General features: G+C 37.6%; 122 protein-coding genes and 1 pseudogene. 45 read left to right on the top strand and 78 right to left on the bottom strand.

Annotated features, from left to right (window positions below; all coding sequences use genetic code 11):
* Positions 1 to 129 precede the first annotated feature (129 nt).
* The 9 genes from AC3II9_RS08860 to AC3II9_RS08900 all read right to left on the bottom strand — a co-directional run bounded on the left by AC3II9_RS08860 (position 130) and on the right by AC3II9_RS08900 (position 15883).
* Positions 130 to 810, bottom strand: a complete 681-nt coding sequence (locus AC3II9_RS08860) for a DUF4956 domain-containing protein (protein ID WP_489154926.1) — start codon at positions 808 to 810, stop codon at positions 130 to 132.
* Positions 811 to 824: 14 nt separating this feature from the next.
* Positions 825 to 1535, bottom strand: coding sequence for a polyphosphate polymerase domain-containing protein (locus tag AC3II9_RS08865; RefSeq protein WP_489154928.1), 711 nt, complete (start codon positions 1533 to 1535; stop codon positions 825 to 827).
* Positions 1535 to 4645, bottom strand: a complete 3111-nt coding sequence (gene pelG, locus AC3II9_RS08870; protein ID WP_489154930.1) for an exopolysaccharide Pel transporter PelG — start codon at positions 4643 to 4645, stop codon at positions 1535 to 1537. The genes AC3II9_RS08865 and pelG overlap by 1 nt, the downstream gene beginning before the upstream one ends.
* Positions 4633 to 6066, bottom strand: a complete 1434-nt coding sequence (gene pelF, locus AC3II9_RS08875; RefSeq protein ID WP_489154932.1) for a GT4 family glycosyltransferase PelF — start codon at positions 6064 to 6066, stop codon at positions 4633 to 4635. The genes pelG and pelF overlap by 13 nt, the downstream gene beginning before the upstream one ends.
* Complete coding sequence (locus AC3II9_RS08880) at positions 6067 to 7890, bottom strand: DUF2194 domain-containing protein (RefSeq protein WP_489154934.1); 1824 nt, start codon at positions 7888 to 7890, stop codon at positions 6067 to 6069.
* Positions 7871 to 8788 carry a hypothetical protein gene (locus tag AC3II9_RS08885; protein ID WP_489154936.1) on the bottom strand — a complete coding sequence of 306 codons (918 nt, stop codon included), beginning with the start codon at positions 8786 to 8788 and terminating at the stop codon, positions 7871 to 7873. Before AC3II9_RS08885 ends, AC3II9_RS08880 begins: the two co-directional genes overlap by 20 nt.
* Positions 8785 to 10956 (bottom strand): NAD-dependent epimerase/dehydratase family protein, encoded by a 2172-nt coding sequence (locus tag AC3II9_RS08890; RefSeq protein ID WP_489154938.1) that lies wholly within the window; start codon positions 10954 to 10956, stop codon positions 8785 to 8787. Before AC3II9_RS08890 ends, AC3II9_RS08885 begins: the two co-directional genes overlap by 4 nt.
* Positions 10957 to 10985: 29 nt before the next feature.
* On the bottom strand, positions 10986 to 12245 hold the full coding sequence (locus tag AC3II9_RS08895; RefSeq protein WP_489154940.1) for a right-handed parallel beta-helix repeat-containing protein: 1260 nt from the start codon (positions 12243 to 12245) through the stop codon (positions 10986 to 10988).
* A gap of 863 nt (positions 12246 to 13108) precedes the next feature.
* Positions 13109 to 15883, bottom strand: a complete 2775-nt coding sequence (locus tag AC3II9_RS08900) for a histidine kinase (RefSeq protein ID WP_489154942.1) — start codon at positions 15881 to 15883, stop codon at positions 13109 to 13111.
* Positions 15884 to 16496: 613 nt separating this feature from the next.
* Between AC3II9_RS08900 and AC3II9_RS08905 the strand changes: the two genes are divergently transcribed.
* From AC3II9_RS08905 to AC3II9_RS08940, 8 genes are all read left to right on the top strand, one after another.
* Positions 16497 to 17216 (top strand): YebC/PmpR family DNA-binding transcriptional regulator, encoded by a 720-nt coding sequence (locus AC3II9_RS08905; RefSeq protein ID WP_489154944.1) that lies wholly within the window; start codon positions 16497 to 16499, stop codon positions 17214 to 17216.
* A 235-nt stretch (positions 17217 to 17451) separates the two neighbouring features.
* Positions 17452 to 19200 carry a methyl-accepting chemotaxis protein gene (locus tag AC3II9_RS08910; RefSeq protein WP_489154946.1) on the top strand — a complete coding sequence of 583 codons (1749 nt, stop codon included), beginning with the start codon at positions 17452 to 17454 and terminating at the stop codon, positions 19198 to 19200.
* 361 nt (positions 19201 to 19561) lie between these two features.
* Positions 19562 to 21304 (top strand): methyl-accepting chemotaxis protein, encoded by a 1743-nt coding sequence (locus AC3II9_RS08915; RefSeq protein WP_489154948.1) that lies wholly within the window; start codon positions 19562 to 19564, stop codon positions 21302 to 21304.
* Positions 21305 to 21456: 152 nt separating this feature from the next.
* Entirely contained in the window at positions 21457 to 23151 is a 1695-nt protein-coding gene (locus AC3II9_RS08920) for a M3 family oligoendopeptidase (RefSeq protein WP_489154950.1), read from the top strand.
* Between the two features lie 406 nt (positions 23152 to 23557).
* Positions 23558 to 24637 carry an AI-2E family transporter gene (locus tag AC3II9_RS08925; protein ID WP_489154952.1) on the top strand — a complete coding sequence of 360 codons (1080 nt, stop codon included), beginning with the start codon at positions 23558 to 23560 and terminating at the stop codon, positions 24635 to 24637.
* 125 nt (positions 24638 to 24762) lie between these two features.
* Positions 24763 to 25224 carry a hypothetical protein gene (locus tag AC3II9_RS08930; RefSeq protein ID WP_489154954.1) on the top strand — a complete coding sequence of 154 codons (462 nt, stop codon included), beginning with the start codon at positions 24763 to 24765 and terminating at the stop codon, positions 25222 to 25224.
* Between the two features lie 14 nt (positions 25225 to 25238).
* Positions 25239 to 25490 carry a hypothetical protein gene (locus AC3II9_RS08935; protein ID WP_391374049.1) on the top strand — a complete coding sequence of 84 codons (252 nt, stop codon included), beginning with the start codon at positions 25239 to 25241 and terminating at the stop codon, positions 25488 to 25490.
* Between the two features lie 17 nt (positions 25491 to 25507).
* Complete coding sequence (locus AC3II9_RS08940; RefSeq protein ID WP_489154956.1) at positions 25508 to 26110, top strand: alpha/beta hydrolase; 603 nt, start codon at positions 25508 to 25510, stop codon at positions 26108 to 26110.
* A gap of 40 nt (positions 26111 to 26150) precedes the next feature.
* Here AC3II9_RS08940 and AC3II9_RS08945 read toward each other — a convergent pair whose 3' ends face one another.
* The 3 genes from AC3II9_RS08945 to AC3II9_RS08955 all read right to left on the bottom strand — a co-directional run bounded on the left by AC3II9_RS08945 (position 26151) and on the right by AC3II9_RS08955 (position 30722).
* On the bottom strand, positions 26151 to 28268 hold the full coding sequence (locus tag AC3II9_RS08945) for an MMPL family transporter (RefSeq protein WP_489154958.1): 2118 nt from the start codon (positions 28266 to 28268) through the stop codon (positions 26151 to 26153).
* Positions 28269 to 28468: 200 nt separating this feature from the next.
* Positions 28469 to 29089, bottom strand: coding sequence for a DUF47 domain-containing protein (locus AC3II9_RS08950; RefSeq protein WP_489154960.1), 621 nt, complete (start codon positions 29087 to 29089; stop codon positions 28469 to 28471).
* A gap of 472 nt (positions 29090 to 29561) precedes the next feature.
* The gene (locus AC3II9_RS08955; RefSeq protein ID WP_489154962.1) at positions 29562 to 30722 is read right to left on the bottom strand and encodes a class I SAM-dependent methyltransferase; all 1161 of its coding nucleotides are present in this window, start codon (positions 30720 to 30722) and stop codon (positions 29562 to 29564) included.
* Positions 30723 to 30906: 184 nt separating this feature from the next.
* Here AC3II9_RS08955 and putP point away from each other — a divergent pair, with 184 nt between their 5' ends.
* Positions 30907 to 32391: a sodium/proline symporter PutP gene (gene putP, locus AC3II9_RS08960; RefSeq protein ID WP_489154964.1), complete on the top strand. Its 1485-nt coding sequence runs from the start codon at positions 30907 to 30909 to the stop codon at positions 32389 to 32391.
* A gap of 80 nt (positions 32392 to 32471) precedes the next feature.
* Positions 32472 to 33758: a GTPase HflX gene (gene hflX / locus AC3II9_RS08965; RefSeq protein ID WP_489154966.1), complete on the top strand. Its 1287-nt coding sequence runs from the start codon at positions 32472 to 32474 to the stop codon at positions 33756 to 33758.
* 26 nt (positions 33759 to 33784) lie between these two features.
* Here the strand turns inward: hflX and AC3II9_RS08970 are convergent, their stop codons facing one another.
* Entirely contained in the window at positions 33785 to 34330 is a 546-nt protein-coding gene (locus AC3II9_RS08970) for a glutathione peroxidase (RefSeq protein ID WP_489154968.1), read from the bottom strand.
* A gap of 342 nt (positions 34331 to 34672) precedes the next feature.
* On the opposite strand from AC3II9_RS08970, the gene AC3II9_RS08975 reads away from it, so the two are divergent.
* The 10 genes from AC3II9_RS08975 to zupT all read left to right on the top strand — a co-directional run bounded on the left by AC3II9_RS08975 (position 34673) and on the right by zupT (position 44970).
* Positions 34673 to 36154 (top strand): peptide MFS transporter, encoded by a 1482-nt coding sequence (locus tag AC3II9_RS08975; protein ID WP_489154970.1) that lies wholly within the window; start codon positions 34673 to 34675, stop codon positions 36152 to 36154.
* A 250-nt stretch (positions 36155 to 36404) separates the two neighbouring features.
* Entirely contained in the window at positions 36405 to 37238 is an 834-nt protein-coding gene (locus tag AC3II9_RS08980) for a GNAT family N-acetyltransferase (protein ID WP_489154971.1), read from the top strand.
* Between the two features lie 11 nt (positions 37239 to 37249).
* Positions 37250 to 38356 (top strand): o-succinylbenzoate synthase, encoded by a 1107-nt coding sequence (menC, locus tag AC3II9_RS08985; protein WP_489154973.1) that lies wholly within the window; start codon positions 37250 to 37252, stop codon positions 38354 to 38356.
* A gap of 303 nt (positions 38357 to 38659) precedes the next feature.
* Positions 38660 to 39613, top strand: a complete 954-nt coding sequence (locus tag AC3II9_RS08990; protein ID WP_489154975.1) for an ABC transporter permease — start codon at positions 38660 to 38662, stop codon at positions 39611 to 39613.
* On the top strand, positions 39603 to 40559 hold the full coding sequence (locus AC3II9_RS08995) for an iron chelate uptake ABC transporter family permease subunit (protein WP_489154977.1): 957 nt from the start codon (positions 39603 to 39605) through the stop codon (positions 40557 to 40559). The genes AC3II9_RS08990 and AC3II9_RS08995 overlap by 11 nt, the downstream gene beginning before the upstream one ends.
* A complete protein-coding gene (locus AC3II9_RS09000) occupies positions 40556 to 41323 on the top strand; it encodes an iron ABC transporter ATP-binding protein (RefSeq protein WP_489154979.1) in 768 nt (255 codons plus the stop codon). The genes AC3II9_RS08995 and AC3II9_RS09000 overlap by 4 nt, the downstream gene beginning before the upstream one ends.
* 259 nt (positions 41324 to 41582) lie before the next feature.
* The gene (locus AC3II9_RS09005) at positions 41583 to 42584 is read left to right on the top strand and encodes a siderophore ABC transporter substrate-binding protein (RefSeq protein WP_489154980.1); all 1002 of its coding nucleotides are present in this window, start codon (positions 41583 to 41585) and stop codon (positions 42582 to 42584) included.
* 70 nt (positions 42585 to 42654) lie between these two features.
* On the top strand, positions 42655 to 42981 hold the full coding sequence (locus AC3II9_RS09010; protein ID WP_391374087.1) for an antibiotic biosynthesis monooxygenase family protein: 327 nt from the start codon (positions 42655 to 42657) through the stop codon (positions 42979 to 42981).
* 112 nt (positions 42982 to 43093) lie between these two features.
* Positions 43094 to 43684 carry a phosphatase PAP2 family protein gene (locus AC3II9_RS09015; protein WP_489154982.1) on the top strand — a complete coding sequence of 197 codons (591 nt, stop codon included), beginning with the start codon at positions 43094 to 43096 and terminating at the stop codon, positions 43682 to 43684.
* Positions 43685 to 44157: 473 nt separating this feature from the next.
* The gene (zupT, locus tag AC3II9_RS09020; RefSeq protein WP_489154984.1) at positions 44158 to 44970 is read left to right on the top strand and encodes a zinc transporter ZupT; all 813 of its coding nucleotides are present in this window, start codon (positions 44158 to 44160) and stop codon (positions 44968 to 44970) included.
* Between the two features lie 120 nt (positions 44971 to 45090).
* Here zupT and AC3II9_RS09025 read toward each other — a convergent pair whose 3' ends face one another.
* From AC3II9_RS09025 to thrC, 3 genes are all read right to left on the bottom strand, one after another.
* Positions 45091 to 45738, bottom strand: coding sequence for an NAD(P)-dependent oxidoreductase (locus AC3II9_RS09025; protein WP_489154985.1), 648 nt, complete (start codon positions 45736 to 45738; stop codon positions 45091 to 45093).
* Between the two features lie 157 nt (positions 45739 to 45895).
* Positions 45896 to 46792 carry a homoserine kinase gene (thrB, locus tag AC3II9_RS09030; protein ID WP_489154987.1) on the bottom strand — a complete coding sequence of 299 codons (897 nt, stop codon included), beginning with the start codon at positions 46790 to 46792 and terminating at the stop codon, positions 45896 to 45898.
* Positions 46792 to 47844, bottom strand: coding sequence for a threonine synthase (gene thrC, locus AC3II9_RS09035; protein ID WP_489154989.1), 1053 nt, complete (start codon positions 47842 to 47844; stop codon positions 46792 to 46794). The genes thrB and thrC overlap by 1 nt, the downstream gene beginning before the upstream one ends.
* 291 nt (positions 47845 to 48135) lie before the next feature.
* Between thrC and AC3II9_RS09040 the strand changes: the two genes are divergently transcribed.
* Both AC3II9_RS09040 and AC3II9_RS09045 read left to right on the top strand, forming a co-directional pair.
* Positions 48136 to 49296: an MFS transporter gene (locus tag AC3II9_RS09040; protein WP_489155161.1), complete on the top strand. Its 1161-nt coding sequence runs from the start codon at positions 48136 to 48138 to the stop codon at positions 49294 to 49296.
* Positions 49297 to 49608: 312 nt separating this feature from the next.
* On the top strand, positions 49609 to 50454 hold the full coding sequence (locus AC3II9_RS09045) for a MurR/RpiR family transcriptional regulator (protein WP_489154991.1): 846 nt from the start codon (positions 49609 to 49611) through the stop codon (positions 50452 to 50454).
* A 299-nt stretch (positions 50455 to 50753) separates the two neighbouring features.
* Here the strand turns inward: AC3II9_RS09045 and AC3II9_RS09050 are convergent, their stop codons facing one another.
* The 35 genes from AC3II9_RS09050 to AC3II9_RS09220 all read right to left on the bottom strand — a co-directional run bounded on the left by AC3II9_RS09050 (position 50754) and on the right by AC3II9_RS09220 (position 74572).
* Positions 50754 to 51440: a peptidoglycan recognition protein family protein gene (locus AC3II9_RS09050; RefSeq protein WP_489154992.1), complete on the bottom strand. Its 687-nt coding sequence runs from the start codon at positions 51438 to 51440 to the stop codon at positions 50754 to 50756.
* A 111-nt stretch (positions 51441 to 51551) separates the two neighbouring features.
* A complete protein-coding gene (locus tag AC3II9_RS09055) occupies positions 51552 to 51845 on the bottom strand; it encodes a hypothetical protein (protein WP_489154994.1) in 294 nt (97 codons plus the stop codon).
* Between the two features lie 166 nt (positions 51846 to 52011).
* The gene (locus tag AC3II9_RS09060; RefSeq protein WP_489154996.1) at positions 52012 to 52527 is read right to left on the bottom strand and encodes a hypothetical protein; all 516 of its coding nucleotides are present in this window, start codon (positions 52525 to 52527) and stop codon (positions 52012 to 52014) included.
* 96 nt (positions 52528 to 52623) lie between these two features.
* Positions 52624 to 52761, bottom strand: a complete 138-nt coding sequence (locus AC3II9_RS09065; RefSeq protein ID WP_489154998.1) for an XkdX family protein — start codon at positions 52759 to 52761, stop codon at positions 52624 to 52626.
* Positions 52761 to 52976, bottom strand: a complete 216-nt coding sequence (locus tag AC3II9_RS09070; protein ID WP_489155000.1) for a hypothetical protein — start codon at positions 52974 to 52976, stop codon at positions 52761 to 52763. The genes AC3II9_RS09065 and AC3II9_RS09070 overlap by 1 nt, the downstream gene beginning before the upstream one ends.
* On the bottom strand, positions 52976 to 54349 hold the full coding sequence (locus AC3II9_RS09075; RefSeq protein ID WP_489155001.1) for a hypothetical protein: 1374 nt from the start codon (positions 54347 to 54349) through the stop codon (positions 52976 to 52978). Before AC3II9_RS09075 ends, AC3II9_RS09070 begins: the two co-directional genes overlap by 1 nt.
* Before the next feature lies 1 nt (position 54350).
* Entirely contained in the window at positions 54351 to 54959 is a 609-nt protein-coding gene (locus tag AC3II9_RS09080; RefSeq protein ID WP_489155003.1) for a hypothetical protein, read from the bottom strand.
* On the bottom strand, positions 54959 to 55276 hold the full coding sequence (locus AC3II9_RS09085; protein ID WP_489155005.1) for a hypothetical protein: 318 nt from the start codon (positions 55274 to 55276) through the stop codon (positions 54959 to 54961). Before AC3II9_RS09085 ends, AC3II9_RS09080 begins: the two co-directional genes overlap by 1 nt.
* Entirely contained in the window at positions 55277 to 56020 is a 744-nt protein-coding gene (locus AC3II9_RS09090; protein WP_489155007.1) for a putative phage tail protein, read from the bottom strand.
* The gene (locus AC3II9_RS09095) at positions 56013 to 57113 is read right to left on the bottom strand and encodes a baseplate J/gp47 family protein (protein WP_489155009.1); all 1101 of its coding nucleotides are present in this window, start codon (positions 57111 to 57113) and stop codon (positions 56013 to 56015) included. The genes AC3II9_RS09090 and AC3II9_RS09095 overlap by 8 nt, the downstream gene beginning before the upstream one ends.
* The gene (locus tag AC3II9_RS09100; RefSeq protein ID WP_489155011.1) at positions 57106 to 57522 is read right to left on the bottom strand and encodes a DUF2634 domain-containing protein; all 417 of its coding nucleotides are present in this window, start codon (positions 57520 to 57522) and stop codon (positions 57106 to 57108) included. The genes AC3II9_RS09095 and AC3II9_RS09100 overlap by 8 nt, the downstream gene beginning before the upstream one ends.
* Entirely contained in the window at positions 57516 to 57956 is a 441-nt protein-coding gene (locus AC3II9_RS09105; protein ID WP_489155013.1) for a DUF2577 domain-containing protein, read from the bottom strand. Before AC3II9_RS09105 ends, AC3II9_RS09100 begins: the two co-directional genes overlap by 7 nt.
* A complete protein-coding gene (locus AC3II9_RS09110; protein ID WP_489155015.1) occupies positions 57956 to 58912 on the bottom strand; it encodes an XkdQ/YqbQ family protein in 957 nt (318 codons plus the stop codon). Before AC3II9_RS09110 ends, AC3II9_RS09105 begins: the two co-directional genes overlap by 1 nt.
* Before the next feature lie 10 nt (positions 58913 to 58922).
* Entirely contained in the window at positions 58923 to 59624 is a 702-nt protein-coding gene (locus AC3II9_RS09115) for a LysM peptidoglycan-binding domain-containing protein (protein ID WP_489155017.1), read from the bottom strand.
* A complete protein-coding gene (locus AC3II9_RS09120; protein WP_489155019.1) occupies positions 59621 to 62134 on the bottom strand; it encodes a tape measure protein in 2514 nt (837 codons plus the stop codon). Before AC3II9_RS09120 ends, AC3II9_RS09115 begins: the two co-directional genes overlap by 4 nt.
* 54 nt (positions 62135 to 62188) lie before the next feature.
* Positions 62189 to 62551, bottom strand: a complete 363-nt coding sequence (locus AC3II9_RS09125) for a hypothetical protein (protein WP_489155021.1) — start codon at positions 62549 to 62551, stop codon at positions 62189 to 62191.
* A 225-nt stretch (positions 62552 to 62776) separates the two neighbouring features.
* Positions 62777 to 63178, bottom strand: a complete 402-nt coding sequence (locus tag AC3II9_RS09130) for a phage tail assembly chaperone (RefSeq protein ID WP_489155023.1) — start codon at positions 63176 to 63178, stop codon at positions 62777 to 62779.
* Positions 63179 to 63191: 13 nt separating this feature from the next.
* Positions 63192 to 63656: a phage tail tube protein gene (locus AC3II9_RS09135; protein WP_489155025.1), complete on the bottom strand. Its 465-nt coding sequence runs from the start codon at positions 63654 to 63656 to the stop codon at positions 63192 to 63194.
* Between the two features lie 12 nt (positions 63657 to 63668).
* Entirely contained in the window at positions 63669 to 64964 is a 1296-nt protein-coding gene (locus AC3II9_RS09140) for a phage tail sheath C-terminal domain-containing protein (RefSeq protein ID WP_489155027.1), read from the bottom strand.
* Entirely contained in the window at positions 64964 to 65122 is a 159-nt protein-coding gene (locus AC3II9_RS09145; RefSeq protein WP_489155029.1) for a hypothetical protein, read from the bottom strand. The genes AC3II9_RS09140 and AC3II9_RS09145 overlap by 1 nt, the downstream gene beginning before the upstream one ends.
* Positions 65115 to 65588, bottom strand: coding sequence for a phage tail terminator family protein (locus tag AC3II9_RS09150; protein WP_489155031.1), 474 nt, complete (start codon positions 65586 to 65588; stop codon positions 65115 to 65117). Before AC3II9_RS09150 ends, AC3II9_RS09145 begins: the two co-directional genes overlap by 8 nt.
* A gap of 2 nt (positions 65589 to 65590) precedes the next feature.
* The gene (locus AC3II9_RS09155; protein ID WP_489155033.1) at positions 65591 to 66061 is read right to left on the bottom strand and encodes an HK97 gp10 family phage protein; all 471 of its coding nucleotides are present in this window, start codon (positions 66059 to 66061) and stop codon (positions 65591 to 65593) included.
* On the bottom strand, positions 66061 to 66411 hold the full coding sequence (locus AC3II9_RS09160; protein ID WP_489155035.1) for an ABC transporter ATP-binding protein: 351 nt from the start codon (positions 66409 to 66411) through the stop codon (positions 66061 to 66063). Before AC3II9_RS09160 ends, AC3II9_RS09155 begins: the two co-directional genes overlap by 1 nt.
* A gap of 14 nt (positions 66412 to 66425) precedes the next feature.
* A complete protein-coding gene (locus AC3II9_RS09165) occupies positions 66426 to 66728 on the bottom strand; it encodes a phage head-tail connector protein (protein WP_489155037.1) in 303 nt (100 codons plus the stop codon).
* On the bottom strand, positions 66725 to 66904 hold the full coding sequence (locus AC3II9_RS09170; protein ID WP_489155039.1) for a hypothetical protein: 180 nt from the start codon (positions 66902 to 66904) through the stop codon (positions 66725 to 66727). Before AC3II9_RS09170 ends, AC3II9_RS09165 begins: the two co-directional genes overlap by 4 nt.
* Entirely contained in the window at positions 66904 to 67827 is a 924-nt protein-coding gene (locus tag AC3II9_RS09175) for a hypothetical protein (RefSeq protein WP_489155041.1), read from the bottom strand. The genes AC3II9_RS09170 and AC3II9_RS09175 overlap by 1 nt, the downstream gene beginning before the upstream one ends.
* Before the next feature lies 1 nt (position 67828).
* Positions 67829 to 68434, bottom strand: coding sequence for a DUF4355 domain-containing protein (locus AC3II9_RS09180; protein ID WP_489155043.1), 606 nt, complete (start codon positions 68432 to 68434; stop codon positions 67829 to 67831).
* The gene (locus tag AC3II9_RS09185; protein ID WP_489155045.1) at positions 68421 to 68681 is read right to left on the bottom strand and encodes a hypothetical protein; all 261 of its coding nucleotides are present in this window, start codon (positions 68679 to 68681) and stop codon (positions 68421 to 68423) included. Before AC3II9_RS09185 ends, AC3II9_RS09180 begins: the two co-directional genes overlap by 14 nt.
* A gap of 181 nt (positions 68682 to 68862) precedes the next feature.
* Positions 68863 to 69153 carry a hypothetical protein gene (locus tag AC3II9_RS09190; protein ID WP_489155047.1) on the bottom strand — a complete coding sequence of 97 codons (291 nt, stop codon included), beginning with the start codon at positions 69151 to 69153 and terminating at the stop codon, positions 68863 to 68865.
* Entirely contained in the window at positions 69153 to 70514 is a 1362-nt protein-coding gene (locus tag AC3II9_RS09195; protein ID WP_489155049.1) for a minor capsid protein, read from the bottom strand. Before AC3II9_RS09195 ends, AC3II9_RS09190 begins: the two co-directional genes overlap by 1 nt.
* Positions 70501 to 71868, bottom strand: coding sequence for a phage portal protein (locus AC3II9_RS09200; RefSeq protein ID WP_489155051.1), 1368 nt, complete (start codon positions 71866 to 71868; stop codon positions 70501 to 70503). Before AC3II9_RS09200 ends, AC3II9_RS09195 begins: the two co-directional genes overlap by 14 nt.
* Positions 71869 to 71880: 12 nt before the next feature.
* Complete coding sequence (gene terL / locus AC3II9_RS09205) at positions 71881 to 73350, bottom strand: phage terminase large subunit (protein WP_489155053.1); 1470 nt, start codon at positions 73348 to 73350, stop codon at positions 71881 to 71883.
* 27 nt (positions 73351 to 73377) lie between these two features.
* Positions 73378 to 73944: a phage protein Gp27 family protein gene (locus AC3II9_RS09210; protein WP_489155054.1), complete on the bottom strand. Its 567-nt coding sequence runs from the start codon at positions 73942 to 73944 to the stop codon at positions 73378 to 73380.
* 14 nt (positions 73945 to 73958) lie between these two features.
* Positions 73959 to 74276, bottom strand: coding sequence for a hypothetical protein (locus tag AC3II9_RS09215; RefSeq protein ID WP_489155056.1), 318 nt, complete (start codon positions 74274 to 74276; stop codon positions 73959 to 73961).
* Positions 74273 to 74572, bottom strand: coding sequence for a Z-ring associated ZapG family protein (locus tag AC3II9_RS09220; protein WP_489155058.1), 300 nt, complete (start codon positions 74570 to 74572; stop codon positions 74273 to 74275). Before AC3II9_RS09220 ends, AC3II9_RS09215 begins: the two co-directional genes overlap by 4 nt.
* Positions 74573 to 75123: 551 nt before the next feature.
* On the opposite strand from AC3II9_RS09220, the gene AC3II9_RS09225 reads away from it, so the two are divergent.
* Positions 75124 to 75564 (top strand): hypothetical protein, encoded by a 441-nt coding sequence (locus AC3II9_RS09225; RefSeq protein ID WP_489155060.1) that lies wholly within the window; start codon positions 75124 to 75126, stop codon positions 75562 to 75564.
* A 32-nt stretch (positions 75565 to 75596) separates the two neighbouring features.
* Here the strand turns inward: AC3II9_RS09225 and AC3II9_RS09230 are convergent, their stop codons facing one another.
* The 16 genes and pseudogenes from AC3II9_RS09230 to AC3II9_RS09305 form a co-directional block, all read right to left on the bottom strand.
* Complete coding sequence (locus AC3II9_RS09230; RefSeq protein WP_489155061.1) at positions 75597 to 75935, bottom strand: hypothetical protein; 339 nt, start codon at positions 75933 to 75935, stop codon at positions 75597 to 75599.
* A gap of 57 nt (positions 75936 to 75992) precedes the next feature.
* Entirely contained in the window at positions 75993 to 76181 is a 189-nt protein-coding gene (locus AC3II9_RS09235) for a helix-turn-helix domain-containing protein (protein WP_489155063.1), read from the bottom strand.
* A 336-nt stretch (positions 76182 to 76517) separates the two neighbouring features.
* The gene (locus AC3II9_RS09240; protein ID WP_489155065.1) at positions 76518 to 76817 is read right to left on the bottom strand and encodes a Mor transcription activator family protein; all 300 of its coding nucleotides are present in this window, start codon (positions 76815 to 76817) and stop codon (positions 76518 to 76520) included.
* A gap of 14 nt (positions 76818 to 76831) precedes the next feature.
* Complete coding sequence (locus AC3II9_RS09245) at positions 76832 to 77206, bottom strand: hypothetical protein (RefSeq protein ID WP_489155067.1); 375 nt, start codon at positions 77204 to 77206, stop codon at positions 76832 to 76834.
* A 9-nt stretch (positions 77207 to 77215) separates the two neighbouring features.
* Complete coding sequence (locus AC3II9_RS09250) at positions 77216 to 77620, bottom strand: hypothetical protein (protein WP_489155069.1); 405 nt, start codon at positions 77618 to 77620, stop codon at positions 77216 to 77218.
* Entirely contained in the window at positions 77613 to 77999 is a 387-nt protein-coding gene (locus tag AC3II9_RS09255; protein ID WP_489155071.1) for a hypothetical protein, read from the bottom strand. Before AC3II9_RS09255 ends, AC3II9_RS09250 begins: the two co-directional genes overlap by 8 nt.
* 266 nt (positions 78000 to 78265) lie before the next feature.
* Entirely contained in the window at positions 78266 to 78445 is a 180-nt protein-coding gene (locus AC3II9_RS09260) for a hypothetical protein (protein WP_489155073.1), read from the bottom strand.
* A gap of 5 nt (positions 78446 to 78450) precedes the next feature.
* Complete coding sequence (locus AC3II9_RS09265; protein WP_489155075.1) at positions 78451 to 78819, bottom strand: regulatory protein GemA; 369 nt, start codon at positions 78817 to 78819, stop codon at positions 78451 to 78453.
* Positions 78820 to 78824: 5 nt separating this feature from the next.
* Positions 78825 to 79100, bottom strand: a complete 276-nt coding sequence (locus AC3II9_RS09270; protein ID WP_489155077.1) for a hypothetical protein — start codon at positions 79098 to 79100, stop codon at positions 78825 to 78827.
* Positions 79101 to 79136: 36 nt separating this feature from the next.
* The gene (locus tag AC3II9_RS09275; protein WP_489155079.1) at positions 79137 to 79754 is read right to left on the bottom strand and encodes an ABC transporter permease; all 618 of its coding nucleotides are present in this window, start codon (positions 79752 to 79754) and stop codon (positions 79137 to 79139) included.
* Complete coding sequence (locus AC3II9_RS09280) at positions 79751 to 79993, bottom strand: AbrB/MazE/SpoVT family DNA-binding domain-containing protein (protein ID WP_489155081.1); 243 nt, start codon at positions 79991 to 79993, stop codon at positions 79751 to 79753. Before AC3II9_RS09280 ends, AC3II9_RS09275 begins: the two co-directional genes overlap by 4 nt.
* Positions 79983 to 80348: a hypothetical protein gene (locus AC3II9_RS09285; protein WP_489155083.1), complete on the bottom strand. Its 366-nt coding sequence runs from the start codon at positions 80346 to 80348 to the stop codon at positions 79983 to 79985. The genes AC3II9_RS09280 and AC3II9_RS09285 overlap by 11 nt, the downstream gene beginning before the upstream one ends.
* 1 nt (position 80349) lies before the next feature.
* Positions 80350 to 80679, bottom strand: a pseudogene (locus tag AC3II9_RS09290) (DnaD domain-containing protein); the annotation flags it as partial.
* Positions 80680 to 80834: 155 nt separating this feature from the next.
* The gene (locus AC3II9_RS09295; RefSeq protein WP_489155084.1) at positions 80835 to 80996 is read right to left on the bottom strand and encodes a DUF6906 family protein; all 162 of its coding nucleotides are present in this window, start codon (positions 80994 to 80996) and stop codon (positions 80835 to 80837) included.
* 76 nt (positions 80997 to 81072) lie between these two features.
* Positions 81073 to 81957: an AAA family ATPase gene (locus AC3II9_RS09300; RefSeq protein ID WP_489155086.1), complete on the bottom strand. Its 885-nt coding sequence runs from the start codon at positions 81955 to 81957 to the stop codon at positions 81073 to 81075.
* Positions 81954 to 83897, bottom strand: a complete 1944-nt coding sequence (locus AC3II9_RS09305) for a transposase (RefSeq protein WP_489155088.1) — start codon at positions 83895 to 83897, stop codon at positions 81954 to 81956. Before AC3II9_RS09305 ends, AC3II9_RS09300 begins: the two co-directional genes overlap by 4 nt.
* A gap of 70 nt (positions 83898 to 83967) precedes the next feature.
* Here AC3II9_RS09305 and AC3II9_RS09310 point away from each other — a divergent pair, with 70 nt between their 5' ends.
* Complete coding sequence (locus AC3II9_RS09310; RefSeq protein WP_489155090.1) at positions 83968 to 84420, top strand: hypothetical protein; 453 nt, start codon at positions 83968 to 83970, stop codon at positions 84418 to 84420.
* Here AC3II9_RS09310 and AC3II9_RS09315 read toward each other — a convergent pair.
* From AC3II9_RS09315 to AC3II9_RS09325, 3 genes are all read right to left on the bottom strand, one after another.
* On the bottom strand, positions 84380 to 84616 hold the full coding sequence (locus AC3II9_RS09315; RefSeq protein WP_489155092.1) for a hypothetical protein: 237 nt from the start codon (positions 84614 to 84616) through the stop codon (positions 84380 to 84382). The two genes, AC3II9_RS09310 and AC3II9_RS09315, sit on opposite strands and share 41 nt — an antisense overlap.
* A 197-nt stretch (positions 84617 to 84813) precedes the next feature.
* Positions 84814 to 85164 carry a hypothetical protein gene (locus AC3II9_RS09320; RefSeq protein WP_489155094.1) on the bottom strand — a complete coding sequence of 117 codons (351 nt, stop codon included), beginning with the start codon at positions 85162 to 85164 and terminating at the stop codon, positions 84814 to 84816.
* Complete coding sequence (locus tag AC3II9_RS09325) at positions 85139 to 85465, bottom strand: hypothetical protein (RefSeq protein WP_489155095.1); 327 nt, start codon at positions 85463 to 85465, stop codon at positions 85139 to 85141. Before AC3II9_RS09325 ends, AC3II9_RS09320 begins: the two co-directional genes overlap by 26 nt.
* 193 nt (positions 85466 to 85658) lie before the next feature.
* Between AC3II9_RS09325 and AC3II9_RS09330 the strand changes: the two genes are divergently transcribed.
* Positions 85659 to 86072 carry a helix-turn-helix domain-containing protein gene (locus AC3II9_RS09330; RefSeq protein WP_489155097.1) on the top strand — a complete coding sequence of 138 codons (414 nt, stop codon included), beginning with the start codon at positions 85659 to 85661 and terminating at the stop codon, positions 86070 to 86072.
* 485 nt (positions 86073 to 86557) lie between these two features.
* Here the strand turns inward: AC3II9_RS09330 and AC3II9_RS09335 are convergent, their stop codons facing one another.
* On the bottom strand, positions 86558 to 87292 hold the full coding sequence (locus AC3II9_RS09335; RefSeq protein ID WP_489155099.1) for a GNAT family N-acetyltransferase: 735 nt from the start codon (positions 87290 to 87292) through the stop codon (positions 86558 to 86560).
* A 272-nt stretch (positions 87293 to 87564) separates the two neighbouring features.
* Between AC3II9_RS09335 and AC3II9_RS09340 the strand changes: the two genes are divergently transcribed.
* Entirely contained in the window at positions 87565 to 88491 is a 927-nt protein-coding gene (locus AC3II9_RS09340; protein ID WP_489155101.1) for a manganese-dependent inorganic pyrophosphatase, read from the top strand.
* A 42-nt stretch (positions 88492 to 88533) separates the two neighbouring features.
* On the opposite strand, the gene AC3II9_RS09345 is transcribed toward AC3II9_RS09340, so the two are convergent.
* Complete coding sequence (locus AC3II9_RS09345) at positions 88534 to 89871, bottom strand: FAD-dependent oxidoreductase (RefSeq protein WP_489155102.1); 1338 nt, start codon at positions 89869 to 89871, stop codon at positions 88534 to 88536.
* 161 nt (positions 89872 to 90032) lie between these two features.
* Between AC3II9_RS09345 and AC3II9_RS09350 the strand changes: the two genes are divergently transcribed.
* Entirely contained in the window at positions 90033 to 90737 is a 705-nt protein-coding gene (locus tag AC3II9_RS09350) for a DsbA family oxidoreductase (protein WP_489155104.1), read from the top strand.
* A 114-nt stretch (positions 90738 to 90851) separates the two neighbouring features.
* On the top strand, positions 90852 to 91490 hold the full coding sequence (locus tag AC3II9_RS09355; RefSeq protein ID WP_489155106.1) for an FMN-dependent NADH-azoreductase: 639 nt from the start codon (positions 90852 to 90854) through the stop codon (positions 91488 to 91490).
* Positions 91491 to 91696: 206 nt separating this feature from the next.
* Here AC3II9_RS09355 and AC3II9_RS09360 read toward each other — a convergent pair whose 3' ends face one another.
* Entirely contained in the window at positions 91697 to 92224 is a 528-nt protein-coding gene (locus AC3II9_RS09360; RefSeq protein WP_489155108.1) for a YceI family protein, read from the bottom strand.
* 234 nt (positions 92225 to 92458) lie between these two features.
* On the opposite strand from AC3II9_RS09360, the gene AC3II9_RS09365 reads away from it, so the two are divergent.
* The 12 genes from AC3II9_RS09365 (at position 92459) to AC3II9_RS09420 (ending at position 104166) form a co-directional block, all read left to right on the top strand.
* Complete coding sequence (locus tag AC3II9_RS09365) at positions 92459 to 92764, top strand: winged helix-turn-helix transcriptional regulator (RefSeq protein ID WP_391374116.1); 306 nt, start codon at positions 92459 to 92461, stop codon at positions 92762 to 92764.
* An 18-nt stretch (positions 92765 to 92782) separates the two neighbouring features.
* The gene (murB, locus tag AC3II9_RS09370) at positions 92783 to 93694 is read left to right on the top strand and encodes a UDP-N-acetylmuramate dehydrogenase (protein WP_489155110.1); all 912 of its coding nucleotides are present in this window, start codon (positions 92783 to 92785) and stop codon (positions 93692 to 93694) included.
* A gap of 86 nt (positions 93695 to 93780) precedes the next feature.
* Positions 93781 to 94545, top strand: coding sequence for an exodeoxyribonuclease III (locus AC3II9_RS09375; protein WP_489155111.1), 765 nt, complete (start codon positions 93781 to 93783; stop codon positions 94543 to 94545).
* A 162-nt stretch (positions 94546 to 94707) separates the two neighbouring features.
* Positions 94708 to 97020 carry a penicillin acylase family protein gene (locus AC3II9_RS09380; RefSeq protein ID WP_489155163.1) on the top strand — a complete coding sequence of 771 codons (2313 nt, stop codon included), beginning with the start codon at positions 94708 to 94710 and terminating at the stop codon, positions 97018 to 97020.
* Between the two features lie 183 nt (positions 97021 to 97203).
* Positions 97204 to 97581 carry an ArsR/SmtB family transcription factor gene (locus AC3II9_RS09385; RefSeq protein WP_489155113.1) on the top strand — a complete coding sequence of 126 codons (378 nt, stop codon included), beginning with the start codon at positions 97204 to 97206 and terminating at the stop codon, positions 97579 to 97581.
* Positions 97553 to 99676, top strand: a complete 2124-nt coding sequence (locus AC3II9_RS09390) for a heavy metal translocating P-type ATPase (RefSeq protein WP_489155115.1) — start codon at positions 97553 to 97555, stop codon at positions 99674 to 99676. The genes AC3II9_RS09385 and AC3II9_RS09390 overlap by 29 nt, the downstream gene beginning before the upstream one ends.
* Before the next feature lie 130 nt (positions 99677 to 99806).
* Positions 99807 to 100103 carry a late competence development ComFB family protein gene (locus AC3II9_RS09395; protein WP_489155117.1) on the top strand — a complete coding sequence of 99 codons (297 nt, stop codon included), beginning with the start codon at positions 99807 to 99809 and terminating at the stop codon, positions 100101 to 100103.
* A gap of 316 nt (positions 100104 to 100419) precedes the next feature.
* Positions 100420 to 100839 carry a transcriptional regulator MntR gene (gene mntR / locus AC3II9_RS09400; RefSeq protein ID WP_489155118.1) on the top strand — a complete coding sequence of 140 codons (420 nt, stop codon included), beginning with the start codon at positions 100420 to 100422 and terminating at the stop codon, positions 100837 to 100839.
* Between the two features lie 16 nt (positions 100840 to 100855).
* On the top strand, positions 100856 to 101710 hold the full coding sequence (locus AC3II9_RS09405) for a CvfB family protein (protein WP_489155120.1): 855 nt from the start codon (positions 100856 to 100858) through the stop codon (positions 101708 to 101710).
* Positions 101711 to 101804: 94 nt separating this feature from the next.
* Entirely contained in the window at positions 101805 to 102755 is a 951-nt protein-coding gene (locus AC3II9_RS09410) for a DUF1002 domain-containing protein (RefSeq protein ID WP_489155122.1), read from the top strand.
* A 72-nt stretch (positions 102756 to 102827) separates the two neighbouring features.
* Positions 102828 to 103106 (top strand): GNAT family N-acetyltransferase, encoded by a 279-nt coding sequence (locus tag AC3II9_RS09415; protein ID WP_489155124.1) that lies wholly within the window; start codon positions 102828 to 102830, stop codon positions 103104 to 103106.
* 652 nt (positions 103107 to 103758) lie between these two features.
* A complete protein-coding gene (locus AC3II9_RS09420) occupies positions 103759 to 104166 on the top strand; it encodes a 3-oxoacyl-ACP reductase (protein ID WP_489155126.1) in 408 nt (135 codons plus the stop codon).
* A 188-nt stretch (positions 104167 to 104354) separates the two neighbouring features.
* Here the strand turns inward: AC3II9_RS09420 and scpC are convergent, their stop codons facing one another.
* Both scpC and AC3II9_RS09430 read right to left on the bottom strand, forming a co-directional pair.
* A complete protein-coding gene (gene scpC, locus AC3II9_RS09425) occupies positions 104355 to 105875 on the bottom strand; it encodes a succinyl-CoA:acetate CoA-transferase ScpC (protein WP_489155127.1) in 1521 nt (506 codons plus the stop codon).
* A 315-nt stretch (positions 105876 to 106190) separates the two neighbouring features.
* A complete protein-coding gene (locus AC3II9_RS09430) occupies positions 106191 to 106841 on the bottom strand; it encodes a LytTR family DNA-binding domain-containing protein (protein WP_489155129.1) in 651 nt (216 codons plus the stop codon).
* A 632-nt stretch (positions 106842 to 107473) separates the two neighbouring features.
* On the opposite strand from AC3II9_RS09430, the gene AC3II9_RS09435 reads away from it, so the two are divergent.
* The 4 genes from AC3II9_RS09435 (at position 107474) to AC3II9_RS09450 (ending at position 110818) form a co-directional block, all read left to right on the top strand.
* Positions 107474 to 108268 (top strand): helix-turn-helix transcriptional regulator, encoded by a 795-nt coding sequence (locus tag AC3II9_RS09435; RefSeq protein WP_391374151.1) that lies wholly within the window; start codon positions 107474 to 107476, stop codon positions 108266 to 108268.
* Between the two features lie 274 nt (positions 108269 to 108542).
* Complete coding sequence (gene yidC / locus AC3II9_RS09440; RefSeq protein WP_489155131.1) at positions 108543 to 109298, top strand: membrane protein insertase YidC; 756 nt, start codon at positions 108543 to 108545, stop codon at positions 109296 to 109298.
* 12 nt (positions 109299 to 109310) lie between these two features.
* Entirely contained in the window at positions 109311 to 109559 is a 249-nt protein-coding gene (locus AC3II9_RS09445) for a hypothetical protein (RefSeq protein ID WP_391374157.1), read from the top strand.
* Positions 109560 to 110014: 455 nt separating this feature from the next.
* Complete coding sequence (locus tag AC3II9_RS09450; RefSeq protein ID WP_489155132.1) at positions 110015 to 110818, top strand: D-alanyl-D-alanine carboxypeptidase family protein; 804 nt, start codon at positions 110015 to 110017, stop codon at positions 110816 to 110818.
* A 35-nt stretch (positions 110819 to 110853) separates the two neighbouring features.
* Here the strand turns inward: AC3II9_RS09450 and cls are convergent, their stop codons facing one another.
* Entirely contained in the window at positions 110854 to 112311 is a 1458-nt protein-coding gene (gene cls / locus AC3II9_RS09455) for a cardiolipin synthase (protein ID WP_489155165.1), read from the bottom strand.
* Positions 112312 to 112439: 128 nt separating this feature from the next.
* Positions 112440 to 113237: a YwqG family protein gene (locus AC3II9_RS09460; protein WP_489155134.1), complete on the bottom strand. Its 798-nt coding sequence runs from the start codon at positions 113235 to 113237 to the stop codon at positions 112440 to 112442.
* A 462-nt stretch (positions 113238 to 113699) separates the two neighbouring features.
* Between AC3II9_RS09460 and AC3II9_RS09465 the strand changes: the two genes are divergently transcribed.
* Positions 113700 to 113840, top strand: coding sequence for an Lmo0850 family protein (locus AC3II9_RS09465; protein ID WP_431028230.1), 141 nt, complete (start codon positions 113700 to 113702; stop codon positions 113838 to 113840).
* An 83-nt stretch (positions 113841 to 113923) separates the two neighbouring features.
* On the opposite strand, the gene AC3II9_RS09470 is transcribed toward AC3II9_RS09465, so the two are convergent.
* The gene (locus tag AC3II9_RS09470; protein WP_489155136.1) at positions 113924 to 115105 is read right to left on the bottom strand and encodes an FtsW/RodA/SpoVE family cell cycle protein; all 1182 of its coding nucleotides are present in this window, start codon (positions 115103 to 115105) and stop codon (positions 113924 to 113926) included.
* Positions 115106 to 115343 lie beyond the last annotated feature (238 nt).

Here is a 115343-nt window from a genome sequence, read left to right on the forward strand (position 1 = left end):
AGTATAGTAAAACAGGTGATGTTGTGCATTTTATTTTTCATAAATTGTATGAAAACCCCAACATTTATTATAGAACCGAAAATAAGAAATCGGCTAACTAAAGTAAACTTTTAGTCAGCCGATTTTATTTTATTGAGCATAGTCACCCGTATAATTTACTAAGGAACAAGATTGTACACCTTCTATGCTATCTATTAATGTCATAAAACTTGTATTATCATCTACCAGTCGTACTTCAACAGTCATCTCCATTAAACCATGACGAATAGATTTAGATTTTAATTTAGTATTTAACTTTCTAAAAACTTTACGTAAATCGTCTGATGCCTCAATTGTATAGTGTACGACTAACAAATATGTATCGCCGCGAACTTTTTTCTTTGATAACCAGGCTAATGTACCACCGAAAGCTAGTGAACCAATAAGAGCTAAAGGATACATTTTAGCTCCAATCGCAATCCCAGCAGAAATAGCCCAGAACATATAGACAATATCAAGGGGATCTTTCACTGCTGTACGGAAGCGGACGATACTTAGTGCCCCTACCATCCCGAGTGATAGCACAATATTTGTACTAATGGTCATAATAATCAATGATGTAATCATGGTCATTAAGACAAAGGAAACGTTGTAGTTATAACTATAGACAACGCCACGGAAATAGCGCTTGTATACGAAGTAGATAAACATCCCTACTGCAAAGGAGCATATTAATCCTAAAAAAATATCAATATATGAAACACTTGCAAATGACTCTAGGCTAAGAACGCTTTTTTTTATAATGTCTTGAAAGTTCAATGAATCAGTCATAAAGAAACCCCCCTTTATTTTTTAAAGTATTGAATCGTTCTCTCACGACATAATACGTATTTTGAAATAGCGGAACGTACAAACCGCTCCGGCTGCACTAACTGTCGAATCATATCAGGTAAAAAACGATCGAATTTCACTTCTAAAATGACTTGCTCGGGATAGAGAATTTCTTCATAGATTATTCGATTATCAAATAAATCAATGCCGTTAATGCCAGCACGTAATTCTTTATCGAATGTAATACGTACATTGCCAGGTTCATAAATATATGCTTCTCTTATATAATCAACGATGACGGTAGGGCGGAACAATCGATATTGTAAAGCTCTATAAAAATCTTGTATTAATGGCTCTGGACGATGGAGTAAACTGCTATATTGACCACATAAAATAGCCTCATAATCAGCACGCGCTAAACGTGCTGATTCTTTACTAACAAAGTCACCAAATTTGCTTTTTCTTTCTAGTTTGATGACATGGTCTTCACCGTTATAGATGCGGATGCGATACTTTTCACGACCAAAAATGCCATCATTTTTATCGTATAAAGTATGATCATGTATCCCATCAAAATATAAGCTACGAATATTGTATCCATCTAGACTTCTAGAATGTTTATCTAAAGTTAAAGCGGTTGACACTTTAGATTTTAAAGCATGCATTTCAATATAGTTAATATAATATTTCATTTCATGGCGAAATTTCCGATTGTTTAAATTCACTATTCCACCTCTACTTGAATAACACCAAAGTGGTACTCGTCAGAATCTAAATCTTTGTACATATCAAAAGCCGTTTGCGTATTTCCTTGAGAATCTCTTGCTGTTACTTTCATATAGTAAATGCCTGGATTTAATCGCGGTACGCTCATTTCGTTTAAACGTAGCTGCTTCTCTTGATGGACAACTTGTTTCATTTCTGAGTCACGGGCAATTGTAACATCATAGTATAAATCATCCCCTTGCAAATCGAACGAAACGTCCCAAGCAAAAACATGCTGTCCATTTTCTAAGCGTGCCTTATTATGTTGGAAAAATGGCTTCGGTTTTTGAAGATCTTCATAATAGCGTTCTAAGGCACGAGTTGGTGTTGAGACAATGCTTTGAAGCTCCTGTTGATAGGAGCTGCTAATAATCGGTAAGTATTGATTGTCTGGATAGCGTTGAACATAAGGTTCTACAATAGATGCATATTGATTTAATTGTGCTGTCACTGTATTTTCATTAATATAGTCAGCATAAAGTTCTTCTATTTTTGCTGTTAGTTTATCCACATTTTCTTGCATTCTAAAATAACGATTTAATAGACGATTTCCCCAATAGTTACTAATCCCTGCTTGATAAGGACGAACAAATTCTTGGCTACGTCCACTATCCCAACCATCATCGTAATCCCAAGGGAGAATGAGCCATTTATCATTATTTAAAGGCGAGTACAAATAAAAATTATTAGCATCTGTATCCATATTATCCATTAAAATATTGATTGCTACCCAAGTTAATAGATTTTCTTCATGAAAGTGGCGATTAATTACCTCTTCAATTGGTAAGCTATAATCATTTACATCATTTAACATCGTGATGAGCTTATCATGCTCCTCACGTCCTTTAATTTCTAAAATTGTTTCAAAAGTAGTGCGGTCATAGTTTTCATCTGTATGTGAACGAATTTGTTCTGGATAACGGTCAAATTCAAAAAATGTTACTTTATATAAGTAGCCATTCGGGTCAAACAGATGATTGCGTAAAAATTGCTTATTCGGTTGTTCAACCTGTGTGTATAATCCATAATCTTCATATGCTGTAGAACCAGCTGTTAAGTCTTTAACATATAGGTGGACAAACTGAGTTTTTAAACTAGAAATATTAGGGATTTTCTCCATTAAATCAAAGCTTAATTTATTACGTAGTCGGCTACCATCTGATATATGCTTATTTAAATTAATCGTTGTCTGATTGTTCCATGTGCCAGCGCTATCTAATAATTTAATTTTGTACGATTTTTGAGGTTGTTTACGTGCGGAATTACCTCGAATACTAATTTTCGCATTAGCTGTCGTTTCGGATGCCCCGAACATACCCGCCTTTGGACCGTTACCATTCGGTTGACCTTCAGCCATAATGATTTTAAGATTTTCTTCGCTATAACGATCCGTAATCCGATTTAAAGCATACCAATCTAAATCTTTGTTTTCTTCATCAGGTAGAACTGTAATGTAGAGTGTTTTGATAGACGAATCATCGTCTCGCTCATATAAACGTTTATCATCAATTTGAATAGAATCATTTGATTTTTCTGGTGTTTGAACTGTGTTTTGGGACTCTTCTGTTTTAGTAACATCTTGTTCATTTGGCATACATCCAGTTAAAACGAGTATGCTCATTAATAATAGTGTCGTCGTTGTAGCGTTTTTCTTCCAATTGTATCGCCCTTTTGTTTTTGAGCTAATCGTTAGCATTGGTTGTGGGCAGAATGTGTAATAATCGATATTGGCGATAATATAAAGCATGCGGAAGAATGTAATCACTAAACCAATAAAAGATGCTAAAAACATCCCCATGCCATGAAACTCCACTATCATCGTAATATACGTAAGTGCAGCACTTAGGCCGATAAATGAGGCACTAATGGCTAACACGCCCTTTCGATCATCGAAGTACATTAAAATATGCAGCAATATAAACATTAAAATAAAAAAGAAATAAGCAAAACAAAGGGTTATAAATAAATCTAACTGCTCCATGGAAAAACCGATTCTCGGTAAAAGTAAAATACCTATAGCAATTGAAAGGATAGTAAAAAGTAATTGAATTTCGGCTAAAAAACTTGTTCGATGTAGTAAAACCTTTTGCATTTTCTTTTTAGCGTTTTGTAAACTCTCATACGTACCACCATCGATTACATTTTTATAGTAATTTAAAAATTTTTCATAAAAATCAGTCTCGATAATCACGACAAAGAAAATGAGGGAAGGTAATACCGATAAATAAGCATAGAATACAGCAACATCATAAAAAGGCATCAGTAGATACTGCTTAGAAATTAAAAAATGATCATCTGAAAATACCCAATAGACAATGTTATGAATATAAACAGCTGAATACACACAAATTCCACTCACTATAATAGCAGGATAGGACTTCATCATTTGTAAAAAAGCGAAGTAATCTCGTTTTTCATTACGTGGAAATACGTGTTCGAAATGTAAGGAAGATAAAATTAAAATGCTTGCAAACCCTACATCTATTCCTAACAATGCAATAATAACAGGGCTCCAAGATGTAACATAAAACAATAAAAAGCTTGTTGAAATCGATAAAATGACGGCAATTAAAAAACCACGGAAAATACGTTTATAGTCTTTTAATGCGGATAGGAAAACGTTCTGCATCCAAATCGCAACGAGCTCCGCAAAATAAATATAAGCTACCACTTTATAAAATAAATTTTCCTCGACACCCCATAAGAAAATAATCGCGATAATCGCGGCGATTGGTAGAATGAGCAGTAAACTACCATAATAAGCAGTAATAATTTGCTCGTATTTCTGTTCATAAATCCGGTCTGCGATAAAACGGGTAACAAGCATCGATAAACCAGATGTGACAATGATTGAAAAAACAAAACAATAGGCCATCGTTGCAACAAAAAGCTCATTTTGTAAATAGCTACTACCGTTTTCACGCATCATGTATTGTTGGGCAAATACCAAAATTAAACAAAGAATCATAGGACCGATTGTTGTCATGGTAGAGTAGGCATATGCTTTTACATTATGGACAAGCCCTTGTTGTCGATATAATTTGCGCAATTCAAAACCTATACCTGCCATGTATGAATTCCTCCTACTAATTCTTTGTAAATTTGCTTGTAGCTATTAATGAATGCGGTACGTTTATAATCATGTGCTACACGTGCAAAGCCGTTTTGCCCCATTTGTATACGTAAGTTTTCATCTCGACATAGTTTAATAACAAAGCTAGCCATTTCTTCGTAATGCATGACAGGGACAACATAGCCAGCTGGACCAAAGCCATCACCTGGACGACCTTCAATCAGTTCTCGACAACCTCCTACATTTGTACAGATATAGGGTTTAGCACAGGCGAATCCTTCTAAAATAGCTAATGGTTGTCCTTCGCTAATACTTGTTAATAGTAAAATATCAAGATTTCCGAGATATTCTTTAATTTGAACCATGCCTGTAAAAATAATGTTTTTTACACCTAGCGTTTCGACTAGCTGTAAACATTCATCGTAGTATTCTGAATCTTCTTCAGCAGGCCCCATAATATACAATTCTACATTTGATATGGCACGTTCAACTAAGGCAAACATTTGAATCATCATTTTTATATCTTTAATAGGTACAACCCGTACAATGGCCCCAATCCGAATTTTATCATCTTGTATTGTACGTGTAACAGTCGCATAGTCCGCTACTTCAATGCCATTTGGTACAATCTCAATTTTATCCGGTTTACAACCTAGTTCAATCTCAATCTCTCTATTGCGACCAAATAGTGTAATCACCTGATCGGATAATTCATAAATCGAACTAGATAATGTATAGAAATAGTTAATCCATAAATCTTTAAAATACCCTTTTACCCAGTTTGCTTTAATGATTTCCTCTTCGCGTTCACGTGAATAAATACCATGCTCCGTTAAAAGTAATGGTTTGTTATTAATAACCTTTGCTAAAGCACCTAAAACACCTGCATAGCCAGTAGAAACAGCATGATAAATATCAGCTTCGGGTATATCATGACGAATAAGCGTAAAGAATGGTAAAATCATTGAACTCAGTGTCCAGAAGAGCTCTGTAAAAGGAACTTGAGAATAGTTTGTTTTCGCTAGATGCTCAACTAAATCAAAATAGTCCTTACTAGATAAAAATTCACTTACATTGCTAAATTGGTCACTTCGGATTAACTTAAATAATTCAGGCCAATTGACATCTTTTGTTCCACTAACAAGGGAAGTTAAGCTTCGCTTCTGCTCCGTCGTTAAATAATAACGTTTACCCCATTGTGCTTCTTCTTCTAAATGAGCATCTAAAAATACTTCATGTACTTCAATAAGATTAGGTGGCAGCGTATATTTAAATTGTCCTTGTTGTTTTTTTTCTGCGGCAATGGCATAAATGACAAATTCATGTTCTGGCATAGAGGTCATTAAACTATGAATCCAGCTCGAAACCCCTCCAGTTACATAAGGATAAGAACCTTCTGCTATTAAACAGATACGCATTTACTTGTTCCCCCTTAATGTTATTTCGAATTCAGCTTCTTCCGCTGTGACTAAATAAGTATTTGTATCTATTTTTTGAACCGTACAATTTTGTAATCGACTAATTTTTTTTTCTGTTCGGAAGATAAAGTATTGATCAGTATAGAAGTTTTCGATGATGCCATGAACTTTGTTTTCGGTTTGCTTAAATTTTACTTTTGATTGCAGCACTTTAGCGACATCTAGTGCAGCATCCGTAGCAGTCATAGAGCGGAACCAAGGATATGTGTTATGAATTTCCTTCATCAGCATTTCGAATTCGTCATGCATATCAGACCAACTACCTTTACTCCGATCCTTACTAATTACATCGTCAGGGTGAATAAAATGAGAAAATACACCAAGACCTGTAATAGCATTTACAATTGCCCAATTATTTTCTTCATTGTTGAAATAACCAGATGAGATACGTGGCATTTCAATCACGCCATCTTCTGCTACTTCAAATTCCTGTATATATGAACGATTAGTTCCATCTTCAGAATACAATGATGCAATAACGGTTAGTTCTGGCCATGCTTCTTTTAGTATGTTTCTGCCTTCTAAAGAGAGCACGTTAGAAGGGGGGACGTAAGAAGTAACTTTATAGGCTGGAAATCCTGTTTTTGTATAACGTAGTAGTTCCTGAATAGCTAATTTCATATCTTCAGTTGATTTCCAGGCATTATAGCCAAAGGATTTTGAAATTTCATTGTCCATTGTAAAAGATTGGTGATTATAGCCATGAAAACCTAATTCCCCGCCACTTTGAATTAATTCACGACCAAATGAAATTAAATAGCCGGATTCACCATCATCTGTATTTTCAAATGGTGCTTCAACGCGATTGTTATACGATTCAATCAACATACCCGTATAGGTAATATTGGATTCTTTAGCTAGTCGTAACATATCAGGCCACCAAATATTTTGGTAAAAAGCCGGTAAATCTCGTTTGTATTCTTTATAAATAATGTCGTTCTTTCCTTTAGCAATTGGAGAGGGGAAGTCGTCAATATAAAATGTTTTTACATTAAAAATAGGATAAATATAATCTGGTTCTAACATACTAATAGCGCCAGTAAACAAACCTCTATTTCTTTTCTCAGAAAATAAGGTACCGTTAAAAACCATAAATGTACCGAGACCGTATTCATTCTTCCAAAGTAAAGGTGTGCCGCTTGTATTTTTAGCTAAAACTTTTACACCGTTTTCTACAGTAACTCCTAAGCTTACATCGTTTAATGAGGTTTCTAAATATTTCTTCCCTTTTGCACCTATTAAAACGTTAGAAGTCATCTCAACCCCAGTTGTATCTATATAATCATAGTAATCTACAATGCCAAATTTACGATAAAGTACTTTAAAGTGAGCATCCATATCTAGTAAATTCATGAAAAATAATTGACCACCATGATAAACATAGTTTTCGATCTCTTCTATACTTCCTAAATGCTTTAAGTAGGGTGTTGTTAAAATAATACGCGGACATCGATTATAATCTACTTTTCCAAGGTAGACATCATAAGACTTTGTTTTTTTTTGCATATATTGAAGGGCGTGCTCAGCATTGTTTTTTAATGGAAGGCTTGTTTCATCGTAAACAATGCAATAGTCGACATCGTAGCTTGTTTCCGTTGTTTTTTCTAAACTAGCGGAAATAATTTCATCTTTTTTGGCTACGAGGTCTTCATTATCGACCATCTCCAGTACAAATTGAGAGCGTGATAATTGTAAAAGTAAACCGCTCAACAATACAAACAAGACAATAATACTTACTTTTCGGTTAGCTACTAACCATTTCATTTGTTTTATTCACTCCTGCTGACCAATAACGTACAATCGTAAGTGCCTGATTTGAAAGCGTAATAGGGGTCGCTTTTAAGTTTTGTAATTCTTGTGCTAGCTTATCAAATGCTCGCATTTGATAATAAGTCGCCATTAAGCTTAAGTAAGCTTTTTCGCAAAGTGGATAATGCTCTTTAAAAGAGAGTGCTGTTTTTTCAGCAGCATGTGTATCTCGTAACTTTAACTCCATTTCTACTTTTGCTGCAAAGACTTCTTCATCTGCTTGGTCGTTATCTATCAATTTTTGCAAGATTTGCGTATAGGTCATTTGATATTGCTTTGTAGACTGTCCATCTAAGAATCCACTACGCAAATACTCTTTAATAACATTTGCATATGTTAGTGCGACATGTTGATTGCTTGGGTTTTGGTTAAATTCTACAGATAGTTTTTGTAATAAGATTGACAGTTCACGTTTTACTTCGATGACAGCCGTTACCGCATAATGTGATGTTTCCGTATCTTCATTTGTAACGGCTATTTTTAGCACATCCAAGTATTGCATCGCATCTTGTTTTAACACATCAATCATTACACGTCTACGTGTCGAGTAGTCACTTACAATTAGTGCTTCTTCGATTGAAATGACATTTAATTCGCGTTCACGTTCTACTTTGCTTTGAGATTGGATGAACTCTAATGGAATATCATCCGTTTGCCCTGTCATATAAGCTTGAAATTCATTGCCCTTATTGCGAATCCATTTTTTTGGCCATATGGAGGGGAAAAGCCATCCGATAATGGGTAATGTGATCACGATGGTCATTTTAAATAACCATTCCCGTTTGTCTCCCTTAGCGAAAAAAAACATCATGATGGCAGAAACGACTATATATAATAAAAACCACTTCATCATACAATTACACCTTGATAGATTTCTGTTTCGATTCCAGCCTCTTTAAAGCGTTTGAGTATGGCAGGCAAATCTTGTTCACTTGTATTAGATAATAAAATTTGTAATTCATCATTATCGTAACCAATATAATCCGTTTCACGTAGCAGTTTTACGATTTTATCAGATGTATATTTTAAAGCTGATGAATCAATGGCCATTTTTAAAATAGTAAAAGGCATATTATATTTTTCTTTAGCGAGTATTTTACTAGCTAAAATATCATTAAAGATTTCGGACTTTAGAACGGATGTTTGATCAATATAACGTGTTTCTTCTGTCATCTGAATATAATCGAATGCCCGGCTTAGGGATGTCGAGATTAATTCTGTTACTACTTTAAATAAGTTTTCATGGTAATTAGAGAAATTCTCAAAAGGTAACTCACTAATTGTAATAACGGCTGTCATTTGCTGATTATGATAAATAGGAGCAGCCATTAAAGGGGCATCGGCATGTAAATGTCTATTCATATAAGGTTGGCCCGTATGGATCATTTGTTGTATATAGAACGTATCTTCTACTTTAAGAGAATTACTTACCGGACGTTCTCCGTTAACCGTTGAATTCGCTACTAATCGTAAAAATGATTGGTATTTGTTGAACATATAAATCGAAACACCATCACATCTCATAATTTTTTGCACAACATCTACTGTGCTTGTTAACACTTTTTCGGGTTCTAAATCATCTAAACTTTTAATAACAGAATAGATTTTTCCGAAGCTATCTTCGCTATTCAGTACGCGCAATTGTAACTCATCTTTTACACTGCGTACTTCCTCATGAATTTCCTCAAGAAATTGATGACGGTTTTCCAGCTCTTCGATTTTTTCATTTTGTTCTTCGATTTTAATGTTTTTGCGTTGGACAGAGTAACCAACTACTAAACCGATGAATAAAAAAGTAGCTAATTGGAAGAAGAAAACCGTGTCATACATTAAAGAAATGAACTCGCGACCTTGTCTTAATTTATCGATGAGCAATAAACTGAATGAGAGAGCTACTGCAAAAAATGCTTGCTTATTACCATAGATAGCGCCCATTGTCATAATATAAAAGATGCCGACTTCAAAAGTTGTAAGAAAAGGTGTTGTTATATTTAACATAATGGCACTCAAAATACAAAAGAATATAAAGTTTTCGATATAAGGCTTAAATGTTTTAAACCATTTGGGTTGACTTCTTTTTTTTACAGGTATTACTTGTTCTTCTAGAGATGTCGTGGATTTTGCCCATTCATACGTTTTTTGTAAACCTTCTTTTAATGAGTACATAGGTACCCAGTCTAATTCCTCTTTTATGCGCTCATTGCTTAATACAGAGCGATAAATATCCCCTTTGCGAGCAGCAATATGTGTTGTTTGGATAGTACCATGTGAGTTTTCTAAAAACTGCACAATGTCATTTACGCTAGCTTCGGTATTGGTAGATAGATTATAAATGCCACTTAAAATGCTTTGTGATGCCCGGTAAATGGCAAAGGCTACATCTTCTACATAAATAAAATCCCTTGTTTGGTTGCCATCACCATGAATTTGTAACACTTGATTTTTTAAGATACGTGAGGTGAAGGTGGAAATTACACCACCTTCACCCTCCTTTGTTTGACGAGGTCCATACACATTTGAGAATCGAAAACAAACGGTGTCTAAATCATATTGTTCTGTCCAGTTAAGACAGTAATGCTCTCCAGCCCATTTACTTATTCCGTATGGAGAAATAGGGTTTGGGAATTGATCTTCTGTTAGTGGAATATTTAGATTTTGTCCATAAATAGCTGCTGAAGAGGCAAAAATAAACTTTTTCACATGATGTTGACTAGCAAGATGCAATATATTAGTAAGACCAACTAAATTATGCTGTGCATCATCCATCGGGCTTATAATTGATTTGGCCACACTTACTTGGGCTGCCAAATGTACAACAATGTCAAAATGATAAGAAGCAAATATATCTTTACACTTAGGATTGTCAACAGACAAAATATAAGATTTATGCTTTATTGTGACGTTTTCCTTTTTTCCGGTAGATAAGTCGTCAATTATATGAACTTCGTACCCTTCCTTATAAAAGCGCTCTGCCACATGTGAACCGATAAAGCCGTAACCACCCGTAATTAAAACTCGCATAGAAGCCTCCTTTCTGTATATTAGAGAGCCTATTTTTTAGTACATAAATTATTTGAGAAACGGAAAATCTCATTTTTAAATTCGTTCTTAGGATTTGTATCATCACTACTATATAAATAATCTTTTTGATTACATATATAATAAATATTATTTGAAAATATATTATCAATATTATGATGTTGAACTAGTATTTCACGATACCCTTCATTTGAACGGTCATTTTTAATAAATATATTTTTTCTAATTTGACTATGATGCGCGCCGCCATTATCGTGGTCAGCGCCACCTATGACTAATCCAGATTTATCATTATTAATAATAATATTGCGTTCTACGGTGATGTTTATAGCGGCTTCTTCGTGATTCTCACTCGAAATGGATATACCGAAATTATTTTCGCTCACTATATTATTTAATACCTCGATATTTTGACCACCATCTACATAGATACCTGCTGCTGACTTATCGCCATTGTAAGCTTTATTTTTAGCCGAGGAATTTCTGATGACGCGATTATTGGACACCACTCCATTTCTAGCGATATCTATACAGTTTTCTTCATCGCATGCACCATAATGTCCCGCAATATCAATGCCAATATTGTTATTATCATAGATATAATTTTGGTCAATCTTAAACTGATTCACATTACCTGATATTGTTAAAGATTCGCTTCTGCCTAATGTTAAATCATGTAATTTATTATGTTTAATAATAATGTGCTCAATCGCTTTTGCTGTGTTGCCGTATACAATAATGCCATGTGCATTACCTTCTTCAGCATAATTTGCAATATGATGAATATTGTTATTGCTGAGCTCAATATGCTGACTAGCATCTCGGATTAAGATGCCAGCTGGATAACGATCTTCATCATCTGTTGTAATATTACGTATTTCAAAGTTTTGAATGCGTATCCCCTCAGCTTGTTTTAAGGAAAAGCCAGCCCGCTTGGAACCCTTTACTTCTATATTAGATCCATCGATTATGGGAATTTCATCTTTGTATCCTTGAATAGTAAGCCAGCCTTGCTCCATATCTCCTATATCTTCAATCGTAATGAGTTCTTTATAGATGCCTTTTCTGACATTGATTGTATCTCCTGCTTGAACTTGATTAATGGCATGTTGTATGGTTTGCCAAGGGTCGTCCTTTCCTCCTGTTGCGCTATCATTCCCAGATGGAGAGACAAAGTAAACTTGGTCAGCACTTACTTCTATCGTGAGGAAAATACTAGAAAATAAAATAAGGCTAAGTAGTGTGAAAAATTTCTTGTACCTAGAAATCATGTGTTTTTACCCCCTTATATGTAAAATGAAAAGTAATATATTGGTAAGAAGAGGAGTGGTTCAACCGATATTTGTTAGCGTCACTTTCTTCATTCAATTCGTAATGCTTAAAATGAATAACAATGAATTCTGTTATTTTATATAATAAATCAATTTTATAATGAAAAGATTGATTTTTTTATGTCTTTTTTCATTTGATATTATATTTTATAAAAAGTAAAAAGATGTATATTTTAACTTATATAAATTTTTTAGAATGTTAAATGTTAATGTAATGAAACAATAGACCTAGGGTTTAAGTATAAAACTTTAATCTTAAACGATTCTTAAAAGCTTAGGAATGTAGAATATATTTCTTTATTTTTTTACATGGCATCAATAAAAATCAAACGATTATTGTAAATGTACAGGTGGGAAAGTATAAGCTGAAGGGAAAATGAATGGTGTATATAGTTTGAATATCAAAATCTGTTCTTGATTAAAAAGGGGAGGACGCTAAAAGCATATGGAGTGAAGGGCGATAAGGAGGCTCCATCTTGCACTAGACGTGTGTCCGCCCTATTTTATCTCGTAAACTGGATCGGTTAGGGGAAAACAAGTAGTCGATTACCTAGGTGTTACTACAAGATGTCATATTCTTAATCTAAGTGCCTCTATAAAGGAGTGAGGCTAAGGCCGATTAAAAAGTATCACATCTGTGTGAAAGCGTCGGCCCTAGCCCATCTTAGGCATCAAAACCCCCACTATATGAAGGTGGTTGAATATACGAATATAAAAACTTTTTGGGAAATAGAGTTAGATCTATTTCCGTTTTGTTCAGTTGAAAAGGTTCCGTCCATCCCGTTTCAAAACTTCGACTAATACTAGCGTTTCGCTCCTATAGAAATATTTCCATCATGTTGGTCATAGTGAAGGGGAATGCTGATTGTACAGATTGTCCCCACTCTTTCTGTGCTGTCGATTTGCAGTGTAGCGTTTAAATTATGTCGGAGTCGCTCGAGTGTATTTCGCAACCCTAGTCCACTACTCGTTTCCACAATATTGGCTAGTTTGTCGGCTGGTATGCCCACACCGTCATCTGCTACACGGATGAAAAATTGGTGTTCTGTTTTCCATATACTAATAGTGACTGTTCCCTCACTTCCCTTTGGATGTACGCCATGTCGGATTGCATTTTCCACGAGTGTTTGCAAACTAAATGGGGGAATGTTGATAGCATCATAGGGTGTATCATTCAGCACCCAAACAATTTTTAAGTTAGGCATAAACCGTTGCTCTTGGATAAAGGCAAAAGATTTGACGAGCTCAATTTCATCGGAAAGCGGTATCATACGAGATTGTATACGCGCATCAAATAAACTAGAAAGGAAGTTGCCAAACTCGTGTAGTAAATCAACCATCTTATCTTGATCAATCGTGCTTAATGAAGCAATGGTATTTAATGTATTAAATAAAAAATGTGGTTCAATTTGTGCACGTAATAATTCTGATTCTAAATGAAGCTCGTTTTCTACCATTTGCTTCATCGTAATGAGTGATTTGGTACGTGATAGCAATTCCATAGGCTGAATTGGTTTCGCAATATAATCATTCACACCAGATTTAAATATCGTAGATAGTTCTAAATTATGTGCCTGTACGGTCAGGAATAAAATAGGTAATTGTACAAATGAAAAATTTTGACGAACTTCTTTAATAATGTCTAATGATGAATGTGCTGAAACCATCGAATCAATGATGACTAAATCATACCGAAGCGTTTTTAAATGTGTCCAAAAATCCGATTCATTGGCCAAAGTAATTTGATAATGCTGTGAAGTTAGAAGCGTTAAGAGGAAGGCGTTATCTGCATGATTTTCCGACCATAAAAGAATTTTACCTTTACAGTCAGAAGACATAACGGATTGGTCTAACTCCACATGCCAATGTTCTTTTTCCACACTTTTTAATAAATGAATTTCCAACGTAAGGTTATTAAAAATAAGTTTACCTTGCTGCATCGCAAGCAGTTGCTGACATATCTCAATCGTTAATTGATCGAGTTCACCCCAAGTTTCACTAGACATCCCTGACATGCAAATGGAAACATAGTCTCTCTGCTCTTGTACTTCTATAGTAATTTCACTACCACTGTTTAGCTTTATCAACACATTGTTCAGGAGATTGATGAACACTTGGCTTAACTTTTGCTCATCGCCCATAACATAGAGTAGCTTGTTTGGGTTGTTAAACGTCAGCGTAATATGATTGGCTTGTCCAAATGGTTGCAATAAGCTCAATAAATACGAAAGTAATGGCGTAACTGCAATCGATTTTTTTTCAATATGAATCGTTTCATTTTGGATTTGCGTATAATCGAATAAATGGCCGAGTGAAAAATTCATCATTCGTACGATGCTTTTCAATTTCGCTAAATCGACTTCATCATTTTCTAACTCAAAAATGAGTGAGTTTAACGGATTATATAAACGTTCCGAACTTTGGCGTAGAAAATCTTCTTTCATTTGGTCCCGTTGCTGTAACTTAGCTGCATATAATTTGATTTGTTCGTTAGTAATAAAAAATCGATAAAACCAAAAGCAGGCAATGCCAATTTCTATACTTAAATAATCAAACGGATAAAAAGGTAATTCATAAGGAAGTAGAGATTTAATCACCCGCCATAGTAAACCCGAACAAGCAGCCATTCCAGCAAAGAGTAAAAAGTATGTTTCTTTGACGGTAATCACCGTAACACGCCAAACCGCTCTATAAGTATATAAAACCGATATAATATAAAAGGGTATTAATAGAAAATCTATGAAGTCTTTATAAGCAAGCGGTATTATAAGCAAAATAAATAGAAATATACTAAATAACCCATTTATGAGTGATTGATATTTTAATTTCGTTGTATGAACTGGTAATAATTGAGCAAATCGAACGATGCAAAAGGCGGTACATAAATATAAAATAGAGGTCAATTTGGCTTCTAATAAATAAGGAAGTAAAAAGTCCCCCCATAAACTGTTTACAAAGCGATAGATTTCATCTAAAAAAGGGAAAATGTACATAATCGAATAGATTAAGACGATACGATTTCGATAAATAAATAAGTAAATGAAGACACTATAAGTAATATTGAGTAAAAGTGTAATTAAAATGATTAAATTTAATGTATTAATCAAATCAATGTAATTTGTTAACCCTTGTATGGAACTCATAATAATAGGCTTATGAAACAATGGCGTATGCTTATTTTCATTGGATGAAACAGTTAATGTAAAGTTCGGTTCATCAATCGTCACTTCTGCTAAATAAGCACTATAAGTTGTGCCAAATTTTTCAGATGGTTGACTAATGAGCCGGTCATTCACAAATACTTCTGTTTTAAATTCACTTTTGGGAATATAGAACATGAGCGTTGCTTCGCCCGGAAAAGAATCCAATGAAATGTGCATCGGTTGCTCATTGCTACCTTGTAGGTGAAGTAGCTCATCATTTTCAATAAGAGCGTAATCGATACTTGTGGAAGTATTGTCAGGGACCTCTATTTGTATTGGATAAAAAATAACTAACCAAATTAAACGCAATGTTAATAAAAAGAAAAAACTACCTATTAAAAGAATTCCATAACGAGACCAAATATTATTTTTCATCATAAACTCCCGTTAGTATAGAATAAGTTGTTTCTATTATTTATAAATTCTTAATTCGAATATGTACTTGATCATTCATACCATTACGAGTGGACGCTTTCCACGAACATGACCCTAGCCCTCGATGCGCTTTTAGAGCCCTATCTTATTGAATCAAAAAAGAATCGATTTTGAGATAACCCCATTTTACTATTATATAATGTTACGTCTGTAGATTAGTGAAATTTAGATGCTATTTTTTTGATATTACAAGGCCGCATCTTCCACATTCGCTACTTTCATTTTATTATTCTTCTTGTGGAATTTTAGTGATTTCTTCTGGTGAAATAAATTTTTGAAGGATGGAACGATTCATTTTTCTGTAGTAGTTTTTATTTTTGAAATTGAAGAACAGTGTTACTTTTACATAATGATTCGAGATATAACAAAGGAAGGGAGTAACAGGAAGTTAGGTATACAGGCATTTTCATATTATGGGGTTATGCCTGTATAGAATAGTAGAGGATGACCCCCAATTGTGTGAAGGTTCACTTTATCATAAGCGACTTTTTTTGTATAATAATTAAGTTACAAGGCAATTTACATTTTATATAAATTGAAAGAGAGTGGAACTATGGGTCGTAAATGGAATAACATTAAGGACAAAAAAGCTGGTAAAGACGCTGCTAACAGTCGTGTTTATGCGAAATTTGGTCGTGAAATTTATGTAGCTGCAAAGTCAGGTGAGCCAAATCCAGAATCAAACCGTGCGTTAAAAACTGTTTTAGAGCGTGCGAAAACATATTCAGTACCAAAACACATTATTGAAAAAGCGATCGATAAAGCGAAGGGTGGCGGCGAAGAAAGCTTCGACGAGTTACGTTACGAAGGCTTCGGTGTCGGCGGTACAATGGTCATCGTGGACGCGTTAACAAACAATGTCAACCGTACAGCATCAGAAGTACGTGCGGCATTCGGTAAAAACGGTGGTAACATGGGTGTAAGTGGATCTGCTGCACATATGTTCCAAGCAACAGCTGTATTTGGTATTGAAGGGAAATCTGAGGATGAAGTGCTTGAAGTCTTAATGGAAGCGGACTTAGATGCACGTGATATTCTGGATGAAGAGGGGACAATCATTGTCTATACAGAGCCAGATCAATTCCATGTGACACAAGAAGCATTTAAAGCAGCGGGTATCGAGGAGTTTGCAGTAGCTGAGTTAACGATGCTTCCGATGACAGAAGTAGCATTAGCCGGTGATGATTTAGCGAAGTTCGAAAAAATGATTGATGCGTTAGAAGACTTAGAAGACGTGCAACGCGTCTATCATAATGCTGATTTAGGTGAATAGTGTATAAAAAAGGGACTTTTATCATTGGAAAATGATAAAAGTCTTTTTTTACGAGAAGCAAGGGTGACTTTTTCATCTTTATAAACGCAAGTATCCATTTTAAACTATTTTGATGTGAGTCGTGTTTTTCTAACTAAGTTATTTAATTGTTATACTAAAGTATAAGCAAGAAAGTTGCACAATTCATTTTATTATAGCAAAATGCTAATGAAATAATGGAAGAAGGAGGGTATTTATGAAAAGTCAGGGACGTCTCGCTAGTAGAATTATATTAATTGCTAGTATGATATTTGTAGTATTGCTTGGTTTAAACGCATTTTTAATGATTTATACGTCCAAACAATCTGTACAAGCAACAGTTGGTGAACAGACAATCACCATTGCAGAAAATATATTAAATTATATCGATATAGATAAATATGATGAATTCATCAAAAATCCAGCAGAGAACGAAATGTATTGGGAATTACGTGAGCAGTTAAATGAACTGCGTGAAATGAATGGTGTACTTTATGCGTATACATACTCGGTACCGCAACCAGGAGAAGGTGTAGCATTTTTAGTGGATGGTATGCCAGTGGATGACACGGAAGGGGCAGCGGCACTCGGCGATATTTCGAGCTCTACCACATATGCACATATTGAAAAAGTATTGCAAAATGGCCATTATTATTCCGATTTATTAGCGGGTGATTATGGTGAGTATATTTCAGGGTTTATCCCAATTAAAAATAATGCGGGAGAAGTCATTGCATTTTTAGGTGTGGATATCGATGCATCTTATGTAGCAGGTATTACAAGTAGCATCACAAAAAGTATTTTACCGAGCATGGTCGGCGTGTTTGCATTACTTATTTTAGTTGCACTTGGTTTACTATTCTACTATATTTCCAAGTCATTAAGGCCGTTAACCGAGTTAGTAACAGCGTCTACATTATTAGAAGAAGGCGACTTTAAAGGCGCAAATCATATAGTAGCAAATATTAAAACAACAGCTAATAATGAAATTACACAGTTTACACAGGCATTTTCTAACATGCTCTCAACATTAAAAGTAACATTCAAAGTGATTCGTGAAAAAACAAATAATCTAGAGACAGCAGTTCATGATATTAATGATACAACGGTTCAAGTGAACGATTCCAATGCCAGCATTACGAAAAATATTGTGGATATTTCAGCGAGCAGTGAACAACAAAAGGTAAATAATGATGAAATTGTACTGGCGATGAATGAGATGGCCTTAGGAATTCAACGTTTAGCAGATTCGACCAATGAAATTGCGGAGTCTTCAAGTAGTATGACAACTTTAGTAGGGTCAAGTGTTGCCGATTCACAAAAAGTTGTCGTACAAATTCAAAACGTAGAAAAATCGGTTATTCAGACGTCGGATCATGTGCGTGAAATGGGTGAAAAGTTTGCTTCTATTGAAGAAATGATAAGCGTCATCACAAATATTGCGGACCAAACAAACTTACTTGCATTAAATGCCGCAATTGAAGCAGCGAGGGCAGGTGAAGCTGGAAAAGGTTTTGCGGTTGTAGCAGATGAAGTACGTAAATTAGCCGAACTATCTCGTCATTCAGCCGAAGATATTCATCAACACTTGCAAAGTTTCCTTGTCATTACAGAACGAGCATTGTCTGAAATGGCTTCTAGTACGGAAGATGTAAAAGGTGGTAGCGCTGCCGTTGCATTAATTGGGGATAAATTACAAGAAATTTTGCAAGCAGTGGAATATGTAAATGAACAAATTCAAGATGATTCAGCCGTAATTCAACAAATGTCAGCAAGTGCTGAGCAAGTACTTGCCTCAACAGAGCAAATGAATACATTAATGACACAAGCAACGGCACAAGCAAGAAATGTAGTGAGTTCTACCGATACACAAGTAGAAATGATGGACCGTTTAAATCAAGTAGTTGTCCGTTTAGATGAAACATCTGAAGAAGTAGTACGTGAGATTGAAAAATTTAAGTTATAAAATCAGAGATGTTGATTATACAAATATTACGAGATAATCAGCGTAATATTTTAGTGCAATGTTTGATAAAAGGGACTTGCTCGTTAATTGAAGCCGTGCCTGCGGAAAGCGAGTCAGCCGTAGCGGAAATCAACGTATTCTAAGTTGTCCATTCACAATAAAAGGTAAATCAACACTTGTATTATAAAATAAAAGGAAGTGTGGTATCTATTTATGATGAGATGCTGCACTTTTATTTTTATAATTTGAAATATTTTTAAATTTTTGTAGAAAAATTGTCGGAATTTAATTGTTTAATTACATTTTTATGTAATAATAAAGATAACGGGGGATTTGGGAAAAATAGAAAAGTGGTGATGAAATGAGTGTTTTACGTACAATTCGTGGAAAATTATTGATTTTTTCATTTTTATTATTCTTACTACCTAGTTCAATCATTGGTTTTGTTAGTTACATGGAAGCGCAACAGGGGCTTGATCAGCTAGGAGAAACAGTAATTAAAAATAGTGTAGAATCTGCACTACAATTAATTGATCAAGCACAGGTAGCGGTAGACAGCGGAGCGATTACGGTGCAAGAGGCACAGGAACAAGTAAAGGCTGCGCTTATCGGTGAAAAAGGACCAGATGGAAAAAGACAATTAGCGAACCCTTCTGATTTAGGAGAGAATGGCTATATATATATTATCAATCGCCAAGGGACGTTAATTGGTCACCCTACACGTGAAGGCGATAATTTATGGAATGACCAAGATAGCTCAGGTCAGTACTTTATACGTAACGTAAAAGAACAAGCTGTAGCGGGTGGAGGCTTTACGTATTATGAATTTGAGTTGCCAGGAAAAACTGAAGTGGCACCAAAACTAATTTATTCAAAGTTAGAAGAAGATTGGAACTGGATTATTGCATCCGGAACGTATTTACAGGATTTCAATGCACCAGCTAACTCGTTATTAAAGGTCATACTCATTACATTAGTCATTTCAACTGTCTTAGGGGGATTAGCGGCCATTTTATTCTCTCGTCATTTAGCTTTCCCACTTATGAAACTGTCAAAACGTGTTGGACAAGTAGCGAAAGGCAATTTAACGGTCGAGTTAGACAACACAGAACGCCATGATGAAGTCGGTGTATTAAATCAAGGGTTCAATGAAATGGTGAGTCAGCTAAAGGTACTCATTTCCGATGTTGAGCATACGATTGGGGAAATTCAAAATACATCCACTAATTTAACAGCAGTGGCAGAGGAAACAACAGCATTTGGAGAGGATATTGTCAAAGCGGCAACAGAAGTAGCAAAAGGCGCTTCACAACAAGCGGCGGATGCAGATGAAACAAACCAAATCACGTTAAGTTTTGCCAAAGAAATTGAGCAATTACATGAGAAAAATGAATTAATGCTACGCTCATCTGAAAAGATGCGGAAGTCGAATGCGGAAGGCCTAGATAATTTAACTGTATTAAAAGAGCGTTCTTCAGAGTCTTATGAGCTTATTACATCGATGCAGGATGTATTAGATAGTTTAATTGGGAAAGTTCGGGACATCGAAGGGATTGTGAATACAATTAATGAAATTTCAGATCAAACGAACTTATTGGCTTTAAATGCTTCGATTGAGGCAGCACGTGCGGGTGAACATGGAAAAGGTTTTGCTGTAGTCGCCCAAGAAGTGCGAAAATTAGCTGACCAAACAAGCCAAGCAACCGATCTAGTGCGAAATACGCTTAGAGGGATTGAAGTAGAGACGAAATTAGTAACAAATGAGATGTCTAAAACGTATGCGATTGTTCAAGGGCAGCATCAGTCAGTGGAAACAACGGAACAGTCTTTTGAAGATATTGGCAATGCCGTTGAAACAATTATTCGTTCCATTGAAGAAGTATCGACAAGTGTGCAGTTACTAAATAATTCGAAAAATACGATGCTTGCCTCTATTGAGCGAATTGCAATGATTAGTGAAACGAATGCAAGTATGACGGAGGAAGTAACGGCGTCTGTAGATGAACAGCAAAAAGCCGTGCAAATGGTGACAAACTCTTCGAATGATTTATCGAACGAAATTCAAGGGTTACAAGAATCCGTTAATAAATTCACGATTCGATAAATGCTTGCTCATTAATGGGTAGAATAGAGAAATGATACGATTTCTTTGAGAGTGTAGATAATATATCTGCACTCTTTTTCTTGCATTTATAGGAAAAATACTGAATAATTAAATTATAAATTTCGGATTTCGAATTAATAGGGAGGGATACGATGAAATTTACAGATTATGAGTATAAGCGTCCACATATGCCGGCGATTAAGCTAGCGGTACATGCATACATTGAACAATTTAAACAAGCGACAACAGTAGAAGAACAAAGCGAAGTTATTGAAAAAATTAATGCATATCGCAAAGACTTTTCCACGCAGGCGAACCTTGTATATATTCGTGCATCTATTGATACAACAGATGAATATTACCAACAAGAGCGCGATTATTTAGATGAAATCGAGCCCGAAATGGACGATGTAATCACGGAGTACTATAAAGCGCTTGTCAACTCACCGTTTCGCGCAGCGTTAGAACAAAAATGGGGAGCGCAGTTATTTGCATTAGCAGATAACCAAATTAAAGGTTTTTCACCAGCCATTATTGAATTGATGCAAAAGGAAAACAAATTAGTATCGGAATACAACAAGCTCGTAGCCTCTGCTCAAATTGAGTTTGATGGGAAAACATTAACGCTAGCCCAGCTTGCGCCTTATGGTGAATCAACAGATCGTGTGGTACGTAAAGCAGCGCGTGAGGCATCAGCTCACTTTTTTGCACAAAATGGAGAAAAATTGGATGACTTATATAATCAGCTCGTGAAAATTCGCCATGAAATTGCAACAACACTTGGTTATAAAAACTATGTAGAACTTGGCTATATTCATATGAATCGCATAGACTATGATGCAAAGATGGTTGCTAATTTCCGCAAGCAAGTACGTGAATATATCGTACCGCTTGTTACAAAATTGTACGCGCGCCAAGCAAAACGCATCGGAGTAGAAGATTTAAAATACTACGATGAAGGATTCAAGTTTTTATCAGGGAATGCGACACCGAAAGGCGATGCTGACTGGATTGTCGCAAATGGGAAAAAGATGTATGAGGAATTATCACCAGAAACAGGGGAATTCTTCAATTATATGTTAGATCACGAGTTAATGGATTTAGTTGCGAAGAAGGGCAAGGAATCTGGTGGTTATTGTACGTTTATCGAAAACTATGATTCACCATTTATTTTCTCAAACTTTAACGGTACATCGGGCGATATCGATGTCTTAACACATGAAGCAGGTCACGCTTATCAGGTATATGCCAGTCGTAATATGGGCATTCCAGAATATTTATGGCCAACTTTCGAGTCATGTGAAATTCATTCGATGAGTATGGAATTTTTTACATGGCCATGGATGGATTTATTCTTTAAAGAGGATACAGATAAATATCAATTTGCCCATTTAAGTGGAGGGCTGATTTTCTTACCATACGGTGTAGCGGTTGATGAGTTCCAGCATGTTGTGTATGAAAATCCAGAAATGACACCAGCAGAACGTCGCGCAGCTTGGAAAGTAATCGAAGAAAAATACTTGCCACATCGTGATTATGATGGTCAGGAGTATTTAGAGTCAGGCGGCTTTTGGCACCGTCAAGGGCATATTTATGCAAGCCCGTTCTATTATATTGACTATACGTTAGCGCAAATTTGTGCATTCCAATTCTGGAAGCGTTCACGTGAAGATTTTAAGGCAGCATGGAAGGACTATGTCCATTTATGCAGTTTGGGTGGTTCACAATCGTTCACAGGCTTAGTCAAAGAGGCTGGGTTAATCTCGCCATTTGAAGAGGGCTGTGTACAATCGGTAGTAGGTGTCATTGAAGCGTATTTAAACAGCATTGACGATACAAAACTATAAAAACGAAGGATGAGCGGTGGGATTATACTTACTGCTCTTCCTTTTATTTTGAAAAAGAAATGCTCATAAAGTGAAGTGTACCTTATGTAAACGAATAAATCGTGTTTGAAAGAGGCAACAATGGTGAAAGCTATGCAAGGGAGGAACACTAGTCCTTTATTTTATCTCTACTCTTTGGTGATAGTCTCTTTTTATAAGTCTTCTTTTTGGTCAGTAAAATAAAGTATAATTAATACGAATATTGAATGATTAAAGAGTGAAACATTCTACCATTTCATCACGTATGTAAGAAGTAGCAACCTATTTCATAGGAAGGTGAGCACTTTACCAGCTTGGATAGTTCCGTGTTCATATCTTTCAAATACATAGTTCGATTTAGAGCAGATTAATAAGAAGGGGGTAAATAATGACAAAGAAACTATGGTTTCAAGTAGGGATCGGCATTTTAATCGGTCTCTTAATTATTAAATATTTTATAGAGATTCAAGGGATCTTTAGTCCGTTTGTTATCATTTTAAAAACAATCTTTATTCCATTGTTATTAGGGGGCGTATTGTATTATGTTACGGAGCCGCTTCAGCGCTTGTTAGAAAAGCGTGGCTTACCGAGATGGGGAAGTATTAGTACGATCATTATTTTACTAGCAGGCGTCGTAACAGGTCTTTTATTAATGATCGGCAATCCAATTGCTACGCAAGTGAATAATTTAGTAAAAAATGCACCAATGATTGCGACCAATATTCAAGAAACAGCAGATTATATCATTAATAATCGAGATAATTTACCGCCACAAGTAGGGGAGTTTGTTGACTCTATTTCGAATTCGATTCAGGCAATTGCGGTAAAAAGTAGTACATGGCTTGTCACAATTATTAGTGGTGCCGTGTCAGCGACGTTTACACTTATTCTCGTCCCATTCTTTTTCATTTTTATGTTAAAGGATCATGAAAAGTTTGCCCCCAATATTTATAAAATATTTACTGGTGAACGCCGCACATGGGTAAAGGAGACGTTAGAGGATATTGATCGTGTTCTTCGTAATTATGTACAAGGACAAGTCATCATTAGTTTGATACTGGCCATCATGATGTTTATTGGCTATGTAATCATCAAATTAGAATATGCATTATTACTGGCGATTTTCGCCTTCTTTATGAATATGATTCCGTTTATCGGTCCGTGGGTATCCCTTGTACCAGCTGTCATTGTCGCGATTTTACAAGATCCGGTTTTAGTCATTTGGGTACTCGTCATTACTTTAATAGCGCAACAAGTTGAAAGTAACTTAATCACACCAAATATTATGGGGAAATCGTTAGATATTCATCCATTAACGGTCATTTCCCTTGTATTAGCAGCAGGGAATATTGCAGGGTTTATTGGGATTTTGATTGCGATCCCGACATATGCCGTATTAAAAGTAATTGTTGTTAATATATACGAGGAACGTAAAAAAATTAAAGAAGCTGCAACGAAATCGGTGTAGCCTCTTTTAGGAGAAGTCCCCCGCTATAGGTAGCGTCATTGAGATGTGAGAGAAGTATGTCGCCGGGCTACTTCTCTTTTCTGTATGTTATACTAGTGGGCGAGAGAAATTAAAAGGAGATTTTTATGCTTACATTTGAACAAAAGCAAGCGATTATTGAAGAGTTCACACAGTTGAAAAAGAAGGAAATTTCATTAAAACGTATGAATTATCACTTTGAAGAAAGTTTGTACGAAAAGACGATTGTGGTTGAAAAACTACACCCAAATGGGAATGGTTTTGTATTCATTGGCGACTTATTAAAATATGAAAAAGAAGCGAATGATAAAGGTCTTGTTAATATTCGCGATTATTCGGCAGAAGCACTACGAACGATTGTTGCAGATGCGATTGAATATTTATCAGAGGATGTTGATGATGAACCAATTATTGAAGTGTGGGTAGATCGCAATCGTACAGAACTGGAACTAGTGTACGAAAATCGTTCTTGGAATGTATATCATAATGATAATTTAGAGGAAGCATTTGGTACGCGTGAGGCAGCGGTGGAATATTTACGCGAGGAAGGCTTCCGCCCAATGAAGTAAAAGGGGGAATGATGATGGAAGAGAGAACGTCAAATGGTAAAAAGTTTGCTTTTATTGTCATCGGTTCAATCATTATAGCATCTATTTTTGCCGTCATTGTAATTACCATTTTCTATAATACGTATGATCCATCCAAATATGGTCGCAACAATGGTGGGGTTGATCCGAATAATCGAGGTGTACCTGAAACAGAACAAGTGGATGAGCAATCCGCTCCTTTGACTAATTCAATGTATGAGTCTATAATTATCTCAAATTCGAGATAATGTAGGGGCGTGAGGATGTGCAACATATTTTTGAACAAGGGACAAAGGACATTACATTACTATTACTGCACGGGACAGGTGGGACAGAGCGTGATTTGCTTGGACTGGCAAAAGAGATTGATGCAGAGGCGAATGTTTTAAGTGTGCGCGGTCAAGTATTAGAAAATGGCATGCCACGCTTTTTCCGCCGTATTGCTGAAGGTGTGTTTGATATGGAAGATCTTCGTTTCCGTACGGATGAGCTATATGATTTTATTAAATTAGCGAGCGTTCAGTATGGCTTTGATGCATCGAAAATTGTAGCTATTGGGTATTCAAATGGTGCGAATATTGCAGGGAATTTATTATTCCGCCATCACCATAGTTTAGTGGGCGCCATTTTACATCATCCAATGGTACCTGACCGTGAAGCAAAGATGCCGAACTTACAAGGTGTAAATGTATGGATTGGCGCAGGAACGAATGATTTCATGTGCCCACCGCAAGAATCAGAAGAGCTAGAGCAATTATTAGTAAATGCAGGTGCGCTTGTAGAAGTAGCATGGTTTGACTATGGGCATCAACTAACAATGCCTGAAGTACAAGCAGCAAAAGCTTGGTATGATCAACTATTTGGCTAATAAAAACGCACTATCGCCAGTGAGCGAAAGTGCGTTTTTTCTATTGCTTTGATTTTCTTTTGACAAATGGTAACCACCAGTTCCAGTCGCCGAATAATTTCATTAAGCTTGGAACGAGCATTAAACGGATAATTGTCGCATCAATCGCAACCGCAACCGCAATACCAATCCCAATTTGCTTCACAGGCATTACATCCGTAAAGGCAAAAGCACCTGTAATGACAATCATAATGAGTGCAGCAGATGTAATAATTTTTGATGTAGAAACGAGCCCGTCAATTGTCGCTTTTGTATTTTCAGCGCCTTTCTCGTATTCTTCTTGTATACGAGAAATTAAGAAGACCTCATAGTCCATACTTAAGCCGAATACAAGACAGAATACAATCACCGGAATAATGAGTGCAATGGTTACTTCCGGGAGACCGAAATGCCCATATTGAAAAATATAAACAAGAATGCCGAACGTTGAACCTAAGCCAATGACATTCATAATAATCGCCTTTAACGGAATTAAAATCGATTTAAAGGCAAGCATTAAAATAATAAAGGTTGTTACAATAATAATCGTTAAGGCAAGCCCAATCTTATTGGCAATCTCATCAAAGATTTCTTGATTGAATTTTGGTTGCCCTGCTAATGCAAATTCCACCCCTAAATCTTGATCCATCCAATCGCGCACAAAGTTCTGTGCCTCGGTAGAAGCCCCTTGTGCATCAATAGAAATAACCATATACATTTGATCGTCTTGTACGAAGTTTTCTGCTACCGCATTCAGCATCCCCGGTGCTTGTGGGTTAGTATTGACCATTTCCCATGTATCAACTGAATCGATATCGGTTGCCGTAAACATCGTTGTGACTTCTTTTACGAGGGGATCCGCCTGTAATTTCTCTTGAATGTCGAGCATTTGTTGTAGCCCAGCGCGGTCTGTCCAACCATTGTCACGTTTTGCAAGTAAAAATACTGTTGCTTGCTCACCGAGTCCAAATTCATCTGTTAAAGTATCATATGCTTGTCGTGCCTCGAAAGAAGTTGGGAGTGAATCGACCGTCGGAATCGCCAATTTGATATCTTTAATCGGGACCATCGCAAGTCCAAGTAAAATAACCGCTACGAAAATAATTTTCATTGGATTTTTCATGACAAAACCAGCAAATGATTGCCAGCGACTAGTTGTCGTTTTCACGCGAATGAGGCGCCATTTATTTAAGCGGTCGCCAAGCACTGTAATGAGGGCTGGTAACAGTGTTAACCCAGAAATGACTGCTAACAGTACGGCAATGGAACCACCAAGTGCGATGTTTTGGAAGATTTCTACTTGGATGACGACCATTGCACCAAGCCCAATCATAACGCATAGTGCAGAGAAAATAATCGAACGTCCGGCTGTCGTAATCGCTACTTGTACTGCTTCCTCAACAGATTTTTGTCCGCGTTCTTCCCGGTAACGATTAATAAATAACAGGGCAAAGTCGATACTTAAGGCAAGTCCGAGCATTGGTACGATATTTAAGATAAAAATGGATAAATTCACATTTCCGCTTAGTAAGGTTAAAATCCCAAATGCCGCAACAACTGTGGCACCACCAACTAAAACCGGCAGTAAAGAAGAAACGACTGTACCGAATGCGAGAAGTAGTACGATAATGGCGATCGGCACACCGATTGTTTCTGCCTTCATTAAATCGTTTTGGCTCGCAACGTTAATGTCTTTTGAAATAACAGGTTCTCCTGTAATTTCAATGCCTTCTTCATCTGCTAATATGTCGCGGATTTCATCAATAATAGGGAAATAATCCTTTACCGAATTGTCAAAGTTGAGTGTAGCGTACGATAGATGATCGCGATTGTATGCTTCCACATCGTTTGGCGAAGCAATGGAATCGATTTCCTCAATAGCTTCTAATTTAGATAAAACCCGTTCAATTTCAGGTCCAGTTTTATCTTCAAATAAGACAAAGATGGTTTTGGCAGGGAGTCCGAATGTTTCGGAAAGCTCCTCGGTTACACGGATATGATCATCTTTTACGAAAAAGCCATCACCCTGAAGTTTGGATGGAAGCTGCATGGCAAAATAGCCCATCGTAATGAAAAACAATATCCAAATAACGATAATGGTTTTTGCGTATTGGGTAACGAGTTTTGCTATAGCTTGCACAAAGAGAACCGCCTTTCCTTTTTCATTATGTATAGTTTACTTGAAAATGTAGCTAAATGGATAAAGTGAAACTTCAAGCGGTGGGGGGGCATCCCCCACCTACTAAGCATCATGACTTTCTTAAGTTCTAAGGTAAGAGTTTTAATGCCTGTTAATATAGGATAAAAAAACATGATGTCCATTTGTAGAATCGCCTACTATTATGCGTTACGCATAATGATTGTTTCAATCGTATCGGCTACGTTTTGACAGTAGTCCGAGATTTCTTCTAATTGTTCATATAAATCCTTAAATTTAATAAGACGAATAGGGTTTCTTTCGTTTAAGAATAATTGCTTGATGGAGGAACGCAAAATTTCGTCACATTCCCGTTCGTAATCCTTTACTAAAATCGCGTGTTGTCGCATACCGACTAAATCTTTTTTATTTAATAAGTCCATCGCTTTGACAATTTCATCTGTAGATTTCGTAATGTACCCTAGGAAGTCACGCATCGATTGATCGACTTCAGTGAATGAGAACATTTCAAAGTGCGCAATACAGCCTTCTGTCCCATCTAAAATATCATCCATACGAAGGGCGAGAGAAAGGATATCTTCACGTTCAATCGGTGTTATAAATGACTTGTTCAGCATGACGATGAGCTCATGAATTAATTCATCCCCCGCTATTTCATATTCCTTCATTTTAATGCTAATTTCTTTTAAATCTATCACATTTTTAATACGGGAATTATTTGCATAGTGGACAGCTTCCCGTACATTTTCAGCAATTTTATGAAGTGCCGTGAAAAACGGGTCTTTCTTTCTTGTGTTAAACATGGAATGGCCTCCATTATATAAAAGTTATTTCAATAAAATTTTGACTCGGGTACCATAACAAAATATAAAAATCCCATACAATTCTTAACTGCGTATTAGTAATCTGTATAAATTTGTAACATATAAAAATGGAGCATTTCAATAGTCTCTAATAATAGTTATATATTATTTCTCGATATGTTTAATAGAAATATTGAAATTTTGATGGGAAGTAGAGTGGTTAAAGTATTTGTTTTATCAAGGTTATGCGTATTTTTAGATTGTCTTTTCATATCTTAATTATGATGTAGAATTAAATATTACAAAAATATAAATAGGAATTTTTAGCTAATAAGATGTGGGGTGATTTGTCACTTTAGAATAATGAAGCTCGATGCTTTTTAATTTTATATATGTTACGCTTGTGTGTATAAAAATTTTCTATTTAAAAATGGCTACGATCATAAATGGATTGCGTAGCCATTTTCTTTATTTATAAATATGCTTCTAATTCATTTTCTAAAAATGGTTTTGCATTTAGTAATTGTACAAATGCTTGGTAGCGAATGCGTTGCTCTTCACTTGGCTTTTTACCTGTATAGTATGCACGGATTAATACATTTTTCGGTGTATGCTCCATATCGATGAATTCAAGGAGCTGTGTGTCATAGCCAACCAGTGATAAAAGTTCAGCGCGAATGGAATCTGTGGCGAGTGAAGCAAAGCGCTCTCGAATGAGTCCGTGCTGCAACATCACCTCTAGAGCAGGTGTATGAAGTTGACGGTTTAATTCGTGCTGGCAACAAGGTACACTTAAGATTACTTTTGCTCCCCATTTCACAGCACGTGCTAATGCCATATCCGTTGCTACGTCACATGCGTGCAGTGTGACGACCATATCGACAGACGTTTCATCGTTATAGTCATTAATATCCCCAACTAAAAACTCTAAATCATCATATTCAAGATCAGCGGCGATACGGTTACATTCCTCAATTACTTCTTTTTTCAAATCAAGCCCTGTGACCCGAATATTGAACCCTTTTTCCACTTTTAAGTAATGATAGAGCGCAAATGTTAAATACGATTTGCCTGAGCCGAAATCTAAAATACGAATCGTACGGTCTTTCGGTAAATAGTGGAGCGAATCGTCAATAAACTCCACAAAACGATTAATTTGCTTAAACTTATCATATTTTTGCTTTTTCACTTTCCCGTCCGCTGTTTGCACACCAAGGCGGATTAAAAAAGGGTAGGGTATAGAGTCATCTAGTAAATATTGCTTTTTGCGATTATGTGATAAATTCACTTCTTTTGGGCTTGCTTGTTGATCTGATTTCCAAAGCACTTTATTTTTCTTAGATAATTGCACTTGCACAGATTGGTTTGTAAATTGTGCATGAATTTGACGAAATTCTTCTAGTAACGTATCGAAATATGTCATAAACTGTTCTAGCGGTATGTTTTCGTGCTTTAAGATGCGTTCGTATTGATACTCTAATTGAATGGTATACACACCACGTAACTCAATAGGCTTTAATTTCACGCGTTTTAATTCATTTGACTTTTGGCGTGGCTGGCTAATTGTCGCATTGACTAATGTTTTTTCGTGTAATAATGTTAAAAATTGTTTTTTCATTTGTTCAAAATCCATACGCTCGACCTCTTTGTTTAAAGTAAGTTTAGTGTATCATAACTCTTTGCTTGCCGTGAGAATAATGATTTCATGTCTGCAATTAACGGAAAAAAGACGAGATTGCTCTCGAATGCTAGAATTGTCTGTTAATAGGGTGCTGTTAATAGTAAAATTTATTAATTAGAAGAAGGGGGATTTATGTATGTCAGATTATGCATTTCAGTTGTTAGCGATTGTGTTATACATGGTAGCGATGTTGGCAATTGGATGGTATGCATTTATACGCACTAAAAATTTAAACGATTATATGCTTGGTGGTCGAGGGCTCGGGCCAGCAGTTACAGCTTTAAGTGCTGGGGCAGCTGATATGTCCGGTTGGCTATTAATGGGTTTACCAGGAGCGATTTATGTAAATGGTTTAGTAAGTGCTTGGATCGCCATTGGTTTAACAATCGGGGCGTATTTAAACTGGTTATTTGTTGCACCACGCCTACGTGTATATACGCAAGTAGCAAGTGATTCCATTACCATTCCGAGTTTTTTAGATAATCGTCTACGTGATCATACAAAAGCAATCCGCATTGCTGCGGGTATTATTATTTTAGTATTCTTTACATTTTACGTATCCAGTGGGATGGTTGCTGGTGGTAAATTTTTTATGAGCTCATTTGGCTATGATTATCATACGGGTCTGTTAATTGTGTCAGGTGTTGTGGTGGCTTATACTTTGTTCGGTGGCTTTTTAGCCGTCAGTTATACGGACTTCCTTCAAGGGTTAACGATGTTTTTAGCACTTATTACCGTACCGTTATTCGGGATGTTTTTAACAGGTGGGCTTGGTGATACAATTGATTCGATTCAAACAGTGAAGCCAGAACACTTATCGTTATTTGCTTCTACAGCGACAGTAGCGGGCGTTGTATCGTCTGTTGCGTGGGGCTTAGGTTATTTTGGTCAACCGCACATTATCGTGCGCTTTATGGCCATTACGTCTGTTAAAGAAACGACTGCAGCACGACGTATCGGGATTGGCTGGATGATTTTTAGTTTAATAGGTGCTGTTGCAACCGCGCTTGTGGGGGTAGCTTACTATCAACAAAATGGCCTTGAGCTTGCAGATGCTGAAACGGTATTTATCACACTTGGTCAAATTTTATTCCATCCGTTTGTGGCTGGTGTTATGCTGGCCGCAATTTTAGCCGCGATTATGAGTACGATTAGTTCGCAACTTATCGTTACGTCGTCCGCATTAGTCGAGGATATTTACAAAGCCATTTTTAATAAAACAGCAAAGGATGCTCATTATGTATTTGTCGGCCGTCTAGCCGTGCTGTTTGTATCAATTATTGCGGCTGTCCTAGCGTGGAACCCAGATAATTCAATTCTTGATTTAGTAGGGTTTGCATGGGCAGGATTTGGCGCAGCATTTGGACCAATTATCCTCCTGTCGCTTTATTGGCGCAAGCTCACAAATATCGGTGCATTAGCCGGTATGGTCAGTGGAGCAGCTGTTGCATTTATTTGGGGGAAAGTACCAAGCTTAGCCTCCGCATTATACGAAATTGTGCCAGGGTTTATCGTCTGTTTACTTGTCGCTGTTATTGTCAGTATAGTGACGTATAAACCGAATAAAGAAATTGAGGGAGAGTTCGATGAAACACTTCGTCGATTAAAGATGGAAAAATAATGGAACGGAAGGGACCCGATACTTTTTGGGTTCCTTTTTCTATGGTACGATGGGATTAATGAGTGCGTAGGAGGTTTTTTGTGAATAGTTTAAAAGACGTTGAAACGTTAGAGGAAAAAGGCATTTTAGTCGGTGTGAATTTACGAAGTGACGACAATTTTGACTACTCGATGGAAGAGTTAGCAAACTTAGCGGAAGCGTTAGATGTAGAGGTTGCTGGCTATGTAACGCAAAATCTAGAGCGTGTAAATCCATCGCATTACGTTGGGACAGGGAAGATAGAGGAAATTAAGGCATTTGTTGAAGAAACGGATTCAAATATTGTCATTTTTAATGATGAATTATCGCCATCGCAAATTCGCAACTTAGAGCGCGATTTAGAATGTAAAGTCATTGACCGTACAATGTTAATTTTGGATATTTTCGGGCGCCGTGCGAAAACACGTGAAGCACAAATGCAGGTGGAATTGGCGCAACTTCAATATATGCTCCCGCGTTTAGTAGGCTTGCATGCTTCGCTTTCTCGTCAAGGTGGAGGCACGGGAGGAGGATTTAAAAACCGTGGTGCAGGGGAGACGAAATTAGAGCTAGATCGCCGTAAAATTGAAGATCAAATTGCTAAACTGCGTCGTGATTTAGAGCAAGTGAAAGAACAACGTGAAACACAGCGTAAACAACGCCGTAAAAATGCTATGCCCGTTGTGTCCATTGTAGGCTATACGAATGCCGGTAAATCAACCATTATGAATCAATTGCTTGTCAAAATGGGACAAGAGGATTCCAAACAAGTATTTGAAAAAAATATGCTATTCGCAACACTTGAAACATCGGTTCGCCATATCGAATTACGAGACAATAAATCATTCTTACTGACAGATACAGTAGGGTTTGTCAGTAAACTACCGCATCACCTTGTCAAAGCGTTCCGTTCAACATTAGAAGAGGCACGTGATGCAGACTTACTGTTGCATGTAGTAGATGTCTCCAATGAAGAACATAGCTTTATGATTGATGTGACGAATGAAACATTAAAAGCGGTAGGAGTAGAAGATATTCCAACGATTTATGTATACAATAAATCGGACTTAGCCAACGTGAAGTATCCGCTTGTAAGTGGGGATAATATTTGGATTGCAGCGAAAGAGGGAGCAGGGCTCGATGAATTAATTGAACGCATTAAGTCTCATATTTTCTCTGATTATGTGGCGTGCAAAATGTTGATTCCGTATGATAAAGGAAGTATCGTTTCGTATTTAAACGAAGCAGCTACCGTGATGAACATGTCCTATGAGGAAAACGGTACACTGCTAGAAGTGGAAGTAAAAGCATCGGATTACAGTAAATTTGAAGAGTATGTGGTAAAGTAATGGGCTGCAATTAGCAGCCCATTTTCTTATAATACACCTTCAACAGCTTTTTCGAGATCGAGTAATGCATCTGTTGGTTCAAAGCGAGCGACTACTTTTCCAGCTTTGTCTACTAAAAATTTTGTGAAGTTCCAGCGGATGTTACGCCCTATTAAATAATCAGGATATACTTCTTGTATATGGCTCATCAGCATTGCTTCTTGCATATTGTTTTTATTGATTTCTCGTACGTCTACCTCATGCTTTAAGTAGTTAAATAATGGATGTGTTTGCTTACCATTTACGTCAATTAAATCGAATACAGGGAACTGTACGCCGAAGTTAATTTGGCAAGCTTTCGCTGTTGTTTGACCGTCCTCCGGGTTTTGTTCACCAAATTGGTTCGTTGGGAAGGCTAATACAACGAATTCTTGTTCTTTATATTTGTTATACATTTTCTGTAGGTCCTCATATTGATATGTAAATCGACATTGGCTTGCTGTATTCACAATTAATATGGCTTTGCCTCTATACGTCTCCATCGATAAAATGTCCCCGTTTGGCTTTTTTACTAAGTAATTATAGATGCTCATCTCTATTTTCCCTTCGTTACTATTTTCTTCTATCATAAAACAATCCACGATGTATATACTACTATTTTGATTTCTAACTTTTGTTATCTTTATATAGTAATATTGCTTATGTAGGGAGAAGTTTTTATTTTAGAGAAGAATGTTATTGTAATAATAATTTTAATGAATTTTACTGAAAAAAGAGAATTTAATAACATTTCTAATATATTTCAAACTACTTGCATAATTTCTGTTGATGCTTTACTGTAATGAAATATTACTTTTCTGCTATGTGTATTTTTTTATATACTAAATTATCAGAAAAATGAAACGTTATACTATTATACGGAAGAGGGTATTTTCATGCTTAGTAAAGAAGAAATTGTCAAATCCGTACCGCAAAAAGGCTTCCTAGGACATCCGAAAGGATTGTTCTCACTGTTCTTCACAGAATTTTGGGAGCGTTTCTCATATTACGGAATGCGTGCCATTCTGATCTTTTATATGTACTATGCTATAAAAGACGGTGGTTTAGGATTAGACAGGTCGCAAGCGAACATTATTATGTCCATTTATGGTTCTTTAATTTATATGTCAGGCATTATCGGTGGGTGGATTGCTGACCGTATTTTAGGTACGCAAAAAGCTGTATTTTACGGCGGTGTAATGATTATGCTAGGGCATATTGCGTTATCATTACCTGGTGGTGTCATGGCTCTCTATGCTTCGATGGCATTAATCATTCTTGGTACAGGCTTATTGAAACCAAACGTATCGGCTGTTGTCGGGGACTTGTATTCAGATAATGACCCACGCCGAGATTCTGGGTTCTCCATTTTCTATATGGGGATTAACATGGGGGCGTTCGTATCACCATTATTAGTTGGTTGGACGCAAGAAGCTTGGGGCTTCCATGCAGGTTTTGCGGTCGCTGCCGTTGGTATGTTCATTGGGTTAGTTGTATTCGTCGTCACGAAGAAAAATTTAGGGTTAGCAGGTTCACAACCAACGAATCCATTATTACCTGAAGAGAAAAAGAAAACGATATTTATTTTCACAGCAGCTAGTATTGCGATTGCTGTGGCTGGTGTGATGACTTATACAACAGGATATTTAACGATTGAAAACTTCTCGCTACTCATTACAACATTAGGGATTTTAATTCCTACGGTATTTATCGCGTATATGTATCGTAGCCCAAAAACAAATGCAGATGAAAAATCGCGTTTGTTAGCATATATTCCGCTATTTGTTTGTGCTGTTATGTTCTGGGCGATTGCGGAACAATCAGCAACGGTACTTGCTACATTCGTTGATACACGTACAAATTTAACAGTAGGGAATTTTGAAATTCCAGCTTCATGGTTCCAATCGTTTAACCCACTGTTCATTATTACATTAGCACCGCTATTTGCTATTTTGTGGACAAAACTGGGGGATCGTGGTCCATCAACGCCGAAGAAGTTTGCCTTTTCGTTATTCTTTGCAGGTGCTTCATTCTTCGTGATGGTGCTACCTGCTTCAGCTGATATGAACACATTAGTGTCACCGTTTTGGGTTGCATTCTCGATCTTCCTCGTTGTACTAGGTGAATTATTACTGTCACCAGTTGGTTTATCGGCAACGACGAAATTAGCACCAGCAGCATTCGCTGGACAAACAATGGCGCTATGGTTTTTAGCATCTGCAGCCGCATCTGCAATTAATGCACAGTTAGTACGTATTTATGAAGTAGTATCACAAACGGTATACTTCGGTGTACTTGGCGGTTTATCAATCGTTTTAGGTGTAATCCTATTAATGATAAGCCCTATGATTTCGCGTGCAATGCGTGGTATTAAATAGAAATATACCAGAGAAATAGAGCGTTCTATTTCTCTGGTTTTTTATTTTGCCTTCGTGCTTGTGTATTCTGATTAAGAGATTAAAAGAAAATAGATATTTAAAAATATGGAAAAATATTAATGTTAAGTTATTTTATTGTATAATGAAAAGAGAGGCTTAAGGAAAGACATTAGTGGACAGTATGATGATGGCTATTACGTGACACCATACGCGCCCTATATTGCTATGACATTAATGAGGAGGTAAAGGTATGTTAAAATCAGTTGTAGTAAAACAATTAAAAACAATTGAGGAAATGGAAGAGGCGCGTCAGTTAGAACGGGATATTTGGGCTTCAGAATGTGTACCTATTCATCAAATCACTGCTTTTATTCATAATGGGGGGCTTGTGCTAGGAGCTTATTTAGATAAAGAGCTGATTGGGTTTAACTATAGCCATGCAGCATTTGTAGAGGGAGAATCCTATCTCTATTCACATATGCTCGGTATTAAACGGGAGTTTCGTGAACTGGGTGTCGGCGAGTTAATCAAGCTTCGCCAAAAAGAATTAGCTGCGGAGCTAGGCTATGGGAAATGTAAGTGGACATTTGATCCGTTAGAGGCACGGAATGGCTATTTAAATTTCACAAAACTCCGTACTTATGCCAAAACGTATTTGCCGAATTGCTACGGTCAGCTACATGATCCATTCAATAAAGCGCTGCCCTCAGATCGCGTTACGGTAGAGTGGAATTTACATGATGAAGATTTCTTGCGATGGGATACGAAAATTGATGAATTGAAAGAAGAGGCGGGAGAGTTAGCGCCGTGGTCTTTAAATATTGTTGGATTACCTATTTTAGATAAAGACAATACATTTAATAGTGAAATCTCCTTATTAAAAGATGCGTATTTACTTCCGGTACCAGCAAGTTTTCAAAAGATTAAAATTGAAAGCCCATCACTTGCGGAAGACTGGCGTTATAAAACACGAACAATATTCCAAGCCCTTTTTGCACAAGGGTATGCTGTTGTCCATTTAATGCCGACAAATGAACATGTAAGCCATTATTTGTTCGTGAAGAGCTCTTTATTTGCTCTGTAAGGGGAGTCAACATGAGGTTAACGGGAGTGACGATTTATACGCTGAAGATGCGAATGAAAAGTCCGTTTGTTACAAGCTTTGGAGCGGTGCAAGAAAAAACGGTATTAGTTATTAAAGCACAGGATGAATCAGGTGTGATTGGTTGGGGAGAGGGCGTTGCATTTGATGCCCCTTCGTATACAGAAGAAACAATGAAAACGACAGTCCATATGTTAGAGGATTTTTTGATTCCCATGCTATTACACCGTGAATTAGCGCATCCGAATGAAGTAAATACATTGTTTCAATCGATTCGTCGTAATAATATGGCGAAAGCTGCAATTGAAGGCGCAGTGTGGGATATTTATGCGAAGCGCAATCATCAACCACTTTATCAGGCAATTGGTGGAGTAAATAATCAAATTGATGTAGGTGTGAGTATTGGGATCCAGTCCAATAAAGAAACATTGTTTGAGATGATTGAAAAACGCTTAGCACAAGGATATAAGCGTATTAAAGTGAAAATCAAGCCAGGTCATGATCTCGATGTAGTGCGTGCAATACGTGAACGATTTGGACAAATCCCGTTAATGGCTGATGCTAATTCGGCATATACGCTTGCGGATTTGAGCGTGTTAAAGCAACTAGATGCATTTGATTTAATGATGATTGAACAGCCACTTGCCTATGACGATTTAGTAGAGCATGCGGAATTACAAAAAGCTATCAAAACCCCAGTGTGTCTGGATGAAAGTATTACGTCGTTAGCAGATATGAAGCGTGCTGTAACGCTTGGAAGCTGCCAAGTGGTCAATTTAAAAATTGCACGAGTAGGTGGTTTAACAGAAGCAAAGAAAATCCATGACTATTGCGTAGCACATCAGATTCGATTGTGGTGTGGTGGCATGCTAGAGGCAGGGGTTGGAAGAGCTCATGCGCTTGCAATCTCCAGTTTACCTGGTTTTACAATGCCTGGTGACACAGCAGCCTCTTCGAATTACTGGTACGAGGATATTATTGAACCAGAAGTAACAGTGGAAAATGGACAAATTACGCTGTTAGAACAAGAAGGTATAGGCTACCGCGTGAAGGAAGAATTCTTAAAAAAATATGCGGTTAACGTAAAAATGTTTTACTAACGAAAGCACTCCAAACGATTTGTTTGGGGTTTTTTCTGTTATATGAGAGTTCTTTTAATGTTAATTGAGGATGGGAAGCATCTTAATGATAGTAACAGAGTAAAAAATATCTCAAATTCGAGTGAATTATATTGTAATCTAAGTAGAAAAAATGCTCGAAAAATACATATAAGTATAGAAAACATAGGGATAACTGATAATCATTTTCGACTAGCTGTTGATTTTATCTTATCTCCTGTCTATAATGAGAAACATAATCAGTGATAATCATTTTCAGTAAATATAACAAAAACGGAGATTGCGATGAGACTTTGGATTTTAATAGTATTGACTGTTGTTTTATCTGGTATTTCCTTATTTATTGGTGTCGTAGATATTACACCGAAAGATTTACTAGACTGGCAGTCAGACGAAACACAAATATTTTTAGCTAGTCGTGTTCCGCGCTTAATGGCTATTATTTTGGCTGGTGCTGGGATGAGTGTTGCAGGTTTAATTATGCAAAGTTTAAGCCGCAATAAATTCGTCTCACCAACAACGGCAGGAACACTTGATTCGGCAAAGTTAGGTATTCTTATATCAATGCTATTCTTCACGAGTGCTACATATATGCAACAAGTGCTATTTAGTTTTGCTGCTGCTTTGTTAGGCACATTTTTATTTATGCAAATTTTAAATCGTATTAAGTTTAAGGATGCTATTTTTATCCCGTTAATTGGTATTATGTTTGGGAATATTTTAAGCTCCATTACAACCTTCTTTGCGTATGAAGCCGATATTATTCAAAATATTTCAGCGTGGTTAATGGGGGATTTTTCGTTAACAATTAGTGGCACATATGAACTTTTATATTTAAGTGTTCCTGTATTAATCATTGCCTATGTATATGCAAATAAATTTACGGTTGCAGGCTTAGGTGAAGATTTTGCGAAAAACCTTGGCGTTAAATATCAATACGTTGTGAATCTGGGCTTAGTACTTGTTGCACTAATCGCGGCGACAGTTGTACTAACGGTCGGTGTTATTCCTTTCCTCGGTTTAATCATTCCGAATTTAGTATCACTTTACAAAGGTGACAACTTAGCAAAAACAGTGCCACATACGGCGTTTCTAGGTGTTTGCTTCCTATTATTATGTGATATTTTTGGGCGAGTTATTATTTATCCGTATCAAATTCCAATCAACTTAACAGTTGGGGTAATTGGCTGTGCAATCTTCTTAATTATGTTATTTAGGGGGAGAGCATATGCGAAATAGTACGAAGTTATGGATTTTAGCAGGTTTATCGGTCATATCAATGGTGCTTTATGCATTTTATGGCATACAGGAGGGGGCGTTTGGCTACGCCTTTCCGAAGCGTTTGATGAAAATTGCTGCGATGACATTGACGGGTGTAGCGATTGCTTATTCAACGGTTGTGTTTCAAACGATTACACATAATCGTATTTTAACACCATCTGTCATGGGACTAGATTCTATGTATGAAGTGGTGCAAACATTTGCGTTCTTTTTCTTAGGATCTACGTCGATTTGGATTATGAATAAATACTTAAACTTTGGTGTTTCCGTTGTAGCAATGGTGTTGTTTGCGCTCCTTCTTTACCGCTTCTTATTCCGTGCAGATAAGCATCCGATTTATTTTTTATTGCTTATAGGGATGGTTTTAGGAACGTTACTAGGTAGCTTTACAACCTTCTTGCAAGTACTGATTGATCCAAATGAATATTTATCATTACAATCACGTTTATTCGCTAGTTTTTCAAAAGTAAATGGGGATTTATTGTGGGTTGCATTAGTAATTATTTTAGTCGCAATTATTTATGGCGTTCGCATTATGCGTGAATTAGACGTCATGTCATTAGGACGTGAAAATGCCATTAACTTAGGGGTCAATTACGACCGTTTAGTGATGAATGTGCTTATTTTATCATCGGTTTTAATTGCGACGTCGACAGCGTTAGTGGGCCCTATTACATTCTTTGGTTTAATCGTAGCGAACCTTTCTTATCAATATTTACAAACGTATAAGCACTCTATTTTAGTATTAGGTGCGAGTTTAATTAGTATTGTGGCATTAGTCGGTGGGCAATTCCTAGTTGAGCATTTGTTCGGATTCAATACAACATTGAGTGTCATCATTAACTTTGTCGGTGGAGTTTACTTTATTTATTTATTATTAAAAGAGAGTAGGTCTGCGGGATGATTCAATTAAAAGAGCTAACAAAGCGGTTTGGTAAAAAATCGGTTGTCGATAATGTCACTGTTAATATTGAGCCGGGTAAGATTACATCATTTATTGGTCCGAATGGTGCCGGTAAATCGACGCTACTTTCAATGGTAAGTCGTCTACTGGATGCGGATACGGGAGAAGTCCTATTAGATAAAAGTGATGTGCGTCGTTGGAAATCAGATGAATTTGCAAAACGGGTATCGATTTTAAAGCAATCAAACTTTATGAATGTACGTTTAACGATTCGTGAGCTTGTATCGTTCGGTCGTTATCCATATTCAAAAGGGCGTCTAAATCAAGAAGATATGAAACAGGTAGATCAAGCAATTGAATACATGAATTTAGGTGATATTCAGCATAATTTCCTGGATGAATTGTCAGGTGGTCAACGTCAACGTGCGTTTATCGCGATGGTGATTGCGCAAGATACAGAGTATGTATTATTAGATGAACCATTAAATAACTTAGATATGAAGCATTCAGTCCAGATTATGAAAATTTTACGTAAGCTGGTAGATGAGCTTGGTAAAACAGTTGTCATTGTACTACACGATATTAACTTTGCATCTGTATATTCAGATCGTATTGTGGCGCTAAAAGATGGCCGTGTCGTGAAAGATGGCCCTACACATGAAATCATTAACTCACCAGCATTAAAAGAAATTTATGATATGGAAATTCCTGTACAAGAACAGGACGGTTGCCGTATTTGTGTATACTTCAATTCTCATTCTTAATTGAGAATCAATATGAGGAGAATCTATGGAGCAATTATTTCAAAAATAGTTTATCTGTAGATTTTTTCTTTTTACATAGTTGAGAAGGTTGTTGTAAAAGGTTTTTTAAAGAGGTAAGAGAGTGTAAATTGTTAAAATGAAAAATCCTTAATTGTTATTGACAATGATTATCAGTGGGTCTATAATGAAAATGGTTCTAGTGATAATGATTATCATTTTAACAAAAATATAACAAGGTATACAAGGAGAGTAAAACAGAATGAAAAACTGGAAATTACTTAGCGTGATTTTAGCAATGTTAGTATTCGTATTAGCTGCTTGTGGATCTTCTGATGAGGAAGTAAAAGAAGAGACAAACACAGGCTCAGACGCACAAACTGAAGAGCAAACAGATGCAGAAGAAAGTGCATACCCTGTAACAATCGAGTCTACAATCGAAGGTTATGAACCTGTAACTTTTGAAAAAACACCAGAAAAAATCGTCGTTTTTGACCTTGGTTTCTTAGATACATTAACAGCTTTAGGTGTTGAAGCTGACGGTGTTCCAACATCAAAATATACAGGTGAATTAGAGAAATATAACAATGATTCATATACAAAAATTGGTTCATTAAAAGAACCTGATTTTGAAGCAATTTATTCATTACAACCAGATGTCATTTTCATTTCTGGTCGTCAAGCGGACTTTAAAGAGCAATTAGAAGAAATCGCACCGGTCGTATTCGTAGGTACTTCTAGCGAAGACTATTGGAATACATTCTTAGCTTCTACAAAAATCGCTGCTGATTTATTCGACGCTCAAGAAGAAGTAGATGCAAAAGTAGCTGACATTGAAGCAGCAGTTGAAGAAGTAAAAACAATCTCTGCAGAAGCAGGCAAAGCGTTAGTAACACTTTATAGTGGTACATTATCTGCTTACGGTCCTGATGCAGGTTCACGTTACGGCTTCGTACACAGCTTATTAGGCTTCAAATCAGCTGATACAGCTTTAGAAAACTCAACACACGGTCAACAAGTTGACTTAGAGTACTTAGTAAAAGTAAACCCAGATGTAGTTTTCGTAGTAGATCGTACACAAGTTTCTGCTGAAGAAGGTACAGTAGCGACTGAAGAATTCTTTAACAATGAATTAGTAAATAAAACAACGGCTGCACAAAACGGCAAAATCATTTTCTTAGACGGTATTAACTGGTATGTAGCGAACGGTGGTTTAAACACAGAGTTAGCAAAAGTACAAGAAATTATTGATGAACTAAAATAATGACTAAAGGGGGTGTCTAGAAAGGGAAACTTTCATGACATCCCTTTTTTTAACAAAGGAGCGATGAAGCATGTTTGTACAAATGCGTCGATGGACGGTAACAGAAGGCAATAGCGATAAAGTATTAGAGCGCTTTAAAAAGAAGCCAGGACAAGGACCATCCCTCGTTGAGCAACGTGAAGGTTTTTTAGGTCGTGAGCTATTGGTGAAAAAGGTACGCCGCGGTGAGGAAGAAGTGGTGATGATGGTTCGCTGGGAGTCAGAAGAAGCATGGAAGGCATGGGAGAAGAGTCCTGAACATATCGCCGGTCATAAAGCAAAACTAAAAGAAGGTAAGCCTGAAAAGCCAGCATATATTCTTAATATGGAACACGCTAACTACATTGTTGTTGAATAAGCAATTATTTAATACAAATAATACATTTTTAAAGAAAACGTCCTTTCTTTATAGGGCGTTTTTTGTTATATATGAAGTGACTTGAGAATACTACATAATAGGTGATGATATGGTGAAAAAGTGGAATGTATATTTAGCGATGGTAGGTTTTTTGTTATTTGTGACGTTACTGTTTACGTATGAGAACTATCAAGGAATCGATGAGCAAATAGCATCGCTTTTGTATGGAAATGCAATATTAGAAGCATTTCATTATTTTGGAGATACGAAGATCGTCGTAATTGTTGCAGCACTTCTTATTATTTGGAGAGCTTTTCGTCAAGATATCCGTGGGATGGTATTCGTGCTCTTAGGAGTAGGTGGTGGCTATTTACTCAATCAGGTGATGAAACGTATAGTGGAACGTCCACGACCAGAGCTGCCAGATCAGCTCACATCCTATAGCTTTCCATCTGGGCATACGATGTTAAGCTTGCTACTCCTATTGATTATTGCTTATTTTATCACGCAAAAAATGCGTAATACAGGGCAGCAACGAATCATTTGGGGAATTGCTCTTATTTGTGCGGTCGGTACAGGTCTGTCGCGGGTTGCAACAGGTAATCATTTTGCCACAGACGTGCTTGCTGGGTGGGGGCTAGCCTATGCATGGTTTATATGGATTGTTTGGTGGTATGAATCGAAGAAAGGGAAGATGGTTTAGCAAAAAAGTAGATCATCATACCATTATTAATTATTAATAAACTGAGAGTTGTCGATAAAGGGAACGGACCCGACCTACACAATTGACTGAATAACAAGCTTACAAGAAAGCTTAAAGGCATCATCCGGTATTGATGTGAAACAACTGATTGAAAGTTATGTAGAAAAGAAATAGTTGAGTAGAAGGTTGCGCCTGAAAAGACATGTTGATGCGACCACCGCAGGAGCAATATTTTTTAGTAGGTATTTATTAAGAAGTGAAGGAGGATTCCTAAAAGTTTTTACTTTCGGGACTCCTCCTTTGTCTTTAGAACGAATCGTTACATATGCTTAAATTTGAATTTATATAATTAATATTATAATAAAGTTTGGTGTATGACATAAGATGTTGCTTATGTGAATAAAGTTGCACAAAGGAAACATTGTGTATATAATACAATTAATAAATTTAGCAGATAGAAAGGGAAGTATGGAATGGATGAAAATGTACTGTTAGCAATAGGGCTGACCTTGTTTGCGGGGCTTGCAACAGGTGTTGGGAGTTTAATCGCGTTTTTTACGACGCGTACAAATACGAAATTTTTATCCATTGCACTAGGATTTTCTGCGGGTGTTATGATTTATGTTTCCCTGATTGAAATTTTTGTGAAAGCAAAAGATTCGTTAGTCTTCGCGCTAGGAGAGAAGCAAGGGTACTGGATGACGCTTGTGGGGTTCTTTGGTGGCATGGTAGTGATTGCATTAATTGATAAGTTTATTCCGAATAAAACAAATCCGCATGAAGTTAGAATGGTTGAGGATATTAATAAGGCTGAAACAAAAATTGCGGATGCAGATAAATTAATGAAAATGGGAACATTCACAGCGCTAGCGATCGCGATCCATAATTTTCCGGAAGGTATTGCTACGTTTATGTCCGCGTTGCAAGATCCTAACCTTGGGATTGCGATTGCGATTGCCGTAGCTATTCATAATGTACCAGAGGGGATTGCTGTGGCTGTACCTATTTTTTTTGCAACGGGCATTCGGATGAAGGCATTTAAGCTGTCTTTATTGTCAGGGTTAGCTGAACCATTAGGGGCAGTTGTTGCGTACTTAATTTTAATGCCGTTTTTAACGGATGTTATGTTTGGTGTTATTTTTGCAGGAGTGGCAGGGATCATGGTATTTATTTCATTGGATGAATTACTGCCCGCAGCCAAAAAATACGATGAAACACATTTATCCATTTACGGTTTAGTAGCAGGTATGGCTGTTATGGCAGTTAGTTTAGTATTGCTTGCGTGAAAAAGGGTGTCCAGAAAGGGAAAACTTTCCGGACACCCTTTCACTTTCTAAGAAATGTTGCTCCTACAGTGGTTGCAGTCATATACCAGCATCCTCATCGCAAATGAAACGTCTTGGATGTTAGGATGCAGACGTTACATTTTCGGAAGCTACTGTAAATACTGTATTGATATAATTTTTATTTTCAAGCTCATCAATGACCGCAACGGCAAAGTCTGCATAGCTAAGATAACTATTAAACTGAGAATTTACGACGAGGCGTTCACGACCAATAATATAATGACCTGTACGTGGGCCTTCTGAATCAAAGATGACAGACGGGCTTAAAAATGTCCATTGAATAGAGGAGTTTTGCAAGTCATGTAAATTTTGGAGTTGGTAATGCGCGGATTCACGTAAGTGTTCCGGGAAGTCTTGGTGTTCCATTAAACGAATGGTATGATCTTGATCAATATATAAGCAACCTGAGCTACCGACGACAAATAGCTTTTTATTTGTCCCTTCTAAGAGTGAAATGAGGTGTTTACCTGCCTTTACATGCAAGTGAGCTTCACCAGTAGATGGGGCAAATGCGTTAATCAGCACATCAAACGGCTCGATATCTTCCTTTGTTAAATGGAAAAGATCTTTTTCCATTGTTTTCACGTTACGCATTCTTAAATTGGCTTTGTTTATGACAATGGCAGTTACATCATGTTCTCTCATTCGTGCCTCACGTAGAATATGGCTACCTGCTCTACCGTTAGCAGCAATTAAACCAATCTTCATGTTCCATTTCCCCTTTCCTGTGTGGTAATTCTAAGTATACAACAAAAATAGCTCTAAAATGCACGGTTTAGCTATAAAAAACGAAAAATTCATACTTTTGACGTAAAGAAAGCTAACGCGGGAATAAAAAAATCGCCTTCCGAGGAAGGCGATTTAATTACATTAATGATTGAACAACAATACCGTTTTGATCGGCTTTTGTTAAGATGACGTTATGTTCAGGGAATTTCTTCGCCATATCAGCGACAAAATGCTCTGCAATAGTAGTTGGTACTAAAGAAATAAGTGTTGGACCTGCTCCGCTTAACGCCGTTCCGTATGCGCCGCTTGTTTTCGCAGCTGCATGTATTTCATGGAAGGCAGGAATGAGCTGAGCACGGAATGGTTCATGGAATAAATCCTTTTCCATATAATGCCCCATACGTTCGTAATCCCCGGCAATGAGTGCAGCAGCTAACATATTCGCATTCGCACTTGCGCGTACCGCATAACTACGATCAAATTGTTCTGGCAAGACACCGCGTGCTTCCGCTGTTTTTAACTCTACATTTGGAATATATACAACAAATGCAGCATCTACTTCGCGTACATGGATAGTATCTACAATACCGTTTTCATCCATTGCAGAGACGGTTAAGCCGCCTAGTACTGAGGCTGTCGCATTGTCTGGGTGTCCTTCAATTTGAGAAGAGATATTTAATTTATCTTGTATCGATAAATTTAAGTTACATATGATATTTGCTAGTTCAATTGCACCAACGATCGCAGCGGCACTGCTACCGAGACCGCGTGCAAGCGGTAGCTCACTTGTCATTTCAACACGACATGGAGGTAGCTCTTTGCCAAACTTTTCTGCTACATCACATGCAATTTGATAAATTAAATGGTTTTCAACGGTTATATCGGTTGGGACATTGTCACCTGTGTGAATAAATGCCCATTCGTCCGCTAGAGATACTGTTAAATTTAAGTAGAGGGATAAACCTAACCCGATTGAGTCAAAGCCAGGGCCTAAATTTGCAGTACTCCCAGGAACTGTGATTTGCCACTTCATTACAGAATACCCTCGATATACGCACGGATTTCTTGTTCATCATTTTTCAGTGATACAAGATCTACTGTGGAAACGCTCATTGCTGTGTCAGGGTCTTTTAAGCCGTTGCCTGTGAAGATTGTCACCACTTGGCTACCAGCAGGGATTTTGCCTGCTTTTACGGATTTAATCACACCTGCAAGAGATGCTGCTGAACCTGGTTCAACGAAAATACCTTCTTTACCAGCGATTAATTTGTACGCTGCTAAAATTTCTTCGTCTGTTACCATGTCAATAATACCACCAGACTCATCACGAGCTGCTTCAGCTAGTTTCCAGCTAGCAGGGTTACCGATACGGATCGCTGTTGCGACTGTTTCTGGGTTGGCGATTGGCTCACCTTTTACGATGGCAGCAGCACCTTCTGCTTCGAAGCCAAACATTTTTGGTAAACCAGTTCCTTTTACGTCATTGTACTCTTTAAAGCCTTTCCAGTAAGCTGTGATGTTACCAGCATTCCCAACAGGGATACATAAGAAGTCTGGTGCTTTGCCTAAAGAATCCACGATTTCAAATGATGCTGTTTTTTGCCCTTCAATACGATATGGGTTTACAGAGTTTACTAAAGAGACAGGTGTTGTTTCGGATACTTGACGCACGATATTTAGGGCATCATCAAAGTTACCATCAATCTCGATAATTTTTGCACCATACATACAAGCTTGTGCTAATTTTCCAAGCGCTACTTTCCCTTTCGGAATGACAACGATAGACTGAATGCCAGCGCGCGTTGCATAGGCTGCAGCAGCTGCTGAAGTGTTACCTGTAGAAGCACAAATAACGCATTTCGAGCCGTCTTCTACTGCTTTTGCAACAGCAAATACCATACCACGGTCTTTGAATGAACCAGTTGGGTTTGCGCCTTCAATTTTACCGTAAAGTTCGATACCAAGTTCTTTCGATAAATTCACTAAGTGTACAAGTGGTGTATTTCCTTCATTTAATGTTAAAGCGGGTGTATTTTCATTAACGGGTAAAAACTCTTTATATTCTTCGATTAAACCTTTCCACATAACAAGTTAAGCTCCTTTTGTGCTCACTGGATGAACAATTGTTTTTATATAAAAGACATTTTACTCCTACATAAATTCCATTTCAATAGGAAAACTATAAATAGTCTAAACAATTCGATATTTCAAGTTTTCATTGTCACTTTATTGAAACAAATGTATAGTGATTATGTAACGTCAAGTGTAAAGACAGGTGATAGAAGAGTGGAAAAAATAATAAGAAATGACAATGCGGTTACAAATACAACGTCTATTTCTCGCAATAAATTACTCGGTGTTGCCGGTGTGGGGTGGATGTTTGATGCAATGGATGTCGGCATTTTATCGTTCGTTATTGCGGCGCTAACAGCCGATTGGGGATTGAGTCCTGTTGAAAAGGGCTGGATCGGTAGTGTGAACTCTATCGGTATGGCGGTGGGCGCATTACTATTCGGCGTGCTAGCAGATAAAGTAGGGCGTAAACAAATTTTTATGTGGACGCTCGTATTATTTTCCGTTGCGAGTGGATTATCCGCATTTGCGACAACGTTAACAGTCTTTTTACTGTTACGCTTTTTAATTGGGATGGGGCTTGGGGGAGAGTTACCGGTTGCTTCCACACTTGTATCAGAAAGTGTCAAGGCAGAAGAACGCGGCCGAGTAGTCGTGCTACTCGAAAGTTTTTGGGCGGCTGGTTGGTTAATTGCCGCAATCATTTCATACTTTGTTATACCGGCTGATTTTTGGCCAATTGAAGGCTGGCGAGTAGCATTATTAATTACAGCGATTCCTGCCTTTTATGCGATTTATATACGCATGAAATTACCAGATTCACCGCAATTTACAGTGAGTGCAGAGGCCAAAAAACGTTCTGTCTTTCAAAACATTCGTAATGTATGGGCGAAAGAATATGCTAAATCGACCTTCATGATGTGGGTGCTATGGTTTGCAGTTGTATTTTCTTACTATGGCATGTTTCTATGGCTGCCAACGGTCATGGTCGATAAAGGATTCGATTTAATAGCGAGCTTTAAATATGTGTTAATCATGACACTTGCTCAATTACCAGGGTATTTCACAGCGGCATGGTTTATCGAAAAGTTTGGTCGTAAATTTGTCCTTGTTACTTATTTAATAGGGACTGCGGCAAGCGCATTTGTTTTTGGTAATGCTGAAACGGTCGGGGTATTACTCGCTTCGGGTATGTTATTATCATTCTTTAACTTAGGTGCATGGGGTGCTTTGTATGCGTACACGCCTGAGCAATATCCAGCTATTATTCGCGGGACAGGCGCAGGGATGGCAGCATCCGTAGGGCGTATTGGCGGAATTTTTGGCCCATCATTAGTCGGTGTTATGTTAGCTAAAGGATATGATTATGGTGTTATTTTTGCCGTTTTTTGTGTGGCGATTTTAATCGGCGTAGCAGCGGTTGTACTGTTAGGGAAAGAAACGAAACAAACAGAGTTACGTTAACTTAAAGTACGGGAGGAGGTTGTTCGTAAGGGCGACTTCTTTCTTTTTTTTATCGTCAGTTGTAAAGTGTATTAATTTAATTGGATTACTTAAAAAATATTAATTCTTTTAGGTTTAAAAAATACTAACTGAATTTTTGTCAATTTTGTATCTAAATTAGTTTTGTTTGTTAAAGCATTAAAGTTTTTTCAGAAAAGTCATTGTATTCAATTAATATTCATGTTAATGTATTTTTTATTATATGGAACATAGCGTATGTCGAATTAACATCACTGAGACCATTTAACTATTGAAGAAGGAAGGAATTGAAGTATGAGTATTTGCGATAGTATTAAGAAGAAGTACATAAGACTATCAAAGGGTCAACGGAAAGTAGCACAATTTGTCATTGACAATCCTAACATTATTGCGACACAAGTAGCTTCTGAAGTAGGGCGACAAGCGGGTGTTAGTGAATCAACTGTTATTCGTTTCTGCTATGCAATGGATCTATCTGGATTTAGTGAGCTACAACAAAAAGTAAAAGAGTACTTAATTGAAAAAGATGGAGCTGCACCTGTTACAACGAAAGCGCGTGCCATCAAAAAACAGAATATTCCTTGTAATGAAGTGATGTCAAAAGATATAGACAGCATCGTCAATACAATGCAAAGAATGCATGAGCAAAACTTTAATGAAACAATCAATCTTCTACATAATGCAAATCGTATTTTTATACTAGGTGTTAGAAGTTCAGCACCTGCTGCACTTTGGTTGTATACTAATCTTGTATCTTATCGTAATGATGTACAGTTAATGAGTTATAATACAGAAAAAATTGCTATCGATTTAACACAGATGAACGAACAATCTGTACTGTTTGTAGTCGGCGTAAATGAGCAACAGGATGATGTGATGGCTGTAGTCGAGTTAGCAAAACGTAAAAAAGTGAAGCTTATAGCGATTACAGATAATGTACCGTGTCCACTACAAAAGCAAGCAGATTTACTGTTGACAACAGGTACATCGGAACACAACGTTATGTCATGTGATATTGCCGTGTTTTCATTGCTTCATTCCATTGTAGAGTGTATGATTATGCAATATAAAGAATACTATACATCGGCACGCACTCAAAGTACACACAATATTCCGAATTCGCTAATAGAGTGGGTATAAAAAACTCGGTATTTTCATCAATGAAAATACCGAGTTCTTTGATTTGTAATGGACATGTAATCTAAGAGTGAAAGTTTGTTTCACAATAAAAGAAACCTAGTCTAGTATAACGATTAATTCATGAAAATTTTGCTATAGTATAGTTCGTCGAATGTTTCGTTCTGTAGTTTAAAGGCATTTTTACGTGTACCTTCACAAATTGTAGCTTCGCAGGCAACTTTGCAAAAAATTGATTTGTATATTGCAAAAGAAAAAACCCACTTTAAAGATTCTTTACAGTCTCTTTAAAGTGGGTTTCTTTAAATTATTGTCCTATTTATAACGGCAGCTTGATAACTTATTAATTGGATATCTGTATAGTTATCAATTTTGGAATCAGTATGAACAGTTTTATCAATAATCCCATTAATGCGTGCTCTTTTCAAAAGCGCTCTAATTTCCGCGCGACCTGTACTATTTAAAAATTGCATTACTAACGGCTCCTTTTCCATAGTTAGCTGCATATAATCTTCTACTTTCTTCAGAAACTGTTTCCAGGTAATTTGTTTTCCTGAACGCATTAACTCTGGACAATTTTTCTTACTATAATCATAATGCTGAACAACATCTTTAATTGTTAATTTTTCTTCCTTTAAAATTTGAGCTACTAACATTGCTGTATTTTCTACGGTCTGCATGTAATTCCCGTCAGAATTAACACACATTTCAATTTGTATAGCTTCTTTATTACCTTGCGTTTTCCCCGTAGCCCAACATGCAAATTCATGCTCGAATGATTGCACCGCCTCTTTATCATCGACCGTCCAATGCCAGGATGCTTGACGGCTATTTCCATTCGCCTGTAACCTAGCATGATTATCAGCTCGACTTCCAATCACTTTATTACCTGTTTCATGGATGCAAACCTTCTTTTTACTATTAACTTTTCCATATGTGACCTTATTTGCAATATCTAGTGGCACTAAGTATTTTCTTATTTTAAGCATTTTCTTAACATCCTCTCAAAATAATAGAAGGACACGCAATTGCTCACCCTTATGCGTTTCTAAATCGATTAGAATTATAAAAAGCACCCTCGGTTGAGAGTGCTTAATGATTTATAGTGTTTCACCGACCATTTCAAAGAGTGCTTCTAATGCTTCTGTTCCTAAGTAAAATTCACGCTCAAATGGTGCCATAGTCTTGAGAGGTTGATGTAATACACCTGTTGAAACTATTATTCCCCCATTGATACGGAGTTGATCACTTGTTATTTTATTACCTGTTAGTTTTTCCGCAATTTCATTAAAAACACTATCTCTAGTATGCTGATCATCGTACTTTATAACACGATGTACACCACCAGTAGTTTCCCTAGCATATTCAATATGAATTTGATACTCGCTATACATGATTTTTCACCTCACTTTAATATAAGGATACGATATAAGAGGCAGAAATCACTTAGTAAGTTTTTGCTACCTGTTGCTGCATAAAATAGAAGGATTATTGATTTATTACCCCGTTGACAACATGAAATGCGTTCCTATGGATTTTCTAGGCTCTTAACTAAGTATATTATCTATTTTGCTTCCTTTTCACGTACCACAATTCATTAAAAAGAAAATCTAAGCAGATTTTTGAGGTTTCATATACATCTTTACCTACTAAATGATTAGTATAATTTTTTATTTGAGCTTCAGATTGCTTAGTGAATTTTGGGTCGTCACCTGTAATTTCCATCCAATGTATTGTAATTTCCTCTATTTCAAAAGGAAATTCAACTCCCTCTTCCGTGAATTCAAATCCTCCTCTAGATTCATGCACCTTTGTTATACTCATATTATGTTTAAATGCATTGAAAGCACGACGAATACCAGATAAGATCGGAGCCATATTATAATCTTTTATATGTTGCCTATATTCTCTTTCGAAATTCTTCTTAAACCAGTCATCTGAAACACAAATCCATAACAACAGTTCTCCTATAGAGGAATAAACTTTCATTTCATGAAATTCCCTAATTGATTTAGAAAGACCTTCAAGTGATTTTCTAGCCATTTCTATGTTTCGTTCAATTCTACTTAATTCCAAATTTATCCCTCCCACCTAATATCATACTAAGAAAGAAGGGGATTTCCTCTAATAACTTTTTGACGTGAAAAATAACGCTATGCTACTGCATGCGCCTTAAAAGTCTTGCCCTGTGATTGTTTTGTACTCTTCAGATGAAATTTCTCCGTATGGATTTGCTTCTGTTTTTACTGCTAAACGTAATTGCTCAACTGTAACCCATTTTAATTTATAAGCCATTGCCCAGAATTCCATCAGGACGCGCCTCCTTTCAGTTGCATAATTTCAAGTTTCATTTGAGCTACTTGTGTGCCAAGTCCGTTGATAATTGCTTCTTTTTGCATATTAGCTAGTTTTTCTTGTGCTAATTGAGCGCCTAATGCCGTCACTTTTTCTTTTTCCGTAAGGCCACTAAATATTTTGGCTGGTGGCTTTAAGTTACCGAATTCATCTCTTTCACGAATTTCCATTAGTCAATCACCCCTATCAGTACATGAATTTTTTCGTCGGCTGTTAAAGATGAGCGCTGTAAGTCTAGTTGTAAAATAATGTGATCAACAGGTGTTGTATTTTCATAATGAAATTGGTCCTCAAACATACCAGGTACATTCGGCACTGGTGCTGGCTCTTCTTTTTTAATCATTGGCACAAAGTTTTCTGCTTCACCTGTCTGCGTCATGCTGATCGATGCAGATACTACTAGATTTTCATCACGCCGTACCCAGATAACAACGCCTGTTGCAGTACCGAGTGGAGGCAGGATTTTATAGCGTGCAGTTGATTTCAATTGTTCCGTTTTCACTTCATTCTTTTGAAGTTTTACAGTTCGGCTTGTCTTCGCTCCATAGCTATCAATGACCTCAACGACAATATTATTCAAACCGACTTTGAGCTGGCCAAGCTTTATTTTAAAATCGAAGTGACCACTTGTACCAGATGCGACTTGAACACTGTTGCCACCGTTTATACGATAAGAGACAGTCGTTGTATTGTTATCCAAATCGTTGTAAGAACCAGTAATCTCAATCTCATCACTGTCAATGATACCAGCTGTAACAGGTGGGTTAACAGTTAGTGATGGGGCTCGGTTTGGAACCACATAAAATGTACGTTCAACAATTGCTGAGGTACCACCTTGATCGTCTGTTGCCCAGACTTTTAGGGTATGAGCTACACCGTCTGTTAAGCCACTAGCAATAAGTATTTCACCGTCGTAAAGATTCCCTCCACGGAATGTTAATGTCTTACTAAACGCCTCTGCTGTTCCGTTGGAAACAAACGCTTTTATAGCCCGTACCGTGCCAGCATTAACTTGATAGCGTACTGTGACGCTGTTACCGTTATCTGCATCGGATGCTGTACCAGCAATATTAAGTGTGTCGTTTTCGTAAAATGTATTGCTATTTTGAGTATCTAGTTTTACTACTGGGTTATTATTAAACCAATCTATAGGAATACTTATAGGGATTGCTTGATAATTACCTGCGATACCAGTATCGACTCCAAACCCGTCAAAAACACCATTACTTGTTCTTCCCCCTTTTATAGTGAGCGCTACCTGGTCGGGAATTTTATTTTTATCTAAGTCAATAATAGGACCTAAGAAAACAGACGGATTGTTAGGGGAATCCGCAACTGTATATAATGTATAGGTTTTTTCTCCATTTTTATAATATAAAGCTGCATAAAAAGATGAAAAATGAACAGCCGTGTGATGATCTAAGCCTACACTTAATTTTAGCCGTACTTTTCCAGATGATACATAATCTAAGTACGCTTTAACTCTATCACTTCCTATATTTGTATATTTTAAAGGTATTGCTATACTAACAACAGTTGGCATCTCATACCACCTCCACTATCTCAACATTAAACGTCACAAACGGCGCGACATCTAATGTTTGACTTGTTGCATTAACTGTCGCTGTACTACGCGCTACTTTCGCGCCTTTACTGTAATCAGCTGTTAAAGCGGATACCGTAATTGTATTTGCTCCTGTATCAATGCTTTGAATCGTTACATGCTCATAGCTATCGGCGTCATAAATTGTCACTACCTGTAGCGCTTCGAACAATGAGGCGTTTGCTACTGGTATCACAGTATCAGCGCTTGTTACAGTAGCCGTTACATCCGTTTGTGCAGTCAATCGCTCAAGACGCGACAAACCATTACCGTCATCAAAGATATCGGCAAATGTACCGTTGTTGCCCGGTGCACGACCGTCAAGCTCCATTAAAGCCTGCATTTTTTCTATCTCTCGGTACATAAATCCAAGCAGCACATAAGCGTTGTAAATCCCCCACTCGATGTTATTGGCATACTCTGCCCAGAAAGTTGTGCCTTCTTCTAACACTTCACTCGTCACTGGGTCCACTAAGTCATCTTCCCATTGAGTGCGAGTATAAGGATTATTTTTGGGGTCGATTGGGATAGGTCCATTCATCAATGACATTAGCTTTTCACCTCAACTTTTTTCGAAACAATGTCTAATTCAAACGGGAACGATACGGCATAGCCTTGTGAGCCAATTGTGTGATTCATCGTTTTCACGTACCATTCGCGCCCCAAACTATCGACAAGCGCTACTCTCGTTACTGTCCCTCGTTCGGTCGTAAACTTCACATACTTACGCAAGCCATGCTTTCGGCTAACGTGCGATACTTCTTTTTCGTATGTGACACCATCGACAGTCACTTTGGCACTAACCGTATTGGCATCTAAAAAATCAATCATGTTATCAACTGCAATTTGTTGTAGCTCTGTAGCCATCTAAACACCTCCAGCACGAAAATGACCACATCGTTTACGGTTGATAACGAACGTGTAGCCATTGTCATTGATATTAATTTTTTCACTTGCAACTGCACCCGGACGAGTTTCGGTTTTAAAATGACCGGTAATCGGCGCATCGAATGGAAATGTATAACTTGGTTGCATTTGATATGGTGGTAATTTCCCAGCGTTTCCTGGACGAGAAGCTGTACGGAAGCGACCACAAACGCGCCCGTTGAATACCCAGCCGTATGTGCCTGTATTAATCCTAATTACTTCACGTATTATCCCTACCGCTAAAGTTATATCGATATTCAGTGGAACAATCCGTTCTAGTAATTTGTTGGTTTCATGATAATATTCACCATCAGCGTCAATCAAAGTTTCCATTTCAAAGTCATCAATTGATAAGTCAAGATGGAAGCGACCAGTACCCAAAAGAGTTTCAAGTACATGGTATAAATACTCGTAAACATATGGTGGTTTCGACTGCATATGTGTTAATATACGAGCCTTACGGAAATCCAAACTTTCACTTTTGGGATTCGCACGGATGGCAAAGTCACGCTCACGTATAGCAACTGCTGCTTCACTAGAAGTTAAAACGAATTGATCGTTTTCTAATAATTTAAACGCCTCATCTATCCGTGAATATCTATCACTGACAACATCATCAAGGACATTAAACTCATAAATCCCCTCATAGTAAGGTGGTACTGCGTTTAGAAACTCCCTACTCATTCAAAATCACCTGCCCGACAACAGGCAAATCATTTCGAACAACAACATTTGCATTTTCGCCATTTAAAAGGCTATTTGTTACATCCACCACACCTTCAACCTCTAGTATCCTAGCTTCCAGTTGTAATAGCCGAACAGTAATGTAACTGTCACCATTTCCTCCATTACCGACAGGCCATTGAGTGCGAAGATCATTAAAATAAGCAGCAACAATTTCGTTTACTTCTGCTTCGATTTGCCCAACCGTTACCTCATTTAAAATCAACGTTGTCTCAAAATCAATCGTAAATGTACTAGCAGCTTCCATTTTTACTGCATGACCTATTGGTGCAGTTCCATATCCATCACCTGTATATGGAAGTGGATCTACAATTTCTTGTGCTAACTCTACTAATTCTGCTGTTGGCTCATTAAATTCAGCATCAACAATAACAGCCTTTACCGTACCTCCACCCCATGGCGCACGATATAGACGTACTCCTCCTATGCCTTTGATTTGCATGATTTTCCGACGATAATCTGTGCGATTTCCTCCAAATGCAATATTTCGAATATGATCCAAATATTTTAAGTAAAGACTTTCATCTGACTCATCATCTTCGCCTGGTATAAGTACCTCAGCGAGAATAGCTTTACCTAGCTTATTATTTGCTTCCATTGGCAACATCTCACCGTAATCTTTATTACCAATAACACCAGCAGTTTGAGCCTCTATTTTGTATTCACCAGTGCTAATTTGTTCTATCACCTTGTAAACAAGTGAATCTAAGCGATACTGGCTTCCAATTTCCACAGCTAATGGTTGACTATCACCATCTGTAAATAAAGCACGACGTATTGCCTTTCCTGCTTTTTTACGTTCTACACCATGCTCGTTAACACGTTTTTCAAGGTCGATACCATCTGCAGTTACGGCAAATGTACGACGAAATAACACGGCCATATCCCAATATGTTTCAGCGAGCTTTAATGCCGTAGGTGCTAGGGCATCATAAATAATACTACCTTCAAGTTTATCTACATCGTCTGGTACTCTATCAAGCATTTCAGCCAAAATCACATCAAACGTTTGGGCTTCTAAATACTCAAGCAATACGCACCGCCTCCTTCAAGAGACTGACATCACCATAAATAGTGTGCGCAATAAAAGTCACTAAAACATCCTCTTTTGTTGTAAATTCAAGGCTGAAACTATCCAGTGAAGTTATTCGTTTATCCTGTAATAACGCTTCTTGAATACGCCTTCCTAAGTCACCACGTACATACAATTCATCGTAACCAATCATATTTTCAAAGCCGTAATTATCAGTATAAATAAGATGCTTATAACGAATCGTATTAAGCACTTTAAAAATCGCTTGTTCCATCGCTTTTTGTCCATCGATAAAACCACCACAACGACCTCTATTAAAATCTAAATGATAAGTACGAGTTGGTAATTGTGCAGCGTCTATCACTTCAATTTCTGGTGTAATCGTTACCGCTGTTGTCGGCACTACCATACCTTATCCCCCTCCTTATACCTATCTGACACATAATATTTCTGGCCACCCTGCACACGATGAAGCACAACTCTATCACCTTTTAGCAGACCATCTTCAAATAGAATGTTTGCAAATTTCATTTCGTATTCTTCGTATGGAGTAACATAACCAGTACCAATGTATCGGCGCTTCGAGCTAGTTTCATTTGTAGAATCACCAATCACAGCATCTTTATTGTGTACCTTTGGAAAATCATATCGAACAGTCATAATTCGTTCGTGCCTTGTGAGATGCTCAGCGACAAGCAAAAACTCATCCGTTAAGATGAGCTTCGAGTGTACTTCTATTTTCAATGGCTTGGATTCAATAACCGTACCCAAAATGATATTTACTGGATTGGAAGCTTGAAAGGCAGCCATTGCCGTTGTTTTTATTAAATCTAGTAAACTCATTAAACCACCTTCAATTCTAATGACATTGTGTGCACTTTTGGTGACCAATCATGTGTGCAAGTTTCCACCAAAAATAATTGTTTCAGCGCTAATTTCTCGATATAAATAAAGACCATCTTACCAGCACGCACTCGCCAATCACCTAAGCACTTCAAAGACAATTCTTTCTTCTCTTTGTTATGAACAGCAAGCAAAGCATCTAACAGGCTTTCCACTTGTGCAGGTGTCATATTTTCGTCTACCTTTTTGTAGTACTGTAACTGCCCCCATTTGGCAATATTGCCACTGTCCTGCGCAATAAATACCCTTCGTTTCGATGCCTCTTTATCATCGATAACTAATTTAATTCGGTTGTAAGCATCCTCAATTGAGACAGAATAATCAAAGTCATATAAAAGGCTTTCTTCGCCAATATAAAACTCTGTAGGTTGAATAACAAGCGAATTAATGTTGTGCAATCCAAGTGCTCCAAAATCATCCATAAAGACAAAACTTTGATTTGTAGCGACAATTGCCGAATCGATGTATTTCATAATGACATCTAAAGCTTTTTTATCCTCTTCAACCAATGCTGGCGCTACAAACCCCGTGCTTGCTGAATTACTCAGTGTAAGATTTGCTTGCCCACAAACACGAGCAATAGCTGATTCAGCTGGCATCGATGGAATGATGAAAGTATCGTTATACATTAAGTATTTCAGCTGATCGTAGGCCGTAACTTTAAATTCGCTGTTTTTACCAAAACCTGCTTTAAAAGAATAACCGTAAAAAACTTTATGAACATCATCCGTAACACGCACAATTGCACCGGAAACAACTTTATCTTTTAATGGATCTGGATTCAGCAAAGTAACATTTAATTCAGATGCTTTACCTGTTTTTTCTGTTTTCCAACTAACTGAGGTAACTGGCACTTCGTAAATATTTCCGTCACGATTATCGATTAGAACTTCCACACCTGTCACCTCACTTAGCTGTCCATTCTGGCGGTATTTTTACTTTCAAACCAATCGGTAGCTTACGTAATTCACTATCCTTAATACCATTTAACGATTGCAATGCTTTGTAGTTAGCTCCATTGCCAGTGTACTTCTGCGCGATTTTCCAAAGAGAATCACCTTTTACAAGGCTATACGTTTGCGGTACTGGCTTTGGATTTTCTCTAGGAGCTTCTTTTTTAACGACTTGTTCAACAGATTTTTTGTCTACAGATTGAACTGCAGTGGTTTTCTTTTTGACAAGTTCCATTTTCTTAAATCCAAAGGGTACGTATTTTTTAAATGAAATTGAATAATCAACATCAGCTGTACCAAACTGATCTTTTGCTTCAAAACTCTCAATCGTGACAAGGTCATTAATTGAAAATGAACCACCGACATAAATAAAGCGAATGACCGTTTCTTCAGCCATCCACTTAGTTATCTGATCAATATACTTTTTGGGTTCGACAAACTGTGTTTCGGCATAATGTGTATCAGTCGCTGGGAAATACGATGAAAATGCAATTTCAGGAAGTTGCATTGGTTTAGGCACATTAACGGAACCAGTTTTTGCAATCTTAAATTCCTCGCCATCAGCAGCTAATTTAAAAGGCAATTCAGGAGGGTTTACAGGAATACGAAAACCTTCCTTGTCATTTTTAGCACTCAGGTATATACCTGTCGTCATCCGTAAACCCCCTCTACTGAACGGTCTTGTTCATCTTTTAATTCCTGCGTGATTGCTTTTACGATATCATTTACGTCAACATCTTTATGGATATCACCAGTGAAGTAAATCTTCGGTTCACTTTTGTACGTGTTTGTAGTTTGAGATGATCTATATTGAGAAACAGAAACATTTTCCCTAATTTCCTTCGAAACACTCACTTCATCTCTCGATGAAGAATTCAATGATTGTGAAACAAAGTCATTTAGCTTTTCTGCATAACCACCGACATTGGATAAGTCACCAATCTTATTCAAAACTTTACTTAGCACACTACCTGCAGTGTCCTCAAACGTGTTGTTCACTTGTAAATTCGGTGTTAAAGAAACGATGTTATTAATCGCTTTACCTTCTGCGATGTCCTTAAATAATTCCAGATATTCATCTGCTAGATTGATCTTGTCCTCAATTTTACCGACCGTATCTAACTTACCACCCTTTAATTTCCCTTTATTAGGATCACCAGCTGCCGCTAAACCGGATTCAGATGGTGCTGTATTTACTACGTTATCCATCAAACTAGCTTTATCACTAAAAGGATTCTCTTTATTTTTATCATCCTTGCCTAGACCAGCTAAGCTCTTTGCCTTATCAACCAATCCACTTACTTTATCAGCTGCCTTCATTGTGCCATTATATGCCCATTCGTTAGCTGCATTAAAGGCATCAGGAATACTCATTAGTTCTGCTCTAGGTAGACTGACTACATTTCGATCACTCGTTGGTGCCTTCAAATTGGCTTTGAAGTTTTGCCAATGTTTTGTTACAACATTTGACTTACCAGTTTGTAGCTCACCGACCGTGCCAATATCAACACCTGGTATTTTATTGAGTAAATTAATCAAACCATTTACTGCCTTAATAGCAATATTTGCGCCTGCTACAAAAGCATTCCCTAATACCGTTGCCGCGCTATCAAAACTCCCTGCCATGGCAGACATATTATCTACTACCATCATGACTAAATCATAGAATAATTTCTTCACAGCATACACTGGATCAATGAAAAGGTTAATAAAGAATTCAGCAAATATCACTAATATGTTAGCTATATTAACGAAAATATTGGCGATAAATGCACCAAGCGCACCGAAAAGACCTGCAACAAAACCTACTACTGTTGCAGTTTGCTCACCCCACATCACCATAGCCATTACAACTAACGCAATCACAGCTATAATACCTATGAGTACCCATGTAATGGGACTCGATAGATAAGCAGCGTTTAAAACCCATTGCGCAGCTGCCCAAGCTAAAGTGGCTGCACGAATTAATCCTAATATTGTATATTTGGTTACCAGAATAGCTACTACAGCGCCTATAACCGTTCCCATTATTACAAGAATAGGTACCACCCATGCGGCGTTATTATACATAAATTGCCCCACCGCCCCAATGGTGTTGTACATCATTTCTAATGCATCAAATACAAGCGATAAGCCTGATACAAAGAGATTAATAAATACCATCGCATGTCCTGCCAGTACACCAAAGGCATTTGAGTTAACAAATTGTCTGAATCGAACAAACAACGGTTCAAATGCTCTTTGCGCCCAGTTATTAAATACTGTCATGGCATCTGCAAATGTAAGAGGCATATTATTAAATTTTTCTTCAATATCTTTAGCGGCACTAAATAAAGACGATTTGATAATATCAGCTGTAATAGTTCCTTCAGCACTCATCTTTTTAAGACCTTCCATACCAACCCCTGTTGCATCGGCAATTGCTTGTGCTAACATAGGTGCATTCTCCATGATAGACCTAAATTCATCACCCTGTAGTCGACCCGCTGCCATTGCCTGCGTCAATTGGTACATACCTGCTTGCTTTTCTTGTGTCGAAGCACCTGACACAGAGAATGATTTATTCATTAACTCTGTAAAACGAATAGCTTCATCATTACCTGAAAAAGCACCCTTAGCCAATAAGTTCAACTTTGCCACACTTGCAGCTGTATCATTATAAGAACTCAAACTACGCTGAGATGCTTTATAAATCTTCTCTTGTAATTCTGCCTGCGTTTGTAAGCCATCGTTAATGTTAGATAAACGAGCATTTGTATTTGAATAATTATCACTAGCTGTAATGAATTTATTGAATCCATTTGCTAGCCCTTGAATCGATAAGTACGTAGCTGCTAAGCCTATTAAACTACTCAGCAATCTACGTACACTACTGGTGGCTGTATCTGCTCCTGCACTAGCATTATTGAAACCATTCCTTAGACGTTCACCATTTCGTTGACCTTCACTGCCAGCTAATTGAGTACTTGCTTTTAATCTTTCTAAACTAGCACTGGCATTTTCAATATCTCGTCTAGCTCGTTGTAGGCTACGCATATCCATCCCTCGACTGGACTCAGTATGCATTTGCTCCATTACATGCATTACACTCTTCATGGATTTCATAATTTTTTGTAGAGTACCTGTCATGCGATCAGTTAACTCCAATGCTGTACGCACTGCCATAGTTCTCACTCACCTACTTACTAAGAGAAAATAAAAAGCACTCCTTAAGAGTGCCTAAAACATTTTTTGTATAAATAATTTATAAATTTTTTCATTAATTTCCACCAAACTTTTTTTTCCATCTTTAAATTCAATTGCTAAGATATGTGTACCTTTATTTTTAGCAGATAAACCTGCCAATAATCCCACTGGACCTAATAACGCTCCACCTACTAATCCACGAGCAACGCCGCTAACTGCACTTTTTCGGTGCTCTTCAGTAACCAATTCATAAGATTCTACAGTTTCTTTATTCAAAGGGAATTTTTTAGTAAAACCAGTAAATAAAAAGACCTCTTCCTTACTAAAAAAAGATTGCTGACCAGTCATTATATTTTTCCCTTCATAATCTCCTGCAATTACTTTATTCTGTGCCATAAATAACCCTCCTCACCCATAAATATACATAAATAGGAGGGTGTTATCCATTACTTTTTTTAGCTACCTCTGCTTCTTTTTCAAGCTCGATGTCTATACTTGCAATCATAAAGGCTAATTCTTTACGATTCATCGATAAAAAATGGCTGGGTAGTATACTAAAACGATGTAGCGCAACATGTGCATAAAATGCAAGTCCGTCACTCTCGTCGTCACCACCCTGAATTAGTTTTTTACTTCATCCACCTGATCTTCAAGTGACTCGTCAAGACCGCTAATTTCCTGAACTTTTTCTGAAATTAATGCTGTTTCCCCAGCTAAAAACATTTTACCGTACAAAGCTTCTGCTCCTCGAACACCATATGATTGTTGCAACTCTGTGTCATTTAAATCTGGATAAACGATAGCTGCTACATTCATACGGCGATTGTATGCAACTGGATCAAACACACGCTCTTGGCGACCTTTTTTTCCAGGTATATTTTTAAAACATCTGTCGTTGATTAAATCCGCTTCGTCTGAAGGGATTGGTCTAAGTTTAATAGATTCCTCAAAACGTGATAAAGGTAAATCTACTAGTTCTGCCTCCGATACGTTTTCTTTCATAAAAGCTTTAAATTTACTCATGTACTTTTCCCCCTTATTGGATTACATTAAATTGATTTAATAATTCAAAATCATCGAATGTGAAATCAAATTCATCTTTTAGTGTATCTGAGCTTTCTGCATCGAGCATGGCCAATAAAATTTTGTTCGGTACGATATTCCGTACATCTACAGTCTGCTTACCTGCCATACTCGTAATATCCGTATTTACCACAGTGGCATCATACAATGGCGATTTGCCGTTTTTTAAGTACTCCCATGCCATAGCACGTATTTCTGGACGGTGATAATAAATCATCATGCTGCCAACACCTTTAGCACCGACAATTTTAGAGCCTTCCATACGAGCATTAAGTCTCTTTACTTCTACTTTCGTAAATTCTACATCCGCACGGAACTTTAAGATTTCTGCGATTTCGAAGGATTGTCCCTCTATCGTAATATAGAGTGTCCCTTCACGACTCGACATTGCGTCATTGGTTCTCATGATATTCGGCATCTATAATCCCCCTTACTTACATTCCACACGCATATATAGTTTCTCCATAGCATCAATGAACTTGATACCCATCACTGCAAATACAGCATCTTTTTCATCACCTTGCTCAATGACAATATCCTCTGGGAGGTATGGATCAATTACACCTAGACGTACATATGGATCAAGTACTGTTTTCATTAGCTGTTTCTTGAATAAGTCCCGACCATCATCATTATTATTTACTTTACCAATAAAATACTTGCGGAAAATATGACGTGTATTATTCTCAATAATGGACATCCCACGGTCAATTTTCCCTTTTCGGAAATCTTGATTTTTTTTCGGTGTAAAAGAACGGAAAGTATTAATATCTTGTTCTACTACTACTTCATCATTGTTGAAAGCATAAACGATATGACCATCCCTTAAAGCCTGAATAATTTCATCATTTGTCATGGTTTCCGCCTCAATCGCACCTGGATACTTGGCGTAAGTAAGTGAACCGACTGTAGCAGCGGCAAACGCAGCGCCAAACCAATAAACAGCATCCTTTGGTTTTAGTACCTCCCCACCATCAAGTGTCACACCGTTTTTCACTGAAACTGTACTTTCATGATCGGCTGCGTTGTAATTATTCGTCACAAACGTTACGCGCTTTCCTGATTGTTCACGAAGTTCTTTTACCTTTAGTGCCAGTAGTGATTTCGTTGTATTATCGTCTGCCCCAAATGCTACTGTTTTAAAATTCAGTGTATCCAAAGCAGATGCGAACTCCGAAATAGATTCATTTGTTGCAGCTACTGTTGTCCCACCTGTAAGTGTTAACGTGGCATCAATAGTTGGTAAACTACCTGTAAATGTTACATAATCATTTCCCTTTAAATCATCAAAGGTTGCTACCTTCTGTGAGTCTACCTGAATCGCATCAAAATAAGTTTTAATATTTACAGATCCATCTAAATTTACGGTAGCCATAACATGAATCTTATTACCGTCTTGACCAGCATATTTAGCAGTGGCTGTGAATCCTTCTGCCGTAGCTGTTGATCTTTCTCCCTCACCGTTAAGATTATAGAGAAATATATTGCTAGTAGCCTTGAAAGCTTCTCGAACAGGTAATATATCACTAAGAGATTTACCAAAAAGTGCTCGAAACTTCGTATTTGTCGACAGCTTTATAAACTTACCCACTTCACCCCAATCAAGCGCTACTGGAATAGCTAACGCACCATTAGAATCAAGCCCCATAGTGTTTAAACTGTTGGTTTCAAAATTGATATACGCATCAGGACGTACCTTATTTTGTGTTTCCCAAATGCCCCCCATTATGACTCAACTCCTTTCTTTTTCCATGCGGCTACTAGCTTTTCAGCTTTTGCTTTGGTATAAGTTGCTCCATCTTGTAGTACCACCTCGTACTCCAAACGCTCTTTTGTGGACGCAGCAGATGCTAAAAAAGCAGCCTTAGAAAATTTTTTACTCACTGACTGCTTCTTTATGTTCGGATTGTTTGTTGTCTTCTGTGTCAAATTCAACACCCTCCAATGTTCTCATTTTGATTTCTTCTACATGTTTGCGCACATGGAAGTTGTATTCTACAAAAAAATGAAGCACATTATCATGAATTTCGTGCTTCATTTCCGTACCCCTCATTAACGCTTCTGAACCGATATACTCCATTAATTCATATAACTTTTCCGCCATATCATGCATATCCTCATTAGCATAATCTGATACAGGAAAATAATGAATGTCAAATAGATGTTTTCGAAAATAACGTTTACCTACCTCTTGGGTCTGTTCTACAGGAAAGAGCTTTACAAAAAAACAAGGTGCTTGAAAGCCTTGTACAATTTCTTCACCATAAATTCGGAATTCAGGAAATGGGAAGCGTGTGTTCAATTTTGAAATAACTGCCTTTCTCACAGTGTTCACCGACACAGGTGTCATTGCTACTCGCCTCCTAGCAACTTCCTTAAAAACTCTTCTTGCTTACGCTGAAGGAAACGCTCCATTTCTCTTTCTAACTCTTGTTCAGATAATTTGAGCATAAATTTCCCTTCTACAAATCCACCAGGCTTACCTACTTGCATACCCGTCTTTGCATTTTTATCATAAACAAACTGATTGTTACTCCAATAGCCTGGAACCCAATGCGATTTAAAGCCATTCTCTACAAATTCGGCATACTCTAAATCATTAAATACCTCTATTTCATACATGTCACCTTGCTTTGTAATAGAGCCCATCTCCCATTTCCCTCTTAATAGGCCTGTATTGATCGGCGTTTTTGCTTTCGTTTTACGTACAAGTTTTTTAGCTAAATCAAGTAAACACTCTCGTAAAAAGTGGTCAATTTGATTTCCTTCACTTATATTTTCCATACGCTCTACAAACGCTCGAAACTCACTAAACTCAAACATTATGCTCGCTCCTGTCGTTGCAAGCTGATTTCCTGATGTGGTCCATACAAAAAAGGCTCTCCCGCTTTGTACCGTTTGGTGGAAGAACCTCTTGTTACAAATATAATATCTCCCTGGCGTATTTCAAACTTTGGAGAGATGAATAGCTTCGTCTCATATTGGATTTCATTCGTAGCTTCCGTTTGGCCATTAGTCGATAATGCGCGTTGTGAAATCCGGCAAGGAACATTTTCATATATCAGGAGATTTGGCTGCAAACGTGTTTCTCCCTCGCTCGTAACATAGTTATCTGATCGTGTAACGGTTGCTCGATCCGTATAGTAGCGTTCAGCTAGTCTATTCCTTCGCATGTGCAGCACACCTCCTACAATAACAATGTTTTGCGATACCGATTGAGCTGTTGCTTCAACTCACCTGAAATGACATCTTCAAAGTAGGATGTGCTCGTATCACCAATTTTTTCACTTTGGATGCCACCATGACTTTCACGTAATGCGACAACAAGCTTCTCGATAACACCTTGTGCGCGATCAGGAATATCTGACCGCTTGCAATAATCTTTAAAGAAATTTTCTGCATCCTCAATTTGAAGAAGGAGAAGGGCATCCTGCTGCGTGTCATCAACTGCGATATCTAGTCGAATTTTAATTCGATTAAGCGTTATCATTTGTCATCACCCGTTGCACCTAGATCTACTGGTGGGGTAGAAACATCTTTCGAACCTTTACCTTTTGACTTAGCTACTTCTTTAACTTCCACAAATCCCTTAGCGAGAAGGGCATCACGCTGCTTCTCGCTTTCCACCGTCTTGACTACATTCAATTTTTGCAAAATGTAGCTCATTATAATGCCTCCTGGACATTGACAAACACCGCATCCAATTTATTTGTTGGAATCCATAAATCGTGATATTTACGATAGTCAATCTTCCATGCATCAGCTTGTTGATTTGTTGCAGGATCAAAAATACGTGGCTTATCCGTTTTCGAAACGGCAATCGGTGCATTACGCGCACTAATAATCCAGTTAATATTCTTTGCGCCAGTAGCTGCTTTAAAGCCACCTGCTTCTTGACCGATTGTTTCACCATCCAAGAATTCATACGTCGTCTTCAAGCGAGTAGATGGCACGCGGATAATTGGATGACCGTCTAACGCCTTCACTTTTGTCTTTACACCGCCCTGTTCAAAATCCACAACATCAATACGCTTTTGAATGGTTGTGTTTGTATCCAAAATAGAAGCAATCGTAAATGGCAACGTTAAAATTAACGGATTACCTTCACCAATTTTGTCCTGAATCGACGCAATATCGTACAATAACTTGTTGAAAATGGTACTTTCATCAGCTGTGTAGCCACCTGATGCTTTACTCGCAGCAATTGCTAATGCAGCTATCTTTGAATAGCGATACGCGTCAATTTCAGGAATTACATGTGTACGTTGGAACTCGCCCATTACAGCAGCTGCTGTTGCTACAAAATTTGATTCGTCTACATCCATCGCGTCAATTAAAAAAGTACGACCACGGTCCTGTGTTAATTCGTGTGTCTGCCATGCTGTAGTAACCGAACCTTTCGCAAATCCTTCGCTACGATCATAGTCACCCAACCCATCCATTATAATAGTTGGGATTTTCACTTCATTACCACCTGTATATTTGACTAGGCTTGAATTAGGTTCCATCCATCCAGATGTAGCACCGCCAAGCAATTGCTTATCTAACTCTTGTTGAAAAATGGATGCATATGCAATTGTATTTACCATATTAGTAGACTCCCTTCAGACCATTCGCGAATTGCTCACGAATTTGCTCTTCATTACTTTTTACTGCATTACCTGTTCCGACAGTTGGTGTCTTTCCAGAAAGTCGTTCCTCGACAGCTGCTTGCACGGCTGTATCAAATACCGTTTTAAACGTTTTAATATTTTGGGTCGTTGTTTCGGCATCCGAACCAAGAACAAGATCAATCACTTCAGCAGGCAAGTTATATTCCTTATCTGCAAGTGTTTTTAAAGTTTCTGCTCGAAGCTCGCGTGCAGCAATACTTTGCTCTTTTGCGGTAAGTGCTTGTTCACGCTTTTCGAGTTCGTATTTCGCTTTTTCATCGGCATTCATCTTGGCCAGCTTTTGAGCTTCAGATAGTGCAGCCTCTAATTCTTCCTTATGCTGTATACCCGCTTTCGCTAGTTCTTCTTTAAGTCGAGCTTGAAAATCGGCCTCTGTATAGGTAACATCATTGGGATTACCTTCATTTGGTGGTACATCTTCAGGGTTACCTGATTCACCCGGATTAGCAGGCGGTTCATCCCCAAAATACTGAAGATCTAGCTTCGGTAAAAGCAACATGGGTGTTTCTTTATTTAGATACATTTTTTGTTCCTCCTTCAATTACATTTTTTGTACCAGAGTGGAAACCTATAGCAGCTGCGCCAAGTAGTACACCTGCCACAAACCCTTCTGGTGATAGACCGACAAACACAAGTCCTGCCGCTACACCTAATACAAGCGACACAACAGGCGCATATTTTTTTGGCAAACCGACCTGTACCACCATCCAAATGATAAAAATGATAGCTGGAATTACTGTCGTTTCAAAAATACTTAAATCGAAATCCATTATCTTCTCACCTCCTTAAAAATGGGCATAAAAAAGAGACCTGTCATTTTCGATAGGTCTCTCACTTCTATATACACTTTAAAACTACTTTAATTGACTTTAATTTGCTTGCAAAAAATGAATTGGTACAAATTTACCTACATATCCATATGTTAGCTTAAAAGGGCTGTAAATGGCTTTGTTAATTTACTAGCTTTAAAGCTTGTTGATAGACTTGTAATGTCTTTTCACGAATTTGATCTTCGCTAAAGTAAAGATCAGGGTATTTCTTTCGTTCATCTTCATCCGTTTCATAGCCACAGCAAACATCGGGCATATCTTCATTTAACAAATTCGCGAGCAGTGGATACTGTTTCTCCAACTCTGGGGTAGCCTCTACAAGGGTGGCAGGAAAATCAAATGAAAAGTCTTCAATTGAATAGTTGCCATCTAAAAAATTCTGCATCATCTTCAATAATTCATCTGCGACCATCATAATCCCTCCCATTTCTCACTTGGTGATTTTCTTGTAACAATACTTACAACTTCATTAGTTTTATCTGATTTGATAATAGCCAAATCGTCTGCAAACCAAACAAGCCGATCCTCTCCTTGCTTGTAATTGGGGTGCTTTTTGAGTAATTCTACTACTTCTTCTTTTGCAAATGACCGTTTATTTTTACTTACCTTTTGACCAAGAACTCGATTTAATGCGTGATCCGTAAATTCAAATCCTTCTTTATTAAAAAAACGGTAAAGATTTTTCATTTTTCGTCTGTACTCATCTGAATAATCCTTCGCGTTGATTTTATCAAAAGTGGCACGTTGCCTTTTTAAAGCATCCCATCTGTTACTATCATTATACTTAATTTGTTGGAACTCTGCGAATGATTGAGGTGCACCCACGCCAATTGATTTTTTGAAAGTTGCATGCAAGTTACGGTCCTTCGATTCGTTATGCACCATCTTTTTCATGGCAGCCACTTTATCAACACCGTGCTCTTTTACAATGCTTTCATACCATTGCTCGTATGTCATTGTTGCAGGTACTTCATAATATGTGCCATTGAGTTTTGCAAGCCGTACTTCCTCAGCATCGTACTCGACTACTGGAATAGTAGTGGAGCGGCAATGAGGATGCATTGGTGGATAATTTAAACCCGCTTGTGCGTCCTTCAAATAAAATTTCTTGCCATCAAGAGATGCACAAATAGTACTCGTCCGCAAATCAAGTGTAGCTAAAAACTGATACTGCTCTAAACCTAGCTGCTCATAGCCTGCCTTCGTTGCTTGATTATGGATATAGTTTGTTTCTGTACGTACCAACCGAGCAGCATTGTTAAAAGTATTGTCCATTTCCTCAGCTAGCTGCTTCGCCATTTTCGCATTGGAATGACCTAATATAGTACCTTTTGTAAGTATTTGCTCAACTTTCTTACCAAGTAACTCCCGATGCTGCCATATGCGCTCACTGTAATTTTTTCCACTCCACGCAATGCCTATAGCTATCTCAGCCGCGCTCGGTGCAATAAAAATAGCACCTGTTCCATAGCCAAGTGCTTGTTGTACGTTAAAGACAGATCGGTAAAAGCCGTCTTCATATATTTGCAGCAGTGTTTCTTCAGTTAATGCCTGTTCATATTCAAAAAGACGGTCAATAGCTTCCTGTAGTTTCTTTTTCAATTTCTCAAGATGTTGCGTATCTTTCGCTGTGAGCATTTCTTTATTAATACTCTTAACTGCTTTTTCATATTCTACAAGGAGCTTCCTTAATTGACCCTCAGCAAAATTATAAACTTTAGTGGCATCTTGTAAAAGGCGCTCTAACCAGTACTTTTCATTAACCTTCGACATATGCCTTTACCTTGTTTGGATCAATATTTCCTAACTGGTCATAGTCGCCCTTCTTCAACTGATCTTTTAATACCCGCTGTAGCTCCTCCTGCTTGTCTTTTACAAATGGTAATAATGACAGTTGCGTCTCTTTGCTAATGATACCTTCTAGTAATGCCGCAATTTCAGCAAGCTCTTTTAAGTTATCTGTCATATTACGATCAAAATAAATGTCAACCGACGATGGATCAAATGAACGATTCTTCTTTAAATTAAGCTGCCTTGTAATCAAACGAATTTTCTTCTTATAGGCGGGTAAAAATTTATACTCTTTAATAGAAGAAAGTTGCTCCAACCCGATTAACTTATAGCGAATGGCTACACCAGTTAGATTCCCCGCAAAACTTTCGTCTGTAAGTGCTGGTACGAGCGATAAGAAAAACGTATCGTTATAAATACGATCTTTGAAATTTTCAACAGCAGTGTCATTGATTTGTTTAATTAACCATTGGGCTTGACCTTTTTCATCAGTGAAAAGGATTCGCTGCTCTCTAAGAGTTTTAGCAGCCTTTTTACCGTCTTCATCATTTTCGTGCATATTTTCAAGCCCTCCAGCAGCACCTGCGATAACTAGATAGGCATCAGTAAAGTACTCAAAATCATTCGCGGTATCGGATTGTGCTTTATCATAAGCATCAATCTGTGTGAGGACATCCTCGTAGTCACCCTTCATTTCTTCATTATTCCAATAAATAATGACTGGTACATCTTCAAAAGTATGAGGTGCTCTTTCAATCTCCTCATACTTTTTTGAATCACTATTTTGTTGATAGGTAATGATTTCAGACTTTGTATATACTTCAGCGTAGCCAATCGTTTTCCCTGTTAACAAATCTTCCTCTTGCCAAGGACGGATTGCAAACTCTAAAAACTCACCTACAGAGGTAGAATAAACGGGGATAAAGTCTTCCGCTTTGAAATATCGTGAACGAATTTCGCTTTTTTCGTTCATGTATAATAATTCAAAGGAGATGCCCTTTTTAGACATCTCCTTCGCAATTTCAAAATTTAATTCGTCTACGTTTGCATCAAGAATTTTTTCTAGCGCATCCTTGTATTCTGCATCTTCCGTATCAAATCGAATACCTTCACCCATGAAGAAACCTGTCGCCATATTCGTAATATATTTAGCAAATCCATGCGCAATACGGTTGTTCGGCTTTGCCTCATCCATAGGTCTTTCCAATATTACATTTCTTACTTGGTAGTACTGCTCCAACTTTTGCAAACGGGGAAGATAAGCCTTTTGAAACTTATCAATAATTTTCGTTACAAGTTCAGCTGTTGGTTCTGTACCTTGCCTTATCTTAATCATTCAACTCTCCCCCTATAAGCCTAGCAACTTGCGGCTAATTACGCGCGCTTTGCGTTTTAATTTCACATCACCATTGATGATTTCGACGATACCTGTTAATGCGTCTGGTGCGTCATCATGTTCATTTTTGCCTTTACGTTGATAACGCATAATGTCCTTATAAAATTCTGGCCATTTCTTTTCCCAATCTTCAGGCATAATGACTTGTTCTGTTACATTCGCACTATTGACAAGGATACGCGTCTTTTTATTCTTGGATTGATGGAACCAAGTCACCTGGCACTTGCGGTTTTTACACTGCTTCAGCTTCTGCTCGACATTTCGTGCAAACCCACGACCACCATTATTGGATTCAACCGCTGACTCCCGTACGCCATGTATATCTAAACGTCTTGCCGTCTCTGGCTCTGTCTTCTCCATTGGCTCATCTGTATAATACACATCTAAAATATATGCGTATTTATCGATAACACCAGCTGCAATGCTACACAACTTGTCTGCACCTGTGTCGGCTGTATCTGTATAAGCAATTACTCGTTCAAATTGATCTGAATCAAGGATGTCATATGTTTTAAATCCTGCACTGTATAAGCTACCTCGTAAGTCAATTGGCTCTTGCATATAGTTTGCCAGCCAAATGTTTTCATCAAGCGTGTTTTTCTTCTGAAGTAAATCAGCCGTTGAATATAAATCTTCACACAAACTTTGTCCATTCTCATCTAATGCCTGCATTTTAAGTTCATAGCAACGTTCTGGATACTCTTTCATCAATCTGCCTGCTAAATCGTCTGTTGCCCAACGTGTTTGAATAATAAATTGCACCGCGCCATCCAACATACGAGAAGAAAACGTATTTTTATAGAAGTCCCAGTGCTCTTCTTTCACTCTTTCATTAAGGGCTTCTTTTGCATTTTTAATTGGGTCATCAATTATACCGATATTTCCGCGCATACCTGTGAGAGAACCGTCAAATGATGAGGCAAGGTAACTCTGATATGCTCCATCTAGCGCCCATAATCCCGCTGCACCATCCCCATCTTTTATCTTTACATTCGGGAAAAAGCTTCTAGTAACAAAATGTTCTTCCTCACCTTTAATTTCCACATCGTCAATCGTATCTCGAACTGATTTCGCGAATCGTGTAGAGAGTGTCTGATTATACGATATAGTAATCATTTGATTTTTAACGCTTTGCCCAAATGCCCATGTCCCCAACAAAACCGCCGTGTAGCTTTTTCCAAAGCCGGGCGGTAAATTAATAATGCAAATATCATAAGGTCTTCCTGTGTCAGGGTTGATAATTTTCTTCTCATAGATGGCTTGCATTGTGTTACATAGCGTATCTTGGAAAGTTCGGTGCGGTTTGAAAAATTCTGGATTGATTCGATTACAATAAGCCCGAAAGTTTTCTCTACCTTCCTGAATAGCAACGTCACGTGCTTGTGTAGCTACATCTTTTTTAAAGTCTTTTAAAATGCTCATGCAACTCACCTGCAACCTTCTTTAAAGCTACTTGTCATATACTTTGCCAAGCGTTTCGTCTGCAATTTCTACAAGCTTTGTAGCTATTTCTGGATAGTTCTCCTGAAGCTCCATATAAACAGATTCTTTAAACTTTTCATAGGCGCGGGCAAACTCACTCTTAAGATCTGCATAGGTTTTATCTTTATATGCCTTTGCTCGCGATAATTTAATCATTAAATCAATCGCTTTTTCTGGTGGTAAATCATCTAAATCTTCCTCAATGAGGGCGATTTTTTCGGATAACTTATGCACCGCAATTTGTAAAGCGCCTTCTGTCAAGCCCTCATCATCCTGATTATATTTAGCGACTTTCACCAGTTCCTGCACCCTTGCCTGCGTTTCCATCAAGCGATGAGCAAGCTGCTTCGTTTCCAGTGCATAACGACCAATTGTAGATTTCGATACAGGTTCCCCTTGTTCACGTAACCACACACTGATATCTTGATATGTGATACTTGTATCTAGCAACATCTCATCTACTGTATTCCGTAGCGCTTCAGGTAAGCTGAATACTTTATTATGCTTGCGATATTTTTTGAAATTTTTACTCATATAATCGCCGCCTATTATAAGAGAACATCAGAATCTGTAATGCTACCCTCAATTAATTTGATTCCTGCCTTTGTAATGTAAATCTTATCGTCATCTGTTATATCCTTCATAAAGCCCTCTTCACACCGGATATAAGGTGGATTCTTTTTATCGGAATCATCGGCTAAATAGTGAATGTGTTTGTCAATATCGGCTGTATAAAGTAAACCGTATTCTTGCAATGCTAGCTTTAACTGCTTAATAGTTACTGGTGCAGGATAAAACATGGCAACAATACGCATAATTTGACCGCGGAATTGACGATTTTGCAAGATTTCTTTTTGATTCATCATGCCTTGCCCTCCGTAGCTTTGTTCATTTTCATTAATTCGTCATAGATACGATCCAGTTTACGATCTGTGACAGCTGTTGCGCGGATGAAATCATCTTTTTGAACAAATTTATCCGCTGCTGCTAATTTATATTTATTGAGCTCGTCCTGGACATCATCGATTTGCTTTTGCAGCTTTTCGCCATCTTGTTCGAGCTGTGCATCTTTTTGTGCTAAGTCCGTCTTAAAACTTTTTAAAAAATATGAAATAATACCGATTACCGTCACAATTGCGGTTTGGATAATCCATTCAGCCATAAGTGTTCCTCCTATATCACAAATAAAAAACCTCTTCAAAGTACTGGCGGAATGGGTTGTACTTTAAAAAGGTTTATTATCGAGGAGATTCTTTTCCGTTAACTAAATCAAACAAAGGACTCTCAAAATACAATTCGTAGCATTTGTCTTGATTCGATTAATTTCATGAATACACCTTCCTTAAAATAAACCAAGCGCCGCACGCACCGCCGCAACTCCAATGGATCTTAAAAAAGACCGTGCTAGGCTCCAAATAATTTATCGGTGTCCGCCTTAACCCACACATCTAAATTATCCGTCAACACCATTCGATACGTACCGCTATGCCTGATAAGGGAAATGCATTCCCGAACGCAAAAAAACCAGTGTGGCATTTGTGCCTTCACTGGTAATTTTAGATAATATGGGAAATCAAAGCCTTCCAACTAGTTGAAGAATCTATTTGTACGAAATATGATAAATAATTTCAAAATATAAGTTTTTAAGAAGGAATTTGTAAATTTATGTAGAAAGTATATTGTTACCTAAATTTTTAAGAAAGGGATGTTGACATGGCTTTAATCCGAGGGTATGTAAGACTACTGGAAGAGCTCACTTCACACTGGCTTAATGTTTTATCAGTTATCACACTTGCAGCTCTTGTTAGCTGGTATAGCGTAGACTTTAATAACGCACTACCAAAACCAGAAACGATTATTGAATTCGGAAAATACTATTTCGGTAGTCCTGGTCCTTATTTATTTGGACTTTCTTTAAACTTTATTTCATCTATAGTCGTAATAACGTTGGGATTGAGCTTTATTTACTTCTCATTTAGAGAAAGATACGAGTATCAAATCTGGTTTCTATTTGCTACTGGAATCTTTGGTTTTATCTTATTGTTTGTTTCATTTTATTTTTGGAGCTACTTCCTTCTATTGCTAGTTACATTAGTATTAATAGCGATAATTGGATATTTCATATTAAATGCTTTGGCTGATAATAGGAAGTAATTTTTAAGGAGCCTTAATACGGCTCCTTTTTATTAATTAATATTGACGGAATGTTTAGACTTTGGTAAAAACGAGTACTTCCAGCATTTTTCTGGAACATCCATTAATAATTCATAGCCCAACTCTAACATCAAATCTACGCTCGATTCCGTCACATTTATCATACCTGTATTAATTCCATGTCCACAGCAAGAGCCAGTTGTTACCACTCCTTTACTCCACAGAAACTGTATCTCATCCACTAAACATTGGTCTATGTCACACATCTTCTTCTCTACATAAAATCCACCTTTGTTTTTAAAGAGATGAGATGGCATTTTTAAAGTCACCATACTGGCGTAAATACCAAACTCATTGGGACATTTGCTCATTACCTACATCCTTTCATGACATGATAATTTTTTGTTTATTTATACTTATTCTGCTTATTATTTTCTTAATTCATCCAGGCTCACTTCTAAAGCATCTGCAACTTTACACATTACCTTAAAAGTCGGATTTGGATTGTCACTATTCTCTATCATTTGCAAGGTAGATTCATTAACACCTGATAATTTTGAGAGATGATACCTAGAAATACCTTTTAACTTACGTATCTCTTTTAATTTTAAATTCATTATATAGACCCCCTTAAATTTGAAAACCACAATATATTGTGGTATATTCAAAAAGAACTCTGGTTCATATTGGTATAACAGGGAGGTTATTGGATGAATTACTATTACTACAACAAAAATACTGACAGTAAAGGAAATCATGAAGTTCATACTGGTAATTGTAGTTATTTACCATCAGAACTAAATCGCACTCTCATTGGTTACGAGATAGATTGCCAATCTGCAATTGCTAGGGTGAAAAGAGAAACTAGAAAAACTAACTTCGATGGCTGCTATTTTTGTTGCAGACCTTGTCATACAGGTTGATTTAGATGAGGGTATATTCCCTCATCTTTTTTATTCTAGAAACTCAAAAATATCCGTTTGCTTATGTTGTGAGGGATTACCCACAATTCTACGCACATGACTTTCACTAAGCTTGTACTGACGGGCGAGTTCTTTGTAATTGCTGCCATCGAAATCCCGCTTAATCTTTGTATCTCGTATATGCCGTGTGACACGATCCTTCTTGGGTATGTACAAGTTGGACCCGCCGTAATGTTGACATAATTTTAAAAAAGCCTCGGCTCCAATTAACTCTGCAACCTCTTGATGTTCCTCTGGCAGCATAGCTAGTTCAATATTTTTATCTTCCAACTTGTACACCCCTTTTATAAATCTAAAACAGGCTTGATAACTTGCTCATAATATTCCATTGCATTGTACGTCGTCTTACCCTCCGCTTTTAATCTTTTCTCAAACATTTGTATTTCTATTGCTAACCTCATAACCTTCAAGGCACCCACTTCTTCTGGTGTAACCTTGCGTTGATCTTTACCAACCATGCATCCAATAGCTCTAGGTAGGTAATACATAACATCTCCATCTGCTTGCTCCCATTGCTCAAAAGTTTCTTGCAAGAACTTTTTACGATTGAGCTTCGGCTTCACAGGAGGAAGAAAGCCTTTCTCTCGCAGCTGCTCTCGAATTTCTTTACTGAGCCTCTTTTCTGCGGCAGACATTCGTTTATATTTTCTCTTAGCCATAAGACACCTCTATTCATTTTCAAATAACGACATTTGTTGATGTTTACTTGAAGGTTCCTCTTCATAACCCATCTCAATACGCATAATTTTTGCCTTTTCTAATTGCTGTCGTTTCTGCTGATATTCTTCAGGCAACGCTGCTCGATCTTGTAATTGTTTATGATGAGGACATAGATCATGATCGGCACTAACCTGATGAGCACATTTTTCACACAGCGGCAAATCGCAAGTTTTATATTGTGCTCCTCTCCTGTTGGCTTCCACGAAATCTTTATAGTTACGTAGATAAAAATGAAAATGATCGTATCGAATAATATAATCGCACCATCTAGCTACCTGTCTTTCTTTACAAACCGCACAAACATTTTTCTGATAATCAGCTTCAGCAGAAGGAATATTGATTATCTCACCCATTTACCTTCTCCTTTTGCCACGGCACAAATTCACCGATGTCTTCACCGACGGAGCCTAGATACGCCTCTCGATCAACATTCCAGCAACCTCTGCACATTTTTTCACCTGGTGCAAAATCAAATATATGAGGATAACTTAACTCCTTAGCACCCCTTCCGCACCAACCACACTCGCCACCATTTTCACACTCAGCCATGATGATTTCAACCTGACTGTCTGTTAATTCAATTGTGGCAAATACTTCGGCACAAGCTAATTCTCCAATATCATACTGGCTTGGTTGTCCATCATAGCCTAATGCCGTTGCATAATCCTCTGTCATTCGGTTTAAATCGATCACAAGGCGACCATCAGTAATTTTTAATGCATATTTGGTCATCTGATAATCACGCCTCCTTCCTCGACTGCAATTCCATTACGCATAACCACTGACTACAGAAATTATATTGACGAATCTCACTGATTGCTTTCCAGTTCCTAGACTCACTGTCTTTCACTTTTTCAATTAATCCCTGACGAGTAGTTGCTTTCACTACCTTCCGTCCATTAAAACCATTAAACTTTTGCATGGAAGTGCTCCTTTCCATAAAAAGCTCTCTCATGTTATAATGTTAACTCGGGGACATGAGAGAGCTTTCTTTTGTCTTATGCTGTAACGAGTGCAATCGTTGCAGCTTTTTTAGTTAATTGATCCACGCTGCATGTTGTAGCATCATGGATATATCTATTTACATACTCTTCAAAAGTAAAGCCAAATCGCTTATGAATTTCAAAATGGTCAAAGTACGTGCCTAAGCGATCTAAGAGCTGGTCATCTAATTGCATACCACTTACTCCTTTTCTACTAATTTTTTTAGGCTTTCAATTAGTCGCCATGCCTGGGCCGATGTGAGCCATTCAATGCTTTCTACCCTATAGTACTTCTTGACAAATCCTTTTAAGCGCTGCGGTTCATTTTGCCATCCGAGCTGCTGCTCTAGTTGACCAATCTTCCATAGTTGTTTTTTACTGGCGCGGTTACCTCTGAAATTATCAAAGCCTTTAATAGATTGGATGGAAAGTAACACACGCTCTAATTCTTTTTGTGTGCATGCGCGCATACTATCTTTACCTGTTTCGCGTTGTAGTACAGCGTATACATCTTCCTTTTCCATACCAACACTTTTAGAAATTGCCCAAATTTTTTTGACAACAGTCATCTATCTCACCATCCTTCCGGTAACGGCTCAGTTAACGCAAGGAATAGCACTTTATCTTTTCTTTCAAGTGCTGCGTCTACTAATAATTCGTCCAGCCATTCAGTTAATGATGGATCTGCTACATACTCTATTTGCTCCAATTTTGCACGGTCATATTTCTCATTCTCTAAACGACTTGATTCCAGTAACTGCTCTCTGCGCTTCTCTTCTGCACGCATAGCTTGATAAAGAGATTCACACATCATTTTTGCTAGCATCTGTGCATATAAACTACTTCCCATACAATTACCTCCCATCTGTAGGGGGATTGACTCCCCCTACTTTTCATAATCTAAACCCACACTAATCCCGTCCTCGACAAAAATGGCGCGCTTTATTTCTTCCATCTGTTCAGGTGATAAATCGCCGAAGAAACGATTGACCATTTCCCAATTTTTATATTGACGAATAGCATCTAACTCTTCCTCTAAATCACCCTGGGCTCCGACACTTTCTAACAGCTTTTTATCGCTGATATAGTCACCCTTTAGCTTTTTCGTGACGGCTTTAATTTTTGCATCGTCTAACCCTAAGCTTGCTAGTACAAAAGAAATTGGTATGATATTTGAATATTCACCTTTGAAAAGGGCAATTAAAGCGGCTTTAAACTTGGCTTCAACATCATACTTGATCTCTTCTTTTTTAGTAATTTTCCCTTCAGCTAAATCACCTAAAATGGTATCCAGTACGGAGTAACGATCCACTTCGAATTTTTCTTTGTAGAACACATTGAAGCGACCAGATTCACCAAAAATTTGGTGGTACTTTAGATTTTTATTATCCATTTCAACTGTTGCCTGAGCTGTTAAAGCAGCTTTAATTTCATCCAGTCGCTTTTTGTCTTCCTTCATGCGGCGATCTAACAAAATGGCTTCGTCCACTAATGCGCGGCTCATACCTCTTCACCTCTTAATGTAGAAATACAAGGACGGCAAACTAATCGACCTTTATGAGATGCTAAATCCCTTTCTGACTGACAAAACATGCAGCTGCCTTGCGTACGTTTTAATAACACGCTGCCATCCTCCTGTAGATTGACACTGAACCTTTCTCCTGGTACGATACCGACCGCTCGGCGTAGTGCAGATGGTAATGTAATAGCACCTGCTTTACTTATCTTTTTGTTAAATTGCACAATATTCTCCTCCCTGTTCATCATCTTTCTTCATATGTGAAATGCGCCCATCGTTGATTTCTGTTGCCACTTGAAAATCTGTGTGCGCCCCTATGAAAAATGCGAGTGTACGGTTTTCAAATTCATAAAACCGATTATTTTCCTCTGGCAGTGTGCGAATGACTTCGATATCTGCTCGCTCCACTTCCTTTGCCATCCAGTCTAAAAAACGGGTAAAGCCCTCAACGTTGCGTGTTTCAATCACAAGCATGTGACCTGGACGATTGGCGAATTGATGAAAGTGTATAGCATCTGATTCAGTGAACTGCTTTGCATAAGCAAGTATTTGCTTTTTCAATTGCGGTGTCATTTCCAATTTATTCACGCTCCTCTAACCAGTTATAAAAAGGCACGGGTGGTTGTACTGGCTGCGTAGTTTGTACCATTTGTACTGTTGGTGCCATTGTACGCTCACGAAATTGCTCAGCATGCTGTGTGATTTGCTTCATCGATGTGAGATTTCTCTTTTTCCATTCAAATAAAATGCGATCAATATATCGAAGTGATACTTTCCCTGCTACAACGGCTTCCTTTAATGCGGCTTTAATGATTTCGGGAGAATGACCATCCTGATCTAGCCATAAACCAATTGTTTCAAGTTCCATCGGCGATAAGAGCCTACCTAACTCCTGCTCGAACATCGCATAAATAGCACCTTCTCCATTTTGTGTAGGTGTAGATGCGACAGAGAAAAGTTCTTGTTCCACTCGTATAAAGATTTGATCAATATCCTGTTTGGCACGATGAAGAATTTGCTTCACGCGCATTCTTTCAGCATCTTGCTGCTGTACATCCATTTTGCTCATTCCTTTACCTGCAAATTTTTATACATACCTGATCGCTTATGCTGTAATGTCAACGTATTGGCGCTTTTAGCCACAACTAACCAATTTAAAATATTTAAATGCGGCTTCAATTGTTTAATAATGATTTTTTCCGCACGTGTCGGATTACGTTTTCTCATTTCACACACCTCACTTGTCATTCCACTGGAACCGTGGTAAGATTCCAGTAGAATATTTTTGTCTATTAGGCAATGTCTAAACCACGATCCCCATCGCTTTAGACATTGCCTTTAATCCTTTTTCGGACGTATCTTCGTTGTTCTGCGCGTTAACGAATACATGAATGGCTCCTCGCAGGCTAAACTTGCTGCGGCACATGCCTAATAAATACTCCGTAACGGTTGGATCATTCACTCCGAAGATCGCTTTCACATCGTTCTCCACAAAGTAATCCGTCAATAGATGCTTTCTCATACCGATGCGTGTGAAGAGCTGGGCAAATTCTGCCTGCTGCTTTCCAAGCATTTTGTTATAGATGATTTCATTTCCCATGAGGACAACTGCTGTGCCAGTAGCATCGTTAATGCTGCGCACTAGCTCTAGCGTTTCACGGACTAGGTGCTGTGCTTCATCGATAACAACCGTTCTATCGGACAGCATCAGCTTGTCCATAATGTCCATCACGATATCGTCAATAGAGCCGCGCGTTGTTGTCTTCAATTGTCTTGCTAAGTACTTGAAAAAGCCTTTCGGTGACTTTACTGCTGGGTTCGCTGTAACGATAATCACATCCGTCTTGTCTGCCGCCCATTCACGCATTGTTCGCGTCTTACCAATCCCCGCATCTCCATATACAACGCTGATAGTACGCTGGATTCGACCGTATTCAAGCGCTCCCCAAATCTGCTTAGAAATAGCTGTCATAACAAACTGGATATCCTTCGTTTCAGTAATCGTTTCACGAACGGCCTCTTTCTCAAGAAACTCCTGCACCTTTGCGTTGATTTTTTCGGGAGAAGGATATGTCCCCTTGAACCAGCGTGAAATCGTACTCTCACCAACACCTACTAGCTTACCGAAATGGACCTGTGTTAAATTGTTTTGCTCGATATATTGCTTTGCCTGCTCTTGAATATTCATGTAATTCCCCTCCGTTTTTTCGCATTTTCTGTCATTTTGTCAAAATCAAGAACGGTACTTTCGCCTCCAACGGCTACTGGCATCTCATTATGCTTTGACGTAAATGCTTCAATAATTTTTGCATCATACTCATGCGTGCTACTGTCAATATTTTGCTGTGCTTTACGTAGCAATACGTCCAGTGCATCTGGTGCTTCAATCTCACGCTCTGCCTTATATTCTTTAACTAATTGGCGTTGCTTGTTCTCTAGGCTCTTCACCTTTTTAATCGCTTCCTTATCCATCTCTTTGTTGTAACCACCGACCTCAAGCATCGTTGCATAGCCAATGCGACGTTCCTGCTCATCTCGAATAATGACGCGGCTTAAATCCTCACTGTCGTAGCATACATACACCTTGTGACCAAGATAGTTGTAGACAAGATCCGTATCGTAGAACCAAACCTTACGTTCACCAAATTTAAGATAAACACCATTTCGATTGACTGTTTGTAACCGACTTGTACGAAGCATAATGGCATCTAGTTCCTCGGCTGTAGCAGTACGTTTCTTCACTAAGTTGGCTGCGTAGCACTCATTCGGTGTCTTACCATATAAGCCCTCTGCCTGTGATTCACGGCAGTTATGCCAGCCCTCAATATAAGTCCAAAGCGCGGCTTCCACTTCTGAGCGTAACGGGATACTTTCTTCATCCTTCATCACCTCTCCGTGACGCTCTGGTCGTCGGTCAGGTCGCCCACCTGTATACGTCATATACAAGCGTGAGAACTCTTCAGAGAATTGCTTAAAGGAACGCTCAATAACTTTTGCTCGTCCATTTCGTACACGAGCATTTGTCATACGAATATCTAAACGTTCTAGCATCGTTGTACCGTAATCTGCTTTAGCGTTACTTTTACGCTTACCACGCCCACCAAAATCACGTACTAAAAATTCACGCCCATTATCTAAGTAAACCTCGCGCGGTATACCAAAAGCTTTTACTGCCTTCTTGAAAGCAATAATGACACCATCACTATTACTCGATTCACATAATGTCATGGAAAGGATCTTTCTAGAACGAACATCAATCCATACGACTACATGCGGACGAAATACCTTGTTTGTTACATCATCACGCACGAACATATCCAGTGTGTGATAATCAGAAGACCAAATATCGTTGCTATCTAAATCGTCATACATGCGCTTAATATAGACCGCGCATTCATCCGTAAAGACTTTTTCACCTTCACGGAAATATTTCACTACAGAAAGCGGGATATTCTTTGTCAGCCTGTAAAATGAATCGTAGCTTGGGATGGGTAGTAGCTGCGGCATTTCTAACTCTGCCCAGGCTTCTACTAGTTTGTAGATGTACGCTGTGGTTGGTTGGTTTTCGTCTAGCCACCACTGAGTAAATATATTTTGCAATGTTTCATTAATTGTGGTTGTACCGCGATCCTTACGATTTTTGCGATGGTCTGCCAGCGCTATATCTCCATGCTCTTTATAGAGCTTGTATTTATTACGCAGCGTCCGCTCTGAAATAGCTTGTTCAGGATTCATAGAATTAAAGATTTTAATGAACTCTTTCGTCTTTTCCGTTTTTTGTTTCGGAAAATCTGAGATGTAGCTACGCCATGAGTTAATAGCCTTTTTCCAAAAAGCAATTTCATCTCGCTGCTTACCAGTAAGATTATCTATATCTTGCTCGTATTTTTCAGGTGTTTCAGATTCTTCAAAGACTGGCTGCATAACTTCTTGTTGCAAACTTGCATAATATCTTGCTTTAGCCTTTTCAGTAAGTTCACTAATAGACATCATATATTCAAAGCCTTTTCTCGATGGAACAGGTACTTTAACTACTTCTAATTGATTTCGTTGCGCTTTTTTTCTAAGGGCTTCGTAGCTTGTTGATTCAAGCTCTGCAACTTCTTTTAACGTTAATAATGCACTCACTTTGTGCGCCTCCTTTCTGGAAGGATATTCCTCATTCACTGTCGAATTATGACAACAGGAGGTGATTACTATGAAATGGGAAAATAAAGAGAAAATTTCCGAAATCTTATTTGATAGAGTAGAAGCACATGCATATAAACCCGACTATAAATTCGATTTTGTCAATAAAAAATTCGAATCAGAAAAAGTTATAGGTTTAGATGCATTTATCCAAAAATTTATTAAAGTACTATTGACGGACAATACACCTGTAATTCACTATGGCTTAGCACATTTGCTACCTACTTCACAGGATCAATCCGAATATGATAAACAGTGCACCATTCTATCAAAGGCTATTCTCAATCATAAATTCTCTGATTCCACGCCAGAGAATCCCAATGGTTTAGGTCATACCGTTCGTAAAATTCATTCAATTGAGTATGATGAAAAAAGCCAAACTTACTCATTTGTTGTAAGCGTTGACGGTGAATTTGAGTGTCCTAAGATAACTTTTTCAGCGCTATCTGTAATTTCAAAGTAATTTGTTTCAGTATGTCATCTGTAACGGATCCTTCAGCTGTATATAAAAAATCAGGAGATTGAGCTACAGGTTCAGAAACAAAATTCAAATTGTTTATTTTTTGAAGGGTTTCTTCAAGTTCACACGATAGAGTATTCGCTCTATTTAGTAACAGAAGAAGCTCTTCAGCATTTTCTACACGAATGTTTAATTTCATTATTCCATCTCCTCGTATCCTTTAAATTTAGCACGGCTTATTTCTAGTCCATTCACCGCTACCCTTTGATGGGCTATTATGCTGTTTGCTGCTCGTCGTCTAGATTTAATACATCGTAGATTTTTGATAAATACTTTTTGCCACTGCGTTCGCCGTGTAAAATGAAATTAAGGTATGTTTTGCTTAGCCCCACTTCATTACAAAGCCACACTTGTGTTCTGTCCATGTCCACCAAGCGTTTCACAATTTTCTTGCCCGTAGGTGTTAGTTGTCGTTTTTTCATCGCACTCACCTCTTTCATCCTCTTGGAGCAATTGCATTAAATGTTGATATTCTACATGAAGACTATTCATAAGCTGGTACAGCATTAGTTCTTTTGGTGTTCCGTTATAATCTCCTACGCCCAAGTTCCGATTGACCAGTTCGATATATCTCTTATTCAAATAATGAGTTGCTTCCTCTACTGTTTTAAATTGGTCTAGTCTCAGCACTTCCGGAAAAAACCATGTGAATACTCGTGGTTCAGCTTGCGCCTTCCCTATTCCCATCTTCCACCCTCCTTTGCACATCCCAGATTTCTAAAGACTCCTGCTTGCCAATTTCACGGCCTGCTAGTCGTAACATCTGACCCGTTGCCTGAATCTTAGCTGTATACTCCAGAACTAAACGTTCAAGCTCATCCTCCAGTCGCTGGTACTCTACTTCTAACCAATCCGCAAATTTGTTGGCAGCCTCTTTATGAGCTGCTGAGATAACAAGCCCAGCTTCCTCATCTAACTTAAGATCCTTTAAAAAGCGTTGCGCAACTAGCTGTACACCATCGTTCTGTTCCTTCATAAGTGGATGCATACAATCATTCCCTTCTATTAAATTGTCAATGTGCATATGAAGAATAGTGAATATTAGTACCAAAAACGGTACTAGTGTGTGATAAACTCAATTTGATGAATTTGTTTATCTAACCATAATTTACACTAATATTAGTGTGAGGTCAATCTTAAAACTCTATTTTTACACAAATATTTGAGCGGAGGTATTTATTATGGAAAACATTGGTTCAAGAATTCGATTTTTAAGAGATAAGGAATCTATTAGTCAGGCCAAGTTAGCAAAGCAAATTGGTGTTTCATCTGGTAATGTAGGAGAATGGGAAGCAGGAAGATCTAAACCTGGAGCAGATGCATTGATAGCTCTATCTAGTTTTTTCAATGTAACTTCAGATTGGATATTGACAGGTGAGGAAAACAAACCAGCAAACACACAAATATTAGTGCAAAACAACACCCTCACTGCTGATGATCTTGAACTAATAAAAAAATTATTATCATTGAATGATAGACAAAAGGGTAGAATAGAAGAACGAATAGAAGTGCTGCTGTCCGATGCAGCCAATAGAAAACACCAATCATCTACATCAGGGAATGGAGAAGAGGCCGCAACAACTGAAACGGCTTAATTTTTTATTCAAAATGATAAACTTTTTTATCATTTTTATTTTTTCGTTTAATATAACTTCATAAAATATTATTTATGTGAAGCTATATCTCTAAAGAGAACTTTTTTGCAATAAATCGTGCAAGATGTCCCATTGAATTTTTTATAGCTAATTTTATACCTTGATTTATATAGGTTTAGCTTCAATGGGACATGTCTCATTGGAAACTTTATTTTGTCCCATTGTCCCATTGAAATCTTTCCTACATGAATTGTAGCTATGAAAGTCCTTGCAAGTCTTCCTATCAACATTTGCAAGTCTCTGCAAGACAAAATAAAGAGGAAATCAAGGATCTAACTTTTACGTTAAATTCCGTGATTTCCTCATTTTTTTGCAAACTATTAAATTTTTTGTCCCAGAATAAAAATTACTCAATCCCGCGTCTTCTCTACGTTTCCTCATATATCCTAAGTTATCCCACATAGACTTCTTTTTTGCAAGATTCCTCACAAATATACACAAATATAACCGTGTTTTTCAAATAATGATCGTGCATGTTCGTTATGTGCTAGAATTTGTACTTCTAAACGTTGAATTTCATGCTCTTTTGCCCATCTTTCTGCTTGTGTTAGCAAGGCTGAGCCAATACCAGTACGTTGGAATGCTTGTGCAACACCAATGCGTAGCGAAGCCACATGCTTTGTACGTGCCGAGATGTTCCCGTTAATGAGTGTGTATCCTGCAAATTCGCCATTTACGATACAAAGTAAAATCGTGCTCGTTTTTACTTTGCGCCATTCCATCATTGCTTTACGTAATTTTTGAACGGTTAAATTTTGTTCATTCGCATTAAAATATTCGAAATCGCATTCACTAAAAATCATTTCTTGCAGGTTGATGAATGCGCGGGCATCATCTGTTTCGATGGTACGAATAATATATGTTTGATTATTTGTTCCATCTTCTGTGTTCCCATTATTATTTTTCTGGAGGCGTGAGAAAGTGACAGAACGTCCTAATTTCACGTCAATTACATTATATTCCGCATTTACCCAAGCTAAATAATGTGTTAGCGGCGGCTTCGTTTTCTTCCACCAACTCAAATTTAAGTATGCCGCATTTGGTAGGCCTTGACCCATGATGTTTTCGATTGCTTCATATGTAAGGGTCATTTCAGATTGAGTAGAATTTTGGAAGAACTCAGCTAATGGAATGTATTTTTTATCCATTTTCTTCGTCATAATATTCCTCGTTTCTCTAAGGTGAAAATTATATAATTTTGTCATAAATAATATATTTTTAATAAATTTAAGTAAGCACCTTCGTATTCTAACATTTTATCATAATAAAATACTATAGGATAATAAAAAATATAAAGAAGAGATTGTTGTTTTTTGTCGAAATTAAGGCGAAGAGCCGCGAAATAGAAAGTTCTATTTTTAATCACGCATTGAGATGTGATAAAATGTATTCGGTAAATATAAGTAAGTTGAACAATTTAGGAGGAAATGAAATGAGCAAAGTAGTAGTGTTTGGACACAAAAATCCAGATACAGATACAATTACATCAGCCATTGTATATGCATATTTAAAACAACAATTAGGTGTAGATGCAGAGGCGGTACGTCTAGGTGAAGTGAATAATGAGACAAAATTTGCATTGGAAAAATTCGGTTTTGAAGCGCCACGCTTAATTGGCAATGTAAAAGAAGAGGCAGCAAAAGTCATTTTGGTTGACCATAACGAATTCCAACAATCTGCTGATGGCATTGAGGAAGTTCAAATTACAGAAGTAATCGATCACCACCGTATTGCTAATTTCCAAACAGCTGATCCACTTTACTTCCGTGCAGAGCCAGTTGGCTGTACAGCGACAATTTTAAACAAAATCTTTAAAGAAAACAGTGTGGAAATTCCAGCAAATATTGCAGGTTTAATGCTTTCTGCTATCGTTTCAGATACACTTTTATTCAAGTCGCCAACTTGTACAGAACAAGATGTGCAAGCGGGGAAAGAATTAGCGGAAATTGCAGGGGTAGATGCTGCTGATTACGGTCTAGCTATGTTAAAAGCAGGTGCGGACCTGTCAGATAAATCTTTAGAAGATTTATTATCATTAGATGCAAAAGGCTTCGAGTTTGGCGAATACAAATCAGTTGTAGCGCAAGTTAATGCAGTCGATATTGAAGATGTGTTAGGTCGCCAAGAAGAGTTAGTAAACTTACTAAATAAAAACGTAGCGGACAATGGCTTAGATTTATTCTTCTTTGTTGTAACAGATATTTTAAATAATGATTCAACGGCTGTAGCGGTTGGGCAAGTGGCAGAAGCTGCTGCCAAAGCATTTGGTGCAGAAATCATTAACGGTCGCATTGCTCTACCAGGTGTTGTATCTCGTAAAAAACAAATCGTTCCGGTATTAACGGAGAACCTGAAATAATTTGAAAAGAGGGTGCTTTAAGCATCCTCTTTTTGTGTCCCTCTAATCTAGATGGTTCTTTTTCAATTTTAAAGGGTAAACAGCCGGTCCTTCGATGACATTGCCCTGCTCGTCGAAGCGTGAACCATGACAAGGACAATCCCATGTTCGATCCCCTTCATTCCAACGTGTCCGACAACCTAAATGTGTACATTTGGGTGCATCCATTCGAGCTAAATGACCATTCAAAAGCTCTACCCCGATAAATCCAGCAGTTTTAAAGGTCTGTTGCCATGCTTGCAATGTCATATGGCGAGTTGGGGCGTACAAGGCTTTTGCTATATGATCTTGATGCTGAATATAGCTAGTTAGTATTTCTCCTGCCACAAGTGAATTCGATAATCCCCATTTATCATAACCTGTTGCAATATAAATGGGGGAGTCCAACTCAAGAGGTCCTACATATGGAATTTTATCGGGCGTTTGTACGTCCTGTGCACTCCAATAAAATGTTGGGAGTCCGGTCAAATGGAACGTCGTTTGTAGTTCTTTTTCAAACGTGTCATAGTAAATAGCTGTTTCTGTTTTCGTACCAGCAAGGTGATTACTGCCACCATAAATTAAATACAATGTGTTATGAATAGAAGCGGTACGAATTGTCCGAGCAGGTGTATCAATGCTAACATATTGTCCTTCCAGTACCTCATGTACAGGTATAGCGGTCAAATAAGAGCGATTAATCGCCAATTTTGAAGTATATAGGCGCTGTAAGGAGGTAATCGGGTAATGTGAACAAATAAGCAGTTGCTCAAATGTAATGTGCACCCCATTTTCAAGTTCGATAAATTGTTCTGTAATCGTTGTAGCTCTTGAAGATGTATAAATCCGAGCGCCTGCTTGCTGCGCTTCCTTTGCTAAAAAAGTAAGCACTTCGACAGGGTGAATTTGTGTTTCATTTTTAATACCAAGTGCTAATGTGACCGAGATTGGTAACTCTGTTTCAGTTGTAGCAAAGGCTTCAATTCCAATTTGTTCGTAACGGTTATACTCCTGCTGTAATTGTTTTTTGCCATCTTCTGTCGTTGTATAAACGAATGAAGTAGCTGATTGAAATAAGGAGCTTGGAAATTGTTTCTTAAAAGAGGCGATTGCCTGTTGATTGGCCTGATAATATAACTTTGCTTCTTCTAATTTGAATCCAGCATATTTGTTACTATGCTGAATGGTTAGTTTTCCTGTAGAGTATGCGGTCGTCCCTAATCCAATATTTTCCTTTGCTTCGATTAATAAAACATCTACACCTGCCTTCGCCAATAAATAGGCGCTATATATTCCCGTTAAGCCCCCTCCCACAATACAGACTGTGCATTGGCTATCCTCTTCTAAAGGAGTTGTTGTCATCAATGTTTGCTCATGTAACCAAACAGACTTTTCGATTGTTCTCGCCCTCTCTCGTTTTTACATCCAGTATTGGAAAGATCGAATGACAATATTCATAAGACTTATCGATTGTAAGAGCTTACATATCATCGTTACAATGGATAATGAAGGGGGACGCTAGCATGAAAATTGAAGTGTGGTCAGATTACGTATGCCCATTTTGTTATATTGGCAAAAGGCAACTGGAAAAGGCGATTAAGCAATCAGGATACGAGGGTCAAATTGAAGTGGAATATAAAAGCTTTCTTTTAGATCCAACGACACCGATTGACGCAGAAGAGTCTATTTATATAGCGCTAGCTCGTAAATACAATTTGTCTGAAAAAGAAGCGAAAAATATGACAGCAAATGTAGCTGCTCGCGCAAAAGAAGTAGGACTAGATTATAATTTTGCTGAGATGAAAACAGCCAATACGACAGCTGCACATCGTTTAGCAAAATTAGCCATCGTGCAAGGGAAAGAGGAGGCATATAATGAGCGTCTTATGAAAGCTTACTTTTTAGAGGGTGAGGCAATTGGACGCCATGATGTGCTAAAGCAGTTAGCGAAAGAAGTTGGTCTTGAGATGGACGCGGTAGAGCGAGTGTTAACGAGTAATCAATATGAAGAAGCGGTTGAACAAGATATTTATGAGGCACAGCAAATCGGTGTGCGCGGCGTGCCATTCTTTGTTGTAAACAACAAATACGGGATTTCAGGTGCGCAGCCACAACCGTTATTTGAACAAACCATTGAACAAGCAGCATCAGAAGCAGGCTTAAAAAAATCCATTCAAATGGTAGGTGAAAACGGACCTGTTTGTTCAGATGGACAATGTGACATATAAATTCGGTCTAAAGTAGTAGAGTAACTAACTTGAAAAAAGTAAGTTGCTCTATTATTATAAAAGAGTATCTCGAATTCGAGATAAAAAACCGTGATGATAAGGAGATTCAAATAAATGACAAACGTATTAGTAGTGAAAGCAAACAACCGCCCAGATGGTGTATCAACAAAAATGTATGAAACATTTGTTGCAGAAGCAGCAAAAGTAGAAGGGGTTAACCTTTCAACATTTGATGTATTTGAAGAAAACTTACCGTACTTCGGACAAGAGTTATTCAATGCTTTCGGTAAAGTACAAGCTGGTGAAGCATTAAGCGACATCCAAAACTCTTCTTTAGCAGCATTGAACAAATCACGTGAAGTATTATCAGCTGCAGATGTAGTAGTATTTGCATTCCCATTATGGAACTTAACAATTCCAGCAGCATTACAATCATTCATTGACTATACTTACGGTGCAGGTTATTCATTTAAATATGATGAAAATGGCAACTTAGTCAGCTTAATGACAGACAAAAAATATATTGTATTATCAGCACGTGGTGGCATTTACTCAACACCAGAAACGGCACCAATGGAAATGGCTGCAACTTACATTAACACTGTTATCGGCGGTGTATTCGGCATGCAAAAAGTGGACGAGGTAATTATCGAAGGTCACAATGCCAACCCAGCAGAAGCAGAAAACATCATCGCAGCTGGTTTAGAAAACGTAAAAGCAGTAGCACAAAAATTAGCAACAGTAACGGCGTAATTAGAAAATAGTTATAGTTAAAAGACTTCCTATTCGTTCAGAATAAGGAAGTCTTTTGTTTGCAATAGAGTAAAAATTAATACTGAAGGGGATGTCCACCAATGATTTAGTAAATCGTGCGAATAGTTATTGAAACCAAACTTTTGTATAAAGTATGCTTCTTTGACCGTTTTTCAGTTCTCTTGTTATTAGTTGGAAGTCACTCTTTAATATCCATTTAATGTAACTGAAACTGTAATTTGAATATTTTCATCAATAATCGTACCGTTTGCTTCTATTAACGCATTGTATGTAAGACCGAAATCTTTTCGGTTAATGACTGTGGAACAAGTAAATGAATGGGTTTCCGTATTCCATTCTGTCTGTTTTTTCCCTTTATAGAGAACATCAAATGTAACACTTTTTGTTACATTTTTAATAGTCAAATCCCCTGTTAGCGTGTATAATTCTTCATCGCTAGGGATAAGATCTGTTTTTGTGAAATAGATTTTGGGGAATCGGTCAGCATCAAAAAAGTCTGCTGAAATTAAATGTTGATCACGTGCTAAGTCGCGTGTAGAAATACTTGCTACATCAATTTCGATGTCGATTGTACTTGCATTAAGATCCTGAATAGTCGGTGCTTCGATTTTAGCTGTATATGAGCCGAATGTACCTTTTACTTTTGAAATTTTCATATGACGAACAGAAAAACCGATTTCTGAATGTGCCATATCAACAGTAAAATGTGCCATAAAGAACCCTCCCTTACATGTTTTTGTAATAAATGATAAATTAAATGTGAAAATTACTCAATAATTATACATAAAATAGCATTGTTGGACCTATATATGTATGCCATTTAACATGTGTGGATAATTACTTTTAATAAGTAAATTTAAAATGGTAAACTACTGTATATACGTGTAAATGAAAATTTACTTTCACATAAAATATCGTTAAAATAAACGAGGTAGAGGTGACCTTAAATGAAAGAAACAGCATTATGTCCACGACTCGCTAAGGCGATGGAACTCATTGGAAAGCGTTGGACAGCGTTAATTATTTATCAATTATTAGGTGGACCGCAACGTTTTAATGCGATTGAGGCTGCTTTACCAATTAGTGGGCGATTGCTTTCGGAACGTTTAAAAGAGTTAGAAAAAGAGGAAATTGTCGAACGTAAAGTATATTCAGAAGTGCCGATCCGAGTGGAGTATTCTTTAACGGAGAAAGGGCGTTTTTTAGAAGGCGCTATTCGCGAAATTGAAAATTGGGCACAAAAATGGACGTAAGGAAAGGGAATGGCTTACATGACAATTGAAAAATGGGTATCGGATTTAGCTCAAATGGTGAATCCGGAAAATATTAAATGTAATGAGTCGCTAAAGCAATATACAATGACAAAACTGGGTGGCAATGCAGATGTGTTTGTTATGCCAGAGACAGAGGAAGAAGCTGCGAATATCGTCAAATATGCATATGAAAATAATGTGCCGTTGCTGATGCTAGGCAACGGTTCAAACATGGTTGTACGTGATGGCGGTGTAAGGGGCATTGTCATCCATTTTGCTAAACTTGACCGTATCAATATTGATGGTGAAATGGTGATTGCACAATCAGGTGCATTAATCAAAGAAGTATCCAAGCTTGCTGCGGCACAGGCGTTAACTGGCTTTGAATTTGCTTGTGGTATTCCAGGTTCAATTGGTGGTGCCATGGCAATGAATGCAGGGGCATATGGCGGCGAAATTAAAGACGTCATTGTAGATTGTACAGTATTAACGCCAACAGGCGAACGAATCGTATTATCTAAAGATGAATTAGAATTAGCATACCGTAAAAGTGTTATTGCGAAAAAAGGCTATTATGTGCTAAATGCGAAATTTCATTTAGCAAAAGGGGATCAGGAGGCAATTGATGCCAAAATTGCAGATTTAACATTCCAACGTGAGTCAAAGCAACCTCTCGAATATCCATCGGCGGGAAGTGTATTTAAACGCCCACCAGGTTACTTTGCAGGGAAGCTTATTCAGGATAGCCAATTACAAGGTAAAGGTGTTGGTGGAGCAGAAGTGTCCACAAAACATGCTGGCTTCATCATTAATAAAAATAATGCAACGGCAACGGATTATATTGAAACGATTCATATGGTGCAACGGGTTGTCAAAGAAAAGTTCAATGTTGATTTAGAACTAGAAGTAAAAATTGTCGGAGAAGATTAATTAATAGCCCTGCTACTTTATGTGGCGGGCTTTTTTAGCGTATAGGTATATAAAAAAGATACTATCTTTCTAAAGGAGAAAAAGTAATGAAATTTGTATCATGGAATGTAAATGGCATCCGTGCTTGTATTAAAAAAGGTTTTTTAGATTATTTTGATCAAATAGATGCCGACTTTTTCTGTATTCAAGAAACGAAATGCCAAGCCGGACAAGTAGATTTACAGTTAGTGGGCTATTATCAGTATTGGAATTATGCACAGAAAAAAGGTTATTCGGGAACAGCCATTTTTACAAAATATGAGCCCTTAAGCGTATCGTATGGCGTTGGTGATGAGGAGACAGAAGCAGAGGGGCGTATTATTACACTTGAATATGGCGACTTTTATGTAGTCAACGTCTATACACCGAATGCACAGCGTGATTTAGCCCGTCTTCCGTTTCGCCTAGAATGGGAAGATAAGCTAGCAATTTATTTAAAACAACTGGATGCGAAGAAGCCTGTGATTTATTGTGGCGATTTAAACGTCGCATTCCAAGATATTGATTTAAAAAATGCGAAGGCAAACCAAGGGAATTCTGGTGTTACGATTGAAGAGCGTGGGAAAATGACGGATTTACTAGCAGCAGGTTTTACTGATTCATTCCGTCATTTTTATCCGGATCGCACGGACATTTACACATGGTGGAGCTATATGGCAAAAGTGCGTGAACGAAATATCGGGTGGCGTATTGATTATTTTATTGTATCGAATCGTCTTGTCCCGCAATTAACAAAGGCAGATATTCATGATCACATACGAGGTAGTGATCATTGTCCAATTGAGCTTGAAGTAGAGAGTTTGGCTATTTAAAATAGAACGATTATAAAAAATCATTCTTTATTGCTCGATGAATCGAATGAAAAAGGAGAATGCCGTTTTACAGAGGTATTCTTCTTTTTTTGTAGAAATACGATGAATAAGGGGGGGGGGGAAGATGTGAAAAATAAGTTTTTACGTATTGTACTATGGGGGATGGGTATTGTTGCTAGTTTAACCGTTATTGCCCTCATTGCATTTAATTTTTACATTGGTAGTTCGAAACCGATTATCGATGGTGAGTTGACCGTGTCTATATTAGATGAAGATGTGACTGTGGTACGTGATGAAGCCGGAGTGCCGCATATTGAGGCACGGTCGGATGCAGACCTTTACCGTGCGCAAGGGTATGTGCAAGCACAAGATCGATTATTTCAAATGGATTTAGCACGTAGGCAAGCAAGTGGTCGTTTAGCAGAAGTAGTCGGAGAAGCAGCGATTGAAACCGATAAATTTTTCCGTACATTTAGTCTTCGTGATGCAGCTGAAAAATCATGGGATGGTTATGATGCCGAAGCGAAGCAAGTTTTAGAATGGTTTGCAGAAGGCGTTAATGCCTTTATGGAAGAAGAGCGCTTTTCATATGAGTTTAAGTTGTTAGGGTACGAACCAGAGCCATGGACACCACTTGATTCACTGACAATCGGTAAGTATATGGCTTATGATCTTGGAGGGAACTGGAGTCTACTTGCGTTTCGTCATTGGACATTAAATCATTTATCAGAAGAGCAAGTAGCTGAACTCATTGTCGATTACCCCAAGGAGGCACGCTCGATTATCGAGGCAAATGTAGCAAGTGAAGTACAAGTAGCAGGGGCATTTCATATCGATGCGATCCCGAATGAATTTAACGGTAGTAATAACTGGGTTGTATCAGCAGAAAAATCAGAAACAGGTGCCCCGCTGTTAGCAGACGATCCGCATTTAGGATTAGGTACGCCTTCTATTTGGTATCAAATGCATTTAAAGTCACCAGCACAAAATGTTAGTGGCGTTATCTTTGCAGGGATTCCGGGGATTATTTTAGGGCATAACGAAGAAGTAGCTTGGGGCGTAACGAATGTGAATCCACAAGTACAGGATTTATATATCGAAAAGCCAAATCCAGATAATCCGTATGAATTTTTATATGATGGTGAGTACTACGCAGCGGAAGTACGCGATGAACCAATTCAAGTAAAGGGTGGCGAAACAGTTGATTTTGAAGTGATTGTCACAAAACATGGTCCCATTATTTCAGACCTTGTGTTTGCGGAGGAGCCAGCAAGTGCTGTGTTTTCTATGCAATGGACAGCACTTGAGCCGACCCGTGAGTTGCAAGCTGTATTAGGCTTTAATAAAGCAAAAAATTGGGGGGATTTTGATGTAGCGCTCCGTGATTTTATGGCGCCTGCCCAAAACTTTGTATTTGCCGATACGTCTGGTACAATCGCTTATCGAGCAAATGGGAACGTACCAATTCGCAAAATTGGAAACGGCAAGCTACCGGTTCCGGGTGATTCTTCTCAATATGGCTGGAAAGGCTATGTGCCGTATGATGAACTGCCAACCGTGATGAATCCGGAAGTAGGCTATATTGCGACAGCTAATAATGAAATTATTGGAGAAGAATATCCGTATTACATTACAGATTTTTGGGCACAGCCATATCGTTATGAACGAATTGTGGAGCTGTTAGAATCGAAGGGTCGATTAAGTGTACAGGATATGAAGGATATCCAAATGGATACCGTTAATTTATATGCAGCAGAATTTTTACCGTATTTCATTGAAACTTTAAAGGTTGCAGATACAGAAGGGAAATATACAGACATTATTGCCACACTGGAAGCTTGGAATTATGATGAGGCCATTGATTCAAATGTAGCACTCATTTTTAACTTTATGATGGAAGAAATAAAAGAGACGTTATTTATAGATGCAATGCCTACAGATGTGTATAGAATGATGCCAGGGAAATATCAAATTATGGATAATCTACTGCGTGATGCATATGCGGATAACGAAGGGATTTGGGTGCAACAAGCTGGTGGTCTACAGGCGCTTGTTTTTGGTTCATTTGAAAGAACACTAGAAGAATTAAATGATTTATATGGTAGTGATTATAAGAAATGGGCATGGGGTGATTACCATCAGTTGACGTTTAATCATTCCATTGCGTCGGCACATGAACTCATTGCTTGGTATTTAAACCCGAAGCCACAACCAATTGGTGGATCACGGACAACGGTGCAAGCAGCAGCGAACAGAGCGAATGGTGAGGTGGATCACGGGGCATCATGGCGATTTGTAGTCGATTTGAGCGATTTATCACAGGCAGAGCATATCGTTGGTCCTGGTCAAAGCGGCCATAAGCAATCTGCCTGGTATCATAATCAAGTAGATGATTGGGCGAACGGAAATTACCATACAACAAGTATTGTAGGCAAGTATGATGAAGCCTATGAGCTCATTTTAAAGGCACAATAGCAGAAGTAGAAAGTGGAGGAAGAGCTGAAAACACAGCTTTTCCTCCATTTTTATTCGTTAAATGGTGTATACATCACGGGTTATATCCATGTTATTTTAAATATTCAAATAAATATTTGAATGTTTTATAGAAGTTGCATATAATAAGAACAATCAAACGACTATTTGAATGAGGTGAAGGAATTGTCAAAAGAAGTATGTGAAGTAACAGAGGTACATGGTGATGTGGTGGGACGTATTAAGCCACAAATACCGGACCTCTCAAAAGTAGCACAATTTTTAAAAGCATTATCGGATGAAACGAGACTAAAAATTGCGTATGCATTAACGCTAGAAAACGCCCTTTGTGTATGTGATGTGGCAGAGATTATCGGTTCTTCTGTTGCGACGGCATCACATCATTTGCGCTATTTAAAAGAACATGGTTTAGCCAAATCGTATCGTGACGGTAAGATGATTTATTATTCATTGGCAGATGATCATGTGTATCAAATTGTAACGATTGCGTATGAGCATTCCATAGAGGAGGAAGATGACGGTGGAGGAGAAGCAACAATATAGATTACAAAACTTATCATGTGCAAGCTGTGCAGCAAAATTCGAAAAAAATATACGCGGCATTCCTACTGTACAAGATTGCCAGTTGAACTTTGGCGCGGCAAAGCTAACAGTCGTCGGAGAAGTGACGGTTGAGCAGTTAGAGGCTGCTGGGGCATTTGATGGTATTAAAGTAACAAAAGCAGATGAACGGAAAAAAGAAGTAATTCCGTTTTACAAGCGTAAAGAAAATGTATTAGCCATTATTTCGTTGTTTTTTGTCTTAATAGGTTTAGCGTTTAGCTTGTCTTTAGGTGAAGGGAATGTCACGTCGAACACGCTTTACTTTATCGCGATTATAGTCGGTGGTATCAATATTTTTAAAATAGGGTTCCGTAATTTACTACGCTTAGAGTTTGATATGAAAACATTAATGACGATTGCGATTATTGGTGCAGCAATTATTGGTGAGTGGCAAGAAGCGGCCATCGTTGTATTTCTGTTCGCGGTGAGTGAAGCACTTGAAGCTTATTCGATGAATAAAGCGCGTCAATCAATTGAAACATTGATGGAAATTGCACCTGCTGTTGCACTCATTAAACGCGCACATGGTAGCCATTATCATGAGGTGGAAATGCCAACAGATGAGATCGTTGTTGGCGATGTGATGATTGTCAAGCCGGGTCAAAAAATTGCGATGGATGGCGTTGTAATTAGCGGTTCCTCAACGGTGAATCAAGCTGCGATTACGGGGGAATCTATCCCCGTGCAAAAAGAAGAAGGCGCAGATGTCTTTGCGGGTACTTTAAATGAAGAAGGCGCATTAGAAGTGAAAGTGACGAAGCTTGTAGCGGATACAACTATCGCAAAAATTGTGCACCTTGTCGAAGAAGCGCAAGCTGAAAAGGCGCCATCACAAAAGTTTGTCGATAAATTCGCTAAATATTACACGCCCTTGATTATGCTCATTGCTTTGCTTGTCGCAGTTGTACCACCACTGTTTACAGGGGAATGGTCATACTGGATTTACCAAGGGCTTGCAGCGCTTGTGGTAGGGTGTCCTTGTGCACTTGTCATTTCAACACCGGTTGCGATTGTAACAGCTATTGGTCATGCAGCGAAGAAAGGTGTGCTTATTAAAGGTGGTGTTTATTTAGAAGAGCTGGCGAAAATTCAAGCCATTGCTTTCGATAAAACAGGCACTTTAACGAAAGGAACGCCAGAAGTGGTCGCAGTTGTGCCGGCAGCATCTGTAACGGAAGAAACGTTATTGCGTAAGATCGGTGCGGTTGAAGAAAAATCACAACATCCACTTGCACGAGCGGTACTAAATAAAGTACATGAAAAACACATGAGCTGTTCAGAGCCAGTTGCATTTCATTCGGTGACGGGGAAAGGGGCTTATGCAACAGTTGAAGGCGAAAAAATCTATGTAGGCAGCCTCAAATGGATTGAAGAGATGATACCTATTAATGCTGATATCAAGAAACAGGCAACACAGTTTGCACGTGAAGGAAAGTCGGTTATTGCAGCGGCATCAAATACGCAATTTTTAGGTATTTTAGCGATTGCAGATCAAGTACGTGCAGAAAGCAAAAATGTGATAAAATCACTGAATAAACAACAAGTGAAAACGGTTATGTTAACAGGAGATGCTGAACTTACAGCGAATGCTATCGCACAGGAGTTAGATCTTGAGGATGTTCGTTCATCATTGCTACCAGTACAGAAGCTAAATGCCATGAAGCAATTGCAACAACAATATGGTTCCGTTGCAATGATTGGTGATGGGGTAAACGATGCACCTGCACTCGCAACCGCCTCAATTGGTATTGCCATGGGCGGTGCCGGAACAGATGCAGCACTCGAAACAGCAGATATTGTATTAATGGGTGATGATTTAGAAAAATTACCGTATATGATGCGATTAAGTAAGAAAACATTATCTATTATTAAACAAAATATTGTGTTTGCTTTAGGACTAAAAGCGATTGCTCTATTACTTGTGATCCCTGGATGGCTTACATTATGGATTGCGATTTTTGCTGATATGGGGGCAACATTACTCGTTATTTTAAATTCCTTAAGGTTAATGAAAGTATCAAATTTTAATCAATAATATCAAAAAAGCGATATTTCCTTGTGAATTTTCATCTAAATAAATACGGCTAGTTGAGTTCTTGATTTGATAGTTATATGATGGAATGAACGGGTGTTTATTCAGAAGAAAAATGAGGCGAAGGAAATATATGGAACAACTAATGCTAGTAAATGTTACGGAGGAAATTGTTCGAGGATTAGTAAAATTTTTACTTTACGGAAATGAGTACCAGACATTCTGTCATTGTGAACAATGTATAATTGATATAACCGCCATTGCATTGAATGCATTAGCACCAAGATATGTAACGTCTTCACAATGGCGTGATACAGTGTTTCGCGAAATGAACACACCTGAACATCTAGAGGAAATTAATAAACAAATAATCCGTGCGATTCATGTCATAGGAAGCAATCCACATTATAGAAGTGAGCCGAATAAATAGCTTCGGCTCATTGTTATTTTCAGCTCACTTTTTATCCCGCATTAACAGGCATTAATTTATCTGTACCAAAAGCGAAGCAACAGGTACAAGATTTCCAACTCAAGGAAGAAAAGAAGCGATGAGTGTAGGTGAGAGGTCACCTACTTGTGTTCCTTTCTCAATGAGCGAGGACGATTGGCCGAATAAAAGTGTCACATCGGTGTGACAACGCCTGTCTTAGCGCATCCTATGCATCAAACCGCCACTGATTGAAGTTTCACTTTATGTGACATTGTAGTAAACTTAAATTAGCACTTGGAAAGAGAGGGGACAAGATATGCCAACACCTAGTATGGAGGACCACATCGAACAAATTTATTTATTAATTGAAAATAAAGGGTACGCTCGTGTGTCCGATATTGCGGAAGCATTATCTGTTCTACCTTCCTCAGTTACGAAAATGGTCCAAAAATTAGATAAGGACGGATATTTAGTATACGAAAAGTATCGAGGCTTAACATTAACGCCTAAAGGAGTAAAATTAGGGAAAAGGCTTGTGCAACGTCATGAGCTATTAGAACAATTTTTACGCCTCATTGGGGTTGATGAAGAACGTATATATGAGGATGTTGAAGGAATTGAGCATCATTTGAGTTGGAATTCAATCGATCGTATTGCAGATTTAGTACAATTGATGGAAGAACAGCCTGAATTTATGCAGAAACTTGAACAGATGAAAACACAGCATAATGTGTAATGAAAGGAAAGAACAAATGAACGAATTAAAATCAGGTCACATCGTTTCATTAACAGTTTTAGAAGAGCAAGGGTCACGTTATCTATTAACAAATGGTGATAGCGAGATTCCGCTTAATCAGTCTGAGGTAGCAGAGCCTTTAGTAATCGGTGATCAAATAGACGTATTTTTGTTTACAGATCGTCGTGGAGAATTACAAGCAACAGCAGCATTGCCGACTCTTCGTCAAGGTGAATATGGCTGGGCGCGCGTATTAAAAGTAACACGTGAAGGGGCATACACAGATATCGGTACATCACGTGAAGTGCTCGTAAAAGCGGAGGATTTACCAGCATTACAAGAGTTATGGCCACAAGCGGGCGATTATTTATATATGACATTACGTGTTGATCGTAACGGCGATTTATTTGGTCGCTTAATTACAGAAGAAAAAGTGAATGAGCTGTACGAAGGTGCGTTTGAAAAGATGCATAATCAAAATATTATGGCGCGTCCTTATCGCTTATTACCTGTAGGGTCGTTCCTACTCGGTGTAGATGCACCTTATCGTATTTTTGTTCATAATTCTGAAATGAAAGCAGAGCCACGCTTAGGACAAGAAGTAGCGGTTCGTATTATTGATGTAAAAGAGGATGGCTCATTAAACGGTTCGCTTCTGCCACGTAAGCATGAGCGCTTAAGTGAAGACGCAGAGAAAATTTTAGCGTATTTAGAAAGTGTAGGCGGTAAAATGCCATTTAGTGATAAATCATCACCGGAAGAAATTCAAGACATGTTTGATATGAGTAAAGGTGCGTTTAAACGTGCGCTTGGCACCTTAATGAAGGCACGAAAAATTAAACAACAAGATGGCTGGACAGAAATCGTCTAGCAATAAGGCAAAAGGTAGAAAGCGCAGAAAAGCTCTTTTTGAAACCTTTTGCTTTTTTTAGCGTATGTATTATCTGAAAGGGGAGGTTTCTGACATGAAACGCAAATACGTTAAGATTTGGATGGTATTAGTAGTTGCTATAGCAATGATACTACCAACACAGGCATTGGCTTCGACTGGAACACCAAAGCCGATTGATGAAAAATTAGGTGTACCGATTGTAGTATATGGTGCGAATCTTTCTGAGGCCGAGCGCGAATTGGTGAAGACGGCACTCCGCGTTGAAGAGGAACCAGAATTCGATGAAATTACGGTAGCAGGTGAAGATTTAGTCAAATACATTAAAAATAGTAATGCGAGCTCACGGATGTATTCATCTGCCAAAATTACACGTCAAGAAGAAGGCAAAGGACTAGGCATTAGTATCGTTACACCGGAAAATATTACACAAGTAACAGCGGAAATGTATGCAAGTGCTATGCTAACAGCAGGTATTGAAGATGCGATCGTTGAAGTAGCAGCACCAAAAGCTGTAACAGGTCACTCTGCACTTGTAGGCATTTATAAAGCATATGAAGTAAAAACAGGAGAGACGCTAGATATTGAGCGTACGGATGTGGCAAATGAAGAGCTTTCAGTAGCGACAGAACTAGCGGAAAATTCAGGGATTACAGAAGAACAAGTAGCGAATCTATTAACAGAAATCAAAAAAGAAATTGCAGAGCAGGCACCAGCAACAAAAGAAGAGGTACAACGCATTGTTGAGGAACAGTTAACGAAACTACAAATCAATTTAAGCGAGCAAGATCGCCAGCTATTAATCGATTTAATGGATCAAATTCGTAATTTAAATATTGATTTTTCTCAATGGTCTGAGCAACTATCTGATTTAAGCAAAACGATTGAAGAGAAGTTTGGCGGATTAAGTGATTTAGTGCAAGACGAAGGTTTTTGGAATGGTGTGAAAAATTTCTTTACTAATTTAATGGATACAATCGCTAGTTGGTTTGGCTCAAGTGATAATTCAGATACACAGACCGAGTAAAATTTACGATAGTTTTTGCTAGAGGTCACTATATTTCTTTTGCTATATTAAAAAGCAAAGGGAGGGATTATAGTGGAATTTAAGTTAAACAAAGCGGGGATGCATCATGCATTTGAATACGAGCAAGAAGGGCGCCGTCTAGCAGAAATTACATGGGTGGAAATGAATGGTGTGATGACAATGGATCACACCTATGTATCTGATGAATTACGTGGACAAGGTGTAGCCAAAAAACTGTTGGATGAAGCAGCAAACTATGCACGTGCAAACAACTTGAAAATGAAAGCAGTATGTTCATATGTTGTTGCAGCATTTGAAAAAAGTACGGATTATAATGATGTAAAATTTTAAAAAAGTGAAGCGGGAGAGTGTCCGAGAAGGAATTCTGGGACACTCTCTTTGCGCCGAGGATGGTGGAAATTTTATTTCTACCACCGCAGAAGCACCGCCTGCAGCGGATATTGAACATACGAACGAAGCACTGTCCGTAAAAGTAACACTTTTCGGACAGCCCCCTACTTTTTTAGAAAAAGATTATTAGGAATTATAGCAATTAGTGTTTATATAATGGGTTTAGGGTACAAGATTTTTTAAAGGTAGAGTATTGAAGCTAAAAGTTCATTCGCTTACTGTGCATTAAAAAACGATTAAATAAATAAAAAATGTTAAAATACTAGCCACACCGGCAAAGCTCATTATCTCTTTCCAATCATATGCAATATCTTTAGTTTCAAACATATTCTCGCCCCTTTACGTAATGTAAATATATTCATTTATAACCCATAATATTAATATTTAGTTAAAATTTTTAGATTATTTAGATAACGGAAAGTATAGTCGTTTATATTATACAAATAATAAAATGGTGCTTTATGAATCATAAAGAAATGGCATATGGATAATATGTATTTTATATTGACAGTATTTACATCTCGAAATCATGTTTAAAAATAATGGTTGGCGGGAAAATATTTCATATACCAACTACATGGAGGGATGAATGATGGCAAAGTTAAAAGGTAAGGGAGTTGTCCTTGCGGGATTAGTGGCAGGTGTAGTGTCATACTTAAGTAAAAAAGAAAACCGCAATAAGACGGTAGGATATTTAAGTCAATTGAAAAAGGAAATGGATACTTTTCAAAAGGGAACTAGCGGTATGCAAGGGACAATGAATGCTACAAAAGAATCACCCGAAAAGAAAGATATAGGTAAAAATAAAGCAGCAACCTTTATGGCGATGACAGAGAATAGCGAGAAGCATCCAGAGAAGGAAACGCTAGAAGATATTGCTTCAACAGCAGCACAAGCAGCTAATACTGTACTCGAAGGGAATCATATGATTGATGAAGGTGCACAAACGACAGTTTTGCATTACAATGAGGAACAACATCAGCAAAATGAATATCGTTAGAAGTTCTGTGTAAATAAATATGTATAAATGATGAAAGGTTGTGCTGTAAGTGTTACTTACAACACAACCTTTTTGGGTGGATACAGCAACAATATACATGAATGAGGAATTCTCACATTTTATATAATGCTTGTCGTCAAAACATAATAAAAAACTCGGCAAACCTAGGTTTGCCGAGAGAATTTACATTAAGCTTTTGCAATTTCTTTTTTCATTGTTTTGTTTTCAGCAAGGCTTACGTGCCAAGAAAGAGCTTCTTCTAAAAGGTGTGGCGTTTGTACACTGCCGTGTTTTTCTACTGCACGGTTGTAGTAGTCCCATAATTGCTCTTTGAAGTCTGGGTGAGCACAGTTTTCGATGATTAGTGGTACACGCTCTTTTGGCGCAAGACCACGTAAGTCAGCGATACCTTGTTCTGTTACAATTACATCTACATCATGTTCAGTATGGTCTACGTGAGAAACCATTGGTACGATTGAAGAAATCGCGCCACCTTTAGCATATGATTTCGTTACGAAGATACCAAGACGAGCGTTACGTGCGAAGTCACCAGAACCGCCGATACCATTCATCATTTTTGTACCTGAAACGTGAGTAGAGTTTACGTTACCATAAATATCTAACTCAAGAGCTGTGTTGATTGAGATTAAGCCCAAACGACGGATAAGCTCTGGGTGGTTAGAAATTTCTTGTGGACGTAAGCAAATTTTATCAGCGTAAGCTTCTAAGTTACCGTAAACTTTCTTTTGTAGTTCTTCAGTTAATGTGATAGAAGTTGCAGCTGCAAAGCGTACTTTACCAGCGTCGATTAAGTTAAATACAGCATCTTGTAATACTTCCGAAGATACAACTAAGTTTTCGAACTCAGAATCAGCGAAACCGTCAAGAACTGCGTTTGCTACTGAACCTACACCTGATTGTAATGGCATAAGCTCGTTTGTTAGACGACCCGCTTTGATTTCATCACGGAAGAAGTCTAAAAGAATGTTTGCCATTGTTTGAGTTTCCTCATCTGGAGGAACGATTAATGAAGGCGCATCTGGCTCTTCAGAAATTACGATAGCTTGGATTTTTTCTACAGGTACACGAATACCGATTTCACCAATACGTTGTTCAGCGTTTGTGATTGGAAGTGGTTCACGCTTACCTTGCTCACCTGGAACATAAATATCGTGGATACCGATTAGCGACTCTGGGTGAGAGATGTTTAATTCAACAATAATGTTTTCAGCGTACTCAGCGAAAACTGGTGAGTTACCAACAGAGTTTGTTGGGATGATTAAACCTTCTTCAGTAATTGCAACTGCTTCAACGATTAAATGTTTGATTGGACCAATGATACCTTGGCGTACTAACTCAGCGTTGTGAGAAAGGTGTGCATCAACATAACTTACTTCACCTTTATTGATTAGGCCACGGATTGTAGCGTCACCTTGGAAAGGACCGCGTTTGCGGATTACGCCAGCTTCCGCTAAGTGTTTATCTACTTCAGGTCCTAAAGAAGCACCTGTATATACATCAATTTGGAATTTTTCGTTTTTAGCACGTTCTACTAAAGCCATAGGAACAACTTTTGCATCCCCTGCGCGTGTAAATCCAGACATACCTACAACTGTGCCGTCTTGGATTAATGCAGCAGCTTCTTCTGCAGACATGATTTTATCTGCTAATTGTTTTAAACCTAAACGTTTCTCAACTCGTGGATCCATTTTAAAATCCTCCCCTAATATAAGTTTAATGATGGTTTAAATGAACAGTTAGAAAATTGTGTGAGAATTTTCTGTTTATTTAATCAGGTTGAATTCTCAACCGTTTGAAATAATAATATCACCAAATTGTCACAATTTCTTTATGTTGCGCATGAAAGTGCTTAAAAATCGAATGAAAGAGAATAAATATGTATTTTCGACAGAAAAAGCGTTTTCATACCGTGACCGATGAGGGAGCTTTTTGACAAAAAAATACACAAAGTCTTTCGTTTTTAGGACAAAAGTCTTTGTGTATGAATAATTAATAATGGTAAATTAGAAACCGAGTGAACGACGGAAATAACTTGCGTAACGTTGAGAAACAGGAATACGTGTACCGTCCTTCATAATCAATAAGAATGTTGAGTGAGAATCTGGTTGGATTTCTTCAATATAATCAATATTCACGATGTATGAACGGTGGCAACGAATAAATGAATCTGGAGCTAAGAACAGTTCTAAATCACTTAAATTTAAACGGTGGTAGCCTTCGCGATTCATTGTTTTAACAAATGTTTTACGAAGTTGTGTCTCTAAATAAATTACTTGATTATGTTTAATTGGGTACCAGCAGTCATCGATTTTAACTGTAATGTAGTTTGTTAAAAATGGTGATGGCTTTTGTGGGAAAATAGCAGTAATAGCACCTTTTGTTTCGCCTTCTTCAACTAATGGTATACTCATACCGAAATAAGGCACACCGAATACATCTGGCTCGATGTATGTACTAATTTTTTGGCCATACGTTAATGCTTTGTGGGCAGCTGATCCTTCTTTAATTGGATCACCTGGTTTGATTTTTAAATCTACTTTTTTGCTTGGCTGATAGTATAAATATTCATTGACATCAGAAATTGCGATAGACGTATTCTCAGGGAAAAATTCTTTAATAACGTCCATAATTTCTTCAATTTGTTTTGGATCCACTTTATAAACACCTCTTTTAAGCAATTTTACATAATTATTTTATATTTTACTACATTTTTGTAGAAATTAAATAGAGAAGATTGAGGAATAATGGACAGAAATTTATTCATTTTTAAAATTTATAAAGAAAAAATATATAAATGCAAAATAAGAAAATAAATTTCGGATTGCTTCATTATTATTAACTGGTATGCTTAATATTATATCATGTCTTTACAGATAATTAGTAGTAAGATTACTTCTTCTTTTAGTGATGGGATTTTTGTACTATTCATTATAACAAATTTAAGTTGAAAAAAAATCGCAAAATATGGTAATATTCACTGTAGTTAGTAAATAAAGTGCGTATTGAGAATTTATCGTTATATTAAGTATGGAACATCTAATAAAGAAATATATAGAGGGTGTTTCTTTTTTAGACGTAAGAAACTTTATGTTATCAGCATATGGACCGGAAGGCGGCGACTCCAGCGGGAAGCGTACGCCTGTAGTTAAATGTGCAGTCAAGTACATATTTTGGTGAAAGGCCTAAAAAATATTTATTTTCTACTATCATATTTTTAGTTCTTTGAAGTTATATTTTGTAAAAAAAATATACCTTTAGAACTTAGAAGGAAAGATGGAGGTAATCTATGCAATTACATCAACATTCGATATCTGAAACAATTTCCAAAAGATACTTCCAAGAAATCGATAATATCAATCAATATCAAGGGATTGAGGAGTTCTTTATTATTGAATCAAAGCTGTTGTTTGAGATTTATCATTTAGAAGCAGCAAAAGCGAAGAAATCTTTACATGAAATTATCGATATTTTATCGATTCGTTTTGGAAAACAGGTCATTAAAGTTGTACGCCATTATTTTATCATTTTATCATCTATTGTTGCGCGTAAGCTTCTAGATAATCAAGTGCCTATGAAAAAAGCTTTCGCGTTTAATTTAGCTTGTGCCGATATGATTGAAAATCAGATGAAAGATGCAGAGTTTTTGCAATTTGCAGATGACTTAATCGACTTCTATGTTTATTTTATTGCGGACCGCAGACAGCCAACATTCCGTCACCAAACGGTAAACAAAGTGATTATGTATATTAATGATGAACTGGAAAATGATTTAACAGTAGAAAGTATTGCAGCAAATTTCCATATTAGTACAAGCCATTTGTCACGTATTTTCCGTGAGCATGTGGGAATTACGTTAGTCGAATATTTAAATGTACGTCGTGTAGAAGAATCACAGTATTACTTGCGTCATACGAATAAAAGTATTACGTCGATTTCAGAGCAGTTCCATTTCTGTAATCAAAGTTACTTTACTCGTATTTTCAAGAAATATACAGGGGTTACACCGAAGCATTTCCGTGATGAATTGCATCATGAATTTTATCGCTTTGAAATTGGCGAACCAGAATACGAAAAAGTATAAGCGAGAGGTCCTGTTACATGAAGCAGGGCCTTTTAGTTTGGAGATAAGAAGCGTTCATACGTTTGTGTAGGCAACTTCGATATATAAATTCCCTAAAAGAGTAGCATATAAAATGGTGTGTACTCGTACTTGAACGAGTAGTTTGATTCAATTCTCACGTTGGATCGACTTGTGTGATGTTGGTGTGAGCTAAAAAAATTTTTTCGTGTATATTGGCGCCTATAGCTACATTCCTGTATACTTCAACTGTAATCAAAAGAAGAAGGTGACAATGATGAAACATTTAAAGCTAGGTAGTCTACTCCTAACGGTATTGTTTATGTTAACGGGATGTCAATCTGTCGAAAATGAAGAAGGCTTTTTTTATAGTATTTTTGTAAGGCCGATGGATGCATTGCTTGATTTTTTAGGTAACTCTGTATTTAACGGCAGCTACGGATTAGCGATTATCGCAATTACGGTTGCTATTCGTTTAGTCTTAATGCCTTTCATGTTGAAAAATTATCGTAAGCAAGCCCATATGAAGGTGAAAATGGATGTTGTGAAACCTTTAATGGAAGATGTCCAAGCACGTATGAAGGCTGCAAAAACAAAAGAGGAGCAACTTGCTATTCAGCAAGAAATGATTGCCTTATATCGAGAACATAATATTAACCCGTTAAATATGGGCTGTTTACCGATTGTCATTCAAATGCCGATTATTATGGGGTTATATTTTGCGATTCTTTATTCCGCAGACGTAAAGACACATGAATTTTTGTGGTTTAATTTAGGATCTCCAGATATTTTAATGACAGTAATTGCTGGAGTGATTTATTTTGTGCAAGCACGAGTGTCACTATGGACAGTTCCAGAGGCACAAAAACAGCAGATGAAATGGATGATTTATATTTCACCGATTATGATTGTCGTTATTTCGTTTACATCGATGGCTGCATTACCACTATATTGGTCAGTTGGTGGCTTTATTTTAATTGTACAAACATATTTAGGACGTAAGTTTTTCTCGGAAATTCCAGAGAATAAATAAGGGGCTTCAACTATGAATGAAAAAAGTGTTTCACTTATCTTAGTAGCAATTTCGAGTTTGCTTGCTTTATATTTTGGGGTTACTGGTAACTTTCAAGTAGCTGTTTTGTTTTTAACCATCATGTTTACGTTAACAAACTTCTTTCGTTATCGAAGCTTTAAACAACAAGGATTAGAAAAGGAATCAAAGTGGATGCGTAGTATGGCAATGTTCTTTGCTATCGCAACACTAATTGTTTTATATATCATTATTACAGGATAAACAGAGGGTGGTGTCCAGGAGGTAAAAACTTTCAGAACACCCCCTTTACTCTTTCATCATGATCGAGTAAGAAATATTGCTCCTGCGATGGTCGCATCAACATGCCTTTTCAGACGGCCCCTTTTCTAAAAGTCACTAGAATAAAAAATCAAACGTGTTAATTTACCTTTTATTGTTAATGAAATCGTGTAAAACGTTGATTTCCGCTCCATTCGGCTCGCTTTCCACGGGCATGGCCTCAGCCTCCTCGTCGCTCGTACCTCACTCCTGCGGGGTCTTCAGCTCATGCTATTCCCGTAGGAGTCTCGCCGATTCCGCTACAATCAACTGGCAAGTCATTTTTGATTACGTTTTTGCTAAAGAAACACGCTTCTATAACAGGAAATATTTTTATAATCAACACACCTGATAAAAAATGATAGAATAAGTGTATTGTTGAAGAAAGTAGGCGTACTATGAGAAAATCAAGAGTGAATCAACATAAAAACAATAAGTTAATAATTATTATTAGTAGTATCATAATGTTTTTAGCCGTTATGGTGGTCGGTATATATGCTTATAAAGACACATTGTTTCCATCTACAGCAGGAGAACAGAATGTTGACACACCACCTACTGTAGCACAGCCCAATGAAGTGGAAGAGAATGGGGAACAGCCGACTACACCGCAGAAGGAACGACCAGAAGTAATTGAAGTAGATGCAGGTGGATATCGCATTGAAACACCAGAAGTAATCGAGCCGACATACGTCGATGGGATTTTAATTGCTAATAAAAAACATCCATTACCAAAAGATTTTAATCCTGGTGAAAGTCCTGAAGCCCGCGCTGCTTTTGAACAAATGGCGATGGCCGCAAAAGAGGTAGGTCTTGAGCTGGTCGCATTTAGTGGATTTCGTTCCTATGATTATCAAACAACACTGTATACAAATTACGTAAACCGTGATGGGAAAGAGGCGGCGGACCGCTACAGTGCACGCCCAGGATACTCCGAGCACCAAACAGGTTTAGCATTTGATATTGGTGAAAATAGCCGTCAAGATTTATGGTTAACAGCCGAATTTGGTGAGACACCTGCTGGAAAATGGTTAGTAGACAATGCGCATAAATATGGATTTATCCTACGTTTTCCAGAGGGGAAAGAAGATGTAACAGGCTTTATGTATGAATCATGGCATTTTCGTTATTTAGGAGTCGAAACAGCGACAGAGGTAAAGAAGTCAGGTTTAACACTAGAAGAATATTTAGGTGTGGAATAGTAAATGGCGAATCCGATTTTGGGATTCGCCATTTTTTATAAAATCGGTGATAATAACCTGGAAATGGATTCTTTAAATTTTACCCGAAGTGGTCGATTTTCGTAAGTTTCCATTGTAAGCTCCGTACAATCAAAAATATCTTTTTCGAAAATTTCGGCTAAGTTATGAGAAATAGCATGATTATAAATGAATGCATTGACTTCGAAATTTAAACTGAAACTGCGAACATCGATATTAGCTGTACCAACTGTTGATATTACGTCATCGACAACAATCATTTTGGCATGAATAAAGCCTTTATCGTAATGGTAAATTTTCGCCCCTGTTTTTAGTAGCTGCCCAGCATACGAGTAAGTCGCCCAATAGACAAATGGATGATCTGGTTTATTTGGAATCATAATGCGAACATCAATCCCGGAAAGTGACGCAATTCTTAGTGCGTCTAAAAATCCATCATCTGGAATGAAGTAAGGTGATTGAATATAGATGTATTTTTTAGCACTCATAATCATTTTAATATAGCTATTTTTAATTGTAGCGTATTCTGTATCAGGCCCACTTGAAACGATTTGTATCGCAATATCGCCCTTTTGCGGGATAGCGGGAAAATAACGCTCGGAATAGTTAATGCAATAATGCACAGTTGCTTGATTCCAGTCGAGTAGAAAGCGTGTTTGTAATGGGTGTACAGAACTACCTTCAATCCGCATATGTGTATCACGCCAATAGCCAAATCGCGACTTCAAGCCTAAATATTCATCGCCAACATTAAACCCACCAATATAACCAATCCGTCCATCAATCACAACGATTTTACGGTGGTTACGAAAGTTTAAGCGCGGGTTGATGAGTGGGAAAATCGATGGGAAAAATATTTCAACTTCTCCGCCGACTTCCGTTAATTCTTTGAAGTGACGTTTTTTGATACCACGAGAACCCATTTCATCATATAAAATACGAACTTTTACCCCTTGTTTCGCCTTTTTAATCAGTGCATTTAAGATACGTTGTCCTAAATTATCAAGCTTGAAAATATAATATTGTATATGGATATGATCTTTTGCTTCTAAAATATCTTGAAGCAATGCCTCGAATTTATCACTCCCGTCATCGAATAACTGTATCGCATTATCTTGTGTTAGCACAGCGTTGTTTGTAATTAAATTCATGTAGATAAGCTCTTTAAAATCGTTTATATGCTCTTTGCGAAATTCTAGTTTCTCTTCTTTTAATGCGTCGATTTGATAACTAATGAGTTTTTCGATGCCGATATCTTTGCGGCCTTCCCACCGGAATAAATGTTTTTTTCGTAGTTGTCTTCCAAGAAGTAAATATAAAATAAACCCAAATAGTGGAATGAAAAATAAGACGAGAATCCATGCCCAAGTGGAAGAAGCGTCTTTTCTCTCTAAAAAAATAATCGTCATAGCAAATAAAATATTGAGCATGGCAACCAATAGAGCGAGGATACTAGTTTCGAATGAAAAAGTCATTTGATTACCTTCTTTCATATTCTCTCATCTTCTTATAGTAACGTATTTTTTCGGCTAAATGTATGTATTTCCACTATAAAAAATAAAACCTCTCAGCGATGCGAGCATGCTACGCCAAAAGGTTTGGATTAGTAGTCTTCTATATACAATAAAACATCTGAAAAGTCACATTTTGCTAATTGATTATGATTAATGAAAAACTTTAGCACACCTGAATCTCCCCACATGATGCCCATTTCATCATCTGAAACAATTTGAAGAAGGAGTGTGTCGTATTTTCTGAGCGATGCAGTAGTAGCACGGATGTCCTCGTCAATAAAATAAGGATAGCCACCTATTTTATGGTCCGCACTTGAAAAATAATGAAAGTAAATATCGCTAAATCGTTGCTGTTCTGTTTGTGTAAATTGTTCAATAAGGTTCGGTGAAATATACTCGTTTAAACGATAGTCTGTTGCAGAAACCGGTTCAATTTCTCTTGAAAAAGAGAGTGATAACTCTTTTTTAAAAGGAAATTGGTGCATTGAGACTCCGTGTAAATAAGTAAAGTCCTTTATCATTTCATATACTTCTGTGATAGGGGAATAACGTATTTTAAAATAATTTGACGGTAAAATATTCCCAGTTTTAAGTGTTTGTTCATAGCTCCATGACGACATAAAAAATTGCAATAATCCTTTTGTTGGAAATGGTGAAGGGAAAGAATTCTCTGAAAAATTAATTTGTGCAACGAGCAGCATATATTCTCCTGTTGCATCTCTTGGATGAGTGGCCCCTTTTGGTAAATAAGGCATTCCACCGAGCTTGCTATTCATTAGATTAGTTGTTTTTGTACTAGGCATACATCGCATATAGTCCATCGCAGATTGTTCTAGCATTAACCGAAAGCGTTGCAATTGCTTTGGTATTAAAATTGACTTTGCCATCATAAAGACTCCTTCAACTAATATGTGTGTCAAAACCTCATAATAAGCTCTCAGCGGTATATTTTAACAATCTCTCCGTATAAAGCATAGTTATATATATTAGAAATATAAATAGTGAATGTTAGTTTTAAGTCGTAAAAGTATTGCATTGGTTATGATGATGCAATGCTTTTAACAAAAATTATATGCTTTTATAAAATATTTTATACATATATCGACAAGACGTTAAATCGACTCATTACAGTATACAAATAAAATGTTTAAACTTGCTTAAAATAGGAAAAGATAATTATGTGTTCGATTTACTTGACTTTTAGAACTTGTAACATAATTGAAAAACTTTTTTGCATACAATAATGATATGATAAGTTCAGTTATAAAAGTCAGACATCTAATATTTAACATGAAACTTTTTACAAGTAAGGACGTTAAAGTATATAAGGAAAGATTGAGGTGGGACAGATGACGAAGGAAATCGATTTGAAAGAAGTCGTAAAAAACTTATCTACATTAGGCGTGAAGGCAACTGTTACGAAATCACGTCTAGAACTTTTAAAAGTTTTAACACCACCAACGCAAACTCCACAAACACAAAATGCGTAAAATAAAGCTGCCTTCATTTCAATGGAGGCAGCTTGTTTTTTCGTAGGGAGTGTATAGGGACCGTCTCGTATGCACTATATGTTTTAATCTTCATCATCGTGTGCGGAGAACATATACGTACGATAATGGAATCGCATACTAAATACTAAACCGATTGCAAGTGCATTGCCCATCAGTGAACTACCACCATAACTAATAAATGGTAGTGGTATCCCTGTAATTGGGAGTAATTGAATCGTCATGCCGATATTTTCGAATACATGGAATGTAATCATCGCAATAATCCCTGCACATACATACGTACTAAATGGGTCTTTTAGTAAAAGTGTTGTCCGTGTTAAATGATAAATTAATAAGAAATATAAGCAAATGACGATACTTGCGCCAACAAATCCCCATTCTTCCCCGATAACGGTAAAGATAAAATCGGTATGCCCTTCCGCCACGTAAACTTCACGACCGAATAAGCCTTTACCGAAAATTTCACCAGATCCAATCGCGTTCAGCGAGGTAATAAGGTGATAGCCTTCATTTGCCGAGTAGGAGTAGGGGTCAAGCCAAGAGTAAATCCGCGCAAATTGATACGCTTTAAATCCGAATGCTTCTTCGAGGAAGTCTTGCATATAAAGCGCCATCCATAATAAAGAGCCCCCAACTGCTACTGCACCACCGAAAATGGGTAAAATGATTTTCCACGATACCCCTCCTACAATAACTAGGGCGGCTGTAATCGCTAAAAATACAAGAGATGAACCAAGGTCAGGTTGTGTCATAATAAAGCCAAGTGGTACGAGCAATGTTACAGCGATTTTTCCGAGTAACATAAAGTCTGATTTAATCGTTTTGACTTGGTATTGTTCATGATGTTTACTAATTAAATAAGCGGATGCTAAAATATAGAAGGTTTTCATAAATTCTGATGGCTGAATATTGCCAACCGGGGTTGAAAACCAACTTTTTGCGCCGTTTACACGTACCGCAAAAGTACCTTCTGGAATAACAAAGAGCGCAATTAATAAGAATACACCAAAACCGTACAATACCCATGCCATTTTTTTGTATTGGTCGGGCTCAAAATACATAACGAATGCGACAATGATCGCACCAATGACATACCAGCGAATTTGCAACGGTACGAAGTTAATGCCATATTGCCCAGAAGTTTGCGCAGAGCCAATCGCGAGCAAGCTGACAGCAAGAAACATCATTAGTATAAAAAAGAGCGTCCAATCGAAACGTTTTGTGAAATTTCTATTATTATTCATGAATGCCACCTTATTTAAAATCAAATCATTGGCAGATAAGAGGGAATCATTTTCTAATCTGCATAAGAAAAGACATCAACTCGTATGATGTGGGTGTGAGTTGTGTTTTTCGAAGAGTGAATGTAATACATACTAACAATTTACTTTAACATATTCTACTGAAAAATACTTGTAACTAATAGAAACAAAAGATATGACGAAGAAAAATATAAATTGTTTCAAAAAACGATAATACATC

Source organism: Lysinibacillus sp. RU7 (genome assembly GCF_057837305.1).

Excerpts from the sequence above, each read along its gene's own strand:
- AC3II9_RS08895 (WP_489154940.1), bottom strand. The coding sequence starts at position 12,245 with ATGATTTCTAGGTACAAGAAATTTTTCACACTACTTAGCCTTATTTTA.
- AC3II9_RS08980 (WP_489154971.1), top strand. The coding sequence starts at position 36,405 with ATGTTAAAATCAGTTGTAGTAAAACAATTAAAAACAATTGAGGAAATG.
- AC3II9_RS09175 (WP_489155041.1), bottom strand. The coding sequence starts at position 67,827 with ATGGTAAATACAATTGCATATGCATCCATTTTTCAACAAGAGTTAGAT.
- AC3II9_RS09130 (WP_489155023.1), bottom strand. The coding sequence starts at position 63,178 with ATGAGTAAATTTAAAGCTTTTATGAAAGAAAACGTATCGGAGGCAGAA.
- AC3II9_RS09235 (WP_489155063.1), bottom strand. The coding sequence starts at position 76,181 with ATGAATTTAAAATTAAAAGAGATACGTAAGTTAAAAGGTATTTCTAGG.
- AC3II9_RS08860 (WP_489154926.1), bottom strand. The coding sequence starts at position 810 with ATGACTGATTCATTGAACTTTCAAGACATTATAAAAAAAAGCGTTCTT.
- AC3II9_RS09170 (WP_489155039.1), bottom strand. The coding sequence starts at position 66,904 with ATGAGCTACATTTTGCAAAAATTGAATGTAGTCAAGACGGTGGAAAGC.
- AC3II9_RS09410 (WP_489155122.1), top strand. The coding sequence starts at position 101,805 with ATGAAACGCAAATACGTTAAGATTTGGATGGTATTAGTAGTTGCTATA.
- AC3II9_RS09245 (WP_489155067.1), bottom strand. The coding sequence starts at position 77,206 with ATGGCTAAGAGAAAATATAAACGAATGTCTGCCGCAGAAAAGAGGCTC.
- pelF (WP_489154932.1), bottom strand. The coding sequence starts at position 6,066 with ATGCGTATCTGTTTAATAGCAGAAGGTTCTTATCCTTATGTAACTGGA.
- AC3II9_RS09395 (WP_489155117.1), top strand. The coding sequence starts at position 99,807 with ATGGAACAACTAATGCTAGTAAATGTTACGGAGGAAATTGTTCGAGGA.
- AC3II9_RS08990 (WP_489154975.1), top strand. The coding sequence starts at position 38,660 with ATGAGACTTTGGATTTTAATAGTATTGACTGTTGTTTTATCTGGTATT.
- AC3II9_RS09230 (WP_489155061.1), bottom strand. The coding sequence starts at position 75,935 with ATGAGCAAATGTCCCAATGAGTTTGGTATTTACGCCAGTATGGTGACT.
- AC3II9_RS08885 (WP_489154936.1), bottom strand. The coding sequence starts at position 8,788 with ATGATGAAGTGGTTTTTATTATATATAGTCGTTTCTGCCATCATGATG.
- AC3II9_RS09115 (WP_489155017.1), bottom strand. The coding sequence starts at position 59,624 with ATGACGACAGGTATATACCTGAGTGCTAAAAATGACAAGGAAGGTTTT.
- AC3II9_RS08975 (WP_489154970.1), top strand. The coding sequence starts at position 34,673 with ATGCTTAGTAAAGAAGAAATTGTCAAATCCGTACCGCAAAAAGGCTTC.
- AC3II9_RS08930 (WP_489154954.1), top strand. The coding sequence starts at position 24,763 with ATGCTTACATTTGAACAAAAGCAAGCGATTATTGAAGAGTTCACACAG.
- thrB (WP_489154987.1), bottom strand. The coding sequence starts at position 46,792 with ATGAAGTGGCAAATCACAGTTCCTGGGAGTACTGCAAATTTAGGCCCT.
- murB (WP_489155110.1), top strand. The coding sequence starts at position 92,783 with ATGACAATTGAAAAATGGGTATCGGATTTAGCTCAAATGGTGAATCCG.
- AC3II9_RS09270 (WP_489155077.1), bottom strand. The coding sequence starts at position 79,100 with ATGGGAAGTAGTTTATATGCACAGATGCTAGCAAAAATGATGTGTGAA.
- AC3II9_RS08950 (WP_489154960.1), bottom strand. The coding sequence starts at position 29,089 with ATGTTTAACACAAGAAAGAAAGACCCGTTTTTCACGGCACTTCATAAA.
- AC3II9_RS09150 (WP_489155031.1), bottom strand. The coding sequence starts at position 65,588 with ATGACACCTGTGTCGGTGAACACTGTGAGAAAGGCAGTTATTTCAAAA.
- AC3II9_RS09180 (WP_489155043.1), bottom strand. The coding sequence starts at position 68,434 with ATGTATCTAAATAAAGAAACACCCATGTTGCTTTTACCGAAGCTAGAT.
- thrC (WP_489154989.1), bottom strand. The coding sequence starts at position 47,844 with ATGTGGAAAGGTTTAATCGAAGAATATAAAGAGTTTTTACCCGTTAAT.
- AC3II9_RS09120 (WP_489155019.1), bottom strand. The coding sequence starts at position 62,134 with ATGGCAGTGCGTACAGCATTGGAGTTAACTGATCGCATGACAGGTACT.
- AC3II9_RS09135 (WP_489155025.1), bottom strand. The coding sequence starts at position 63,656 with ATGCCGAATATCATGAGAACCAATGACGCAATGTCGAGTCGTGAAGGG.
- AC3II9_RS09350 (WP_489155104.1), top strand. The coding sequence starts at position 90,033 with ATGAAAATTGAAGTGTGGTCAGATTACGTATGCCCATTTTGTTATATT.
- AC3II9_RS09255 (WP_489155071.1), bottom strand. The coding sequence starts at position 77,999 with ATGACCAAATATGCATTAAAAATTACTGATGGTCGCCTTGTGATCGAT.
- AC3II9_RS09200 (WP_489155051.1), bottom strand. The coding sequence starts at position 71,868 with ATGATTAAGATAAGGCAAGGTACAGAACCAACAGCTGAACTTGTAACG.
- AC3II9_RS09000 (WP_489154979.1), top strand. The coding sequence starts at position 40,556 with ATGATTCAATTAAAAGAGCTAACAAAGCGGTTTGGTAAAAAATCGGTT.
- AC3II9_RS08905 (WP_489154944.1), top strand. The coding sequence starts at position 16,497 with ATGGGTCGTAAATGGAATAACATTAAGGACAAAAAAGCTGGTAAAGAC.
- AC3II9_RS09220 (WP_489155058.1), bottom strand. The coding sequence starts at position 74,572 with ATGGCTGAATGGATTATCCAAACCGCAATTGTGACGGTAATCGGTATT.
- zupT (WP_489154984.1), top strand. The coding sequence starts at position 44,158 with ATGGATGAAAATGTACTGTTAGCAATAGGGCTGACCTTGTTTGCGGGG.
- AC3II9_RS09265 (WP_489155075.1), bottom strand. The coding sequence starts at position 78,819 with ATGACTGTTGTCAAAAAAATTTGGGCAATTTCTAAAAGTGTTGGTATG.
- AC3II9_RS09390 (WP_489155115.1), top strand. The coding sequence starts at position 97,553 with ATGACGGTGGAGGAGAAGCAACAATATAGATTACAAAACTTATCATGT.
- AC3II9_RS09090 (WP_489155007.1), bottom strand. The coding sequence starts at position 56,020 with ATGAGTAGGGAGTTTCTAAACGCAGTACCACCTTACTATGAGGGGATT.
- AC3II9_RS08955 (WP_489154962.1), bottom strand. The coding sequence starts at position 30,722 with ATGGATTTTGAACAAATGAAAAAACAATTTTTAACATTATTACACGAA.
- AC3II9_RS09325 (WP_489155095.1), bottom strand. The coding sequence starts at position 85,465 with ATGCATCCACTTATGAAGGAACAGAACGATGGTGTACAGCTAGTTGCG.
- AC3II9_RS09315 (WP_489155092.1), bottom strand. The coding sequence starts at position 84,616 with ATGAAATTAAACATTCGTGTAGAAAATGCTGAAGAGCTTCTTCTGTTA.
- AC3II9_RS09155 (WP_489155033.1), bottom strand. The coding sequence starts at position 66,061 with ATGTTTGAGTTTAGTGAGTTTCGAGCGTTTGTAGAGCGTATGGAAAAT.
- AC3II9_RS09055 (WP_489154994.1), bottom strand. The coding sequence starts at position 51,845 with ATGTATAGCGAGTATCAAATTCATATTGAATATGCTAGGGAAACTACT.
- AC3II9_RS09210 (WP_489155054.1), bottom strand. The coding sequence starts at position 73,944 with ATGAGTAAAAATTTCAAAAAATATCGCAAGCATAATAAAGTATTCAGC.
- AC3II9_RS09225 (WP_489155060.1), top strand. The coding sequence starts at position 75,124 with ATGGCTTTAATCCGAGGGTATGTAAGACTACTGGAAGAGCTCACTTCA.
- AC3II9_RS09405 (WP_489155120.1), top strand. The coding sequence starts at position 100,856 with ATGAACGAATTAAAATCAGGTCACATCGTTTCATTAACAGTTTTAGAA.
- AC3II9_RS09340 (WP_489155101.1), top strand. The coding sequence starts at position 87,565 with ATGAGCAAAGTAGTAGTGTTTGGACACAAAAATCCAGATACAGATACA.
- AC3II9_RS09465 (WP_431028230.1), top strand. The coding sequence starts at position 113,700 with ATGACGAAGGAAATCGATTTGAAAGAAGTCGTAAAAAACTTATCTACA.
- terL (WP_489155053.1), bottom strand. The coding sequence starts at position 73,350 with ATGAGCATTTTAAAAGACTTTAAAAAAGATGTAGCTACACAAGCACGT.
- AC3II9_RS09075 (WP_489155001.1), bottom strand. The coding sequence starts at position 54,349 with ATGCCAACTGTTGTTAGTATAGCAATACCTTTAAAATATACAAATATA.
- AC3II9_RS09010 (WP_391374087.1), top strand. The coding sequence starts at position 42,655 with ATGTTTGTACAAATGCGTCGATGGACGGTAACAGAAGGCAATAGCGAT.
- AC3II9_RS08995 (WP_489154977.1), top strand. The coding sequence starts at position 39,603 with ATGCGAAATAGTACGAAGTTATGGATTTTAGCAGGTTTATCGGTCATA.
- AC3II9_RS08880 (WP_489154934.1), bottom strand. The coding sequence starts at position 7,890 with ATGAAATGGTTAGTAGCTAACCGAAAAGTAAGTATTATTGTCTTGTTT.
- AC3II9_RS08935 (WP_391374049.1), top strand. The coding sequence starts at position 25,239 with ATGGAAGAGAGAACGTCAAATGGTAAAAAGTTTGCTTTTATTGTCATC.
- AC3II9_RS09050 (WP_489154992.1), bottom strand. The coding sequence starts at position 51,440 with ATGCTTAAAATAAGAAAATACTTAGTGCCACTAGATATTGCAAATAAG.
- AC3II9_RS09380 (WP_489155163.1), top strand. The coding sequence starts at position 94,708 with ATGGGTATTGTTGCTAGTTTAACCGTTATTGCCCTCATTGCATTTAAT.
- scpC (WP_489155127.1), bottom strand. The coding sequence starts at position 105,875 with ATGGATCCACGAGTTGAGAAACGTTTAGGTTTAAAACAATTAGCAGAT.
- AC3II9_RS09140 (WP_489155027.1), bottom strand. The coding sequence starts at position 64,964 with ATGGGGGGCATTTGGGAAACACAAAATAAGGTACGTCCTGATGCGTAT.
- AC3II9_RS08920 (WP_489154950.1), top strand. The coding sequence starts at position 21,457 with ATGAAATTTACAGATTATGAGTATAAGCGTCCACATATGCCGGCGATT.
- putP (WP_489154964.1), top strand. The coding sequence starts at position 30,907 with ATGTCAGATTATGCATTTCAGTTGTTAGCGATTGTGTTATACATGGTA.
- AC3II9_RS09005 (WP_489154980.1), top strand. The coding sequence starts at position 41,583 with ATGAAAAACTGGAAATTACTTAGCGTGATTTTAGCAATGTTAGTATTC.
- AC3II9_RS08925 (WP_489154952.1), top strand. The coding sequence starts at position 23,558 with ATGACAAAGAAACTATGGTTTCAAGTAGGGATCGGCATTTTAATCGGT.
- AC3II9_RS09195 (WP_489155049.1), bottom strand. The coding sequence starts at position 70,514 with ATGTCGAAGGTTAATGAAAAGTACTGGTTAGAGCGCCTTTTACAAGAT.
- AC3II9_RS09435 (WP_391374151.1), top strand. The coding sequence starts at position 107,474 with ATGCAATTACATCAACATTCGATATCTGAAACAATTTCCAAAAGATAC.
- AC3II9_RS09085 (WP_489155005.1), bottom strand. The coding sequence starts at position 55,276 with ATGGCTACAGAGCTACAACAAATTGCAGTTGATAACATGATTGATTTT.
- yidC (WP_489155131.1), top strand. The coding sequence starts at position 108,543 with ATGAAACATTTAAAGCTAGGTAGTCTACTCCTAACGGTATTGTTTATG.
- AC3II9_RS09470 (WP_489155136.1), bottom strand. The coding sequence starts at position 115,105 with ATGAATAATAATAGAAATTTCACAAAACGTTTCGATTGGACGCTCTTT.
- AC3II9_RS08900 (WP_489154942.1), bottom strand. The coding sequence starts at position 15,883 with ATGAAAAATAATATTTGGTCTCGTTATGGAATTCTTTTAATAGGTAGT.
- AC3II9_RS09300 (WP_489155086.1), bottom strand. The coding sequence starts at position 81,957 with ATGAATATTCAAGAGCAGGCAAAGCAATATATCGAGCAAAACAATTTA.
- AC3II9_RS09100 (WP_489155011.1), bottom strand. The coding sequence starts at position 57,522 with ATGGTAGTGCCGACAACAGCGGTAACGATTACACCAGAAATTGAAGTG.
- AC3II9_RS09420 (WP_489155126.1), top strand. The coding sequence starts at position 103,759 with ATGGCAAAGTTAAAAGGTAAGGGAGTTGTCCTTGCGGGATTAGTGGCA.
- AC3II9_RS09320 (WP_489155094.1), bottom strand. The coding sequence starts at position 85,164 with ATGGGAATAGGGAAGGCGCAAGCTGAACCACGAGTATTCACATGGTTT.
- AC3II9_RS09160 (WP_489155035.1), bottom strand. The coding sequence starts at position 66,411 with ATGCGAAGGAATAGACTAGCTGAACGCTACTATACGGATCGAGCAACC.
- AC3II9_RS09360 (WP_489155108.1), bottom strand. The coding sequence starts at position 92,224 with ATGGCACATTTTACTGTTGATATGGCACATTCAGAAATCGGTTTTTCT.
- AC3II9_RS09275 (WP_489155079.1), bottom strand. The coding sequence starts at position 79,754 with ATGAGCCGCGCATTAGTGGACGAAGCCATTTTGTTAGATCGCCGCATG.
- AC3II9_RS09070 (WP_489155000.1), bottom strand. The coding sequence starts at position 52,976 with ATGGAAATTCGTGAAAGAGATGAATTCGGTAACTTAAAGCCACCAGCC.
- AC3II9_RS09330 (WP_489155097.1), top strand. The coding sequence starts at position 85,659 with ATGGAAAACATTGGTTCAAGAATTCGATTTTTAAGAGATAAGGAATCT.
- AC3II9_RS09460 (WP_489155134.1), bottom strand. The coding sequence starts at position 113,237 with ATGGCAAAGTCAATTTTAATACCAAAGCAATTGCAACGCTTTCGGTTA.
- AC3II9_RS09025 (WP_489154985.1), bottom strand. The coding sequence starts at position 45,738 with ATGAAGATTGGTTTAATTGCTGCTAACGGTAGAGCAGGTAGCCATATT.
- AC3II9_RS09040 (WP_489155161.1), top strand. The coding sequence starts at position 48,136 with ATGTTTGATGCAATGGATGTCGGCATTTTATCGTTCGTTATTGCGGCG.
- AC3II9_RS09215 (WP_489155056.1), bottom strand. The coding sequence starts at position 74,276 with ATGATGAATCAAAAAGAAATCTTGCAAAATCGTCAATTCCGCGGTCAA.
- AC3II9_RS09260 (WP_489155073.1), bottom strand. The coding sequence starts at position 78,445 with ATGCAATTAGATGACCAGCTCTTAGATCGCTTAGGCACGTACTTTGAC.
- AC3II9_RS09250 (WP_489155069.1), bottom strand. The coding sequence starts at position 77,620 with ATGGGTGAGATAATCAATATTCCTTCTGCTGAAGCTGATTATCAGAAA.
- AC3II9_RS09445 (WP_391374157.1), top strand. The coding sequence starts at position 109,311 with ATGAATGAAAAAAGTGTTTCACTTATCTTAGTAGCAATTTCGAGTTTG.
- AC3II9_RS09310 (WP_489155090.1), top strand. The coding sequence starts at position 83,968 with ATGAAATGGGAAAATAAAGAGAAAATTTCCGAAATCTTATTTGATAGA.
- menC (WP_489154973.1), top strand. The coding sequence starts at position 37,250 with ATGAGGTTAACGGGAGTGACGATTTATACGCTGAAGATGCGAATGAAA.
- mntR (WP_489155118.1), top strand. The coding sequence starts at position 100,420 with ATGCCAACACCTAGTATGGAGGACCACATCGAACAAATTTATTTATTA.
- AC3II9_RS09125 (WP_489155021.1), bottom strand. The coding sequence starts at position 62,551 with ATGGCACAGAATAAAGTAATTGCAGGAGATTATGAAGGGAAAAATATA.
- AC3II9_RS09080 (WP_489155003.1), bottom strand. The coding sequence starts at position 54,959 with ATGTCATTGATGAATGGACCTATCCCAATCGACCCCAAAAATAATCCT.
- AC3II9_RS09450 (WP_489155132.1), top strand. The coding sequence starts at position 110,015 with ATGAGAAAATCAAGAGTGAATCAACATAAAAACAATAAGTTAATAATT.
- AC3II9_RS08970 (WP_489154968.1), bottom strand. The coding sequence starts at position 34,330 with ATGAGCATCTATAATTACTTAGTAAAAAAGCCAAACGGGGACATTTTA.
- AC3II9_RS09065 (WP_489154998.1), bottom strand. The coding sequence starts at position 52,761 with ATGGAATTCTGGGCAATGGCTTATAAATTAAAATGGGTTACAGTTGAG.
- AC3II9_RS09295 (WP_489155084.1), bottom strand. The coding sequence starts at position 80,996 with ATGAGAAAACGTAATCCGACACGTGCGGAAAAAATCATTATTAAACAA.
- AC3II9_RS09105 (WP_489155013.1), bottom strand. The coding sequence starts at position 57,956 with ATGAGTTTACTAGATTTAATAAAAACAACGGCAATGGCTGCCTTTCAA.
- AC3II9_RS09045 (WP_489154991.1), top strand. The coding sequence starts at position 49,609 with ATGAGTATTTGCGATAGTATTAAGAAGAAGTACATAAGACTATCAAAG.
- AC3II9_RS09345 (WP_489155102.1), bottom strand. The coding sequence starts at position 89,871 with ATGACAACAACTCCTTTAGAAGAGGATAGCCAATGCACAGTCTGTATT.
- pelG (WP_489154930.1), bottom strand. The coding sequence starts at position 4,645 with ATGGCAGGTATAGGTTTTGAATTGCGCAAATTATATCGACAACAAGGG.
- AC3II9_RS08890 (WP_489154938.1), bottom strand. The coding sequence starts at position 10,956 with ATGCGAGTTTTAATTACGGGTGGTTACGGCTTTATCGGTTCACATGTG.
- AC3II9_RS09375 (WP_489155111.1), top strand. The coding sequence starts at position 93,781 with ATGAAATTTGTATCATGGAATGTAAATGGCATCCGTGCTTGTATTAAA.
- AC3II9_RS08915 (WP_489154948.1), top strand. The coding sequence starts at position 19,562 with ATGAGTGTTTTACGTACAATTCGTGGAAAATTATTGATTTTTTCATTT.
- AC3II9_RS09355 (WP_489155106.1), top strand. The coding sequence starts at position 90,852 with ATGACAAACGTATTAGTAGTGAAAGCAAACAACCGCCCAGATGGTGTA.
- AC3II9_RS08910 (WP_489154946.1), top strand. The coding sequence starts at position 17,452 with ATGAAAAGTCAGGGACGTCTCGCTAGTAGAATTATATTAATTGCTAGT.
- cls (WP_489155165.1), bottom strand. The coding sequence starts at position 112,311 with ATGACTTTTTCATTCGAAACTAGTATCCTCGCTCTATTGGTTGCCATG.
- AC3II9_RS09190 (WP_489155047.1), bottom strand. The coding sequence starts at position 69,153 with ATGGTCGCAGATGAATTATTGAAGATGATGCAGAATTTTTTAGATGGC.
- AC3II9_RS09365 (WP_391374116.1), top strand. The coding sequence starts at position 92,459 with ATGAAAGAAACAGCATTATGTCCACGACTCGCTAAGGCGATGGAACTC.
- AC3II9_RS09185 (WP_489155045.1), bottom strand. The coding sequence starts at position 68,681 with ATGGATTTCGATTTAAGTATTTTTGAAACGACAGTAATTCCAGCTATC.
- AC3II9_RS09335 (WP_489155099.1), bottom strand. The coding sequence starts at position 87,292 with ATGACGAAGAAAATGGATAAAAAATACATTCCATTAGCTGAGTTCTTC.
- AC3II9_RS09165 (WP_489155037.1), bottom strand. The coding sequence starts at position 66,728 with ATGATAACGCTTAATCGAATTAAAATTCGACTAGATATCGCAGTTGAT.